Origin of the sequence: Pseudomonas paraversuta (assembly GCF_904063065.1) — a bacterium.
Lineage (GTDB): Bacteria > Pseudomonadota > Gammaproteobacteria > Pseudomonadales > Pseudomonadaceae > Aquipseudomonas > Aquipseudomonas paraversuta.
In genome coordinates, this window is sequence record NZ_CAJFCL010000002.1 from 173,015 (window position 1) to 288,357 (window position 115,343).

Below are 115,343 nucleotides of genomic sequence, written 5' to 3' on the forward strand. Positions count from 1 at the left end.
GCCAGAAGTGAAACGGGAATTGCGCACTTTTACTCAGGGCGCCGATCAGGATAAGCGGGAGCAGAACGGGATACAGGCTGTGGGCGCGAATCTTGTCGCCGGCGACCAGCACTGCATCCAGATCGTAGCTGCCGACGACATGGCCAAGCAGCATGACCCCCGCCAGCAAGCACAATCCGCCCGCACCGGTAACCATCAGCGCCATATAGGCGCCGCGTCGGGCATCTGAGCGGTGGTGCCAATATCCAATCAGCAAGAAGGAGAAGAGGCTGGTGAGCTCCCAGAAAAACACCATCTGGATCAGGTTGCCGGACACCACCAGGCCGAGCATGGCGCCCATGAACGCCAGGAAAAAAGCAAAGAAGCGCGGCACCGGGTCTTCGGGTGACATGTAATAACGGGCGTACAGCGACACCAGCGTGCCGATGCCCAGCACCAGAGTCGAGAACAGCCAGGCGAAACCGTCCAGCCGCAGCACAAAATTCAGGCCGAGACTGGGCAGCCACATGAACTCTTCGCGAATCACCCCGCCATGGGCAATTTGCGGATAGAGCAGGGCTACTTGAATGGTACCGATCAGAGCAATCAGACCGGCCAGCAGTGATGCACTGTTACGTGCGTTGTGCGGCAAAACAGCCGCCAGACAGCTGCCGATAAATGGCAGAAGCAGTAGAACTATCAGGGACATAGGCTTCTAATCTGCAGGAGTTTGTGAGCGATCATACGTGGCGACTTGTATATCACCAACAAAGAAGCTGTAGATGAATCCTACAAAATGTGTGCAAACGCAAGTGGCGCGGCGCGGCATCTTCCCTGTATGAACACTCCAGAGTGTGAGTCTTTGCTTTCAGTATCAGCGCGTGCGCTTCAGTCACATGCTTCATTGCCTTGCTTGTCTTCCAACGGGTCGGGCGCTTTACCCTTTGTTTTTAACTCACTGACGATCACCGCTGCAACAATCAATACCGCACCCAACAAGGCGATACCCGGCAAACGCTCCCCGGCCAGACGTCCGGCGATGCCGGCCCACACCGGTTCACCTGCATAAATGAGCGTGGCGCGGGTGGGGGAAACGCTCTTCTGGGCCCAGTTCATTGCTACCTGAATTACCGCACTTGCAGCGCCCAAGCCTACGGCGCTGGCTAACAAAAGCCATGAGAAATCGGGAGCGGTCTCACCGGTAGGAATAGTCATCAGGAAAGCCAGAATCGACGCAGTACTGAGTTGCACCACCGTGACCCGTCGAACATCGACTTTGCCAGCATAGGCGCTGATCAGGATTATTTCTGCCGCTATGGCGATGGCGCTGATCAGTGTCGCGATCTCGCCAGGGCTGAAGTCAAGGGACGCACCGCTCGGGCCTGACAGCAGCATCAGCCCGGTGAACGCCAGGACAATACCAAGACTTGGCATCAGCCCGGGTCGGCGTCCCAGCACCAACCACTGCAGCAGCGGTACGAAAGGTACATACAACGCTGTAATAAAAGCCGACTGACTACTGGGAATAGTCTGCAGGCCAATGGTCTGCAAGCCATAACCGAGCATGATAGACACCCCGATAAACACCCCGGCCTTGAGTTCAAACAGGGTAATGCCGCGCAGACTGCGAATTGAAAACAGAGAAACAATCAGCGCTGCGGCAGCAAAGCGCAGCCCCACAAAAAACATCGGTCCGCTGGACGTCAGTGCATGCTGCACTAATAGAAAAGTGACGCCCCAAACCATGGTAATCAGCACCAGCACACATTCGGCCTTGCTGAAACGGGAGGTCAAAGACATCAATTTTGAAGGTTTCAACGTTGTCATAGCCTTGCACGCTGCCGGAAGAGAGACGCACAATGCGTCAAAGCTGAGCAGTATACTGCGCAGTCCCACAAGGTGAGCAATATAGTGCCCAAAGAAAATTCACAACGTGCGTCGGTGTTACAACACGTCAGCCAGAACGTCCGGCGCCTGAGGCTGGTCGCACTCCTCAGCCAAAGTGCACTGGCCGAGCTGTCGGGAGTAAGTCGGCGGATGCTGGTAGCTATAGAGGCGGGCGAAAAGAACGTCAGCCTCAGCACCCTGGACCGGGTCGCCGAAGCGCTCAATGTTGCTTTCAGCGACTTGATCCAGGCACCGGGCTCTGCCGACCCGAGCCGCATCAATGAAGTGGCCTGGACAGGTACCGCCCCGGGAAGCAAGGCCGTGTTATTAGCCAAGGCTGTAGCTTCAAGAGAAGTAGAGCTGTGGGAATGGACGCTGGAACCGGGCGAGGAATACCAGTCCCAAGCCGATGCCGAGGGTTGGAGTGAACAGCTGTACGTATTCGAAGGGTGTTTGACCCTGGTCATAAGCGAACAGGCATTACGTTTCAGCGCTGGAGAGTTCTACATGTACGCCAGCAACAAACCGCACTCCTACAGAAACGAAGGCGACGTGGTTGTGCGCTTTATCCGTAACGTAGTGATATGAGCGAAGGCGTCGGGCGAGCCATGGCGAGGGCTGGTCAATTAACTAAAAATTATTAGAATTCAGGGGGTTGCCAGCTTCGATCTTCTAGTACATAATGCGCGCCATCAGCTCGGGGCAACAACCTGAATCGCTGAAGAATCAAATGCTTGTAGCGATAAAATCGCAGCAGCAACCTTTGTATTTGATGTTTCTCATGAAGCGTCACGCACAATTGGCCGAATAGCAAAATGGTTATGCAGCGGATTGCAAATCCGCCCACGCCGGTTCGATTCCGGCTTCGGCCTCCACATTCGAAAGCCCCGCAGATCTTGGTCTGCGGGGTTTTTTATTGGCCGCAGGAAAGTGAAGTGTTGCATAACTACTTCACTTTGCGGGCTTGGCGACTGCTCCGATACGCCGGTAAACCCGTTCCGTAATCCATTCTTTTGAGTTCCCAAGAAGCGCGCTCGCCTCCGAAATATCTGCAACTCCCGACGCAGCCTTTGGCCTGATATCACGAAGCTGCGCAGTACGAGTGAGGGCTGAAGAAGTTGACCGAGCCCTGAGCGATGAACAAACCCAACAGGCACGCCTGCGTGATCGCCTTGCTACTGCTGACCTGCGGCTGTCAGTCCTGCTCGACGCCATAGGCTCAAATGGTAGTGGAGGAGTGCAAGGGCGTGGTTCATGTAGCCCATAGAGCCAAACTTGACCCAGCGCATGCTCAACGAATTATCGGAATTACCGGCGACGGCGATCAAGGACTGATCACGCTCCAGGCTTGTCAGGTCTACGCAAAAGAAGTCTCAGGCATAAAGTAAACAGAGCGGCTGACACTGGCGCGTCAGCATTCTGTCCAAGTTTTGATTCCGTAAAGTATGCCTCTAATTTCACGGCGTTAGTTGGAGCTTGGTTTGGCCGTAATTCAAGACGTATGGCATTTAGGATCGTTCTTATTGTATTGGGGTTTGCGTGCTCTCTGGGTCCAATTGCTGAAGGAGGCATTCGCCTGCCTCTTGGTTCTTTCAAGGTTCCGGCCGGATTCCCGTCCCCAGCTGCAGACCATCTTGAGAAGGAAATATCGTTAGACCAACTGCTGAACATCCGAGCTCCGCACGTTTACCTGGTATCAATCGATGGCGACAGCATGCAGGGAGCCGGGATCTATTCCGGGGGATGTGGCCGTTGTCGACCGCTCACTCGAGCCAGTCCACGGCGATGCGGTTGTTGCACTGCTCAATAACGATCCGATTTGCAAACGTCTTTGCTTACGTGAAAAGAACGTCATTCTCCAGTCTGAAAACTCGAAATACCCCGACCGGCACGTGTTGGAAGGCGACGATCTTTCCATTTGGGGCGTGATTACTTACACAGTGCGCAGCCATGGCAATTAAGCCAGATCCAGTTTTCGCGCTCATCGACTGCAACAGCTTTTATGCCAGCTGTGAGCGTGTGTTTCGTCCTGATCTGGCTAAAGTGCCCATCGTGGTACTGAGCAACAATGATGGCTGTGTTATTGCTCGCAGCTATGACGCCAAGCCCCACGTGAAAATGGGGGAGCCATATTTCCAGATAAAGCATCGTCTGGAGAAGTTGGGCATTGTCGCCTTCTCATCGAACTATGCGCTGTATGGCGACATGAGCGAGCGGGTCATGAGCTTGATCGAAGCGATGGTGCCGGCGGTGGAGGTCTACAGCATTGATGAGTCATTCGCTGACCTGACCGGCATAGCTGACGTTTCGGCCATGGGCCGGAAAATACGCAGCCGCATATTTCAATGCACCGGCATCCCGGTAGGTGTAGGGATTGCTCATACCAAAACCCTGGCCAAGCTCGCCAACCACACAGCGAAGCGATTGCAGGCCCAAACCGGTGGAGTAGTGAACCTTTGCGGGGACTTCGAAGGCGACTGGGTGCTGCGCAATACAGCCTTGTCTGAGGTGTGGGGGGTAGGGCGGAAAATGACCGCACACCTTGAAGCAATGGGCATTCGTACCGCCATGGACCTGGCCAAGGCTGACCCGTGGACGCTGCGCAAGAAATTCAGCATCGTTATTGAGAAGACCGCTCGGGAGTTAGCCGGGACGCATTGTCTTGAGCTAGACGAACCCGATCCGCCAAAGCAGGAGATCTGTTGCAGTCGTATGTTCGGCAACCGACTGACTGAGCTGGCACCCATTAAAGAGGCGGTTGCTACCTACATGATGCGTGCCTCGGAAAAGCTGCGCGCCCAGAAGTCATACTGCAAAAAGGTTCGGGTCAGTATCCGCACCGGGATGTTCAATCCTGATGAGGCCAAATACGCCAAGGGGGTGGTGGTAACGCTTCCTTACCCCACTGACGATGTACGTCTACTGACAAGAGCGGCAGTGGATGCACTCGACCATGTGTTTCAGCCCGGATTTAAGTACAGCAAGGCAGAGGTCTTGCTGCTAGACCTTCGGCAGCCTGGTGAGTTTTCGGACGATCTATTTGCAGTTAACCAGCCGGCGGAAGCATCCCGGGTTATGGCAGTGCTTGATGAAATCAATGGCCGCTGGGGTAGGGGGACGCTGCGTGCCGCGAGTGTGCCGAGAAATCCCGATTGGGGGATGAGGCGGGAGATGATGAGTCAGAGCTATACGACACAGATGCAGCAATTGTGGCAAGTTTCTTGTAGGTAAGGTGGGTGTAGATTTTAGTCGGTCCGGACACTGGGGGAGTGTAAAGTGGAGGTTTGATTGGCCGTATGATCGTCAGCAAACGGCCGATTGCTGACGGTGGCGACAGGCAGAAAACGACCCATTGCAGTCGTTCAGCGTGCCAAAAACGTAACCCGCAGTAATTCTGTTTCCGACGGCGAAATGGCGAACAGCGTTCGCCACCAAAGAACGTAGAAGCGACGGTCAACGTTATGGGAAAAGCCCGATCAAAGGCCATGGATTGTCATGAAGTGATAACGCGCTGTCGCTAAATGAAAGGTCGGCAGCCCCGCCTATAAACTCCTCCTCAAAATTTGCGCGGCAAGCTCCGCTAAACACGAAGTCTGTGGGGTATGATAATGGCCATGCGCCGTAGGGCTCCGCCGGGACTTGATAGAAGTGTGCGCGACACGTTAATTTACAGTGGGGTAGGGATCGTCCTTCAAGAAAAATGAACAATAGCCAACGTGAAAACCAATGGAAGCAATGGATAGAAAACAACAAGTACAAGATGGAGCACCCTGTAAACTTTGAGGTGCGATTTGTTGAGGAGATACTGACAAGAATCCCAGAGATAAATCCCAACTATGTAAAGGCCCAGTTCCCGTTCATAGACCAGAATGGTGTCAATAGACGCATTGACTTCATGATACATGATGAGCAGAAAGGAATTCGTTTGGCGATTGAAATTGACGGTTTGGGGAAGATGCAAAATCCAAATCAAAGTATTAATCATGATCGCTGGAATGACCTTCTTACTCGTCAGAATGCACTATTGCGCGTTCTAGGGTGCATGCTCCTACGCTATTCAAATAAAACCTGGCTGAATGAATCAAAATTTGTAATCCAAGAAATTCGCAGCGAATTACTTAAGCAAGAACTTGACTACTCTAGCGCTGTGGAGGTCAGGGAGCGCAGGGAGAAGGAGATCACAGATAAGGACCGGAAGATTGCCGATTTCGCGCAAGCTGCAAAAGACCATATTTCCAGCGTTGCTGCTGGGGCAAGCTTGGATGTGACATTTGCCGAAGCAGAGCGAACCTCTATTCAAAAAGAATTAGCTCTGATCACTAAGCAGTTGCTAACTCTATCTGAGGAAAGCAATAAGTCTAGACTGTCTGAATCTAGAAAAATACCGCTTATTGTTTTTGTAACCGTGCTGATTACAAGTGCCACGATTGGCTTTTTTATGCATTCGAACAGCCAGCCTGAGCTTGCAGTTTCGACCCGTTATGTCACTCCGCCGGCATCAGATGGCAATACGTCTTTAGGTGCATCTAACGCTCCGGTCAACGATTATTTAAGCACAACAGAAGCGAGCAGGCATGTCGGTGAGAAAACAACGCTCTGCGGAAGAATTGTACAGATTCGAGAAACTGATAAAGTCACTTACTTGAATTTCGATAAGGCTTATCCAAACAGTACAGTTACCGCTGTAATTTGGAATGAGTACGCAAAAAATTTCTCTGGCGTTAATCAGAAAATAAATAGAACAGTCTGTATTGAAGGAGAGATCAGCAGCTACAGGGGCAAGCCCCAAATCACCCTGCGCGACCGTGCGCAGTTAATAACCAAGTAGGTAAATAATGTATAAGTCACGGCTATCCGCCCTGCTCGTCAGTTTGTTTTTCACTAAATTTGCTATGGCTGCCAATACGATAGAGGCCAGCAAGGCACCTTTCCATGCTGGTGAAACATTGTTAGTCTGCGGGCAAGCAGTCGAGGTTAAAAAACTAACTAATCGTACCGTTATCAACTTTGACAAACCCTATCCAAACCAGCCGTTGGCCGTGATAATTTGGAGTTCTGACACAGCAGGTTTTGAAAAAAAGTTTGGCAGCCTCGCGGGGCTTGAAGGGGGGAGAGTTTGTGCCTATGGTGAGATTGTAGATTACAAGGGAAGTCTGCAAGTTGTTGTGAAAAAAGACAGCTACTTAAGATTGATGAAAAATTAAAATATATTGATTTATGCTTTTTTCGTGATCGCGTCTCACTTTGGGTAAGCTTCTCGGGCCGCTGTATTGCTCCAGAGGGACTGCCTACGATTAGGCGCATTTTTGCGCTCCGAATGGCTAAGCGTTCGCTCTGATCATTGACCTTCTTGTTTTTCCGCCGGAAGGCTATGGTGAGGCGCTCTGGTTTTTCATACGCCGCGACCGTCCACTTCTGGCCGTTTTCTGCCCCCCTTACAGATCGCATCTGATCCTGAGTTTTTAAAACGCTTTCTCGAGCACTTGCTAAGATTTCTGAAGGGCGCATGAGGATAGCGTCACCCCTACCAAAACCCGGAAAGCCTGTGTATCACCCGAATAGTTTCAGGAGAGAGCTTATGAGTGCTACGGATGTATCTGAGGGGCAAGTAGTACAAGGCTACATAACCTTTGTTGGGAGTGCCGCATCCTGGACCGGACCGCAGTTCATAAGCTTCAGCTATAGCGTCAATGGGCAGCGATTTCACAAGTCTCTCGGCGAAACTGTTGACGCCTGGTCAACTGCCACCATTCGTAAAGCCTCATACGGCCTGAAGGTGGAGATCCAGTGTCTGTATGGTGCTCTCTCACCGATCCGGAAGTGTGTTGTATCGGCGAAAAGCCAGTCGAGAAACCAGCAATTGTGCGTTTAATAGAGGCTCTGGGTTCGATAGGGGGTATCTGAAATTGATCCACGTCTTACAGAGTTTGAGTTCTGCGTTTTCCATACCGGGACATTCGCAGCTTTGCGGACGATTCGAAGCCCTGTTCTTGCCGCGGAGTGATTGTTTCTGGTTAACAGCTGGACTGATGTGACTACTGAGAGGGTAGGTATTGATGAAGAGGGCAATCCTGGGAATGACCGCGGCTGGCGAGCCGTTGATCTTAGAGGCCTTAGAAGCCCTGCGTCTTTATAGTGAGGCTAAAACTTCAGGATGCCCAAAAGAAGAAATTGATCGCCTGCAAATATTGGCTGAGTCGCTAGTCCATGCAGTAACCGATTATCAGCTTTTAGCAGTTGGTGCAGACTCCATCAAGCATCACTAGAACTATTTTCTAGTGATTTACTCTAGGTAAATGCATCTCCGGATCAGTTACGCTTGTTCATTCAGGTGGCATGAGCGTTTTTAGTGAAGCGTTGATGAACTCTTCATTCTGGGTAATTACATTTAGCGCGCCACGAACATTGCCTCCTACCTCAGATGAGCCTGGCAGCTCAATCCATAGCGTTAGCTCCATTAAGGCAGCTTCAAGGGCAAGCTGATTTTCATTGAGTTTGTAAAGGAGGGCGGGAATTAGGTCTGGGTTAGTCATATGTGATCCTCTGTGAGGAAAACTTTAGCCGATGATGTGGGGGCGTGAGTGTTTGACGATTGGTAGGATGCCGGGGGAGGGGTGCAAAATCAGTTCCGCACCTCAAAACGAAACCCTTTATATGCTTGACGTTCAGGGGCAAAAATATGGAGCGCTTGCGGAATCCAATTCGTCGTAAGCTTCAGATTTGTAAGGAAAAAATAGTGGATTGCAAATCCGCCCACGCCGGTTCGATTCCGGCTTCGGCCTCCACATTCGAAAGCCCCGCAGATCTTGGTCTGCGGGGTTTTTTATTGGCCGCAGGAAAGTGAAGTGTTGCATAACTACTTCACTTTGCGGGCTTGGCGACTGCTCCGATACGCCGGCAAACCCGTTCCGTAATCCCTTCTTTTGAGTGCCCAAGAAGCGCGCTCGCCTCCGAAATATCTGCAACTCCCGACGCAGCCTTTGGCCTCATATCACGAAACTGCGCAGTACGAGTGAGGGCTGAAGAAGTTTACCGAGCCCTGACCAATGAGCAAACCAAACAAGCACGCCTGCGTGATCGCCTTGCTACTGCTGACCTGCGGCTGTCAGTCCTGCTCGACGCCATCGGCTCAAATGGTAGTGGAGGAGTGCAAGCCACCACCGGCGCCGGCGGCGTTATGGAAGTCAGCAAGCGGCCAATAGCTGGCCCGCAAATGTATTCACAGCGGCCTTTCAGAAGCAGCTGGGAGTGAAGTCCATGCAATTACGTAAAAGGTCCAACCGGCACTGTGCTGAGTCAGTCCGAGGCCGGTTAGTTCCTTCCTGTGTTTGCGGCCTGGGGCACAGGAATAGTGCACAAGGCTTCTGTGTGCATGGTCCGAAAACTGGAGACTCAAATCAGCAGATGGGGTTCCAGGTCCAACCCAATTGAACGGCTCATTGCTTAACTTGGTAGTAGCGGGCAGGGATCCCCCAGATCACCAGTACAGTGGCCAGTACACAGACGGCACTGAGCATGTACAGGGCAGGCGTTGCACTACCCGTCAGGTCTTTGATCCGCCCTACCATGAAGGGGGCGATAATTCCGCCCAATTGGCCCAATGAGTTGATCAAGGCGATCCCGGCTGCGGCCGCCAGCCCGGTGAGAAAACGCGGTGGAATGGTCCAGAAAATCGGCATCCAGGCAATGATCCCGGTGAGAATCATGCTCATCCCAGCCATCAGGGGCAACAGCTGACCAGGAAACCAAGCGCAGAGTAAATAACCCCCAGCAGTCAATGACGCGCAACCGGCCATATGCCAGCGACGTTCGCCACGTTTGTCCGAGCTGCTGCCAATCAGCAGGTTTCCTACCGCCGCGATCAGATACGGGATCATAGTCAACAAGCCAATATCGAAGGTATCCGCCACCCCGGCGCTTTTGATCAATTGCGGCATCCAGAACAATAAGCCGGTCAAGGCCATGACCAGGCAAAGGTAAATGGCCGACATCACGTAGGTGACCGGGTGCTTCCAGATATCCGAAAAGCGGCTGGAGGAATCAGGTTTGGGCTCGCTCGCCATACGCTCAAGCAGCACGCGCTTTTCGTCTGCCGTTAGCCACGACGCATCTTCGATCTTGTCACTCAACAGCCACAGCACCACAACGCCCAGTACTATCGAAGGCAAACCTTCAAGCAGGAACAGCCACTTCCACCCTGCCATGCCATACATCCCGTCGAAATGCCCCAGAATGAAGCCCGCCAAGGGGCCTCCGACGATTCCGCACAGGCAGATCGAGCTCTTGAAATAGGCATTGACCCGACCCCGGCGATTACCTGGATACCACTGGGTAAAGTAGTACAGTACGCCCGGCACAAACCCTGCTTCCATTACACCAATAAGAAAACGCAGGGTATAGAACCAGAACTCGTCGCTCACAAACATCATGCACGCCGAGGCAATGCCCCAACTCATCATGATCCTCGCAATCCAGACCCGGGCACCGATCTTGTGAAGCAGAATATTGCTCGGTACTTCAAACAGAAAGTAGCCGACAAAAAACAGGCTCGCGCCAAGACCATAAACGGTGTCGCTGAATCCCAAATCACTTTGCATCTGTAATTTGGCGAAGCTGATATTGACGCGATCCAGGTAAGCAAACAGGAAACAAATAATAAACAGCGGTATGATCCGCCAGTTGACTTTGCGGTATAGGACATCGTCCAGCAATTCGACCCGCGATTGCGCGGTCGAGAGGGTTTCAGCAGTCATGGTGCACCTATTGGTTATTGTTTTTAAGGTGTTGCACAGAGCATGAGAGTGCCACTGCACCTGCCTTTACGCGCAAAGCGACAGGTGCCCTTGTAGAACCATCCGAATGATCGCCGGCCTTGTCTGCCTTCGTGCGACCACCTTTAAGCCCCCACTGAAAAATCTTAGGGTTGTGGGTCAGGACCGCCTGATCGTCTACTTTCTGCTGGTGAATTTCGTCTCGGCTGGCAGCGCTATCCAAGTAACCCGAACTTTGCCCGATTGTTTTTGTAGGCGGTTCTTCAGAAACCGCGTGGGCGTTACTGTATTTTTTCCAAAGGCTGCTGCCTAATGACACTTGCTGATTGAGTGATAACTTTTAGTCATCCCCGATGCTGCCATCCTGGATAACCATAATGTTTGGACAAGTAGGAGTCCTGTTACAAGGGGAGGGTGGTGTCGACCTGTCTTGTAGTCCGGTCAGGCTGCTTTCGGCCGATCCTGTTGTAAAGTCGGCCTTGGGTTCCACGGCAGAGGCGTATGCAATCCGAGATTGAAATCCTTACTTTTGACTGAGGCTCTCAGCCTCAGCTTTCTCGTCGCCGCGTGCAGAAACGGAGTTTTCACCGGTCGATTTCCGGGCATTTTCAACACTATCGGCCATGAGCAGGCAGCGCGAACGCTGATGCTAAGCGTCCTTTTTCAGGCGCGCGAACACCTCATCACATGCCTCTCTCCAAGCCAGCATTGCGCCATTCTTTCGAAGCTTTTCTAACCCGGCGTAAGTGTAGGTACCAGGTGTTGCGATACTACCGCCCAGAACTTCCAGGCTGACGTCAGGTTGGTGCCGTGCACTGGACAGACAATCCTGCATATTGCCCATCACCAACTGTGCTGCCTGTTCATGGGAGAGGCCCTTCCCGGTAAACCACTCCTGAAGATCACCGAGGAAGAAATAAAACCAGCCGTTCATGCACGCCGCAACGGTGGCGAGCTCAAATGCGTCCTCCTGGTCGATCACGACCAATGATCCAAGGGCGCCGAGCAAGCTCTCATGAGGCTGGCCGCCTGGGGTCAAGACAACAGTTGATTGGTTGATCTGAGCGGCATAGGACAGCATCGCCCGTACGTGCCGAGCTTTGGGAAAGCTTTGTTCCAGCTCGCTGATACTCATACCCGCTACGAGTGAAACCAGCGTCTGTTCGGGCTTGAGTCGTACCTCATTGGCAAGTTGCTCAACAGCATCGGGTCGCACGCCCAGAAATAGCAGGTCGCTGTCATCGACCACACCCTGGTTGTTCTGCGCAATCTCACAGGCCCAGAGCCTGCATAGCTCTCGGGCACGATCATTATTGCGCGGTGAAAGCAAAACCCTCCCGGAAAACCCGCTTCGGCGCAAGCCAATAACGATCTTCTCCGTCAGTTCGCCAACACCCAGAATTCCAATGTTCAGCACGCTACCTTCTCCTGTGTTGAGCAAATAGAGAGTGTCTCACGATAACTGGGTGGCAGCCTGCCCCGGAGGGCCAGTCGACCCAAAGCCTTCATCTCTGGCCAATCATGAAACGCTGCCCAGAGCACCTGGACATCTTCAGCCCTCTGCCGCTGACCTCGTACTCAAGCAAAATTACAGCTTCACCCAAGCCAGTCGCTCACTCGGCATGGGCGAGTCGTCTCTGCGGGGAGCGGATCCGGGCTTGTCGGCATTACTGGGTTGCACTCGCGCAGTCGCAGCGATCGCATGCTTAACCCCGCCTGCGACAACGGTATTCAAGGTCTGATCCAGAACAGGTACACGCGGTGCCTGACCGGCCCTTTCGCCTGCGGGCGCCAAGTCTCTGGCCGCGCATTCTGTGGTCGTGCGCTAAGTCCTTGATTTATAAATCACTACTTGTTTCTGAATGTTTCAGGTGGTTGTGCGGTCATTATCGCCATGTTTGAGAGATTAGTGGTGCCAAACGGATTTTTACCGAGTTTTATCACTGGATATAACGGCTTATATGGTGAAAAAAGCTGCCTGACAGTTCTTATACTGCGGGCGGCGTCCGTACACCCGGGCAGCACAACAAATCGCACTGATTTGCGCTGCTGCCCAGAGCGAGTCGTTCCATGGAAAGAAGAGGCCGGCACTGCATCTCTATTTCCATGCATCTAATAAGTCTAAGAATGAGAAATAGTTTAATGAATAAACAATCGATCCAGATTGCCCTTGCTTACATGTCCGTCGTGATTGGTGGTGGTTTTGCCTCCGGGCAGGAGGTACTCCAGTTTTTCACCGGCTATGGGCTTATAGGTATTGTCGGCACTCTGGTAAGCGGTCTGATGTTTGCCTTCCTCGGCATGCAGATCGCTCGAATGAGCTCGAAGATGCAGGCGAGCTCGCACAAGGAGGTTCTCTACATTCTGTTCGGTGCGCGCATCGGCCTGGTCGTCGATGTGGTGCTGTCCTTCTTCCTGTACGGCGTCGGTGTAGTGATGCTGGCCGGCAGCGGTTCGATCTTTGCCCAGCAGTACGATCTGCCGCCCTTGTTCGGTGGCGTATTGATGACGGTATTGGTGATCGCCACGTTGTGCATGAACGTGAAGCGAATCATCGACCTGATCAGCGCGGTAATGCCTTTCCTGTTGGCGATGGTGCTTATCATCACCACTTACTCGATCTTCAGTTACAACGCCCCGATCGAGACCCTCGACGCGGTTGCCCGTGAGAACAACGAAACAGTTTCTGGCAATTGGTTTGTGGGCGCCTTGCTGTACGCGTCTTTCAACATCGCCGTAGGCTTCCCGATGCTGGCTGTCATTGGTGGCATGACCAAGCAACCCAAGGCTGCCGCACTGGGTGGCGTACTCGGTGGTCTCGGTCTGGGTGCGTTGATCCTGCTGTTGAACATCGGCCTGTTTGCCAACATCAACCAGCTGGAAGGCATCGAAATGCCTTCCCTGGCACTGGCAGGGCGTATCTCGCCGATCCTTTCGGTGGTGATGTCGGTGGCACTGGTTTGCATGGTCTACAGCACGGCGGTGGGGATGTTCTTTGCATTCAGCGCCCGCTTCGCCAAGCCTGAAACCAGCCGCTTCAAGTTGATTAGCGCAGTCACGGTATGCATAGGCCTGGCCTTGAGCCTGGGTGGCTTCAGCAAGCTGGTAGGCACTGTTTACCCACTGTTGGGCTATGTCGGCTTCGCCCTGATTCTCGCTATTTGCTTCAACTGGCTACGCAGCCGCTCCATTGCCAAGGCGCAAAAAGCTGCGCTGGAAGCTGTTTCCTGACCCTTGAACCTGTGGGCAATCGTTCGCAGGCACGGCAGTAGATCCAGCGCTGACCCTTTGATTGAACCCCGCCTCGAGCGGGGTTTTTAGTGCCTGGAGATTTCCAAAGGTCGACATCGCCATTTTTCCACCCTGCGAATGCCACGTCGAAGACCTGCAGGCGGCCGGGCACTGTATTTACTGCATTCGATGGAAATACTTAATGGTAGTAACGGCGACCTGCCGGCGATGTGTCGTGTTGTGCTAAACCCTCAGAAAGAATTTGTCCGCCAATTCACTAAATGAATCAAAGAACATTAAGTTGAAGTATTGTCGATCCACTATATGTTCCAGGCGGTTTACGTCCCTTGTAAGACGCCTTTATCCATACCGGGCTGGAACCTCGAACATCGAGTGTTGCAGAAGAGCCGCCGTCGGCGATACCCAGTACAACTGTACCCGCGCCTGTCAAATCTACTTCTCCCTGATTGGGGATCTGCAGGCTGACGGTAGTGTTTTCGCTGCACTCGATATAAGTGTAAGCCCCGCCTGCATTAACTTCAGTGGTTGTACCCCTTAAATATATGCTGGTCGCAGTTGCTGAGCATGTGACTGGCGGTGGTATGGGAGGGATCGTCGCGATATCGTATGAGAGCTGGAACCAACCATAGCTTCCGGGCTTCAAACAACGGAAGTCGAGAGATTCACGAGTTGTCACAGGTGCACTGACCCGATTTATGGAAGCACCCACCAGGCTTTGAAGTGTGGCTCTTGCCTCTGCTTCAGTACGGCATATGAAATTAAGACGAGGGCAACCTGATGTGCCAGCCGTGTTGCATTCAAAAAAAGCGTAGGGGCGCGAAAGTCTGAAGAACTGATAACCCGGCACGGGATTGTTACTATTAATATCCCTGATCTCACCACTCATGATGTCGATGGATAAGATGGTTCCGGTACATAAACCTGCTCTCATTGGTTTTCCACACCCAGGCCCTGTTTCAGACACCCGAATGATAGCTGCCGTTGACTGTAGAGGGGCGAGCAGCAGCATGATTAATACGGCATTCAGGATTGGTAGATACATGAGCTTCCTTGGTTTTTAAGCAATCGATAATCAGTGTTGCGTACCTGTTTAATAGTTCTCGGTGCCCTATCGAATTTCGAGTGGAATGTTGTTCAAATTTCAAATAGCAGTTTGCGCTGCGCTGATCAAACCGCGCTCAATATGTTGTCGAGATATCACGTCCGGCTCACCTTGCATGTCGCTCCGTAGCGGCAAGGGGCGGCTGCCAATTATACGAGTCAGGTGAGCACAAGGATCCGAGACAATTCTTTAGACAGGGCAAGGTATTTCTTGATTGACATAGGGAGCTACCGATCGTGCTTCAAACATCAGCATTGCAGAGGCTGTCTGAAAAAACCGGGTTCTGGCACTGCAGAACCAGGCGCGAAAGCGCCACTCTTTCACGAGTAGATCATTCGCCAAATTCTGCTCACCAACATAGCGCCTTGTCACAGCAGAATTTCGCTGTGCTTGCTGACTCCTGCCCGAAAGTCAGGGCTGTCCTGAATCAGGTTCTTGCGGTTGACCGGGAGCATGGGTATGGGTTTTGTATCCAGTTTTCGAATACAGCGATCGGCATCGGTTTAGCACACAAAAACCCCTGACCAAACTGGACTCCCATCCCATACAGCTGATCGTGCTGAGCTGCGGTTTCAATACCCTCCACTACCAGATGCATGCCCATTTCGGCGGCCAGCGCTACAGTGTGGCGAATGGCTGCAATGTACCGGCCGGGACCATCGATAAATCGGGTGAATTCTTCAGCCAGTTTGATTTCACTGAACGGTACCTGGCAAAGGCGCAAGAGTGACGAATAGCCCGTTCCGAAGTCATCAATTGACAGCCGTACACCTAAATGATGCAGGCGAATCAGTTGTTTAACGCTGGTAGCGCAAGCTTCGCCGGCCCCGTCCTCGGTGATTTCGAAGGTGAGGGACGAGAGTGGCAGCGCGTGCTGGCGCAAGCGGGTCTCCAGGCGTTCGATGAGTGCATCACTCATCAATTGATCAAGAGACAGGTTGAATGCCATGCCTATGAATCTGCCTTGTTCCAGTAGCTTTAGCTGAAAGGCCAGGCTCTGCTCCAACAATTCGAATAGCAGTGTATCGAGCCATTTTTCACGGGCCATCAGTGCAATGAAGGTTGCTGGATTGAGTACGCCATACAGAGGGTGATGCCAGCGTGCCAGGACTTCCACCGAGTCGACCTGACCAGTGTGCAAATCGAATTTGGGTTGTAGGTACGCATTGAACTCTCTGCGTAGAAGACCACGTTTTACCTCCCCGGCACTGGGCAGTCGGGCTGGTTTTTTCGGAGCGCTTGAACTGTCCGGCCGGTTTTGCAGAGCTTGCTTTGGTTGGTAGGTGTGGCTCGCAACGAGCGCGTGCAATGAGGTTTTTTGCATGGTGGGGCAGCCTGAATGGGTATGCCTCTGAGCCTAAGCGACCCCACCCTGGCGACACGAAAGACGAATCTGTATTTTTGCCGAGATTTTTCTGGAACTGCGCGCAGATAACTCTCGGCGCCAGCCCGGAACATCAGCTCGGTCGCAGTGCCTGGTTGATTGCCTCCAGTGACTGCATCAGGGTCGTCACAGCTTCAAGTGTATTAATGGACATCATTCCATCAGCGCACAGTTCTTCGACCTCAATGCATTGTTCCAGTAGTCCTGAGTGGTTGAGCATGTACGCGGTGCCTTTGAGCTTGTGCGCAACGCGTTCCATTTCCTTCAGGTCTTCCTTGTCCAATGCACGTTGCAAGGCTTCGAGTTCGCTGTTGTTGCTTTCGATCACCTGTTCGGCCAAGGCCGCGTGGATAGTGCTCGTCGACGACGGCAAATTTTTGAGTTGTTGCTCGTCTGTGTCGAGCTTGGGGATCCAGCGGTTCAGGTCGGCCAGGGTGATTGGCTTGGTCAGCGCATGATCCATACCGCTGGCCAGGCAGCGCTCAAGCGCTTCGCGTTGGGCATCGGCGGTCAGTCCAATGATGATGCACGGGCGAACGCCCCGGGATTGCTCCAGCCGGCGGATGCTTTGGGTCATTTCGATACCGCTCATCTGCGGCATGTTGGCATCGGTGAGCACAATGTCGATTTCATTTTCTTGCCACATCGCCAGGCCTTCAAGGCCATTGCTGGCGGTTACCACACGATGACCCAGGTAGGAGAGTTGCTGGTACAACAGGTACTGGCTCGGCAGGTGGTCCTCGACAATCAATAGGGTCAAGGCTACATCGAGGCTTTTGTCCGCAGTCGACCCGGACACCGGGGAAGTGACATGGGTCTCGGCACTGACGCACTCAAGCACTATGCTGAATGTCATCTGAGTGCCGAACTTCGTATCGCTTTCTACCTCCAGATGCCCCCCCATAAAGTTGCTTAGCTCTTTACAGATTGCCAGGCCCAGGCCAGCGCCAGCATTGGGATCGTTGATCGCATCCCGGGTAATAAAGAAGGGGTTGAATATCTGATCAATTTGCGCCGCCGGGATGCCAACCCCGGTGTCGCTCACGCTTATAACAACCTGTAGAGAGGTTTTGCTCGCGGGGCTGACCTGGCAACGAATTTCGATGCCACCCTGTTCGGTGAACTTGATCGCATTGCTCAGGAGGTTGGAGATGATTTGTTTGACCTTCAGCGCGTCCACCCAAACCAGCTCCGTGGCCAGCGGGGCGATGTCCAGGCGCAAGTACAAGCGTTTCTGCCGGGCCAGGCCGGAAAATACATTGCTTGTCGATTCCAGTAGTTCCTTAATGCGGGTGGGTTCAGGCGACAGGCTAAGCTTTCCTGATTCGATGCGCGATATGTCCAGAATGCTGCCGATCAGGGCTAACAGGTGATTCGCTGACTCGTAGGCTATGTGTACGGACTGCGTGTTGAGTTCGGCGTTGTCCTTGCGAGTGAGCACCAGTTCCAGCATGCCGATGATAGCGTTGAGGGGGGTGCGGATTTCGTGGCTCATGGTGGCCAGGAAGACTGATTTGCTTCGGCTGGCCTTTTCCGCGGACTCCTTGGCGACCTGCAGTTCGTCCAGCAGTAATTGTCGCTGCTCAAGGTCGTGACGTTTTCTCAGAATGCGACGGCGTTGAACCACAATCAGCAGGCCGGCTACCACCAGCAGGGCGCCCAATACCTCGAAAGATCTCCAGATACTAGAGGCGATTCCTTCCCAGTACTTTTCATCGGTAGCTGAATTGGCGCGCCAGAGTCCGATGATCTGCAGGTTCTTGCGCGGAGGGATTTCAATCATGGCCTTGTTGATGATCGAGATCAGTTCCGGATGGTTTCCAGGGGCGGCGAACACGATTTTTGCATCCTCAACATTGAGGATGCCGCCGATTTTCAGGCTTGATTCGTATTTGTAGGAGAGGTAGTAGCGCGCTACGTTGGCAGGTGCCAGGACAAAATCAGCTTTACCGTCACGGACAAGATTGAACGCCTCGCCCATGGTTTCGGTATTGACTATCCGTACATGGGGATATTGCCGGGCAATCAGCGCATTTTGCAGATAGCCTTTTGCAACTGCTACGGGTGCAGTGCTTTGTGCTTCCAGCTGAGCTTGATCATTGCGGCGCATCACAAACAGGTAGGGCGCGACAGCCAGAGTTCGGGTATGCAGATATGACAGTGAAGACTCACTGGGCTCTGTCAAGATGCCAAGACTTGCCTTGCCAGTGTTCAGCAAAGCGTTGACTTCGCTCAACGAGCTGACACGGATAATCTTGAGGTGAATATCGGTCTTTCGCCGAATGATGCCCAATAAATCTGAAGCAATGCCATTCAAGCGACCATTGCTGTTGAAAAAAGCGTAAGGGGCAAGATCTTCACTGATCGCAATGTTGACTACCCCGGCATTGCTGATCCAGGTGCGTTCCGCGTTGCTGAGGTGCAGGCGAAAATCACTTAGATCACCACTCTCAAAGTCGCCCCAGAAATACTGGGCATTGTTCATCTGGCGATGCGTGATACTTCCCAGCCCGCGGTTCAGGAGGCCAGCCAGTACCGGATTGTTGGCTGCAAGGGCAAAAGAAAGATCCACCTTGGGCAGGCGCGTGCTCTGGTTGATTTCAAACTGCACACTGAATAGCTGGCTGGACAGGTAGTAGGTCGAGAGCGTGTCACCGAGGTAGACGTCATTATCACCGGTCAGTACCGATGCCATCGCTGCAAGGGGGGTGGCATACATGATGAAAGCCCCCTGGCCGCCGTTGCGCCTGTACATCGAGAGCGCAGCGCTGTTGGCCACAGCGATGCGCAATTTGGGGTCACTGATGCTGTATTCGTGAAGATCCCCCCCGTCTGCGAAGAGGGCCAGCTCTGACTGCCCGTAAGGTGGCGTAAGTTGCACGCCAAAATGGCTGGCCTCCTGCGAGGTGGCGGTGGCCACCAGATCTATCTGCCCCTGACGCAGGGCGTCAAAGGCGGCATTGGCCGTGGTGAACGGGCGCACCTTGATCTCGATCGCCAGTTCGCTCTGCAAAGCAGCCAGGTAATCCGCGGTAAGTCCTTCAAAGCTATTGTGTTCACTAAAGATGCGGTACGGCGGCAAGGAATCACTGGTCACGCCGACTATCAGCGCTTGCTTTTGATCGAGCCAGGCCCGCTCAACATCGTCGGGCTGGACTTTAATGTTATCCAGTTGTTGTCGCGCGGTGGGCTGTAGATCGCCCGTCTCGGACCTGACCGGCATACAGGACAAAATAGTGAGTAGAACGAAGGCGCCGAGTCGGGATATTGTCGATTTCACGTCAAGGTCAAATAAGGTTGTGCTGTTTGGCAATGTTCGCCAACTCGACCACTGAGGTCACGCTGAGTTTCATCAGAAGGTTGACCTTGTGGCCGCTGACCGTCTTGCTACTAAGGTTGAGTTTGGCTGCGATGTCACGGTTGGAGTAGCCCTCGGCCAGCAACTTCAGGATCTGCATCTCGCGATCTGTAAGATTGCCCAGGTCGCCCGCGGCAACTGTTTGAGCACCGCCAGAGTAGATCGGCATGGCATCCCTTGGAAATAACACATAGCCATCGGCGATGGTATTGATCGCCTTGATCAGTTGGCTAATAGGTTCGTGTTTGCTCACAAATCCGCTCGCTCCGGCTTGAAAGCAGCGAGTGGCATAAGCCTCTTTCATCTGTGAGGTGAATACGAGCACCCGGGTATCGAGTTTTTCCCGGGCGATTCGTTGTAACACCGTAAGCCCGTCCATTTTTTCAAGACTTATATCCAGAATTACCAGGTCTGGCTTAAGGGAATCGATCATTTGCAAGGCATCGACCCCATCGGCCGTCTCGCCAACGGTCTCGAACCCGATCTCATCGAGAGCGTTACGGATGGCCATGCAAATAACCGGATGATCATCGACGATCAATACTGTCTTACTCATGAATCTTGACTCACCTGTGGGCATGCATCGGGAGGACAACTATGGCTGGCTACAGCAACCGCTCAACCCGCTCAGTCTGAACAAGACTTGGCTGAGCATTTTCGAATTTTCCGGGTATATAAAATATTACATTTTGTTACATGGGGGATTATTGCAGGAGCCGCCCCGATGGTCACCAAGCTTTGTGCTGCTGATCGGCGAGAGCATTCTTGCCTGCAAGCAAGATATTTCTGGCTGGCGCGCAGGCACCTTGAATGCATCAGCACGAGTCAGCGCAACAAAAGAAACTGTCCAGTAGACGCTAGCTGATTTGTGCCGGGACGCTATCTTTTCCCGGTGCAGGCTGCGCGCAAGGGTAGAGGCATTAAGACTGCGCCTGTAACAGTCCCCGCTTTGTCTATCGGGCATGCCGGGGCGCTCAATAAACGGTGCAGGGCGAAAGTCCGTGAGGCTTCACTTCTGGGGCTCTGCAAGCCGCCTCCGGCTCTGGTGTGTTTTATAATTTGCGCGAATGAGTTTATCAAAGCAGGTTGTTGTTTCGCCTCGCGATACCCTGGTTTAAAAGGGTTATATAAAAAGCGCCGATACCGATCGAGAAATTTCCCGGTCTGCCTCAAGAAGCGTCTCAGTTACCTTGATGGGCCTGACTCTTATACTGGTCGAAGTTCAACGATATCGATATATCGGGGGCTTTGACCGCATGCCATTGTGCGCCACTTTGATGGGGCACTGTCTCTATTAAAGGATTGTAGCTAGAGGCTTGGTCGCAAACTTATAATTGTCATAAAGGAATCCTTAATATGAAACTTAATAAAATCGCTCTGGCAGCCGCGCTGGTACTCGGTACTATCACAACGGTACAGGCTGCAGACGAAGGTAATGGCGTAGTCCGGTTTACCGGTTCTATTATTGATGCGCCTTGCTCTATTGATCCGAACTCTGTTGATCAGACGGTCGAGCTGGGTTCGGTCTCTAACGTGGTACTGGTTGATGGTGGCAACTCAGCCCCGAAGCCTTTTGAAATTCGCCTGGAAAAATGCAGTCTGGATACTGCAGCCACGGTCAAAACAACCTTTAACGGTGCAGCAGGCCAAGGTGGTTTGCTCGGTATTACCGGTGACGCTCGTGGTGCGGGTATTGCGTTGACCGATGGTAACGGTACTGCGATCACCTTGGGTACAGCCACTGCTGGTCAGTTGGTAAGTATCGGGGCCTCCAACGCCACTCTGACCTTCAGTGCCTACCTCAAAGGTAACGGTGGTGATGCTACGACCATCATTCCGGGTGAGTTCAGCAGTGTGGCCAACTTCATGCTGTCCTATAACTAACCGGCTCCCGGGCCCGGTTTGGCTATGCATGTGGGCGCATCCCACATGCATCTTTGATCTGAATAATGAGCTTTACCAACTACAGGGCTTGGCGCAAGTCGCGGTATTTGAGCGGCTCTCGGCATTGACTCGGTAATCAACAAAAAGCACGAACTGAGACGTTTAATCAAGTCCTGTGCTTTTTCGTGGGTGGTGGTTGAGTGAGCGTCATGTCTCGTCAGTGGCTGGCGTACTTTTTGGTGTGAATATAAATGATATGGGCTCCTCAATCGTGAGTGCACAGAACTGGGCACTTGCACCTTTTCGTCCGCGCATATTGGGCATTTCCATAACCTGTGTATTCAGTTGCGTCGGGTATCAAGCCAGCGCACAGGAAGTGCAATTCAATATTGACGTTCTGGATGTTAAAGATCGCGAAAATATGGACTTGGGCCAGTTTTCCCGTGGCGCTTATATCATGCCGGGCGATTACACGATGCTCGTACGTATCAACAGGCAGGAACTGCCTGAACAGTCTGTGGTTTTTTATCCCTCAGAACAGGATGCAAATGAGAGTTCCGCCTGTCTCAGTCCGACGCTGGTGGAGCAGTTTGGTTTAATACCGGACATCAACAAAAAACTCACGTGGTGGCACCAGGGGCAATGCCTGTCACTGGACAGTCTGCCGGGTGCAACAGCCCGTGCTGAATTGGGCACTTCCAGCCTGATGGTAAACATACCGCAGGCTTATCTCGAATATGCCGTAGACACTTGGGATCCGCCGTCGCGTTGGGACGAAGGCATCCCCGGGCTGTTCGTTGACTATTACATGAATGGCCAAAGCCAGCGCCAGGAGCATGGCGGTGGTACCTCTTACAACCTGAGCGGTAACGGCACCGTGGGGGCTAACATGGGCGCCTGGCGGCTACGTGCCGACTGGCAAACGCGGCTGGATCATCGGAGCAATGGTCAGGGCCCGGGCAATAGCTGGGACTGGAGCCGCTACTACGCCTACAAGGCTATTCCGACCCTTGGGGCGCAGTTTTCCCTGGGTGAAAACTTCCTGTATTCCGACATCTTTGACAGCTTTCGCTTTACCGGCGTCAGCCTGATCACCGATGACAGCATGCTGCCGCCTAACCTGCGTGGTTATGCCCCCGAAGTGGCAGGCGTGGCACGAACCAACGCCAAAGTGGTGATCACCCAGCAGGGCCGGGTGCTGTATGAAACCCAGGTCGCCTCGGGGCCGTTCCGTATTCAAGACATTAACGATGCCGTTTCCGGGCAACTGGATGTACGGGTAGAAGAGCAAGATGGCAGCGTGCAGACATTTACCGTCGATACTGCCAGCGTTCCCTACCTGACCCGGCCAGGGGCGGTGCGTTACAAGGTCAGCAGCGGTCGCCCCTCGGACTTCAGCCACAGTACCGATGGGCCCATGTTTATCACCGGTGAGGCTTCGTGGGGGGTGAGCAACGGCTGGTCGATTTACGGCGGCGGTGTCGAAGGCGGTGATTACAAAGCCTTGGCCCTGGGGGTAGGGCGGGACCTGATGGCCTTTGGGGCATTGTCGTTTGACATTACCCAGTCGCGGGCCCGACTGCCTCAACTGGCGCAAGACACACTTAGCGGTGCTTCTTACCGGCTGCGCTATTCGAAAAACTTCGACAAATACGACAGTCAGGTGACCTTTGCCGGGTATCGCTTCTCGGAGAAGGACTACATGTCCATGAGCGATTATCTGGATGCCCGTAACTTCGGCACCCGCAATGAAAACAGTAAAGAACTGTACAACATCAGTTTCAGGCAGAACTTCAGCGACAGCGGGTTGAGTACCTACCTCAACTACGACCATCAGACTTATTGGGATACCCAGGCCAACGACCGGTACACCTTTACCTTGTCCAAGAGCCTGAGCTTCGGTCAGTTCAGGGGCATAAGCCTGTCGATGACGGCGTACCGCAACAAGTACAGCGGTGCCAATGATGACGGCATGTATGTTTCGTTCTCAATGCCACTGGGTGGCGGCAGCAGTTCCGTTAGCTACAGCGGCAGCTATGACCGCGATGCCAACAGTCATCAGGTGGGCTATTACGATCGTTTGGCTAATGGCGACAGCTATCAGCTCAATGGCGGCAGAAACAGTAACGGCACCACCGCCAGTGGTTTCTACACCCATGACGGAACTCTGGCGCGGGTCAATGCCAACACCAGCTACCAGGAGGGGGGGTATGCCTCGGTGGGTATGTCGCTGCAAGGCGGGGCAACGGCCACCTTGAAAGGCGCTGCGCTGCACCGCTCGAACATGGTTGGCGGCACTCGAATCCTGGTCGATACCGACGGCGTCGCGGACATCCCTATCTCGGGCTACGGCTCAGCCATCCGCACCAACAGGTTTGGTAAAGCAGTGGTCACCGACGTCAACAGTTATCACCGCAACCAGCTCAGCATTGACGTTAACAAGTTGCCGGAAAACGCCGAAGTAGGGCGCTCGGTGACGCAAGCCACCTTGACCGAAGGGGCTATTGGCTATCGACGGTTCGAGGTGGTGTCCGGTGAGAAAGCGATGGTGGTGATCCAGCTGGGCGATGGTTCAAGCGTTCCGTTTGGTGCCACGGTGAAAAACCACAAGGAGCAGGAGGTGGGCATCGTCAGTGACGATGGCAACGCCTACCTCAGCGGCATCAACCCTGGCGAGCAAATGAGCGTGCACTGGAATGGCCAGGCGCGGTGTGCGCTGCAGATGCCTGCGCAGATTGCCGAGGGCAGCATGGCAGAACTGGTGTTGCCGTGCACCCGGATACCCGCTGGCGATTCGCCAGAGAAAGCAGCGGGTTGACTGCTTGCAACAACTACACCGGCTGCCCTGTGGCAGGCCATTGCGGCCTTCTCTTTAGCGGCCTGCCTTTGAAGTTTTTACAGAGATACAAACAGTGAGTAATAAAAGATGAACATGTGTAGTAATCCTTTTTTTCGCGTGACTGGAGGCTTGTTGTTAGGCCTGCTGGGCCTGCAACAGGTGCAGGCGGCCGTGGCGCTGGACCGTACCCGGGCAGTGTTTAACGGTGGCGAAAAGTCCATCAGCCTCAGTATCAGCAATGACAACAAGACACTGCCTTACCTGGCACAAGGCTGGGTGGAAGATGCGCAGGGCAACAAGATTACCAGCCCGTTGACCGTACTCCCTCCGCTGCAGCGTCTGGAGCCGGGGGCTCAAAGCCAGGTCAAGATTCAGGCCTTACCGGCCGCCCATCAGTTAGTGCAGGACCGCGAGACGCTGTTCTATTTCAACCTGCGTGAAATCCCGCCCAAGAGCGAAAAGCCCAACACCCTGCAGCTGGCACTGCAGACGCGCATCAAGCTGTTTTATCGGCCCAAGGCGCTGGGCGCAACCATCGGGATGGTGCCCTGGCAGGAACAACTGACGTTGAGCAAGCAGGGCGAAAAATACCAGGTGAATAACCCGACCCCGTATTACGTGACGATAGTCGACGCCGGCAGCAAACCCGGCCCCGCCGGCGCCGTGGGGTTTGAGCCGGTGATGGTGGCGCCACAGGGAAAAGAGATTCTGAACCTGGGGGTTTCCGTGCTGGGCCTGAACCCGGTGCTCACCTACGTCAATGACTACGGCGGTCGCCCGCAACTGCAGTTCACCTGTAGCGGAACTGAATGCAAGGCCGAGCCCGCCAAGAAAGAATTTTAACCGGCGTAACGGTGTCATGACCCGATGAAGGAGCCAGACATGCAACAGCAAACTAAAGGCAGTACCGGCGTGTTGCGTGGGTATGGTGCGTTGACAGACAGTTCCCGGACACTGGAGATGGGCATGGCAAACCAGGCTGTTCAGCCGCAAAGCATGGACGCCACCCGGGTCGCGCAAGCGAGGGCCGGTATAGCCCGACTGAGCATGCGATATGAGTAACGGGAGCGCTATGGCCAGTGAAAAATCATGCCCGTATACCTGGCGTGTCCTCTACGTTGCCCTGTACGCCGCTCTGTTCGCATTGGGGGCGACAGCTCACCCGGCTCTGGCGGCCTCATCCAGCACCATCAACGTCACGGTCACCCTCACGGCAGCGCCGTGCGAGATCAACAGCAACATGCTTATGGAAGTCAACTTCGGCAATGACGTGCTGACCACGCTGGTAGACGGTAACTATAAAAAAATGCCGGTGCCGTACACGGTGAAGTGCCCGCCTGATGCACCCAGTGCGATGAATATCCGCATAGAAGGCACGGGCGCGGCGTTTAACCACGACGTATTGACGACCAACATCACCGACTTCGGCATTGCGATATCAAGTAACGGGACAGCCCTGCCGATCAACAGCTCTAAGGGCTTCACCTACCCGGACTGGCCGCAAATTGAAGCGGTACCGGTCAAGCGTCCAGGCGCCACTCTGAGTGGTGGTGTTTTCTCAGCGGGGGCAGTCATGAAGGTGGAGTACCGGTGAACAGGTGCGACGTGATGAAGCTTTATGCAGGCATGCTGTTGTTACTCGCTATTAGCGCATTGAGTGCGCCGGGCATGGCGGCGGACAATATGAAATTCTCCGGTACTCTGATTGAGCCGCCACCATGCACCATCAATAACGACGGCCAGGTGGATGTTGATTTTGGTAACCGGGTGGGTGTGAAAAAAGTGGATGGCGTTAACTATCTGCAAGTGATGAATTACCAGATCAAATGTGATCCCAGTGTGAGTGCCCGGGACATGACCCTGGAAATCATGGGTACCCCCGCGGATTACGATGCCGCGGCAGTGAGCAGCAACGTGACCGACCTGGCGATCCAGATCCAGCAAAACGGCGTGCCCTTTGAATTGAACAAGCCGATCCCCATCAGGCTGGCCAGCCCGCCGGTTCTGTCGGCCGTGCCGATCAAACGGGCAGGAGCAACGCTGATAGAAGGGCCGTTTGAGGCCACTGCGACCCTGCGGGCGGTGTACCAATGAGCCGGCGCACCAGGCATGTATATGTCCTGGCGCTAGTGTTGCTGCTAAACCCGCCGGCGCAGGCTGACAATGTTCGGTTACACGGCGTCCTGGTGGCAGAACCCTGCGTCATTGCGCCAGGGGGCGAGAGCGTGGCACTGGACTTCGGCACGGTGATAGACAAGTACCTGTATACCAACCAGCGCACCCACGGCCAGCCAGTTGATATACGCCTGGCGAAGTGCGATGTGAGTCTGGGCAGAACGGTCAAGGTGACCTTCAGGGGTACTGAAAACCCGCATCTGAGCGGATTGCTGGCGATCGACGCTGCCAGCCAGGCCAAAGGCATTGCCATCGGCATGGAAACCCCGGCCGGTCAGAAGTTGCCGCTGAATAAGCCCGGCCAGGGCGTCCGGTTGGTTAACGGGAATAACACTGTGACGGTTCAGGCCTATGTGCAGGGTGAACCCGATGCAATTGCCAACAAGACTATTGAGCGTGGGCCGTTCAGTGGCATTGCCACGTTCAACCTGGAATATGAATAAGGCTGTTAGTGATTGGCTGGCGGCGTATGTCTGGCATCGACGGCAAAGGCTACAAGCGTCCGCTTGGGGTAGTTGGTAATACGCAGCCCTAGGCTAATATTGGCCCGCAAGCCCAAACAGCTAAGTAACAGATTTTAGGCGGCAGCAAGTCAGGGGTGGACATGAGGGGCATATCACACGTTTGGATATGCCCCTCAACCTCGTCAACGTTTACCGGAGGCTGGCCACAAATGCTTGATCGCCTTTCTTTCATCAGCAGAAAAGCCTTTCCACTCATGGCCGGAGGTGTACATCACGTCATTGGGGTTCGGCTCGGGGCTGGTACCGGGCACTAACAGGTCCGGGAAACCAACTGGGAAGCTGCTATCCTCGCCTCCTGAGTGCGTCAGGCCCATGGCGTGCCCCATTTCATGAACGATGGTGTTGTAATAAATTTCAGCTCCGAACTGCTCGTAATAGAAGTAATTAATATCGACCGACACGCCGACCTGGTAGCCCCATGGCCATTCGGCCCATCCCAATTGGCCGTCCTCTGTCCAGTACATATTTGCCTGACAGTTGGCTTCATCGGGAGTATCGACAAACTGAATATTGATACAAGACTCCAGGTCGGGGTTGTTCCATTCGTTTAGCGCCGCCTGGATAAAATCTTTCCATCCAGCATTGAAAATATCATTAACAAACACTTTGACGTTGCTCACTGCCGCGGGGGAGGCAATGTACCAAGGGTCTGGCGCCATGTAAGCCCGACCTTTTTTATGCTCTTCACTTTGTTGGTAGTTTTGCCATAACTCCTCGACGTGTTGACCCGTGATACGACGGCCGTTCGGCTCGATGATGAAGCCTTTTGGCACCACCTCTACGAACTCGGCTTTAAATCCCATCTTCGACAGGTATCCCAATTGCTTTTGGGTTTCCGGGCTCCACCGGTTATGTGCCGGTACACATTGGCAAACAGGCCCAAAGTGCGCTCCAGCCTTTTTTGAGCGGGTGGGGATTTTTTTAGGGGCAATCATAATTGAACCTCTCCATGGTGAGCATCGTTGATAAACGTATGGGTGGGACGGTGATGCTGAGGAAAAAACTAGCCGTCAGCCGTTAGATTTCAAGGGTGGCTTGAAGGCTGTTAAAGGTAGTCTGGCGAGCGGTTTGAGGTAACCGTTGGAGTTTGTAGGGTTGCTTTTAACAAAGTGGAGGTCGATGGATTCACTGACTGTGGAGGTGGTGCAGTGAACTGGCTTTATAATTTTGGACACTTCAATCGGGCGCGACGATGGCGCTCAAACCTGAGGTGTTTGGATAGGCGTAAACCTTTCGAGCCAATTCAAGGTCCATGCCGCCAGTCTGGTGCTGGATGAGGGACAGCAAGTCCCTGGGGGCTCTGCCAAACTGGATATTGGCCCTGCTACCACGCAGCAACGGCTGCAGATCCTCCCCCGGCGCCGGCCAATCAGCCGGCGTTTTTGTGTCCGCATTAAACACTGCCATGAGCCATTACCAGATCGTCAGTCTGAAGCGCGTGGCAGTTTTTATCGCCAAAATTGGTCATTGGTTCGGACAGTTACTCTATGTGCGCGAGCGGGGCAGCGACCTGTAACTGATTGAGTACAGCACCGGCTCCCAGGCAAGGCGCTTGGGCAATACGCCCCGGACTGATGGCGCCGGTCAGAAGCATCGTGAGCGTGGCCTGATCCAGTTCTCCGGCCGGACTAACCATGTCGAGTACCGCGAAGCCAGGGCCTCGAACACCGGCTGCGGTTTCTTGCGGCAAGCTGCTTAAAGCCTTTTATTCAGCCTTCGCAGAGTGTTGGCAATATTCCGTGAAAAATACTATGCGCTGGCAGGTGGCCCACGCTGTGCCCTTGAGCCCGGTTAGTCCGAAAGAGGTAAGTACCGACGGGGGAGGTTGTGAAAGGATTGAAAGGCCCGGGCTCCGGGTTCATGCAGGAGCCGATCCGGCGAAGTGCAGGGGTGCTTTTTAAACGTATGACAAGGAGATCAATGTTGACGGACGCCTTTGACTTTATCGTGGTGGGCTCCGGCTCGGCGGGCGGCACCTTGGCGGCGCGTCTCAGCGAAGACGGCCGCTACCGGGTGCTGGTGCTGGAGGCCGGCGGCAGTCACAAGCATTTTTTAGTCCGAATGCCCGCAGGTTGGGGAGCAATGACGTACAGCCCCAGATTTTCCTGGATGCACAAGACCGAGCCGGAAAAGTATGCCGGCGGCCGCCGCATGAAGATGCCCAGGGGCAAGCTCGTCGGCGGCTCGTCCTCGATCAACGGCATGATCTATATCCGCGGGCACGAGCAAGATTACGCCGATTGGGTCGCGGCGGGCGCCACGGGCTGGAGTTGGCCGGAGCTGTTGCCGCACTTTGTGCGAACCGAAGATCAGCAGCGCATTCATAATGCCTGGCATGGCCGGGGCGGTCCGCTTTCGGCGAGCGACCTGCCGGCAGTGCACCCGTTGACGCACGCGATGGTTGACGCCGCCGTACAGGCGGGCCTGGAACGGGTCGACGATTTCAATGATGGTCAGGCCAAGGGTGCGGGAGTCTTTCAGGTCAATTTCCGTGACGGTCGGCGCTCCTCGATTGCCAGCAATGCGATCGAGCCGGCCCTGCGCCGACCCAATTTCAAGCTGGTGATGCGGGCGATGGTGCAGCGGATTGTTTTTGAAGGGCTCTGCGCAACCGGCGTGGAATACAGCCTGCCTGATGGCAGCCGCCACCTCGCCAAGGCCCGGCGCGAAATATTGCTGTGCGCCGGGGCCGTACAGTCGCCTCAGTTGCTGATGGTCTCGGGCGTCGGGCCGGCTTCGCAGTTACAGGCTCTGGGTATCCCGGTTGTGGTGGACCTGCCCGGGGTGGGCGAAAACCTGCAGGACCACGTGAGTGCGCCGTTGTGCTGGAGGTTAAAACCGGGCGTGTGCGGGATGAACAGCCGGTTCCGTGGCGTGGGTCTGGCGGGCTCGGTACTGCGTTACCTGGCGAGCCGCACCGGGCCGATGACGAGCCCGCCCGCGGAATTCGGCTGCTACCTCAAGAGCGATCCCGATCTGGCGTATAACGATATTCAGGTATTCGGCCTGCCGATGACCGGCCAGAGCGATGGCGACAGCGACAAGGCCGCGCAACCGGACCGTTTCGAGGGCATGACGCTGGGGCCCTTTCAGGGGCGGCCGTTCTCACGCGGCCATGTACGACTCAAAAGCCGCGACATGGATCAACACCCGGCGATCACCATGAACTATCTGCACGACGCGCGTGACCGTCGTGCGCTGATCTGGTCATTGCGCTGGTTACGGGACATGGCGAAACAGCCGGCGCTGGCCGGATTGATCGACACTGAGGTCCGACCCGGCCCGCAGGTGCAGACCGACAAACAATGGCTGGACTGGATGGAGCCTTTGCTCACCACTGCCTATCACCCTGTGGGCACCTGCCGTATGGGGCATGCTGATGACCCGATGGCCGTCTGCACGCCTGATCTGCGTGTACGCGGGGTACAGGGTTTACGGGTAATCGATGCGTCGGTCATGCCCAATCTGATCTGCGGCAATACCAATGCCACGACTGTGGTGATTGGCGACAAGGGCGCCGATCTGGTCTTGGGGCACGCGCCGCTGGCGCCTCTGCATCTGTGACGTCTACTGTCTTCAGTCTGCTGGCAAATGGTGCAAGAGGGGCGTGGGAGTCATCGCTGAATCACCTGATGGATGTCCATGTCGGGTTGGCCCAAACAATCCAGTCACTCAGAACATTGCAAAAGCCGGAGCCTGACTTTTCACCCTCCCGCGTGGAGGTGAATGGGATATCTTGTCGGGCTGTCAATCTGCTCAACAATTCAGGGAAGTCAATGCTGAGCTCACGTGTATCAAATGGTCAGCAATCAATGTCCGGTCGATCAGAGCCGGCGGTGCCCTGGTGGAGCTTTACGAAGACCGTCCTGGCCGCTACCGCCTTGTCATTGGTGCGTGATGGCCGGGTCGCACTGGACGCTTCGATTCTTGATCAGCCTTTCACGTTGCGACAACTGCTTCGACATGAAGCAGGGCTCGCCGATTATGCCGAACTTGCGGATTATCATGCCGCCGTCGCCAACGGTGAGGCCGCCTGGACAGTCGACGAGATGATGCAGCGCCTTGATGGTGCCCGGCTTCGATATAGCCCCGGAGCCGGTTGGCGTTACTCGAATGTTGGCTACCTGCTCATCGGCAGGCTTATTGAACAGGTGACTGATCTGTCGCTCGAAGAGGCAGTGAGTCGATACACACTGAAGCCGCTGGGCCTCTCGAACGTTCGCTTCGCTAGAACCCGGGCAGATTTACCCGATTCCTGCCTTGGGAGCACATCAAGTTATGACCCCGGCTGGGTTTATCATGGCTTGCTGATCGGCCCTGTTTCGCAAGCAGCACTATTCCTCGACCGGCTTCTCGCGGGGCATTTGCTCCCTTCGGGCTTGCTCCAGGACATGCAGATAGCAAAAGCATTGGGTGGCCCGATTCCGGGACGTCCATGGATGACGCCGGGATACAGCCTGGGGTTGATGCTGGGTTCGATCGAAGGGGGCTTTACCCTCAGCGGACATACAGGTTGCGGCCCTGGTAGCGTCATTGCTGTGTACCGTACCTGCAAAGGTGATTCATCGGCTTGTTGCGCTGTTTTTTGCACTGGCACCAGTGAAGGCGCTGTCGAAGCCCTCGTTGTTGGGCAACTGTTACAAGATTTGCGGTAGGAGCATGACGTTGTCCAAGTCCCTTGGGCGCCAACGCCATAATCGCCGTATCACTGCATTCTTTCGATTGCGGCCCCTTTTGACAGGCAACCTTCGGCCAGAGGCGGACCTTCGAACAGCACGATCAGGAGATGGCCACGCTATTTTCCATGTCGCTCGGCAGTCAATCGCCGAGCTGCCGAACGGACTATATACCCCGGAGCAACTCAATGGCTGGATGGGTGAAAGAATCCCGGAGTTTTATGAACAGCTGATTAAAGCCAGGGCAACTGGTCGTGGCCCTGCAACTTGGAAGGATCGTTGGCTTTGTCGATTCCTTGATGCATCGCTACATCTGAATACGACCTCATCAGTTCAATGGCGGGCTAACGCCCGCGCAGACCGAGAAAAAACTAACGCCGTGTCCGGAATTAGTTGATCACTACAACCCGCCGGATGGATGGGTACCGGAAGATGACTTCCGGTACGTCATTCTTTATTGCTAGAAAATTGGGCAATGGCTGGATGGATAGCTTTCATCCATGTCATATACCCCTTTCCATTTAGATGAACTCCGTCGCCTGTATATGAGCGTGCAAGGCGCCCAGCGGGAGACATTGAGGCATTCAGATCAATAAATTTGCAGTGCTTGGAGGTTGAGCAAAACGACGCCATATCTGCATTGATGTCGCTGATTACTGCGTTATGCGATAAGCGAGTGCGCCTTGATACATAAAGTGTTGATTGCACCACCACCTCAGCTCCCTGCTCTGCAAATTTGTTGACAATCTGCTGATAGGTTTGAACGATTTCGGGTGCGGTTCTTCTGGCCGCCACATCGTTGACGCCAGCCATGATGAAAACGACCTTAGGCTTCATGGCCAGAATCGGGGCAATGCGTGAAAGCATTCCAACTGTCGTATCCCCGCCGATGCCTCTATTTGCCAGGGACACACCATTGAAAAACTCGTGCCATTCGCCTCTAGCCGTAAGGCTATCTCCGAACATCACGACGTCACGATGCTCGGTGAGCTCTTCGAACAACGATGCGCGCATGATGTAAGGCGGCGATTGGGTTACGTCTTTATTCCCTGCAGTGGCGTTATTCATAGATAGGATAATTGCAAGGACCGGTAAGGTGGCTTTTCTGATCAGCAGCATAGGGTGTCCATGTCTGGGCGAAGCGTCGAGTGGGGAGCAGGCCTAATCCGATAACATCGAAACAGACAAAATTCGTTGTCGCCATGATAACATTTGCCTTTATGACAAAAATTTCATGGAAGAGCCCTTAAATGCAGTTGACAGAACTTGAAGTACCGACAGGCGGATATGATCTGGTGGCGAGTCTTGGGAGAAAGTGTCAGCCTGCTGGGCGCCTGAAACGATCAGGGCTTCGTACATCGAGCGGACCATTTGATTGGTTTGCATCGCAAAACCTTGCAGAAGTCGTCAAAATTTTTCGTGACGGAGTAGATCATCTTTTTCTACCCGATAACATTCTGGTCAACGGCACGCACAAAGACTGCATGGATGTAACCGATACGTCTACAGGGTATCGCTCAATTCACGACTTGCTGATTTCAGATTGCCAAGACGGCGTCAGTGAAGCCATCGCAGTAATGAAGAGCAAAATAGCCGTCAGGCTGGCCAGGCTGATTGAGGATATCGAAAGTGCTGATCGGGTTCTGCTCGTGAGGCTCAACGCCAATAGGACTGGCGCTATCATTTTGCGGCGGTTTTTGAGGCAGCGGTTCCCCAACACAGAGATCGATATTCTTGTGATAAATGAAGCACGCGGGGAATCTATCAAAAACGAGCAGTATGGGCTTCAGCGTGTGTTCGTCCTTTCAGGAGACAACACTGCAAGCGGCGAGAGCTGGCTGGGCAGTGATGAATTATGGCGTGTCGCTTTGTCCAAGGTCAGTCTCAAGACCAAGCCAGTGAAGGAAGCAGCAGCAAACGAATCGTTTTGGAAGGCCACCATTCGGAAAATTACCAAGTGGCTGAAGGCTGCTTAAGGTTTATGTCGTCAAGAGGACGATTTACGCCGTTCTGGGTTGACGGGCTAGCAGACAATTTAAGATAGGGCTGGTGTGCGTTCGACAGGACGCCAGGGGGCTAGGCTAAAGCCCCCAGGAAGCTTGCGGGGAATCGTCAAACCAAGCTGGGCATCGATTGCAGTGGGTGTGCCCGTAAATCTACCATTGTGATTTTTCACATTTACGACTTCAGCAGCCTGGTCGGCTCAAAGCCGTGGCTTCTCAAATGGCCCGCAGCATTTCCAACCTGGCTTCACTCAAAGTCGTTAGTTGGCTGGCAACCGCTCAGCACCAACCCATCCGTGCTTTTTCAATCTAGGTCGTTTCCCGATCACTCTCTCGCATGCTCGGTTGAGAACACCAAAGACCATCGACTATCCCCTGATCACTGGCAGCAGTGATAATCACGAACCCATCACCTTCATGATGCACCAGCCCAGTGTGAACTTCGGCCAGCGCCGCTAAGCACATCGGCGCCAGAGCTTTCAGGCGAATGAAGCAGGGCTTTTTCTTCTCAGGGGTATCGGGATCTTTGACCCGGTCGTTTCCTTCTACCCGACTGGCGCAATGCATTGGCAACCAGCGTAAAGGCGGGGGGAGGGCTGTCGGCGGCTGGGGTAGTACAAGTAGTCTTTGGGCAACTCGACCATGGTGGTTGCTGTGCTGATGGGAGCAGTGGTGACAATTCTGACGGCACGCTCGGCAACCTTACGATCTGTTTGACGCGGGCAATGTTCTGTCGATGATTATGTATGGCGTGCCCTTGAGGGTCGCGATAACCAGTGCGAGGCGGTCCTGGCTGCTGATCAAGGTTGCAGTGAATGCACCCGATCAGGCGTTTCAACCCGGATTTAACTACAGCCAGGATGTTTATCACTGCTTAACGAGCCTGGGAACAGTCAGTTCGAAGAGCCCAGGGGCGGATTTAAGTGTGGCACCACTCTCTACTTCACTGCTCATCTTGGGGGAAGCACTAATGAGTGTCCGCTCTTTAAGCAAAGCAAGTTGGGTGTATGGCTATATGCTACTTTTCAATGTTGTTAACTTGCCATTGATCAAGGGAGTCGGCCGGTTTACTGAAATCAAGCCCGGTGAAAAACTCGAGCAAAATGATGGCAGCAGTGCCATGGCCGGCATGTGAATCCCCCCGGCAATCAAAAGCCCCCCCCCGACTGTCCACAAACACCTGCCTCTGGACTGGCCGCAGCGATCAGCCTGACGTAGCGGCTCACAAATCTGCTCCATTCATGGACTGGATTTCTTCAATAACTGGCTGATTTTCAAGATAATATCTGTGGATCGAAAATCGCCGGTGCCGGTTCGATTGCGGCTTCGACCTGCACCTTCAAAACCCTGCAGATTCAAGTCTGCGGGGTTTTTTATGGGCGCGGGAAAGTCAGGGAGTTCGACGCTTCACCGGCTTGTCCAGTGCCGCCGGGGCTTTCGTCTGCCTGCTGCGTGTCACTGGGCGGGAAGTCATCGCGCAGTGCTTAAGACGTTTTCCCTGATGCCACGGATCGAGTATTATTCAAAATGTATCTAGGAATAATCCTAAAAGTAGTACGACAATAGATTTTATTCGTCCCGTGTGTGCAGCAAGTCAGTCGCGAAATATCGACAACCTCCAGGCGACGCTCCACAACTTGCCGGCAATGAACATGCTCGGCATGCAGCCATCGATAGGATGGGATGGTGGTCATGAGTATTTTTAAGGAATGGTTTTGACAAAACGTAGGCAGGTAGCAATTGTTGGTAATTCTTTCCGTTTCCCCGGTTCCACGGCCAGCAGTTTCTGGCAGAACCTGATAGAGGGGCGCGATCTGGTGACCCAGGTCGATGCTTCCCGCTGGGAACATGCCGAGTTTTTACATCCTGACAAAGCCAGTCCGGCCTCCACGTATACCTTCGCCTCGGGCTCTCTGGGCGATATCACTGCTTTTGATGCGGGCTTTTTCAGCATTTCGCCACGCGAAGCCATGATGATGGATCCGCAACAGCGAATGTTGCTCGAAATGTGCTGGGAAACCTTCGAAAACGCAGGGGTTAAACCGTCTAGCCTGCGGGGCAGCAATTGTGGCGTTTACCTGGGTATTGCCAGCGTCGAGCAGGCTTACCGTGTGGTCGATGACATGGCATCCATCGACGCGGCAACGGCCACTGGTAATACCATGAGTATTGCCGCCAATCGTCTGTCCTTCTTTTATGACCTGCGTGGCCCGAGCATGGCCATCGACACCGCATGTTCTTCTTCACTGGTTGCCTTCCACCAGGCGTGTCAGGCAATTCTCAGTGGTGATATTGACCAGGCCGTGACCGGTGGTATCAGCCTGCACATGCACCCGTTCGGCTTCATGATTTTTGCCAAGGCCTCAATGCTGTCGCGTACGGGGCGTTGCCAGTCGTTCGATCAGAACGGTGATGGTTATGCGCGTTCGGAGGGCGGTGGACTGTTCTTGCTCAAGGACTATGAGCAGGCCCTGGCTGATGGCAACCCGATTCTGGCCGTGGTTGCGGCCAGCGCTGTGAATACCGATGGCCGCAAGTCGAGTCTGACGCTGCCCAGCGCCGATGCTCAGGCGGCGTTGCTTAAAGGCGTTTACGCCAAGGCCGGCATCGACCCTTCGCAGCTGGATTACCTTGAAGCCCATGGCACGGGAACCGCAGTCGGTGACCCCATTGAGAGTCGGGCCATCGGCGAGTCACTGGGCCAGGCCCGTGGCGCCGGTAACCCGCTGCCGATAGGGTCTGTTAAAAGCAATCTTGGGCACCTCGAGGCAGCATCGGGTGTGGCGGGATTGATGAAGGCCCTCAACTGCCTGAATGAGCGGATGGTGCCCGCGACCATCGGCGGCGACGCACTCAACCCGACGATTCCGTTTGCCGACCTGAACCTGCAGGTAGTCACCGCCAATCAGCCACTCAAGGCTGCAGGGCAACTGACTGTCGGTATCAACTCTTTCGGATTTGGTGGCGCCAACGCTCACGTTATTTTGCAAAGTGCCGAGCCTGTCGCAGCCTCCCGCGAGTCAATGCCAGTGCGCCGTCTGCCGTTGATGCTGAGCGCCAAAGACGCCGAAGGCTTGCGTGCTACGGCTCAGGATTACGCTGATTATCTGGCGTCCAGGCCTGAGGCCGATTTTTACGACGTCGCCTATCAAACCCTGTTTCGCCGTGATGCTCACACCCATCGCCTGCTGTTGATTGGCTCCGATTGTGCCCAGGCTGCGCAAGCTCTGGCTGACTACGCCCAGGATCCGAGCCTGAGCGAATTGAGCTCAGTGGTCGAGGCAGGTCAGGCCCTGGACAACGCCGAGGGCCCGGTCTTTATCTATTCGGGTAACGGTTCGCAATGGCAAGGCATGGGCCGGGGGATGCTCGGCGACCCTGTGTTTGAACAGGCCGTGGCCGAAGTCGATGCACTGTTCCAGCCATTGGCCGGTTATTCGCTGCGGGCCGAGCTGCTGGGTGAAAACGGCGACGACCGTTATGTGCGTACCGAGATCGCTCAGCCTGCGCTGTTTGCCTTGCAAGTGGCAGTCACCCGCGTGCTGGCGGCGCAAGGTTTTCATCCGTGCGCCGTGATCGGTCACAGCGTCGGTGAAGTAGCGGCCGCATGGGCCAGTGGTGCCCTGAGCCTGGAAGACGCTACTCAAGTCATTTTCCATCGCAGTCGTCTGCAAGGGCTGACCCGTGGTACTGGCCGTATGGCCGCTGTCGGCCTGTGCGCCGAAGCGACTTTGGCAGTGCTGGTGGAACTTGGGCTGGACCAGCAACTGGTGATCGCGGGCGAAAACAGCAGCCGTGGCGCCACGGTGGCCGGTCCGCTGGAAGCCTTGACTCAGCTTGAGCAAGTGCTGAGCGAGCGCCAGGTGTTTATCCGCCTGCTGGATCTGGATTACGCGTTCCACTCCCCGAGCATGAACCCTATAGAGCAGCAAGTGATTGCTGATCTGGCGCACATTCGCCCGCGCAGTACCACTCTTCCATTCTATTCCACCGTGATTGGCGGCGAGCTGGACGGTAAGAGTCTGGACAGCCACTACTGGTGGCAGAACATTCGTATGCCGGTGTTGTTCCAGGGCGCGATGGATGCACTGGTGGCGCAGGGCTTCAACCTGTTTGTCGAGGTGGGCCCGCACCCGATTTTGCGCTCCTATGTGGCTGATGCACTGACTGGCGCCGAGCGCTCAGGCCAGGTGATTGGCACATTGTTGCGCAAGGATCACAGCGTTTTCCTGCTGGAACGCAGCGTTGCCAAACTGCTGATTGCCGGTGCGCAACCGCAGTGGCAAACGCATTACCCGGTGACCGGGCGCCACGTGAATCTGCCGAACTACAGCTGGCAGCGCGAACACTTCTACCTGCCGGTCAGCGCCGAGTCGCTCGGGGTACTGCAACGCAAGCGTGTGCACCCTTTGTTGGGTCACTTGCTGCCTGATCGTGCGCTGACGTGGGAAAACCGCCTCGATACCCAGTTGTTCCCTAGCCTGGGCGATCACAAGGTCGGTGAAGCCGTATTGTTTCCTGGTGCAGGCTTTAGCGAGTTGGCGCTGGCGGCGGCCTTGCAGCACCAGCCGGGCGAGTTCGTCGACATCGAAGAACTGGAAATTCACAACCCGCTGCTACTCAGCCATGACGCCAGCAAAAAAATCCGCATCAATATCGAACCGGCTGATGGCACCTTGCACATTGCTTCCCGCGGCCATGCCCAGCACGAAGAATGGGTACAGCACGTGGTGGCGCGTCTTCCCGGTGAAGCCCGAGGCGTGATGCTGGACGGGCGTGCACCGGCCTTGCCGTCACGCCCGGCGGACTTTACTGGTGCACAGCATTTGGCGCTGACCTGTGCCGTGGGCCTGAACTACGGCCCGGCTTATCAAACCGTCGCGGCAGTGTGGGTCGAGCCGGCCCGCATCCTCGCGCAATTGAGCGTGCCTGAGGTTATCCGTCCTGAAATGGACGACTTGTACGTGCACCCGGCATTGCTGGATGGCGCGTTCCAGCTGATTACCGAATTGCTGGTGGGCCAGCCCGGCACGAACAAGGGGTTGGCGTTTATTCCAGTGAAGCTGGGGCGTATTGCCTACAGCAAGGCGGGCGGCGTGCCGTGCCTGGCCGAGGTGCGCCAGCTCAAACGCACTGAGCATTCGTTACTGGTGGATTTCACCCTGTTCGACGCCACTGGCGCTGCCGTGTTGTCGATAAAGGACGCGCGATTTCGCGGTGTGCGTCTGCAGCGTGACCGCAACGGTGATATCAAGCACATGGCCCACGTGGGCATGGCTGCTCCTGGCCAGGTCACGCCGGTGCAGCGGGTTGCCATCGACAGCTCGCCGTTACTGACGCATTTTCAGACCCTGGGTGATGAGCCAGCGCAGCTGCGCTACCTGAACGAAGTCGAGCCATTGCTGGATGTATTGTGCGCCAGTTTCGTGCAGGACCTGATCGAGCAGGCGGGTGGTCAACTCAGCGCTGAGCAAATTAGCCTGTGGTCGCAACAGGATGGCGTTTCCAGCCACTATCTGAGCACCTTGCTGCGTCAGGGCCTGGAAGACGGCAGCCTGAGCCGCGATGCCGGTGGCGGTGTGAGCATCGTCGACAGCGGTGAGCGTCCTGCCAGCCAGGCTATTTGGCAAGAACTGTTCCAGAGCTATCCGGAGCATTTTCAACTGATTCATTCGGTGGGCCGCATCGGTCGCCATTTGCGGGCATTGCTTGACGGGCAACAGACCCTTGAGCAGTTGCTGCCCCGCGAAACCAGTGGTGCCATGCTGCTGCGACAGGTACTGGGTTCGGCTGGCCAACAACGTTTGTTGGCCGGTGTGCGCGATACCCTCGCGCAACGCCTGGCAGCGTTGCCTGACGGGCAGCGTCTGCGGGTGCTGGAGCTGGGCCTGGGCGGGCCGTCGTTTGCCGAGTCACTGTACGCCGGGATCGATTTTGATCGCGTCGACTATAGCTACTGCGTGCAAGAGCCTGAGCTGGCGCAGATGCTGCGGGCAGATTGCCCGGCGCTGAACCTGATTGACTTTGCTCAACTCAGTGATGCCAGCAACTTTGACTGGGTGCTGGTGCCCAGCGATCTGGCGCCACTGGATGCCGTGGGCGAGGCGCTGCGCCAAGCTGCAAGCCATCTCAACCCCCATGGCGAAGTGGTGGTGCTGGCGCAGCACCCGACGCGCTGTGCTGACTTTGTGTTCGGTGCCCGCAGTGACTGGTGGCTGGAAGGTCCTGAGCAGGCGTTGTCGCGACAGCAGCGTCCGTCATTCTGGCAAGTTGAACTGCAACGTCACGGCCTGACCCTGAGCCACACCCTTGAGGCGTTGCCGGGCAATGCCTGCGGCAGCTATCTGTTGCTCGCCGGCAAAGGCGAAGCCACGGGCAAGGTTGTACCTGAAGTGGCTGTGCAGCATTGGGCGCTGCTGGCGGCACAGCAGCATGGGGGCGTTGAACAACTGCTGGCGGCCTTGCGTGAGCAAGGCCAGGTGGTGAACCTGCTGGTGCCGGGCGATGCCCGGGCCGTGGCGCAGCAATTGCTTGCGCTGGCTCAGGCCCCGGAACATGTTGTGCACTTGGCCGGGCTTGACGCGGCACAGGGTCTGGACGCACAAGGCACCCGCTGCATGCAGGCGGCCGCGCTGGTTCAGGCTTGCGAGTCGTTGGCAATGGCCCCGACTTGCTGGCTGCTCAGCCGTGGTGCGGCCGGTCATTGGTACGGTGCCGAACCCGCATCGGATGTGAACGCCATTGCCGATGCGGCCTTCTGGGGCTTTGGCCGGACCTTGGCCAATGAGTCTGCAAGCTGCCGCATCCGCCTGCTGGACCTGGCACTCAACGCGCCTTTGCTCAGCGTGATCCCTGCGCTGTTGCATGCCGATGGCGAAACCGAGATGGCAATCACGGCTGACGGTCAACGTTATGTGCCGCGTCTGCGGGTTCTGACGCAAAAGGCCCAGGCAGTAGACGGCAAGGACACTCGAATCAGCCTGGGCTTTGACCTGCCGGGTCAGTTGCGCAACCTGCGTTGGGAAGTGCGCGATCCAGCTGTGCCGGCCGTGGACGAGCTGGATATCGCCGTGCGCGCCACCGGTCTGAACTTCCGTGACGTAATGTTTGCATTGGGGCTGTTGTCCGATGAAGCCATTGAAAATGGTTTCTCCGGCCCGACCCTGGGCTTTGAGTTTTCCGGTGTGGTGCAAGGCAAGGGCGCTGAAGTCCTGGGCGATTTTGCTCCGGGCGACCGGGTCGTAGGCTTTGGTCCATGCAGTTTTGCTAACCGTCTGGTGACCAACGCCAACGCGGTGGCGAAAATCCCGGCTGGCATGTCGTTCGAAGCGGCTGCGACTATTCCGAGTACGTTCTTCACCGTGTACTACGCCTTGCATTACTTGGCACGTCTGGAACCGGGTGAAAAAATCCTCATCCACGGTGCTGCGGGTGGTGTCGGTATTGCCGCGATTCAAATCGCCAAATGGTGCGGTGCCGAGATTTATGCTACCGCCGGCAGTGACGAAAAGCGCGACTTCCTGCGCTTGCTGGGCGTCGAGCACATTTTCGATTCCCGCTCGCTGGCATATGCCGATGAGGTGCTGGCAGTGACGGGCGGACGTGGTGTCGACGTCGTGCTCAATTCGTTGGCAGGTGAGGCGATCAACCGTAACCTGCGAATCCTTAAACCGTTCGGCCGCTTCCTGGAATTGGGCAAGCGCGACTTCTACCAGAACACCCGTATCGGCTTGCGCCCGTTCCGCAACAACATCAGCTACTTCGGCATCGACGCTGACCAGCTGATGAGCGAGCGTCCGGACCTGACCCGACGCCTGTTCGGGAACATGATGCAGTTGTTCGAGCAAGGCATCCTGCACCCGCTGCCGTACCGCGAGTTCGACGCCAATCAAGTGGTCGAAGCATTCCGCTACATGCAGCAGGCCCGTCAGATCGGCAAGATCGTCGTGACCTATGGCAACCCCATCGAGCACTTGGTGGAAACCCGTGCCCAGCCTGCAAAGGGGCTGCAACTCAGTGGCGAAGCGACTTACCTGATCACGGGCGGGGTCGGTGGCTTTGGTCTGCGTACCGCACAGTGGCTGGTGGACAAGGGGGCGCGGCATCTGGTGCTGCTGGGCCGCCGTGGTGCGGCCAGTCTCGAGGTCCAGCCAAGTCTGGCCCTGTGGCATGCGCAAGGCATCGATGTGCAGGCGGTGGCGTGCGACATCACCGATGAAGCTCAGCTGCGCAGTGTCTTTGAACGCATCGCAACCAGTGCGTATCCGTTACGGGGCCTGGTGCACGCGGCCACCGTCATCGATGACAGCCTGATCCGTAATCTCGACGCCGAGCAATTGCAACGCGTGCTGGAACCCAAGGCCAAGGGCGCGCAATACCTGCACCAACTCACCCGTGAGCTGGAGCTGGACTTCTTTGTGATGTTCTCCTCGGCCACCACTCTGTTCGGTAACCCTGGACAGGCCAACTATGTGGCGGCCAACCATTGGCTTGAAGCGCTGGCCCGCTATCGCCGTGCTCAAGGGCTGGCGGCCACCGCCGTGCTGTGGGGCGCGATTGACGATGTCGGCTTTCTGGCCCGCAACGAACAGATCAAGGATGCGCTGCAAAGCCGTATGGGCGGCGCTGCACTGCGGGCCGAAGTCGCGTTGTCGCACCTGGAGCAGATGTTGCTCAACGGCGATGACGGCACTGGCGTGCTGGAGCTGGAATGGAAAGCCTTGTCGCGTTTCCTGCCGAGCGCTGCGTCCCCGCGCTTCCTGGAACTGGTGCGCGCCCACGGCGGTGATCAGGAAGACGATAACGACGCCGAAGACATACAGCGCATGCTTGTGGAGCTGGACGATGCCCAACTGCTGGAGCGCTTTGCTGAACTGCTCAAACACGAAGTCTGTGAAATTCTGCGCCTGCCCGCAGCGCGCCTGGACACACAGCGGCCGTTGCAGGAACTGGGGCTGGACTCATTGATGAGTGTCGAACTGATCGTGGCCCTGGAAGAGCGCTTTGGCGTTCGTCTGCCGGTCATGGAGCTCAGCGAAAGCTCCAGCATAGACAAGCTCAGCGTGCGTATTTTGAGCCTGCTGCGCGGTGAGGCCCCGGCCAACGAGTCGTCGGCACCTGCTGCCATGGCCGAAAGTGTGCTGGCCAGTCACGGCACGCACATGACCCACGAACAAGTGGCCGCAGTGGCCGAAAGTGTTGCAACACCTAACCGATTGATTCAGTGAGTGATACCTGCTTGAGTGAGATAAGTGCAAAAACACCCGGGGGTCTGAGTGGGGGTATCAAGCAGCGTTTGATCCAGCAAGCACTGGAGCGCCGTCGCAACGGCGCAGGAGACAGTAATGGCGCGACCCTTGAGCAAGCGCAGCAGGCGGCACTGAAAGTTCCCGAGGCGTTTTACCGTTTCGATCTGTATCCCGGCTATCAGCAGATGCAGTTCCTGCAACAAAGTGCAGCACGCATGGGCTTGGGAAACCCGTTTTTCCGTCTGCATGACGGGCTGGCAGGTGCCCAAACCTGTATTGGTGGCCAGGATTATGTGAACTTCGCCAGTTACAACTACCTGGGCTACTCCGGGCATCCGGTGGTGGTTCAGGCGGCTAAGGACGCTATAGATCGTTACGGCACTTCGGTGTCGGCCAGCCGCGTGGTGTCCGGTGATCGACCGTTGCACCGCGAGCTGGAGCGTGAGCTGGCCAGCTTTTACGAAGTTGATGACGCTGTTGTGTTTGTCAGCGGTCATGCCACTAACGTCACCACCATCGGCTATCTGTTCGGTCCGCGGGATTTAGTGCTGCATGATGAGTTGGTGCATAACAGCGTGTTGCAGGGCATTCAGCTTTCGGGTGCCCGCCGCCTCAGCTTTGCTCACAACGACTGGCAAGCGCTGGACCGCATTCTGGGTGAACAACGTCAGCATTTTGAACGGGTGCTGGTGGTGGTCGAAGGCATTTACAGCATGGACGGCGACTATCCGGACTTGCCGCGATTTGTCGAGCTCAAACGCAAGCACAAAATCTTCCTGATGGTCGATGAGGCTCATTCGTTGGGTGTCATGGGCGCGACAGGCAGGGGCATACGTGAACACTTCGGCCTGGCCGGAGATGACGTAGACATCTGGATGGGAACCCTGAGCAAGACCCTCGCCAGCTGCGGTGGCTACATTGCGGGTAATACGGCGCTGGTGGAGCATTTGAAGTTTCTGGCGCCCGGTTTTCTCTACAGTGTGGGCCTGCCTCCGTCCGTCACTGCGTCGGCCCTGGCGGCGCTGCGCTGCCTGATCAACGACCATGAGCGAGTACAGGCCGTTCAGGCCCGTGGCGAGCAGTTTTTGCGACTGGCCAGGGAGGCCGGGCTGGATACGGCAACCAGCACCGGGCTGGCCGTGATACCGGTGATTACCGGCAGCTCGCTCAAGGCGGGGCAACTGTCCAGCGCCCTGTTTGAACGGGGCATCAACGCTCAGCCGATCCTCTATCCGGCGGTGCCGGAGAAAACCGCGCGGGTGCGCTTCTTTGTGTCTTGTGAGCACACGCAAGAGCAGATCAGCCGTACCGTGGCCATCGTGGCAGAAGAGCTGGCACGGCTGGATTGAGCTGCCGGCTTGCAGCACCTTGAAACGCTGTGCAGCAAGCCGCCTGGCTGGTGGTTCAGGCGGCGCCACAAAGGCTAGATAAAGGGCTTCTCATAGGCATTGAGCTGTTCGATGAACCGCCAATGGCTGCGTTTATCAAACCCCATCATGCGTTTGAGACGAATGTCCCAGCGCATATGGTGGTTGGCAATCCATGGCAGGGCGAACAGGTGGGCGCCGCGCCACGGGATAAAGGGGTTGCGGCGCAGGCTTGCGTAGATTTCCACCCGGTGGCTCGGGCGCAGGCTCGGGCAGCGGGCGTGGAAACCCGATGTGTCAGCCACTACCAGAGTATTGGCGGGTACCGCGAAACGCCGCGGTGGCGGCAAACCCAGCCCGGCCAATTCATTCTCATAAATCCGGAACGAGCCCTCGCGGTGCATTTGCTCGGGTGAACAGGCTGCGCCCAGGCTCTGACGATACTCCCAGGCCAATCGCTCGGGCGTCAGGCGATGGGACCCCGGCACATAGCTGAACGGCCCCTGATCGTCGGCCACGTCATCCAGAAACAACCACGCCTTGGCGGTCGGATGGAAAGTGTCGGTGTGCAGGCGGGTTTGCGGGTCTTCCTCGGGATTCACCGCATCGATCACGATCGACTGCAGTTGATAGGTGATGCCACCGGTGTTGGATGAAGCATAGGAAATCAGATCACGCACGCTGCGGTCAGCGATAAAGGCTGCGGTGGCCGGGTTTTGTGCCAGCACGTCCTGGTCCAGGCTTACTCGGCGGGTCACCGCCTTGCCCTGACGCATTTCCCAGCCGGTGCTGCGCAAGTCACCCAGTTCGGCCCGCAAGGCCGAAAATTGCTCGGCGGGCAGGGCGTTCTCGCGCACGAAGAATCCCTGCTCCTCGAAGCTTGCCTGTTCGGCCGGGTTCATTCGCGATGCCAGTGCCCGGCGGCGCATGGCGGCCATGGCCATGGCAATCTGGCGACGTTGCACGTGCAAGCCCATGGCATTGAGTCGGGGGCTGCCCAACACCGGGTTGTTTTCGAACGATTTAGCGTGGGTCAGCAGTTGCAGGCAATGCCATGGCAGCGCTGCATAACGGCCCAGATCCTTTAATGAAGCAGGCATGGACTAATCCTTTAGCGGAACCGCTGCACGGGGGAATCCGAGCATGGTCCGGGTGTAATTGAGCAGTGCCTGAACACGCGGCTGAAGTCTCAGGCGTGGCGGGGAAGGGTTCGACAGGCATGCCAGGGCATGCCACGCATCGCAGGGCAAAGCTGTGTGCGGGTCGGCGTAGCGCGCATAGCGCAACAGGACGCCGGCGACCAACTCATCCAGGCTCAGACGCCGGGTTCGGCGGGTCAAGGGCTGCGAGTCCTGGGTCAGCCCCCAACCGGCATAAAACGGGGTGCCGTAGGTCACTACGGTCAAATGCCGCAGCAAGGCTTCGAAGCCGGCCGTGGAACTGATGGTATGCACTTCATCGACCTGGGCATAAAGCTGAGCGATGTCGGCACCGGGCAACACCTGATCCGCCAGTTCGTGCAAGAGCATTTCGCTCAGGCTGCCCTGACGCTTGCCCGCTTCGACATCCGGGTGCGGCTTGTACACGATCCAGGCATCCGGAGCGTTGCTGCGCACATGCCTGAGCAGCGCCAGGTTGTCGTGCAGGTGGGTGACACTGCAGCGCAATGAGGCATCGTCCTGCACTTGGCCGGGTACCAGAATCCGGCGCTGGCCCGGACGTGCCCGTACCAGGTGATCGGCGTTGCTTTTAAGGTTGAACTTGCTGACGCCCAGCGCCACGATCCGTTCGCGCAAACGGGCGGCTTCAGCCAGCGTAGCGGGGTCAAAAGCACCCTGTTCGAGCAGGGTTTCGAGGTCGGAAGGCGCGCTGGCATCGTAGTGAATGCCGCTGCGGTCGAGTACCAGTGACAGCGCCGGGGCGTTGAGCGAGCCCAACCCGTTGGAACGCAGAAAACCATCTTCGATGCGCAACACCGGTACGTTCGAGGCCTGCGCCCGGGCCTTGAGGCTGGCCGGTTCGCGGGCCGCCCATACCAGCAAGGTGCCGCTCTGGGCGGCCACTTCTGCCAGCAGCATCGGGCTGTCTGCGCTGAACTTCAACTGACCCCAGCGGCTACTGAAAAAACGCCGCAGGTTGTGCTGTTTATGCCGTTTGATCCCGAGCACCGTGATGTTCCCGGCAAACTCGGCATCCTGTGCTTTTTGCCGCGCCAGCTGACGGGCAATGGTCAGGGCATCGGTCGGCAGGCTGGTGAGTGGATCGACATAGCGGCTGTAGCGTATGTAAGCGGCTGCCACCAGTTGCACCAGATCTGGTCGTGCCCGACGCCGCGGGATTGGCATGCGGTCGTCCGTCAGCCCCCAGCCTGCATAAAAAGGCAGGCCGAAGCAGGTCACGGGTACGCCTTGAATCAAGGCTTCAAGCCCGGCCTGACTGGTGCCGATGTACACCCGGCGCGCACGCCGTGCCAACGAAGCCCAGGACACGGGTCGACTCTCCAGCGCTACGCCCCTTGCGGTTGCTGCGGCGAGCAGGCAACTGGGCTTTTGCCCGCCAATACAGTCCGGGTGAATGCGTACGCGGACTTCGGCGTCCGGGTTTTCGCTAATGGCCACGTCAAGCATGCGTACATAATCGGCTTCGCACAGACCGCCGCCCGGGATCGAGTAATCCCCGGCGGTTTGATCCACGACCAATATCAATGGCCGCTCGCGACCCAGCGGATCGGCGGGGTCGAGGTCGGGTGCGTTGTTGTATTTGCCGATGCCGGTACGGCGCATCAATTCGATCAACTGGCGGGCGCTTTGCAGTTCGTCAGGGCGAAGGCTGTCGGGGGACTGAAGAATGTTTTCCAGCAGGGAAGGGCGATCTGCCAGGTAGTGGATGCCCACCGGGTCGACCACCATCGACATCGGTGTGTCGCCTTCGATACCCAGTGACGAAGAGCGCAGAAAGCCGTCTTCCAGTGCGATGTAGGTCAGGCCCCAGCGCTGGCACAGCACCCGCGCATGAGCCGATGATTGTTTATAGCCGATACCGGCGATAGCTTTCAGGCCTTTGGGCGCACGTTGCCCGCGCTGCCAGAGCCAGAAAGGCTCCCCTTCCGGGCCGAGAAATTGCGGTAAATGCAGGACCTTCCACGCCACCCATTGCGACATGATGCCGATCCAGCCGGGCCCTTCAACCAACGGTTGCAAAGGCATGAAGGGGGTGTCCAGACCGTTCACGGCTGAGTCTCCACATAACGGCGCATGGTGCGCACGGGCGGCCATGGTACCCAGCGCTTGGGCAGCAGGCTAAAGCCGTTTTGCAGGTACAGGTGGCGAGCGCGGTCATTGGCCAGCGGTACTTCCAGATAAACAGCCCTGAACCCTCGGGTCGCGGCATGTTTGCTGCACGCCTGCAGCAGCGCGCTGGCGATGCCGTGATTGCGTGCCGACCTGCTGACCCGCAAGCCATACAGCAGGAACGGGTAGCGCCATTCTCGGCACTCGCTCAGGCAGAACGCGGCGAACCGCAGTGTGCCGCTGAGCCAGCCAAATTCGCGAACAAAAGGTTTGACGCGCAACGCAAACGGCCCGCGCATCTGATACTTGAGTGCGGCATAGCCCACCGCTTGTCCATCTTCAAAGGCCAGCAGTATGCGGTCCCAATGAATGCTGGCGCCAAGCAAGCGTTGGCGGCAGGCGGCATTGCCGATGATGAAGGCCAGCGAGCCCCGGCCTTCTGTCACCAGGCGTGACAGCCCGGGATCGGTGAGCAGGTCCGGCGTCAGGCTCGAACCCTGCACTATGGGGACCATGCCTCACGCGGCTCCGCGGGTGGAGGGTGTTTGAGCAGCGCAGGCCAGTAAATGACAGGCTAGCCTGTCGACCTGCAGCGGGCTTGGGGTGACGTTGAGCGGGCGGCGGTTGGACCATATCAGGTAGTCGGTGTCGCCCACGGGTTCGCCAATGGCTTGATAGACATCGGGGAGGATCGGCACATGATCGCCAAAGAAACACAGCAGTGCTTCGTTGGGTTGTTCCAGGAGGGTCGTGCGCAGCTTGCCGAGCATCAGGTCGGCATTGGCGATATGGCGCAAGTAGGGGGCGAGATCGTCCATGCCTTGCAGCAGTGGCTGGTCAAACCAGGTCGGCAACTGCGCCGCTTCAACCTGTTCAAGGTGCAGCGGCCCATGGTTTTCCATGGTCACGGCGTGGATGAACAGGGGTTGTGTGCGGGTCGGGTCTTGCAGCAGTTCGCGGATCTTGTCCGCCACGGCGCAATCGCCAATAAACGGCCCGGCTTTCTGTGACTCATCAAAGCTTTGTATGTCGATGAATTCGTCGAAACCCAGCGCGGGCAACACCTTGTTGCGTCCATAAAAACTGCCATGGAACGGGTGAATGCACACCGTGCGATAGCCCTGTGTCTTGAGGTGGCTGGCCAGACTCGGCAAGCCCTTGCGCGCCAGCACACGGTACGGATTAAAGCGGTGAACCCCCAGGCGTTCGCCGGGTATACCCGTGAGGTAAGCGAACTCGGTGCGTACGGTATTGGCCCCCCACGCGGCAACCTGCAGCTTGCCCCGTCTTCCACTTGCCCTGTGACCAGAATCACCCGTTTGGCTTCGGCAGGTCGCGCCCAGGGCTCGCCGGGCAAGTTGTATTTGGTTACCCCTGTATGGCAAATAGCCTCGCGCAGGGCCTGTGCCCGCATCTGCAACGAATCTTCAAAGGGATCGTCAAGCAAGATGCGTTCCAGGCGCGACGGGCGAGTAGCGTCGTAATAGATACCCAGGTCGTCCACGACCCAGGACAGAGGCCTGGTCTTGCCCGCGCCGAGTCCGACCGAGCGTAGAAAACCGTCCTCAACCCGGTTCACCGGGTGTGGGTGTGCCGTAAGTTCAGTGTCGTGCTTACAGCCCCAGGATACCGTTGGCAGCCTAGGGTCCAGCAGTTGCTCAGACTTAATGAATTGAATCGCCGAACCTTTGAAGAACAGGTTTGCCAGTGACTCTTTCCAGCGGCTGAAGCCCAGCATCTGCACAGAGGCCGGCAACACGCTGCGATGGCGGCGCTGCAGACCCAGCCAGTGCATCAGCACCTCAGGCGTGCATGACTGCCCGGTTTCGGGGCTGACATAACGTGCATAGCGCACCAGGCTGGCATGCACCAGTTGCTCGAGGCTGACCGGGTGACGGCGTGAAGGCGGCGGCAAGCGATCCTGTGTCAGCCCCCAGCCGGCATAAAACGGCATGCCCCAGGTATGTACAGGCACATTCCACAGCAGGGCATCGAAGCCCAGTTGCGAAGTCATCACATATACGGCCCGCATGCGCGGCAGTAATTCGGCCGGATGAACATGGTTCGCCAGTACTTGCACCCGAGGGTGGGTTGCTAGTGCCGCCAGATCAAAATGCCCTTGCTTGCGGCCCGCGACCACGTCGGGATGAACCTTGAGCAGCACTGTGCTGGTGGGGTAGCGCTCCAGCGCCGCCTCGAGCATTGCGTTGAACGCTTGCGGGTCGGCACCTTGCAGTGATGCATCGCCAAAGGTTTGATCCGCCAGCAGCACGCAATCATCAGGCAGTTCAGGGTGTTCGATGCGTGCGTCGTTGTATTTGGACACCCGCTGTTGTTGCCATAGCTGCTGCAGCGCTCTGGCGCGTATGGCTTCGGCCGGGCTGAGCGGGGTAGCGATCAACTGTTCCAGGCGCGAGGGCGCGCTGGCGTCGTAATAAACACCCAGGTCATCAACAATCAGCGACAGCGGCGGCTCATCAGCGCCCAGCCCCATGGAGCGCAAAAAACCGTCTTCCAGGGTAACGACCGGCAAATTGGCGCGCGAGGCTATTGCAAGGGCTTTGATTGCGCTCGGCTTGCGTCCCCAGGCCATCACGCAATCGGCTTTGCAAATGTCGGCCACAGTGCCGTTTTGCAGCACGTAATCGGGCAGCAGCGCGGGTAGGGTGGATATGCCCTGAGCACCTTTGGACAGGACTAGCAAGCGCGGTAGAGGAATAGCTTCATCCATAAGCGTGAAACAGAAATCCGTTGGAAGTATCTTGCGGGATAAGCCGTCGAGCAGGGCTGGACGACAAAATATGAGGCGCGGATATTAATACAAATCAGGGGTGGGTAGCCTGATTTTTATCGGTTGTATGTAGGAATAATCTTAAAATCAGAGAGGGTGTATGGTGGCGATTTGCTCTTGTTTATCCAGCAATCCGAGCAGGTAGTCATACTTTTGTCGCAGCAAAGGCATGCGTTTCTTCTCTTGGTACTCGCTGATGGTTTCTGAGCGCAAGCAGTGAAATAAAGCATTGAGCAGGAATATATAGTGAAGGTTGCATAGCGCATCATCGGGGTTGAAATGCGCGGGCAGTGCCTGGCGGTAAGTGTCTATAAACTGCTGCTGGGCTTTGAGGAACAGCGGCATATCCTTTCGTCGGAACAACGCACTCAAGTAGGCCCCGCCGTCAAAACCGACGCGTCCTACCTTGACCTCGCTCCAGTCGATCAACAGCAGTTGGCCTTTGTCGACAAACAGGTTCTTGCGCAGGTAATCCATGTGGCTAATGCATTTGGGGCTACGACGCGCTGCCTTGCTCAGCCGTGCCAGCAGCGGAGTAAAGGCCTTGAATTTTTCCGCCAGGCCACTGAAGCGCTCATCGCTCTGTCCGAGCCGCTCAAGTTCGGGCAGGCAGCGTGCAAAGTTGAACCGCGGACGCAACAGAAACCACGGGCGGTAAAAGTCCATGCTCCAGAACAGGGGGGCCTTGTGTGCGGATTGGCGGCTCAGGTAGTCGTGGCTCAGTGCTTCCTGTTCGGCAATGCCAAGGGCCAGTTGCGGTGCAATGTTTGGCATGCGCGGCGGCTTGCCGCGCACAAATTCAGTAAAGATCAGGCTTTCCCACGGCGTTTCAATCACTCCCAGGCAGGCCGGGTATTGAAATCGCGTACTGGCATTGAGCATGTCCCGCTGCCGATAAAAGCGTGCTTCCTGGCTGCCAATAAAAAACATCTTGCGGATGGACTTTTCGACCAGTTCCACGGTCATACCCGTGCCGGGATCAGTTATCTGATGGTGGCGCACGTAGTTGACGAAGGAGGCATTGGAGTCCAGATCCTGGCTAACGATGGTCAGTGGCTGTATTCGCCATTGTGGCAATAGCGCACGTAAATGATCCTGCAACTGACCGTGCTGCCAGCGGTAAAGTGTTCTGCGGCCCTGCAGAGGGTGTAGATCCGAATTCATGGTTTCAACTTAGGCGAATGCCGTACGTCCGACTTACTGCGGTATTGGTAGCAATATGCTGAGTGATAGAGAACTCAGGTACAACGAAAAGTTTACTTGTCAGGCCGATTTTTCTTGGCAGAACTGAATTCCAATCAAAAAAACTAAACGGGCGTATGTAACGTGAGTTTGCTAATTGTTACAAAACCCTTAAAATTCTCTGCCCCTCCCATTCCATCACTTCAAGGACGAAAGTCAAAAAGATGAATCACCTCGCTATCGCAAAAGAAGCCCTCATCGCCCAGGCACAAGCTGTTACCCAAATGGCTGATCGTCTCAATGGTGAATTTCAGAGCGCTGTCGAACTGCTTCTCGGTTGTAAAGGACGTACAGTGGTCTGCGGCATGGGCAAGTCTGGCCTGATCGGTCAAAAAATGGTCGCGACCTTCGCCTCCACTGGCACTCCGAGTTTCTTCCTGCATCCGGCTGAAGCTTTCCATGGCGACCTGGGCATGCTCAAGCCGATTGATGTGCTGATCTTGATCAGTTACAGCGGTGAGACCGAAGAGCTGATCAAGCTGATTCCGAGCCTGAAATCCTTTGGCAACAAAATCATTGCCATGACCGGGAATGGCAAATCGACCCTGGCCAAACATGCAGACATCTGGCTCGACATTTCCGTCGAACGCGAAGTGTGTCCGAACAACCTGGCTCCGACCACTTCAACCCTGGCCACCATGGCCATGGGCGATGCACTGGCCGTCGCCATCATCGAAGCCATTCAATTCAAGCCGATGGACTTCGCCCGCTACCATCCGGGCGGCAGCCTGGGCCGCAAATTGCTGACTCGCGTCAGCGATGTGATGCACTCCCCGGCACCTATCGTTTCCCCGGCCACCAGTTTTCACGACTGCCTTCTGGTCATGACCGAAAGCCGCATGGGGCTGACCGTGGTTCTGGACCAGGGTGTGCTGGTGGGCATCGTTACTGACGGCGACCTGCGTCGTGCACTGCTGCAGAACCAGGGTGTCACCGGCAGCAATGTTGACCAGTTCATGACGCGTAACCCGCACACGATCAGGGAAGAGTCGCAGCTGTCCGAAGCGGAAGCCTACATGATCGACAATAAAATCCGCGCCCTGGCTGTGACTAATCACGCCAATGAGATCGTGGGTGTGGTTGAAATTTTCGACTGATTGGTGTGTAGCTGCGTCAGGCATGGATAACTGCCTGGCGCTTACCAAATGAAAAAACGCACCTGCGATCGAGCGGGCGCGTCCTGCCTAAAGCCGCCGTCAAACACTGTAGTGATTTGTCGACACAGATCCTCATCAGCGCGATCAGGCCAATGATCGACACAAGCAACTCACGCAGCTGCGCTCAAGACATTCCCTGCCTCATTTGTCGAAGCTTTAAAGGTGCGAAATTTTTAGTCGTTATCAGCGCTCAGGTGCCTGTTCTTTCTCGGGTGTAGAGGTGCAGTACGATAATGGAATGTTAAACAAAATTTCATGAACTGTTCTCGCCTCTACCTCTGATAGATACCCTATGCTTTACCAATATTGCGGGTTAAGGTGTTGTGTGAGTGATGTGAAGTATCACTGCGGAAAATTTAATTGCCTCAGCTGGAAGGAGTGGGTATGAAGCTTAGGAATTCAATGTTGGCGAAGAGAAGTGTCATTATTGCTTCTATATTCGGATTCTCTGGGTGGGCGGCATTAGCTGACGCAGGTTCATGTGAACCATCAGTTGCTAAACTACCTCTCGCGATGACGCAGGGCTACTTTCGACCTGCGACACCGGTTGCTGATAACATTAAGCATTTGGGGAGCTTTAATTTTAACGATCAATATGCGGGTGCATTAATTCAGTCATTTGCATTCGATGAGGTAAAGTGCAAGTGGTTGGCGACTGCATCTGTTGGTCGAAAGCCAGAAACTGTGATTATTTCGGAATTTCCACCTGTTGCACCCTACTTGAGTGAGCGTACCTCAAGCCCGTCGCAGGAGTTTTCTCACCCGCAAGATTTGTCATTAAGTATTCAAGAGGGTAGGGCAGAGTTATGGTTGCCTGACCGCGCTAGAAAAGGCGTGGTCCGATTTAACATGAATGAGGAAGGCCAGATAGAAGGTGTTGAGGACTATCGATTATCTGCTACTCCAGTGAGAGGTTACTTTAGCTCGGTTTCAGTGGATGGTAAGTATCTGGTGACAATGGGGACTGTCGGGAAAGGGAAGGATAGTCTTCAGCAAGTCAATGTTTATAATCGCCGAGATGTAGTTGAGTCTGGAAGGGAAAGTGGCGCCATCAAACCGATTTATACGTGGATGCTCGACGACGCCCAGCAGGATCATAAACAGTGGCGTCAAGGTCTGGCAGTAGTAGGCAATACCGTTTTTGTTCTTTCTGGTAATGGAAGGGCCAATCAAACTAAGCTGTTAGGTTCATATCGCTTGGAAGGTGGGACCATCGCGATAGATGATTTGCCCAGCGCCAGCTCAAACCAGTTAATGAAGGGCAAGCCCAGGACTTATGAGCCTGAAGGGCTGGAGGTCATCCGTTATAATGGCGAACTGGCGCTAACCTTCGGAATGGCGGGCGGTACGAAAGGGAGTCGGAGTTTTGATATGTGGGTGATGCCATTAGTAAGGTGAGGTATCGTTGCAGTGAGGGATCACTGCAAGTCCTCCATCAGCCTGTGTTTCATTTGTCAGGCTGGCTCCCCTCTTGGAATGGACGAGTTCATGGTGTTTAAATGTTAAGGGTATGGGCATCAAGAGGCGGTGATGGCGAGCGGTGAGAAACTACCAATGCTTGTCTAATTGGTAGTCTCTCAGCTGACGGCGTGATGGCTGTGAAAATATTTGGTGATTTGCGCAGTAGCTTAAACTAGTGCGTTACTTTATTTTTAGTTAAGCTTTCAAGCTTTTGACTATAGGCTTTCTTGTTTGGCTGGATTTCTACGGCTTTTTCAATGTATGGAAGTGCTTCATCTGGCTCGCCCATAGAGAGGAGAGTTGAACCTATGTTAAATAGTGTGGGGCCAGACTCTGGTTTTTCTTTTAATTGATCAAGGAACAAGTGCAGAGCGGCTTTGTACTGTTTTTCCATTCTTAAGCAGTAGGCGAGATAGAACCTTCCAGAAATAAAATCAGGTGTCATTGCCGCCACAAAGCATAAATGGCTTCTAGCTTCTTTGTATTTTTTTAATTTGATCAGATTCAGCGCTAATGAATAATGGGCAATTTCGCTCGTTGGATATGCTTTTACGAGCGGATCTAATATTTCTAAGGCCTGTTCCCATTTTGTATCCGCATTATAACAGTGAGCTTCGTACAGACTTTCAACGAGTTTTTGGGAGTTGAGCGCCTGGCCCTCTTCGTTGAGTCTCGGCAGTGCTTCATTATAAATGAAGTTTTTTATAAATGACGCCAAGCCCATGGTTTTGTCGATGTAACGTCCACCACCATGATCCATGCCTCTTACAGAGATTGTCTTGATGCCTGGAATCCCCGCAAGTCTTGATGCGCCATAAAGATCAAGAATATCCATTTCACCAACAATCAATGTGAAATTTAATTTACGGTCTATGAGAAGTGGTTTGAGGTCAGGAATATCGATTGCGGTTGAGGGGTGCATGCTTTTAAGGCTTCGACTTCCCGGGATGCATACCAAGGAGTCAATTCCGAATGCCAAGACCTTCGCCTTTAGGCCGGAGCCAAAGAGAACGGCTCCAAAACCACCCATGCTAACGCCGACCGTATAAATTTCAGTGGTGCGTAATTCTTTGGCGAGTTTTTGGATGTAAGCGACAGAGTCGGCCAAAGATTTGCCAAAGTCCGGGATGCCCTGTTGGTACCACTGGTTTTTCCCATTGTTAAGCAGAAGCACATTTGCGTGCATCTTCAATGCTTGTGCAACATTCCAGAAGTCAAATCGACCTCCGTTCTTGTAGGTGCCCGAGAAAAGAAGAACCAGCTTTTTGGAGCTTGGATTGGGTATTAATAAAAAATTATCACCGCTAATCTTGCTTTTTGAGGATGGCTGGGTTGCGGTATTAGGAGCTGTGAGCTTGTCGGCTAGATGGGGCTTAATGATGGCAGTCATAGGGAATAGAATTCTATATTGATGAGGTCTTGATGGTTGCGCTAAACGATGCTCACGCCCCAAAAATAAACAATACAGGGGGGGCGGCGTGGGTGCAAGTTCTTGGTGGTGATTGGAGGGTGTCGGATTTCGCTACTGCTTTGTGAAGGGTATGGTTGTGCGTGGAGTGTTTTCAGTGGCGTGAGCGACTGTCAATTTTTTGTCTGTCAGCGGCGAGAAATAAAGAGCGAAAGAGCCTTTTTATCTTTGAAAATAAAAATAATTTTCTAAAGAGGCTATTGATTATAAAGTGTCTTTATTTCTAGGCTTGGCTAAGGGAGGGGCATGAATACAGTTCGTTGAATTGTACGGTTTTCAGATTTTGGGCAGATCCGAAAGCCGATAAAATTTAATGGCCCGAGAGGGCGAAGCGATCCCTGTCTTTTTATAAAAAAGGTGGGCAGTAGGGTAGGGGGGTTAGCAAGCGAAATTGAATATTGGTCAGCAGGCTATGTGTATTATTTTTACAGTGTTCTGATTGAAGCCGAATGGATGCTTGATAAATTGCAGTGTTATTTGAGTGCAATGCTTGGGATAGGATGAACCTGCAAGTAGTTTAGGGTCGCTGCATTGGCCCACTCTAAAAGTTTTGTAAATACGTGCATAAGGGGTATTGAGGTATTTTCAATACTCCCCCTTCGACATGACTCTTAGGGGGAGTGTTTTTTATTGTGCCATCTTGGCCATGACTTGCGCATAACCTGCCGCAGTGCCCAATACTGCGTCCTTGCCCTGGGCAAACAAAATGCTGTCTGCCACTTCGCGGAAAGCGCCCGTGCCACCTGCTGCCGTGAGTACGTGAGTAGCAGCTGCCTTTACGTACACCGGAGCATCGGCGACCGCAAACGACAGCGCGCACGCTGCGAAAGCCGGCAGGTCGATGCAGTCGTCACCAATGCACGCTGTGTTCGCAGCGCTGACACCGGCTTCGGCCATCAACTGATTGCATGCAGTCAGTTTATCCTTCACCCCGAACTGACACAGGGTAATGCCCAGATCCGCAACGCGCTTGCGCAGCGTGGGCGAGTCACGACCGGACAACACCGCTACGCGTACGCCATTCTCTTCCAGCAGACGCATGCCCATGCCATCCCGCACATGGAAACGCTTCAGGCATTCGCCAGTGGCGTCGTAGTAAATGCCGCCATCGGTCAGCACACCGTCCACGTCGGTGATCACCAGGCGAATGTCGTTCAGCGTAGTGCGAGGTGCCGGTGTTTTTCCGCTCATCAGTGCGCGTACCTGCTCCAGGCACTCGGGCGTATCAACACCCGGCCCGGTTGGCTCGACAACATATGCCCGAATGCACACGCCGGCAGCCAAAAGCCGCAGTTGCTCAAGTTTTTCGGCGTTTTCCAGCATCGCTTGCGGCAGGCCGGTGTAGTCCGCCAACACGTCGCGACGATAACCGTAAACGCCGACATGCTTGAGGTAGCTGGCTTCCTCGCCATCCCGTGGGTACGGGATGGGCGAGCGGCTGAAGTAGAGTGCATTGCCGTTGTGGGCCAACACCACTTTCACGGTGTTGGGGTTGGCGGCTTCGTGAGCATCGATCACATGGCACAGCGTACCGACCTTGACCTGTGCGTCGGCCAGCATGCCTGTAGCGAGGGCGTCGATATCCGCCGGGCGAACCAGCGGCTCGTCGCCTTGCAGGTTGATGTAAATATCTGCGTCAACTTTCGCCATGACTTCTGCCAGACGGTCGGTGCCTGACGGGTGATCCGCAGAGGTCATGATGTATTGACCGCCAAACGCTTCTACGGCTTGGGCCACACGCTCGTCGTCGGTTGCCACGACAACTACGTCAGCGTGTGCCACTTGCAGCGCGCGTTCGTACACATGCTGCACCATTGGTTTACCGCAGATATCCGCGAGCGGTTTACCCGGCAAACGAGTCGAGCCGTAGCGGGCCGGAATAACAATCGCGACCCGTTGTTCTGTACGTGCCATGCTCAGAATCCTTGCTTCAGAAAGCCGGTTTAACCAATGTTCAGCGCGGGGAACGACTTGACCAGATCATCCAGTGCTTTGATCTGAGCCAGGAACGGCTCCAGTTGGTCCAGCGGCAGCGCGCTTGGGCCATCGCACTTGGCTTGATCCGGGTTCGGGTGAGCTTCCAGGAACAGGCCGGCCAGGCCGACGCCCATGCCTGCACGTGCCAGTTCAACCACTTGCTCACGACGACCGCCGGACGCTGCGCCCGATGGATCGCGCTGTTGCAGGGCATGGGTCACGTCGAAAATGATCGGCAGGTTGTCGCATGTGCGCTTCATCACGCCAAAACCGAGCATGTCGACGACCAGGTTGTCGTAACCCAGGCAGGTGCCACGGTCGCACAGGATCAGTTGGTCGTTCCCGGCTTCATTGAACTTGTGCACGATGTTCTGCATCTGCGACGGGCTCAGGAACTGAGGCTTTTTGATGTTGACCGGCTTGCCAGTCTTGGCCAGCGCGACAACCAGATCGGTCTGGCGGGCCAAAAACGCAGGCAATTGCAGTACATCTGCCACTTCGGCGACAGGCGCACACTGATAAATTTCGTGGACGTCGGTTATGACCGGTACGCCGAATGCCGCTTTGACGTCCTGGAAAATACGCAGGCCTTCTTCCATGCCCGGGCCGCGGTACGAGTGAATGGACGAGCGATTAGCCTTGTCGAAGCTGGCCTTGAATACATATGGGATGCCCAGCTTGTCGGTCACGCGCACGTATTCTTCGCAGGCGCGCATGGCCAGGTCGCGGGATTCCAGAACGTTGATGCCGCCAAACAGCACGAAAGGGGCATTGTTGCCAACGTTAATTTTATTACCAACTACAACAGTATTGCTTAGGGACGTCATATAAAACCTGTATTGAAAGATTGAGCTGAAAGGTGTTGGCTAAAATCAAGCCGTCGCGCGCTCTAGCTTAGCTTGTGCCAAGTTCAGCTTGATACCTTTAATCTGCTCAATCGCGATTTCAATGTTATTGAATGCCACGCCAGACATATCAATAGGGTTGAGCGTCCACCATTTCAGTTTCAGTAGCTCTTCAATAATGTGATCCTCAAACCGATAGCCGAGAATTTGCGCTGGGACACCACCGACGATGGCGTATGGGGGCACGTCCTTGGTAACGACGGCGCCGCAAGCTACAACCGCGCCGATCCCAACATTCACGCCACGCAAAATAATGCTGTTGGTGCCGATCCATACGTCGTGCCCAATCACAACAGCATCTTTTTGAGGGGAGCGCTTAACGCGGTTCACATTTTTATAATGGCCTACAGGTGTGAACAGTTTTTCAGAGTATTGAAATGGGTGCGAGCTAAGGAACGATGTCGGATGACTAATAGGGCCGATATTAACGTCCGAAGCAATCGAGCAGTAATTTCCGAACTTGGTTCCGCCACCGACTTTACAGTTGGAGCCCATGTAGGTGTATTTACCAAACACGCATCGTGCGCCGACAGTGACGGCGCCCAAGCGGACAGGGCCTTTCAGTTCAATGTCATCTGAAACAGTTGCTTCAGGGCTGAAAAGTGCGAATTTTTTATTAAACATACTGGGCCTCTAGAATTTCAAGGTAAGGAGTTTTTTAAGCAGCGGCTTTTTCATGTCTCTAACTTGCTTGGTCAAACGATTGTATTTTGGTTCAATCGTTCGGAGCCGTTGTACTGTGTCGCGCACATATATTTGTGCTTGGGTCAATGGCGGTATTTCATTGTTAAATAAACACTTGGCATAATCAATAGACGCTTGTGCAGACGTTTTTCCCAGGGGCTGAGAAAACAGAGTGCTGCGCAGGGCCTGTGCTTTTTCAACCAGTTCTGCCCCATGCTCAAGCGCATAATCAACTGAACGCTCGAAGTCATCAGCCTGTTCACATACATGGCCGATGTCATTTCTACGGGCGAACTCTAAAGACTCTAAGTCAAATTTTTGGACGCCAATTTTTCCTGATGAATTCTCTTGATAGAGCAGGATTGGTTTGTTGGCAAACATGCCGTCAAAAATAGCGCCGGAAAAATCACTGATGATCAAATCAGAAGCGCAGAGCAGTTTAAGTTGGTCTGCAGACCCATCATAGATATGTTTTATTTTCTCTCTCTTTGCAGAGATCAACCACTCAGGAACTTTTGCATCATTGTTGTGGTGCATTTTGAGCAGTACATTATACCGGCTCTGTAAGGCGGCGATAGGCTTCAGCAAGGCATCGAACGACCCAAGCTCACCCCAAGTCGGCATATAAAGAAGCGTTTTTTTACTTGGGTCCAGATCCAGCTCTTTGCTCAGTTGGACTTTGTCGGCATAGCGTTCTGTGTAATCTCCCCAAGTGTCAAATTTCAAATTCCCGACGGCATAGCTTGGTGCGTAGTGAGATACGATGTCTGCTGAATACTGACCGTACATCAAATTCATGTCAGCGAGCGCTCGCCACTCACCATAGTTGTGACGCTCTTTTGCTAAGCCGTACTGTAAAGATACTAGCTTGGTCGTCTTTATTTTCTCAATATTAGGAAAGGCAGACTGGAAAAAAATGATGTCGTGCGTTCCATCGATCAAGGGGATTTCGGCCGGTTTAACAAACACGGTTTTCCAATGTTTGCTTTTCAACATTCCAGGTGGGAAAAGTTTTGCATTGGTTTCTTTGTCGATAAGAATGACGGTGGGGTCAGTGCAAAGCTTGGCCAACGGCTCAAACTGTATGAGTTGGAAAGGGTTCCAAACTATAAACGCGACTTTCATCTGCGGCATGACCTAGCGAGTGATTTGATTGAAGATGCGTGTTTCTTTGTCCCACTGATGCAAGTGGGTACCGGCTTTTGCGCTGTCCACAAAGTAATGAGCTTTGAAATTTGCATCTTCTTCGAGATGACTGAAGCCGAATAAAAAATGCTTGGGAATGGGGCCAATGATTTTATAAATCCAGTACGCAGTCGCCAAGCCGGTGCTCGGCAAGCCATCAAGCTTGCCGATGAGCTCGTGAAATATATGGCTCGGAATCACCGTATGCTCTTTCTGCATCAATGTCAGCGGCAAGAAATAATTTGCCGCATCTTTGCGTTTTGTCGCAAAGTTGTTGGCCGCAAAGATGATCAAGTCATTTTGTCGAGCGTGCGGACAGCCAACTTCAGCATTGGCAACTCGAACCCAAATGCTTTGCTTGGTCCCGTAGTCTTCAGGGTAGTCCAGGCTATAGTTGTTTATTCGGATGACGAGTTTTTTGGCGTCGATGATTTTACCTTTGCCACGGTTTAACTCGGTGGGGGCATTTCCGACCAGGCAAAAACTATTTCTGGACGCTAGGATCATCTGGATAAACTGATTTCGTGCTCTAAGTATGACCTTGTAGCACTCGCTTCCTCTGATGATATAGTCGTCTGTGTAGATTTTATTGGCGACAAGCTTGTTGAAAATATACGGACTGGTCGTATTCTTTAGAATATAGCCACGACCGACGTTACGAATGACTCTGTTCCCTTGAGTGTCGTCTTTTCGCTGATACAGCATGGCGGCGAGGCGAAGCTTCTGGTTTTTTGTGAGGTATCGAAATACATCTGGCATCATCAGGCGGCGAATATTTTTTGCTATTTTATCCGATCTGAATCCGTACTTCTGCGTGATAAAGTCCGTGTAGCGAAAGTTGACATTGATTTCGCGGCACTTATCGTTCGCCTTGTCAAAAAAGTCCTCTGTGACAGCGCTGTAAACTCTGTGTTTGAGCAGCCAATCTGCCAAGCTATAGTGGACGTAGCGGGAGTTGCTCAGCTTGAAGAAGTCGAGAAGATATGACGTTTCTTGTTCGCTGATGACTTTGTTGCGAAGCAGCAGAAGTGCGGCCAGCCATTTTGCACCAGGAAAAAACCGTGTGTAGCGGCTTTCATATACTTTCGCAGTGTTTTTTTGGCCGAAAAACTTTAACGCGCTGTGACATAAAGCGTCGTAATGTTTATACCGGTTCAACTCGTAGCCTTTCAGCGTCAGCGCGAGTGCTGAAAAGAATGTTACTTTCTTTTCAGTCTTGGGCAGAGGCTTGCGTACCGCTCCAGGTGTTAGGCTTTTCTTGTGTACAGAATGCCCACTACTGGCTCCTTGGGTGGCAATTTCCCTGCGCAAAGGCTCAATGTTCACGGTGCTTGCTCCAATCCTGGCTGGAAGTGTGAGTGGGTAGGGGGCTTCTGAGTTATAAGGACGCTGTTATTCATACTTCCTGATTTCAGCAATGAGCTGCGTGGTCGAGATGCCTTCTGTCCTTTTGAGATAAGTGACTTCGCACAGAGGGCTCAGGAAATCAAACTTACCCTCCCAGTCGTCGCCCATGACTAAAATATCGGCGGCGTGCTCTTTGATGTATTCGGCTTTTAACTCGAGAGATTCCTCGATAAACACAGCATCGACAAATTTTAGTGAGGCAATCAGTTCGGAGCGATCTCTTTCTGGGTAAACCGGGTTGCGTTGTTTTTTTGAGAAGTTTAGTGCGTCTGAAGAAATGCCGACGGTCAAATGATGCCCAAGCTGCTTGGCTCGCTCAAGAATACGAATGTGGCCGACATGCAAGACGTCAAATGTTCCGAAAGTGATTACTCGTTTCATTGCTGTATCCTTTGAATGATTACCCCGTAAATCCCTTGGGGTGTATAGAGTGGGTTTTTCTTGGCAGTTAGAGGGCTAAAATGCTATTTAGTTCTATTACTTTCCAATTGTATTACCTAGAATTAAAGTTTGAACAATTGGCGAAATAACCTTTTGCCATTCATAAACAGCCGCATTGGTGACATAGATGGTGTCATCTGACTTGATCACCACTTGGCGAGCGTAGAAGATCGCTGCCGGGTCACGCATGTCGAGGCGCAGAACGGTAGGTTTGGTCTGGTTGCCTTCGCCCATGCGGAATATAAATACGCCTTCAGGGTTGGCACTGCCTTCTTTCAATCCGCCGACACTGCTCAGGGCATCCAGCAAGCTGGTATTTTGCGCTGGCAGATCTTTCAGTCCTGGCTCAGCCACGGCGCCCATGGCCACGAAGCGTTGACGGGCGCGTTCGAGTATGACTTCCGAGTTCGGACGCAGCACCATGTTGTTACCGGCCAGAATGTCTTCGTAGTTGAACTGCTGAACCTGGCTACCGGTACGCACGGTAACGTTGACCAGATGCGGTTCCAAGACCGGTCCGCCCGCCTGGTTGACGGCATCGAGCAAGGTCAAAGGCCCTTGCAGGGTACTGAAGCGCCCCGGGGATTTAACTGCGCCCGCAACCAGTACCGAGCCTGACAGGTCGCCAACCAGTTCGACGTGGGTTTGCACGTCGGTGGTCATGCCTTTGAGCTGCTTGACGATCAGTGCCTCAACTTGGGTGAGGGTCAGCCCTGCCACAAAAGGTTGGCCTACATAGGGCAGTGAAATCGTGCCCTGGTCGTTGATGCGTGTTTTAAGCTGAGTGCCGCCAGTGGACAGCGGGGCAAATAGTGCCGAGCCCTCCGGTGCGTTGTCGGTGATCAGGATGCTCAGGACATCACCGGGCATCAGTCGCGCCGAGGGGGCGAGCGGTTTTGCGATGTTGGCTTGCATCGGGCGCACGGCACCGCGCATATAAGGTGCGATGGTGTTGGCGTTGATCTCCACCAGATTGTAGGTCGTGTTCTCGGACTCGATGGCACCCTTGTAAGGGCCAGCGCCGGATATCACGCCACCGCAGCCCGAGAGACCGAGGATCGCCAGGGCCACTGTTGCCAGTTTCAGGTGGAACGAGTGGGAGACAGTAAGGGATTTAATCACGGTGATCCTCGATCGAAGCCAGGATGAAGCGGGTAATGCCGTACAGCATCAGTAGGCCAAGCAAGATTGTTGCCAGGTTATACAGGCGCTCTGGGTACAGTGCTTGTTGCGGGGTGTTCGGGCTTACGACCGTCACCAGGGTGCGAATTTTTTTGCTGGCTTCAATCCGTGCATTGTCGAGCGCAGCTACTGCGGTTTTGTAGCTGGCTTCGGCGATGCCTGCATCCAGTGTCAGTTGCTGGAAGGCTGAGGCGACTACGTTCAACTGGGAGCCGTCCGTTGACGACACCAGCAGGCGTTTTTCCTTGGCCAGTTGCTGGGCGATGGCGTTAACCCTTTGCTTTTGCTGTTTCACTTGCGGCGAATCGGCGCGAAGCTTGAACTGCATCTCGGTCAATACGGCCTGTTCTTTGGTGTGCTGAGCTTCGAGGTCGGCAATGATGAGGGCACGGCTTTGTGCAGTGTTTGCGCCATCGAGCACTTTGTTGGTGTTCTGGAAGTCGATCAGTTCGGCTTTACGATCGGCGTATTGAAGCCTTGCGGTCTCCAGTTCACTTTTGGCGAAGGTCATTTGTTCGCGGGCAATGCTGTGGCTGACTTCGTTTACGAAGTTCTCGCTGGCGGAAAGTATGGTGCGCAGCATTTGCTCCGAAAGCTCGGGGGTAAAGGCTTGCACTTCAACCCGCAACAGGCCGGTGGTTTCGTCGTAGTGGGCGGTTACCATGCGCTGGTAGTAGCTGAGCAGGTCTTCGCGCGAGGCGTCCTTGTTGAGCCAGAAGAACATGTCGCTGCGCTGGGCGGCATATTGCTCGATCCAGTGCAGGCGCTCTTCGAGCAACAGCATCATGTCCATTGATCCGATGTATTCACGCAGGTAGAGCGTCTCTTCCCTGGACGCGGGGTTGGTGCCGGTCAGCAGAGTAGCCAGGCCTGGCATGGCGGCGGCCTGGTTGCCACCGTCCTGACGAACAACGACCTGTGCGCTGCTGACATAGCGATCGGCGGCGAATATGCCGTAGTAAATGGCCGCCAGTACCATTGGCAAAATCACCAGGCCGATAGCCAGACGCCAGCGTCTGAGTTTACCCTTGCTGCTCATATGTGATGCATCCTTGAAGTCGAACGGTTCTGCTTTATAAAAGAGAGTATGAAGTCAGGCGTTGTAGGCTTTGATGCCTTCGGCTACGTCTTCGTAAACCTGGATCTCGCCATTGCGAACCAGCAGTACGATGTCGCAGATTTTTTTAACTTCATTCATGTTGTGGGTCACCAGCACGACTTTTGACTGCTGTAATTTTTCCTGGAATACGTCGGCACATTTACGTTTGAACTGTGCATCGCCGACGGACATCACTTCGTCGATCAGGTAGTAATCAAAATCGAAGGCCATGCTCAGGCCAAAGGCCACTCGAGAGCGCATTCCGGAGGAATAGGTCTTGATGGGCTCGTCGATCCAGTCGCCGATTTCGGCAAATTCCTGAACGTAGCGGATCTTGTCGCGCATGTCGTCGCCCATTGCGCCGTAGACGCGGCAGACAAACTTGATGTTTTCCCGGCCGGTCATGCTGCCTTGAAAACCGCCCGTCAAGCCTACCGGCCAGGAAATACTCCGGTCTGTAGCAACGGACCCGGAGTCAGGAATATCGGCACCGCCAAGCAGGCGCATCAGGGTCGATTTGCCTGCACCGTTGCGTCCGATAAGGCCGATATTCTTGCCTGGCGGAATCGACAACGAGAGGTTGCGGAACACATACCGACGTCCCTTCGGAGTCAAGTAGGATTTGGTAACGTTTCTAAGTTCGAACACGTTGGCCTGTACTCATCCGTTCTTCGTGGAAACCAGGTGCAAGCGGCGTGCGCGATAGCTACCCATGGCAATAAACAGCAGCACTATCGTGATGCAGATCACGTAACCTTCCGACACGCCATCCACGGGGGTGTAGTGCGGCAAGACCTCAGCGCGGATCAGCTCGACAATGTGCAGGAAAGGGTTTAGCAGCAACACCGGCATCATCGCTTGTGGCAGGTAAGCAGCAGGTACCAATACGCCGGAAATGAAATACAGCGGGAAAAAGGCCATGCGAATGACCACCTTCAGGCTGGGCAGGGCATGGGTGATCAATGCCAGCACCATGCCCAGGCTAAACGCAAACAACAGGCCCAGGGCCAGTGTCGCCACCCACATCAGCGGGTTGGCCACCGACATGTCGAAGCCGTACCACGCGAAAGCAAATACCAGAATCGCGTACACCGTGGCACTGATGCAGGTTTCCACCAGTACCCGGGCGACATAGGTGTCCAGAGGCTTGATTTGCTTGTAGCCGAACAGCGAGCGGTTTTCCCGCAGGCTGTCCATCAGGCGCAAGGCGGTGTTGCGATAGAGCAGGAAGGGAGCCATCCCGACCAGGACAAATACCGGGTACTCAACGTCAGCGACGGTACGCCCACGAATGATCGCGAATAAAATACTGAAGATAAGCAGGTGGCATATGGGCTCGACGAGAGTCCATACGGCGCCCATGCGGCGCACGCCAAAACGTGCCCGGGCTTCGCGCAGCACCAGGGCGAAGATCACCGATTTTTGAATCTGGAGCGAGGAACGAGGCTTCAATATGTTTACCGCAAAGCAGAGCCGAGCAAATGAATGCACCGGGGAATTCATTTTCAGGAAATGCAGAATCCCGCGCGGTAAAGCCGGGATCCGAGAGTCTTCCATGTTCTGAGGGCAGGGAGATTAATCGTTTCGTAGTATGAGCGTCAATAAAGAAGCGCCTTTGTATATAGGACAACTCCTAAATTTATGGTGAATTGCATATTAAAGCGGCGGGGGATTTCGCGAGACGCAAGGGATTATAAAGAGGTGAGCGCAATATCAAAAAGCCACTATCAGGGCTGGATTCGAGTTGTTTTTTCTTGAATTTATTGGGTGTCATTGCCCGTTTTGAGACAAACAGGTTTGCGCTGAGGCTTTGCTGTGTAGCGAAAGACAGTTCGGCTGCCGGCATGACTGCGGTCGCAGTTTTCACGGGTGCCCGTCTGTCAGTGAAGTTCCACGTTTTTATTGAGGTGGATCCGCCAGGCATTTATCAGGGCGCCAAGGAGGGTGACGGTGACGACAGTGCAAATAACGGTGATCCAGATCATTTTTGGATTCCTTTTGCTGTACTACCCGTATAACCCCCGAAAGTTACAAACTTGCGACAGCCCCTGCGTCTTGCTCCTTACTGAGGATAGACCGTCTGCGCGGGTATTTTTGCGTTTGCGGAAATGACAGCCCACAGCTGCTGTCTGCGGTACATGGAACCGTGTTGTGTTGGTCCCCCAGCAATCAATCTCAGCCGGGCCACTACGTTGCTTGAAAGCTGATGCCCGGGGTATAGCCATGATCCATCCGTCGAAATCTCGGCCTGTACAATTGACCGGATTCGCTCTACACAGTTAACTGTATATACATACAGCTAACTAAAGGGCGCGTGTCATGGGCTTCACTGTTTTGGGTCCTCTTGCTGAAGGTGGCATTCGCCTGCCGATGTGCTCGTTCAAGATTCCTGCCGGGTTTCCGTCACCGGCGACGGATCATATGGATAAGCAAATCTCGCTGGATGAAGTGCTTAACGTGCGGGCTCCGCATGTTTATCTGGTGACGATCGATGGCGACAGCATGCAGGGCGTCGGGATTTTTGCCGGGGATGTGGCAGTGGTTGACCGCTCCATCGAGCCTGCCCACGGGCATGTGGTGGTCGCGCTGCTCAATAATGATCCGGTCTGCAAGCGTCTGTGCCTGCGGGGCAAGAGGGTCATTCTGGGTTCAGAGAACCCCAGATACCCGGATCGCTATGTGATGGAAGGCGATGACCTTTCGATCTGGGGCGTGATCACCTATAGCGTGCGCAACCATGGCCATTAAGTGCGATCCGGTGTTCGCCCTGATCGATTGCAACAGCTTTTATGCCAGTTGCGAGCGGGTGTTTCGCCCGGATCTGGCGAAAGTGCCGATTGTGGTGCTGAGCAATAACGATGGCTGCGTCATCGCCCGCAGTTATGACGCCAAACCCCACATCAAGATGGGTGAGCCGTACTTTCAGATCAAGCACCGGCTGGAGCAGCTGGGTATCGTGGCATTTTCGTCGAACTATGCGCTGTATGGCGACATGAGCGAGCGGGTGATGAGCCTGATCGAGGCGCAGGTGCCGGCGGTGGAGGTCTATAGCATCGATGAGTGTTTTGCCGATTTGACCGGTATTGCCGATGCCAGCGCCATGGGTTGCCAGTTGCGCAGCCGTGTCCTGCAGTGCACGGGGATCCCGGTCGGGGTCGGGATTGCGCACACCAAAACCCTGGCCAAGCTGGCCAATCACACGGCCAAACGCTTACAGGAGCAAACCGGCGGGGTGGTCAATCTGTGTGGTGAGCATCAGCGGCACTGGGTATTGCGTAATACGGCGGTGAGCGAGGTGTGGGGAGTAGGGCGGCGTATGACGGCTCATCTGCAGGGGATGGGGATTCGCACGGCCATGGACCTGGCCAGCGCTGAGCCGTGGATGCTGCGCAAGAGGTTCAGTGTGGTAATCGAGAAAACCGCCCGGGAGCTGTCGGGCACGCCGTGCCTGGAGCTGGACGAACCTGATCCTCCCAGGCAGGAAATCTGCTGCAGTCGCATGTTTGGCAAGCGTCTGACCAGCGTGGCGCCAATTAAAGAGGCGGTGGCCACTTATATGATGCGGGCTTCAGAAAAGCTCCGCGCGCAGAACTCCTATTGCACCAAGGTGCGGGTAAGTATTCGCACGGGCATGTTCAACCCTGACGAAGCCAAGTATGCCAAGGGGGTGGTAGTGACATTGCCATACCCGACCGATGATGTACGGCTGCTGACCAAGGCCGCGGTTGATGCTGTGGATAGCGTGTTTCAGCCGGGTTTCAGGTACAGCAAGGCTGAAGTGATGTTGCTGGACCTGCGCCAGCCGGGAGAGTTCTCCGATGATTTGTTTGCGCTTAATCAGCCGGCGGAGGCGACCCGGGTGATGTCGGTGCTGGATGCGATTAATCAGCGTTGGGGCAGGGGCACGCTACGGGCTGCCAGCGTGCCGGTGAATCCAACCTGGGGCATGCGCCGGGAGTTGATGAGTCAGGGCTACACCACCCGACTGGATCAGCTGTGGCGGGTGTCCTAGGTGCGGCTCCCCGCTATCTGTTGGAGCTGGCTCGCCAGCGATGCAGACAACTCGACATACCTGCCGGACCGCGATGCAGACAATTCGACATACCTGTCGGACCGCGGCGCTGCCATCGCGGGCAAGCCCGGCTCCCACAAAGGGTGGAGTGGTATGGCTCCCCGGTACCTGTGGGAGCTGGCTCGCCAGCGATGCAGACAACTCGACACACCTGCCGGACCGCGGCGCAGCTATCGCGGGCAAGCCCGGCTCCCACAAAGGGTGGAGTGGTGTGGTTCCCCGGTACCTGTGGGAGCTGGCTTGCCAGCGATGCAGACAACTCGACATGCCTGCCGGACCGCGGCACTGCCATCGCGGGCAAGCCCGACTCCCACAAAGGGGGGAGTGGTGTGGTTCCTCGGTACCTGTGGGAGCTGGCTTGCCAGCGATGCAGACAACTCGACATACCTGCCGGACCGGGGCGCTGCCATCGCGGGCAAGCCCGGCTCCCACAAAGGGTGGAGTGGTGTGGCTCCCCGGTATCTGTGGGAGCTGGCTTGCCAGCGATGCAGACAACTTGGCATACCTCCCGGACCGCGGTGCAGCCATCGCGGGCAAGCCCGACTCTCACATAAGGATGATCTGTGGGAGCTGGCTTGCCAGCGATGCAGACAACTCGGCATACCTGCCGGACCGCGGTGCAGCCATCGCGGGCAAGCCCGGCTCTCACATAAGGGTGATCTGTGGGAGCTGGCTTGCCAGCGATGCAGACAACTCGGCATACCTGCCGGACTGCGGTGCTGCCATCGCGGGCAGCCCGACTCTCACAAAGGGTGGAGTGGTGTGGTTCCCCGGTACCTGTGGGAGCTGGCTTGCCAGCGATGCAGACAACTCAACATGCCTGCCGGACTGCGGTGCAGCCATCGCGGGCAAGCCCGGCTCCCACAAAGGGTGGAATGGTGTGGCTCCCCGGTATCTGTGGGAGCTGGCTCGCCAGCGATGCAGGCAACTCGGCATACCTGTCGGACCGCGGTGAAGCCATCGCGGGCAAGCCCGACTCCCACAAAAGGTGATCGGTGTTGGTTGCTGTCTTAGAGGTATTTGACCAAGGCCAGGCCGGTTATATACAGCCCAAGGCCGAAGGTCAGGTGGGTGACCAGGCTTCTTTGTCGCGCCACCCAGGGTTTGGGGGTGTTTGCAGCAGCAATGCCCATGCCCCAGGCGGGTTGCATGATCAGCCAGGGCGCAGTGACGCTGATGACGCCGGTAATCAGGGCGGGCAGCAGGCTCGGGTGTTGGAGCCAGGCGCTGCCGGCAACGGCCACCAGTGCTGCGGCGAAAATGATGCCGGTCAGGTAGTGAAAAACCCAGCCAGCAAGGCGTTCATTGCGCATTGGGGCGGCGGCTGCAATCGAGGTGTGACGGAATTGCCCCTGCAGCATATGCCCCAGCCAGCGGCCGACGAGCCGGTAGTCGAGGGACGGGATCTTGAAGGCGCGGGTTTTGATCGCGGCCACAAGGTCCATGAATAGGGTCGCGCCTATACCCAGGGCGGCTGCGTTAATAATGATTTCAACCATGGTCATTTCAATTATCCCTTGCCTGTCGTGTCTTCTGATTGCTTGAATTGACAAGTGTGCAAGTTCAAGCCGACTTGAGGTCAAGCATGAAAGAGCTGGTCATTGGAGAGGTGGTAAGGCGTTCGGGTGTCGCGGCATCGACTTTGCGCTACTACGAAGAGAAAGGGCTGATCCGCTCCATAGGACGACGGGGCTTGAGCCGGGTGTTTTGCGCGGATGTGCTGGAAAAACTGTCATTGATCGCGCTCGCCCAGTCACTGACTTTTTCACTGGATGACATCGCACATATGGTCAGCGCCGATGGCAGGCCGGCGCTTGATCGCGCGCAGCTGTTGGCAAAGGCCGATGAGCTGGAGCAGGTGATTGTCCGGCTCAGTGCCGCACGGGATGAACTGAGGCGTGCAGCGGTCTGCCCTGCGGCCAGTCATGTGGAGTGCCCGAGCTTTCAGCAGCTGCTGGAGACTGCCGCCAGGGGAGGATCAAAACATTGAGATGAGCCCGTGGAGTAATGCCCTCAAGGGTGCTTTACTCATTCTCTAACCGGCGATTCTCAACGATGGACAAGGCAGTCCGCGAGGTAGAAACAGCCTCTTCCCTTGAGGGCTTTACATGTCCACTGTGCCCGCCACACTGTTGATCGTTGACGATGAAGTCCAGATGCGCACCTTGCTCGACACCCTGTTGCTCAATCAGGGTTACTACACGCTTACCTCCAGCTGCGGCGCAGAAGCGCTGACTGTCGCACAGCAACACATACCGGATCTGATCCTGCTGGATATCAAAATGCCGGGCATGGATGGTTATGAAGTTGCCCGCCAGCTCAAGAGCAACAGTTTGACCGCCAATATCCCGATCATCATGCTCTCCGAGCCCGGGGATCAAAGTGCCCGCATCTCTGGCCTGGAGGCCGGGGCCGAGGACTTCCTCAGCAAGCCGGTGTCCAATACCGAACTGTGGGTGCGGGTGCGTAACCAGTTAAGGCTCAAGGCATTTGGCGACTTTCGGGTTGACCCTGTGCTGGAACGGCATGTTGAACGAGACTCCTCCGGGTCCGGTCTGAGCCACAAGGCCAGTACCGAGATCAACCGCACCAGTGCGATCGAGCATTTCACAGCGCTGGATATCGAGCAGCAGCAGATGCAAGCGGCATTGCGCGACGCGGTGCGCAAGCAGGCTCTGGATTTGGTTTACCAACCCAAAATCGGTCTGGCTGACGGTCAGATTTGCGGGGTGGAGGCGCTATTGCGCTGGTACCGACCGGGGCTGGTGACTATCTCGCCGGGGGTTTTTGTTCCCGTGCTTGAGAGCCTGGGGCTCATCTCCGAGGTCGGGCAGTGGGTCATCGACACGGTCTGCCGGCAAATTGCCAACTGGCAGCGCGCCGGTCTGGATGTGGTGCCGGTGGCGGTGAACGTATCGGCTCAGCAGTTGCTCGAGGGCGACCTGATCCATGACATTCAGCAGTCCCTCGGCGCGCACCGGGTTGACGCCAAATGGCTGGAAGTCGAGCTCACCGAGAGCTCGCTGATGGTGAATACGCCGCGCACCATCGCCAGCTTGTTAAAACTCAAGGAAATCGGGATCAACATCTCCATCGATGACTTTGGCACGGGCTATTCGAGCCTGGCTTCGCTGGTGCGTTTTCCCATCGACAAGCTGAAAATTGACATCTCCTATATCCGCGAAATCACCCGTAACCCGCAGGATGCAGCGATTGCCCGCACCATCATTGAACTGGCCCGCAGTCTTGATATGAAAGTCATCGCCGAAGGCGTGGAAACCCGCGATCAGCTGGCGTTTTTGAGCGACAACGGTTGCGACCAGTTGCAAGGGTTCCTGTTTTGCCGGCCGTTACCCGCAAGAGAACTGGAACCCTTGTTGCGTGAACCCCGCAGCTTTATCTGAAGGCTCGCTGCCCGGGCAATATCAGGGGTAGCTCACCACCTGCACCCAGTTCGCGCCCTTGCCCGAAGGTGCAGTGGCGTGGCGCGAGAGGGTGCCGTCTTCAGGGTTAATGGCGTACACCCCGACCTGCGGGCTTTTCTCCCCGCTCACCAGCAACCATTGTCCCGAGGGATCTAGCGCAATGCCCCGTGGTTGTTGCTCGACTTTAATGTTCTGCACAAAGCCGGGCAGCCCCGTCTTGCTGTCGATGGCAAACACGCTGACCGTGCTGCCAGTGCGCTCGGAGGTGTAGAGGTGGCGTGCGTCCGGGGTCAGCTTGATATCGGCGGCCCAGATCAGATTGGACGCCAGTGGCGGCGGGGTCGGCTGGCCGGGTTTGATCATCGGGCGGGCGACACCGCGTACCAGGCCGGAGTCCGCCGGTATTGCACTGACATCGCCGAGCTCGGTCAGGCGTCCGGTTTTCGGGTCGATGGCAAAGGTGGTGACGCTGCCGGCCATTTCGTTAAGCAAATAGAGGAAACGGTTGTCTGCCGAAATCACTGGATGACGCGGACCGCTGCCTTCAGGCAACTGAACCTGACCCAGGGGCGTGAGTTTGCCGCTGGCGGCATCGAATTTGAACTCCAGCAGGCGATCGGCGCCCAGATTGGCGGCGTACACGAAACGGTTGGTGCCATCGACAATGATCGAATGGGCGTTAGGCCCGGTCTTGATCACCTGCTGCACGTCATCGGTCACGATGCCGTCGGCATTGATCATATTGACGCTGACCAGATCCTCGCCGTACGAGGCGCCAAACAGGTAATGGCCGTTCTTGTCGGTCGAGATATAGGCCAGGCTGTCGGCCACGGTCGAGTTCTTCAGGTGCTTGAGTGCACCGTTTTCAGGATCGATGGCGAAGGTGGCCATGGCATAGGGTTTGCCGCGAATGGACGCATAGAGCTTGCTGTGATCGGGGCTCAGGGCCAGGGGCATCACCCCCGGGCCGGCTTCGGTGGTGGCCAGGGGGTGCAGTTGACCCTGTGCAGTCAACGTATAACTGCTCAGGGTGCCATCGGTGGCGTTGGACACGTAGACATAGGTACTGGCCCAGCTCAGCTGAGTCAGGCTCATAAGCACGGCGCCAGTCAAGGTTTTCAGGGGCGTAGCTCGCAGCATCAGAAGGTTTCCTTATTGTTGTATGTTGTCGTACCTCTTTGTCGGATTGTTAGGTGGCTATCATTGTCCTGTCAATCAGTTTATGGGTGCTTGCGGTGCCCGTCAGGGTGCATCGCCGGTAGCGTCTTGTCCCTCAATGCCTACAGGCCCCAGCCGTCCCGCGCTGCCCGCCGTATCCCTTCCAGCAACATCGCGAATGCCGGGTTGTCATTGTTTTCGCGCCAGATCAGATGCAGTTCGCTCTGCACCCCTTCGCCCAGATCGATATCGCGAAACACCACATTCTTGAACGCCACGCTGGAGGCGCAACGCGGCACCAGGGCCAGGCCCATCGCCGCATTGACCAGCGCCAGAATGGTCAGTGACGAGCCCAGCCACTGCACGTACTGCGGGGTCACGCGGGCAGAGCGCAGGGTGCCGGTCAGCAGTTCGTTGAAGGGCGGGTAGGCGGCATGGGAGTACATCAGGAAGGGCTGTGCATCGAGGTCTTTGACATTCACGCTTGCAGCGCTGGCCAGTGGGTGGCTGCCGGGCACCGCCAGCACGAACGGCTCGCGCACCAGGCATTCAGTGGCGTAGCCGGGCTCCAGCAGGGGCGCGCGGGCGATGCCAAGGTCGATGCGCCACGCGCGTAACGCTTCATGTTGCTGATAGGTGTTCATCTCTGACAGATCAATTTTGACCTGGGGCTGCTTGAGCCGGGCCTCGGCGATGACCTTGGGCAAAAATTCATACACTGCGCTACCGACGAAACTGATATTGACCGTGCCAATGTCGCCTTCAGCGAAGCGCCGCGCGGTGATCGCAGCTTGTTGGGCGCGTTCCAGCAAGTTCTGGGCTTCGATGAAAAATGCCCGCCCGGCAGCGGTCAGGGCGACGCTGCGGGTGGTACGGGTGAACAGCTCGACTCCCAGGTGATGCTCCAACAGTTGAATCTGTCGGCTGAGGGGCGGCTGGGTCATATTCAGCCGCTCGGCGGCACGCCGGAAGTTGAGCTCGGTGGCCACCGTGGTGAAGCAACGCAGTTGGGTCAGTTCGAACATTGATCTAATTCCGGTATCAATCCAGTGCCAAGTTAGATTAGACCGGGAACAATGTCCGCGTCCATGATCGCCCTGTCCCTAAAAAAACAATGATCGGGAGTCCCCCTTGAATACCCTCCAGAGTCTGCCAGACCCCACGGTGCTTGCCCGCGCCGCGGCCAAGGTCAAGCGTCATGTCCTGCCCCTGTTTGTGGTGATGTTCATCGTCAACTACATCGACCGGGTCAATATCGGCTTTGTCCGCAGCCACCTGGAAACCGACCTGGGCATTGGCGCTGCCGCCTATGGCCTGGGGGCCGGGCTGTTCTTTATTGGTTACGCGATATTCGAAGTGCCCTCCAACCTGCTGCTGCAACGCTATGGCGCCCGCGCCTGGCTGACACGCATCATGTTTACCTGGGGCGCAGCGGCAATGGCGATGGCCTTTGTGCGCGGCGAAACCAGTTTCTATGTATTGCGCTTTATTCTCGGCGCCGCTGAAGCGGGGTTCTTTCCCGGGATCATTTACTACTTCACCCAATGGCTGCCGTCGACCGAACGCGGCAAAGCCATGGCGATCTTTCTCAGCGGCTCGGCCATTGCTTCGGTGATCTCGGGGCCGGTGTCCGGGGCGCTGCTCAATGTCAGCGGCATGAGCCTGCATGGCTGGCAATGGATGTTCCTGATTGAAGGCTTTGCCTCGATCGTGCTCTGTGCCTTCGTCTGGTTCTGGCTGCAGTCGCATCCACGCCAGGCGAAATGGCTGAGCGAAGAAGAGAAGGCTGCATTGCTGGGGGCCATCGCACTGGAGCAGCAGGCCCGGGAAAGCGTGCAGACGGTCAGGCCGTCGATGTTCAAATTGCTGGCCGACAAACAGATCGCGCTGTTCTGTTTTATCTATTTCTCGATTGCCCTGACCATCTATGGTGCGACGTTCTGGCTGCCGAGCATGATCAAAAAGATGGGCAGCTTCGGCGACTTTCAAGTCGGGCTGTTCAACTCGATTCCGTGGCTGATTTCCATCGTCGCGATGTACGGCTTCGCGGCTTTGGCCAGCAAATGGAAACACCAGCAGGCCTGGGTGGCGCTGACTCTGGTAATCGCGGCGCTGGGCATGTTCATGTCCACCATCGGCGGGCCGGTATTCGCCTTCGTTGCCATCTGTTTTGCGGCCATTGGCTTCAAGGCCGCCTCGGCTTTGTTCTGGCCGATTCCACAGGGCTACCTCGATGCGCGCATCGCTGCCGCGGTAATTGCCCTGATCAACTCCATCGGCAATCTGGGCGGGTTTGTGGCGCCCACCGCGTTCGGTTTTCTGGAGCAGAGCACCGGCTCTATCGAAGGCGGCCTGTACGGGTTGGCGGCCACCTCACTGGTGGCGGCAGCGGTGATCTTTTTTGTCCGTATGACCCCGCGCAATCAGTCCCTTGCCAGCCAGCCCGAGGCCTGCGCAGCCATTACCCCGTCCCGGCATAACCCTTTGAAAACTGATCCAGCAGGAGCCGCTTCTTGAAAATCCAACGCGTCACTGTCACCCCCATCGCTTTCCGGGACCCGCCGCTGCTCAATGCCAGCGGCATTCATGAACCCTTTGCCCTGCGCTCGATCATCGAGATCGAGAGCGACAATGGCTACATTGGCCTGGGCGAGAGCTACGGCGATGCTCCGGCACTGGCCATCCAGCAGCAGTTGCAGGAGCAACTCATAGGTCTCGATCCGTTCAATCTCAATCAGTTGCGGGCCATTGTGCAGGCCACAGTGGCGGCCAATAAACCGCGGAGCATGGCGGGGGCGGAACTGGCCCCCGGCTCCCATGCCAGCAAAGCGGTGAGCAACGCCTATTCGGCCTTTGAAGTGGCGTTTCTTGACCTGCAGGCGCATTACCTGAAGGTGCCGCTGGTGGACCTGCTCGGCGGCGCGGTGCGCGATGAGATTCCCTTCAGTGCCTACCTGTTCTTCAAATACGCCGAGCATATTGATTCACCCTACAAGGCCGACGCCTGGGGCGAGGCACTGAACGAAGCACAAATCGTCGCCCAGGCCCGGCGCATGATTGAGGACTACGGCTTCAAAAGCATCAAGCTCAAGGCCGGGACACTGCCCCCGGAGCAGGAAGTGGAGTGCATCAAGGCGCTGAAAAAAGCTTTTCCCGGCTACCCGCTGCGCATTGATCCGAATGGCAACTGGTCGTTACCAACGGCCATTCGCATGGCGCAATTGCTGGGTGACGATCTGCAGTATTACGAAGACCCGACCCCGGGTCTGGAGGGCATGGCCGAATTGCACCGGCGCACCGGCTTGCCACTGGCAACCAACATGGTGGTCACCGACTTCGATGAGTTCCGCCGCAGCGTGGCCCTCAACAGCACACAGATTGTGCTGGCCGACCACCATTACTGGGGCGGGCTGCGTGACACCCAGGTGCTGGCCAAAATGTGCCAGACCTTTGGTCTGGGCGTGTCCATGCACTCCAACTCGCATTTGGGCATCAGCCTGATGGCCATGGCCCATGTCGCGGCCTCGGTGCCTAACCTGGACTATGCCTGCGACACCCATTACCCCTGGCAGGAGCCGGACGAAGAGGTGATCAAGGGTGGCAAAGTGCCGATTGTCGACGGTTGCGTGAAAGTCACGCGGGCTCCGGGTCTGGGGCTGGAACTGGACTACGGGCAATTGGCCAGATTGCATGACCAGTTCCTCAGCTGCGGCATTCGCCAGCGCGATGACGTGAAGCAGATGCAGCGTTACAAGCTTGAGTGGAAGGCAGTCAAACCGCGCTTTTGATCGCTCATACAGGTTTTGTGCAACGCCCGGGCTTTGTGGGAGCTGGCTTGCCAGCGATGCAGACAATTCGACATGACTGCCGGCCCGCGGTGCTGCCATCGCGGGCAAGCCCGGCTCCCACAAAGGGTGGAGTGGTGCGGCTCCCCGGTACCTGTGGGAGCTGGCTTGCCAGCGATGCAGACAATTCGACATGACTGCCGGCCCGCGGTGCTGCCATCGCGGGCAAGCCCGGCTCCCACAAAGGGTGGAGTGGTGTGGCTCCCCGGTACCTGTGGGAGCTGGCTTGCCAGCGATGCAGACAATTCGACATGACTGCCGGACCGCGGTGCTGCCATCGTGGGCAAGCCCGGCTCCCACAAAGGGTGGAGTGATGCGGCTCCCCGGTACCTGTGGGAGCTGGCTTGCCAGCGATGGCGGTGAGGCCACCGCGGGGTAATCCAGGTTGTGTGCAACGCCCAGGCTTGGTGGGAGCGGCCAGTAATATCAGTCGTGAGCCTGGTACACGGATTTACCCTCGACGATGGTTTCCAGCACTTTGATGTCCTTGATGTTCATCGGGTCGACTGTCGCAATGTCGTCCGACAGGACCACCAGGTCTGCGTATTTGCCGACCTCAATCGAGCCGCGCTCCTGCTCTTCGAAGTTCTGCCGGGCCGCGTTGATTGTGGTGGCGCGCAGGGCATCGGCCACCGGTACACGCTGCGCGGCACCCAGCACCTTGCCGCCGGTGGTCACCCGGTTCACCGCCGACCAGATCAGGCGCATCGGCTCCATCGGCACGATGGGGGTATCGGTATGGATGGTGTAGCGCAGGCCTCTGTCCTGGGCGGAACGGGCGGGGCTGATGCGCTCCGCGCGGTCCTTGCCGATGAATATATCGCGATGGCGGTCGCCCCAGTAGTAGGTGTGCAGCACGAAGAACGAAGGAATTATATTGAGTCGCTTGACCTCGTCGAGCTGATCTTCGCGCATCATCTGCGAGTGGATGATCACTTGCCGAGCATCCTCCCTCGGGTAGGTTTCCTGGGCCTTGCGATAGGCATAAAGCACATCGTCGATCGCCGCATCGCCATTGGCATGGATCATCATCTGGCGCCCGGATTTGTGCACGGCCAGCACCCGGGCTGCCAGCTCCTCACGGCTGAAACGGGGGAAGCCGCGGTAGGTCAGGTCGTTATTGAACGGGGTGTGGTAATGCTCGCTCAGGTAGCCTGTATAGCCTTGAATTGAACCGTCCGAAAACTCCTTGACTCCGCCGACCTTGATCATGCCGCTGGGCAGCGCAACTTGGTCCACCGCGTCCATGGTTTCCAGGCTGCTCCAGGTCATCACCCGGATAGGCAATTCTTTGGCCTGCACCGCATCTTCAAGCATTTTCAGCAGTGCCGGGGTGGTGCCGGCGCCGTGATTGGCGGTGGTCACGCCGTGGGCGGCATACCACTGGCCGGCAAGACGGATGCCTTCCCGTTGCAGGGGCTCGGTCAGGGCCGGGCGCAGTTTGCCCACCAGAGCCAGGGCCGACTCTTCCAGCACGCCATTGGGCTGGCCGTCGGCATCCTTGCGGATCACCCCGCCCGGCGGGTTGGGGGTACTGGCGGTGATGCCGGCCAGGGCCAGAGCGGCACTGTTGGCGACCGTGAGATGCCCCGAGACATGGGTGATGTAAATCGGCCGGGTGCTGGACACCCGGTCGAGATCGGCACGGGTCGGGTGGCGCTTTTCGGCCAGCAGGGTGTCGTCATAGCCGGCGCCGCTGATCCAGTCCCCGGGGCCGACCTTGGCCTGCTGGGCCTTGAGGCGCGCGACGATATCTTCGATGTTGCGCACATCGCCGATGGGCGGGCTGTTGAGGTCGGCGACAAAGGTCCCGGTGATTTTCGAACTGGCAAAATGACTGTGGGCATCATAGATCCCGGGGATCATGGTCTTGCCGTGCAGATCCACCACCCGGGTATCGGGCCCGATGTAGCGGGCGAGGGCGTCGGACTCGCCCACCGCGAGGATTTTCCCGTCGCGCACCGCAACGGCCCGGGCCGTACTGTTGTCCTTGTCCACGGTCAGTACATTGGCATTGGTATAGACCACCTGGGCGTCGACTTTGGCCGGATCGGCGCTGGCGTTGACGGTCAGCGTGGCGAGCACTGCAAGCAGATAGTTGGCGTTCATTCAAATCCCCGGTGTATGGGTGGCTGCGATGGGTGTCAGGACATTTTTTGCCCCGGTGTCTGTCGCCGTACGCGGCTGCGACCGGGGTGCCGGGCCGCTATCAAGTGCCAGTTCATCGGCATCGGCCTGCTCGGCCGTCGACAGTTCTGAGGCCGTATGGCCAATACGCTTGAGCAGCATCAGCATGCACACCAGCGAAACCAGGGCGTAGCAGGCCGAGGCAATCGCCACGCCTATGATGCTGCCGGTGGAGTTGAGAATGCCCTGGGCCAGCACCGGGGTCGCACCGCCCACCAGCAATGAGCACAGTTGATAGGAGACCGACAGTCCGCTGTAGCGCACCTTGGTCGGGAAGGCCCGGGCCAGGATGCCGCCCACTGCACCGTAAAACATCGAATGGGGAATGGTCGCCAGGCACATGCCGAGCACGGCGATCCAGTAGATTTTGGTTTCCACCGCGAGGAACATCGCCGGCATCAGCAACAGCTCCGGGATCACCATAAAGGCCACGGCCTTGCGCATGTCGATCTTTGACACCAGCACCGCGCCGAACGGCTGGACCAGGAACTGCACCACCAGAGAAATGATGATCACGCTGAGAAAGGTGCTTTGGGCGTAGCCCAGTTCCTTGGTGGCCCAGGACAGGGCAAAGGTACTCTTGAAGTAAGTGACATGGATGATCGGCAGGACGCCGGCACACAGCAGCACAATCCGCCAGTGGTCGCGCAGCACGGCCACAACGGGCAGTTTGACGGTCTTCTTTTGTTCCATCAGGCGCTTCATGTCATCCGACTCTTCGAGCTTGAGACGAATCACCATGCCGACGATCACCAGTGCTGCGGAGAGCAGGAACGGAATGCGCCAGCCCCAGAGCATGAAGTCCGAGACCGGCAGGGCGCTGAGGGCGAAGAACACGATGGTCGCCAGCAGGTTGCCGGCGGGGGACCCCTGCTGGGCGAAAGCGGCATACAGGATGCCCTTGCCCTTGGGCGCATTCTCGCTGGCTATCAGAATGGCACCGCCCCATTCGCCACCCACCGCGATTCCCTGAATGACCCGCAGCACCACCAGTGCGATCGGGGCCCAGATACCAATTTGCAGATAGGTGGGCAACAGGCCGATGCAGGTGGTGGCCACGCCCATCATCACCAGGGTGATGACCAGGGTGGTCTTGCGCCCGATCTTGTCACCCAGGTGACCGAAGATAATGCCGCCTATGGGGCGCGCGATAAACCCGGCCCACAAAGTAAGAAACGACAGCATGGTGGCGGTGCCGGGGTTCAGGTCGGCGGGAAAGAACACTTTGCCGAACACCAGAGCAGCGGCAATGCCGTAGGCATAAAAGTCATACCACTCGATGGTCGTACCGATGAACGAGGCCACTCCGGCCTTGCGGGCTCTTTTGTGGGCGGCAACTTCCTGGGTGGCATTCATAGTTTTTTCCTGCTCATTATTATTGGTCTATGTCCTCTCCCGAACACCTGGAGAGGCTTGCACGGCACATCAGCCTCCAGGCGGGCGAGGAGGTCTGATGGCTGGAGCCTATACAGGCAGAATTGAAAAAAATAATGATTAAATTTTATTGTTTGATACGTGATTTCGTATCGTCGAAAGGCTTTAGCGGCAGTTCTGTTGCTGGGCCTTGAACAGCTCCAGCAGGCTTTGTGCCGCCGCCGAGGGCAACGTGGCCTGGCGAATGGCATGAATTTCGGAGTGCGCGCCGCTGCCGTTGATTTGGCAATAGTGCACCCCCTGTTTCCAGGTTGCAGCCAGGGTCTGGGGTACCAGCGCCACGCCCAGGTTGTAGGCCACCATAGACACCACGGTTTGCCAGAGCCGGGTTTCATGGCGGATTCGCGGACTGAAACCGGCGGCCACGCAGTGGGCAATGATCAGGTCGTGATAGTGGGGAGACACGTTGCGCGGGAACAGAATGAAATCTTCGTCCGCAAGGTCCTGCAGATCGATTCGCTCCTGACCCGCCAGCCGGTGCGAGTCGGGGAGGCAGCACAGGAACGGCTCGCGCAGCACCGGCTCGCAGCAGATGCTTTCGGGGAATTTGCTGCGGTGCACGAAGCCGATATCGATCTGCCCGCGCTGCAAGGCCTGGACCTGCTCGGCACTGTTCATTTCCATCAATACGATTTCGGTGTCGGGGTGCTGCTGCTCGAAAATCCTGACCGCCTGTGGCAGGCCGCGATGCAGGATCGAGTTGACGAAGCCGACACTCAGGCGCCCGACAAAACCCTGGGCCGAGCGCCGGGTCAGGTGCCTGGCCTGTTCGGCCCGCAGCAGCAGGTAGCGGGCTTCGTCGAGCAGCACCTGACCGGCATTGGTCAGACTCACTGACTTGTTGTTGCGGTTGAGCAACTGAATGTCGAGCTGGCTTTCGAGCTTTTTGATGTCGAAGCTCAGGGCTGGCTGGGAGATAAATAGGCGGGCGGCGGCTCGGCCAAAATGCAGCTCTTCGGCCACAGCTACAAAGTAACGCAGTTGCTTGAGATCCATGGGGATTGGCCTCGGCTTACGATAATTTTTGGTTATCGTAGTTGATTAACTTTGTATTAGATACTTATCGATGGCGACCCTACTCTTGGACCACAAGAATCAGGAGAACTGCCATGGATACCCAGCCAGACCGCGCCTACGACCCCTTGAATATCCCCGACAGCCGGGGGCTTAACCTGTTCGATTGCGATGCCGGGCTGGCCGCGCTGCTCAAGGTGTATCTGCCAGCCTCGGTCTATGACCACTGGCTGCCGACCTGGCGCAAACTGGGCGCCAGAGCCGGTGGCGAACTGGATCTGCTGGCGCTGTCGGCCGACAAAAATCCGCCGAAACTGTTGCCCCGCACCCGCCGTGGTGAAGACCTGCAAAGCATCCAAAAACACCCGGACTTCGTCGCGCTGGAGCGGGTGGCCTACGCCGAACTGGGCCTGGCTGCCATGAGCCACCGTGAGGACGGCACACTGGCGCTGTCGAAATACGCGCTGACCTACCTGTTTGTACAGGCCGAGTTCGGCCTGTGCTGCCCGGTGAGCATGACCGATTCCCTGACCCGCACCCTGCGCAAGTTCGGCTCCCCGCAACTGCAGGCGCGTTACTTGCCGTCGCTGGTGTCCCAGGATTTCGACAGTCTGTTCCAGGGCGCCATGTTCATGACCGAGCAGGCTGCAGGCTCCGATGTGTCGCGCACTGAAACCCGGGCCCGGCAGATCGATGGCGAGTGGCAGTTGTTCGGGGAAAAGTGGTTTTGCTCCAACCCCGATGCTGACCTGGCCATGGTGCTGGCCCGTCCCGACGATGCGCCATCGGGCATGAAAGGGGTCAGCCTGTTTCTGCTGCCCAAGCTGCGCCCGGACGGCTCGCGCAATGCCTACCGGATTCAACGGCTCAAGGACAAACTTGGCAGCCGCTCCATGGCCAGTGGCGAAATCACCCTTGAGGGCGCCACGGCGTATCTGATCGGGGAGGTCGGGCGCGGGTTCCAGCAGATGGCCGACATGATCAACATGTCGCGTCTGTCCAACGGCGTACGTGCGGCCGGGCTGATGCGCCGGGGTATCAACGAGTCGCTGTACATTGCCCGTAACCGCCGGGCTTTTGGCCGGCACCTGATCGAAATGCCCTTGATGCAGCGCCAGTTGCTGAAAATGATGCTGCCCACCGAACAGGCTCGTTCGATGTTCATGCAAATTGCCACGCTGCTGCCCAAGGCCGATGCCGGCGACGAGGCCGCCCGCAAATGCGTGCGCATCCTCACGCCGCTGATCAAATTCCGCGCTTGCCGCGACGCCCGCCGGGTCACCGGCGATGCCATGGAAGTGCGTGGCGGTGTGGGTTACATCGAAGAATGGAGCGATGCCCGACTGGTACGCGACGCCCACCTGGGTTCGATCTGGGAAGGCACCAGCAATATCGTGGCGCTGGATATCGCCCGTGCCGTGACCCGCGAGCAGGCGCTGGAACCCTTGCAGCTGTTTCTCGCCAACCTGCTGGCCGAAGCGCAGTTGCCTGCGGCCAGCCAGCGTCTGTTCGAGGGCGTGCTGCAACGCACCGTTGCCAGAGTGGCCGAGGTGGCCCATGAGCAACGGGACGAGCAGGTGCGGTTGGCGGGCAGCGCGCTCTATCACATTGCCACGGCGATATTCATGGCCTGGGAAAGCAGCCGGCAGGCGGGTGATTACCGGCGTCTGGCTCTGGCGCACCTGTTGCTGCAACACAAGCTGTTGCCACGGGACCCGCTGAGCCCGGAGCCGGAAATCGAGGCCGGCCTGCTGGCGCGTCTGGCCAATGAAAGCCCGCTGACGCAAGCCGACGCCCTGCAGCTGTTACCCAAAACCCTGTAGGAGCGAGCTTGCTCGCGAGCATTTGGAAATACCGCGCAAAAGCTCGTTTCTACAGGAAATCAGATTGAATTCGATATTCATCAGAGCGTATCTATGAGCACTCCCAAAGGGGCCCTCGACGGCCTCAAAGTGATCGACCTCAGCCGCGTACTGGGCGGCCCTTATTGTTCTCAGGCGCTGGCCGACCATGGCGCCGAGGTAATCAAGCTGGAACCCTTGAGCGGCGATGAAACCCGCGGCTGGGGCCCGCCGTTCGAGGGTGACGACGCGTCCTATTTCCGCGGGGTCAATCGCAACAAGCAGGGGATTGCAGTGGACTTGTCCCGCCCCGAAGGCATCGGGTTGCTGATGCAATTGCTGGAGGACGCCGATGTCCTGATCGAGAACTTCAAACCCGGTACCCTCAAGCGCTGGGGAATTGATTACGCCGATGTCCTGAGCCAGCGCTTTCCCGGGCTGATCCACTGCGCGATCTCCGGTTTTGGCGGCGACGGCCCGCTGGGCGGCCTGCCAGGTTACGACGCAGTGATCCAGGCCATGGCCGGGCTGATGAGTGTCAACGGCGAAGCCGATGGCGGCCCGTTGCGCATTGGCCTGCCTATCGTCGACATGGTCACCGGGCTCAATGCGCTGGCGGGGGTGCTGCTGGCGCTCAATGAACGTCATCGCAGCGGTTTGGGCCAGTCGCTGGACATCACCCTTTACGACTGCGGTGTGTCATTGCTGCACCCCCATGTGCCGAACTATCTGGCGGCCGGCAAGGTTCCGCAGCGTACCGGCAATGCCCACCCCAATATCGCGCCCTATGACAGTTACCGCACCGCCAGCGAGCCGATTTTTCTGGCCGTGGGCAACGATCGGCAGTTTGCCAGACTGTGCGAACAACTGGGCGCCGGGGACTTGCCACAAGACCCGCGTTTTATCGACAACGGCGCCCGTTCGGTGCACCGCGAGGCCTTGAAACAGGCGCTGGAAAAGCTCCTGGCCCGGCACGACGGGGCGACGCTGGCGCCGCAGCTGATCCAGCTCGGTGTGCCCTGCGGCTCCATTGCCACCATCGACACCGTGGTTGCGCACCCGCACACCTTGCATCGCGGTCTGCTGGTGGAGATCGGTGACTATCGCGGCATTGGTTCGCCAGTGAAGCTCTCGCGTACCCCGGCCACCTATCGCAACGCGCCTCCGGCCCTGGGGCAGGACACCCGCCAGGTGTTGCAGGGCATGGGGCTGGACGCGCAGATGATCGAAAAACTTTATGCCGCGGGCATTGTGCGCGGCTGATTCCTTACCAATACCGGAGTCCTGCGCATGCAATTACAACAACCCATCGGTCTGGTCGGCACGGGCGCCATGGGCCAGGGCATTGCTCAGGTCATGGCTCAAGCCGGGTTGAAGGTATCGCTGTTCGATACGCGCCCGGGTGCTGCCACCAACGCCCGGGAGCAACTGGCGTCGACCTTCGCCATGCTCCGGCAAAAAGGCCGGATCACCCCCCAGGCGGCCAGCGCGGCGCTGGATCGGGTACAGGTGGTCAACAGCCTGCAGGAACTGGACGATTGCCAGGTGGTAATCGAGGCCATAGTCGAGGACCTGGAAGCCAAGCAGCAGCTGTTCCGGCAACTGGATGCGCTGCTCGATCCGGCGACACTGCTGGCAAGCAACACCTCGTCTCTGTCGATCACGGCAATTGCTTCGGTCTGCGCGCATCCGCAGCGGGTGGCTGGGCTGCACTTCTTTAATCCGGTGCCCCTGATGCGCATCGTCGAAGTGATTGGCGGTATCGCCACCGCGCCGCAGGTGATTGATCAGTTACAGGCGCTGGTGCGCCATGTCGGCCACTGTCCGGCGATCTGCAAGGACTCGCCGGGCTTTATCGTTAACCACGCCGGACGGGCATTCGGTACCGAAGCGCTGCGTATTCTCAGTGAAGGGGTGGCGCCGCCGGGCCTGATTGATGCGGTGCTGAGGGTCGGCGCCGGGTTCGCGATGGGGCCGTTCGAATTGCTCGACCTGATTGGCCTGGATGTCAGCCTGCCGGTGATGGAATCGGTATATCGCCAGTTTTATCAGGAACCGCGCTACCGGCCCCATCCGCTGTTGCACCAGATGCTGGCGGGCGGGCACCTGGGGCGCAAGAGCGGGCAGGGCTTTTATCGTTACCAGGGCAAGGCGGGTGCGCCACGCTTTGCCCAGCCGGTACCGGACTGCAAGCAGATCCCGCCCGTGTGGGTGGCAGGTGATGATGAAACCGGCAAAATCCGGCTGCTGAGGTTGCTCGAGCAACTGGGGGCCAGGATCGAGCATGGTCCGCAGCCATCTGCCGAGGCCCTGTGCCTGCTGGCGCCCCTGGGTGATGACTGCACCGAGTCGGCCCTGCGCCATGGCACCGATCCGGCGCGCACGGTGGCGGTCGACACCTTGCTGGAACTGGATAACCTGCGATGCCTGATGCCCACTCCGGTGACCCGGGTCGATATGCAACACGTCGCCCACGCCCTGTTCAGTGCCGATGGCGCCACGGTGGTGGTAATCGGTGACAGCTGCGGTTTTATCCTGCAGCGCACCCTGGCTTGCATCGTCAATCTGGGTTGCGACATCGCCCAGCAGGGCATTGCCTCGGTGGCTGACATTGATGGCGCGGTGCGCCTGGGTCTTGGTTATCCGCAGGGGCCACTGGCCTGGGGCGACCTGCTGGGCGTCGGGCGGGTGCTGCAGATTTTGCAGCGCATGCATGCCTTGACCGGCGACCCGCGTTATCGCCCCAGCGGCTGGTTGCGGCGCCGGGCGCGACTGGGAATCGCGCTGTGCCAGACGGAAAACCCGCTGCCCGCAGCCCACCTTGTTCAGCAGGAGATAAATCATGCTTGAGGCTTATGTTTACAGCGGTTTGCGAACGCCTTTTGGCCGCCATGGCGGCAGCCTGTCGGCGGTGCGCCCGGATGATCTGGTGGGTGAGCTGCTGGCCCGTCTGGTGCAGACCTCGGGCCTGCCCGTGCAAGCACTGGAAGACGTGATTCTGGGCTGCACTAACCAGGCCGGCGAGGACAGCCGCAACCTGGCGCGCAATGCTTTGCTCAGTGCCGGCTTGCCCATGACGGTGCCGGGGCAGACGGTCAACCGCCTGTGCGCCAGTGGTCTGTCGGCAGTGATCGATGCCGCCCGGGCCATTACCTGTGGTGAGGGTCGCTGGTATCTGGCGGGCGGGGTAGAGAGCATGTCTCGGGCGCCACTGGTTATTTCCAAAGCCGAGACTGCGTTCAGTCGCAGCCAGGAGATCGCGGACAGCACCATCGGTGCCCGTTTCGCCAACCCCCGGCTGGTACAGCGTTATGGCAATGACAGCATGCCGCAGACCGGCGACAACCTTGCCCGGCTGTACGACATCAGCCGCGAGGAGGCCGACCGCTTCGCCGCCGGCTCCCAGTCCCGTTATCAGGCGGCTTTGCTGGCAGGGGTGCTGGACGACGAAATCATGGCTGTAGACGTGCCTTCTGCGCGCAAGGGTGAGTCCCGTCAGGTAAGTGTCGACGAGCATCCACGGGCCCAGTCCGACTTCTCTGCGTTATCGCGGCTCAAGCCCCTGTTTGAGAGCGGGGTGGTCACTGCAGGCAACGCTTCGGGAATCAACGACGGCGCGGCCGCTCTGGTGCTGGGCAACCGAGAGATTGGCCTTGCCCATGGCGTGGCGCCGATGGCGCGGATTCTGTCCTCGGCGGTGGTCGGGGTAGAGCCACGGATCATGGGGATTGGTCCGCACCAGGCGATAGTGGTGGCGTTGCAGCGGGCCGGTATCGGCCTGGAGCAAGTCGATCTGATCGAAATCAATGAAGCCTTCGCGCCACAGGTGCTGGGGTGCCTCAAGGCCCTGGAACTGAGTTTCGACGACCCTCGGGTCAACCCCAACGGCGGGGCAATTGCCATGGGCCATCCGCTGGGCGCATCGGGTGCGCGGCTGGTACTGAGTGCCTGCCGTACCTTGCAGCGTCAGCAACAGCGTTATGCGGTGGTCAGCCTGTGCGTAGGTGTCGGCCAAGGCGTGGCGATGGTGATCGAGCGCGTGTGATTTTTTCGCAATACCCTCGAACCTAAAATAAAAACAGGGCGTGTAACCGCCCAAGGGAAAACTTTGCCATGAATACACCTTCACCCCTGTCCTGCCTGGTTCTGGGGACCTTGAGCTGTGCGGTCGGCCAGGCCGCACACGCCGACTTTGTCAGCGACAGTCATGCCAGCCTGGGCTTGCGCAATCTGTACTTCAGCCATGACTTTCGCGACCAGCGCGGACCGTCCGGGCTGGCTAAAACCGAGGAGTGGGCCCAGGGTTTCATGCTCAATTTCACCTCGGGGTTTACCCGGGGGACCCTGGGGTTTGGCGTGGATGCCCTGGTGCTGCAAGGCCTGACCCTGGACAGCGGTGCAGGCAGGCATCGCGGCAGCAGCATGATCCCGGACGATGGCCAGGGGGTTGCCAGTGACTGGAGCCGTCTGGGCCTGACCGGCAAGGTGCGGCTGGGGCAAACCGAAGCCCGGGTGGGTACTCTGCAGCCCAAATTGCCGGTACTGGTGGCCAACGACGGCCGTCTGTTGCCGCAAACCTTTGAAGGTGTACAGCTCACCAGCCATGACCTCGACAACCTGACCCTTACGGCCGGGCGTATTGAACAGGCCACCGGGCGCGGTTCAAGTGACCGCACCGGGCTGGCCGTGGCGGGCGGAACGCGCCAGAGCAATGACTTTGTGTTTGCCGGCGCCGATTACAAGGCCGGCCGCGATCTGCTCCTGCAGTACTACGCGGCCAACCTGGAGAACTACTACACCCAGCAGTTTTTCGGCTTGCAGCATACCTGGGCACTGGGTGAAGGGCAGTCGATCAAGACCGACCTGCGTTACTTCGACACCGGGTCGAGCGGGGCGAACGGCAGCGGCGGTGGTCGTTCTGACGGCTATCGGGTGGGGGGCTATACCCGCGATGGCAGAGGTGAAATCGACAACCGCACCTGGAGTGCGATGTTCACCTGGAACCTGGGTGGCCATGGGTTGACCGGTGGTTATCAAAGCGTTTCGGATGCCAGCAACTTCGTGCAGCTCAATCAGGGCTCATTGCCCGACAAGGGCGCGGGAGGTGCGAGCCTGTACCTGTTTACCGATCGCTTGCTGACCAGTTTCAACCGGGCCGGTGAGAACACCTGGTTCGGGCAGTACGCCTATGATTTTTCCACTGTTGGTGTCCCGGGTTTACGGGCGTCGATGGTCTACCTCAAGGGCGACGGGATCCGCACCGTTTCAGGGGATGAGCACAAGGAATGGGAACGCGATCTGTTGCTCGATTACGTGATCCAGGAGGGGACGTTCAAAGGGCTGGGGCTCGGGGCGCGGTATGCAACATTGCGTTCGCAGGCGGCCCCCGATCAGGACCAGACCCGATTGATTCTCAGCTATAGCCTAGCGTTGTTCTGAACGTAGGCGCGAGCTTTGAGGGAGCGGCCAGTAACCTGTAGGAGCGAGCTTGCTCGCGAGCTCTTTGTTGCGGTGTTGAAAAGCTCGCGAGCAAGCTCGCTCCTACAGGTTGTATACAACGCCCGGGCTTTGTGGGAGCTGGCTTGCCAGCGATGCAGACAATTCGGCATGACTGCCGGACCGCGGTGCTGCCATCGCGGGCAAGCCCGGCTCCCACAAAGGGTGGAGTGGTGCGGCTCCCCGGTACCTGTGGGAGCTGGCTTGCCAGCGATGCAGACAATTCGGCATGACTGCCGGACCGCGGTGCTGCCATCGCGGGCAAGCCCGGCTCCCACAAAGGGTAGAGTGGTGCGGCTGCCCGGTACCTGTGGGAGCTGGCTTGCCAGCGATGCAGACAATTCGGCATGACTGCCGGACCGCGGTGCTGCCATCGCGGGCAAGCCCGGCTCCCACAAAGGGTAGAGTGGTGCGGCTGCCCGGTACCTGTGGGAGCTGGCTTGCCAGCGATGCAGACAATTCGACATGACTGCCGGCCCGCGGTGCTGCCATCGCGGGCAAGCCCGGCTCCCACAAAGGGTGATCTGTGGGAGCTGGCTTGCCAGCGATGGCGGTGAGGCCATCGCGAACAAGTTTGGGCTTAACCCCGGCGTTTGCGACGTGCTCGCCATACCAGCAGCAGGATCAAAACAATGACGCCGGCGGCAATCGCGCCCTGGGCCAGTGCGGCCAGGTGCGAGACGGGGCCGCCTGCGCGGGTTTGCTTGACCTGGGCGGCGCTGACTTTGACTTGCGGGTTGCCGTAATGCTCGGTCAGCCAGGTGGCCAGTGTCGCTACCTGCTGGTCACTCAGGGTCTTGGCGAAACCTTGCATGCGGATGTCCTGACCGTCAGCGCCACGTTTCACGCCTTCCAGAATCACCATTACCAGGTTGGCCGGATTACTGCGTCCGACCGCCGTGTTGTGCAGCAACGAAGGCAGGGCGCCTTCAAAGCTGCCCTGGGCCTGGGCCTGGTGACAGGAACTGCAGTAGGCATCGTAGATCTGCGCACCGGTCATTTTGTCGCCATCAGCCGGCAACTCTACGCCACGGATGCTGTTCAGCTCGTCGGTGGCTTGCCCAAGGGCATACACCGGTTTGCTGTCAGCCGGGTTGTGCTGAGCAGGCAGGGCCTTGAGGTAAACGGCAATGGCCTTGAGGTCGCTGTCGTTCATGTACTGCAGGCTGTGATCCACCGCTTCGGCCATCGGCCCGGCAGCTTGTGCCTTGCCCCGGACTTCGCCGGTTTTCAGGTACGCCACCAGCTGCGCGTTGTCCCAGCCACCGATACCGCTGTTGAGGTCGGAGGTGATGTTTGGCGCGTGCCAGGTCCCTACATCACCACCGGCCAGCTCTTTGGACGAGACTTCGGCCATCAGCAGATTGCGCGGGGTGTGGCAGGTGCTGCAGTGGGTCAGGCCCTGAACCAGGTAGGCGCCACGGTTCCATTCGGGGTCGCGGCCGGTATCGGCAACAAAGGTGCTGTTGTCGAGAAACAACAGGTTCCATGCCGCCATGGACAGGCGAATGTTGAACGGAAACGGCAGCTCGGTGGCTTTGGTCGGGCTGTCCACCGGCTCCACGGCGTTCATGAAGTAGGCGTACATATCCTTGATGTCTTCATCGCTGACTTTGGCGTAAGCGGTGTAAGGCATGGCGGGATAAAGATGCTGGCCGTCGGCACGCACACCCTTGCGCAGGGCATCGCTGAACTGCTCCAGGCTGTAGTTGCCGATACCCGCCGTTTTCGACGGGGTGATGTTGGTGGCGATGATTTCGCCGATCGGCGTAGGCAGCGCCAGACCGCCGGCAAAGGGTTTGCCACCGGGCACGCTGTGGCAGGCGACGCAGTCACCGGCGGTGGACAGGTACTGGCCACGCTTGATCTGTGCGTCATCCGCAGCATTGACGTTGAGTGCCAGCAGCATCAGCGCGCTAAGGGAAACAAGATTCCAGTTCATGGCTCAACCCCGTCCCTGTTCAGTGGCAATGATCCGGTTCGGCAGGATGTGTTGCGCAGTGCGCAAGGTCAGTGCCGCAGCGGTCAGGGTCGAGTTCATGGTGGCGGAGGTCGGCATCACCCCGGTGCTGCAAATGAACAGGTTGTCGTGGTCGTGGGTACGGCCATAGCTGTCACAGACCGAAGTCTTCGGGTCGATGCCCATGCTCATGGTGCCGGTGATGTGCTGGTTGTTGGCAAAGCTGCCTTCGGCGCTGTAGCGCAGATTGGTCCCGCCCATCATTTCGGCAATCCGGGCGAAGTCTTTGTGGGACCGCGCTGCACCCTTGCGGGTGTATTCGTCGATGGCGTAGTTGACCTTGGGTTTTGGCAGCCCCAGCTTGTCTTTCTGGTCGCTCAGGCTGATGCGGTTCTCAGGGTTGGGCAGTACTTCCAGCACGTCCTTGAGGCTCATTTCAAAGGCGGCGCGGTGGCGCAACTGCTTCTCGAATTCGGCACCGTAGACCCCGGCCGTGATCAGCGCGTCAGTGGCGCTGTTGACCCGGGAAATATTGGTGAAATCCAGGCGATACGGGGCGTGCTCAGAGCGGAACTCGCCATCGCGCATGGTATTGATCGAGCTCGGGCTTTGCGGGCCGCGACCCAGCCACAGTTCTTCATCGGCATCGAAGGTCAGCGAGGTGCTCGGGTGGTCCATCAGGTTGCGACCCACCATGCCCGAGCTGTTGGCCAGGCCGTTGGGGTACTTGTCGCTGGCAGACATCAGCAGCAGTTTCGGGCTTTCGATGCCGTTGGCCGCGAGGATGAAAGTCTTGCCGGTGACCCGGTGCGACTGTTTGTCCGCGTCGAAGTAGTGCACGGCCACGATATGGCCCTTGTCATCATGTTCGATGCGGTAAACCACGGCGTTGACCTGCAGTTGGGCGCCTGCGTCCACTGCGGTCTGGATCGCGATGCCGCCATGGTATTGCGCGTCAATCGGGCAGATCGGCTGGCAGCTGTTGTTGCCACAGCAGGCCGGGCGACCGTCATAGGCGCGGCTGTTACGGGCCGTGGTGTTACCCACTACCGGGAACGCCGGGGCCAGGCGTTCGCGGATGCGGCGCATGGCGTAGGGTTCGGTCACGGGCTCCATCGGGAACGGCTGGCTGCGGGGTGAACCGGTGTTTTCGGCGCCTGACACGCCCCAGATCTCTTCCGCTTGCTGATAGAAAGGGTCGAGTTCTTCGTAGCTCATGGGCCAGTCGACGCCCAGGTTGTAGAGGGTCTTGATCCGCATGTCGCCGGGTACCAGGCGCCATGCCTGTGCTGCCCAGTGCCAGGTGGTGCCGCCGACGCCACGGATGTATTCGGCCGGGTACGGGTAAGGGCCGCCCTGGACCAGATAACCGTTGTCGGTGGGCTTGTAGATCGGGTGCGGGGCAATGTCGCTACAGGTGTAGGGCGACATCCAGTCACTTTTACGTGTCGAGTTGCGGAACGCGGCCACCACACGCCCGCGATCGATAGGACCGCCGGCTTCGAGAATCAGTACCGAAGCGCCTTGCTTGAGCAGGTGAGTGGCAGCCATGGCGCCGCAGATACCCGAGCCGATGATGACGATGTCCGCGGACAGTTGATCAGACATTGTTCACCTCTTTTTTCAATTCGACTGTCGGGTTGCGAGCCCAGCTTCCATAAGCGCCATAGGCATAGGTCGGTGGCTTGAGCACGTCAGCCACGATCTGCGCATTGAGTGCATGCTCGTACGCCAGGCAACGGGCCTGGGCGCCGCTGCCGACTACGCCCATGAACCAGGCCATGGCCACTTTGCGCGGCACGCTGGCCAGGGAGGATTTTTCGTCGTCCAGGGTCTTTTGCAGTTGCATGGGATCAATCTGGCGTTGATTGATCAGTGCCAGCAGCTCTTTGGCCGCCTGGGGAAAACCGGGGTCTTGTTCAACCAGGGCTTTGTACAGCATGCCGGCCAGCACCGGATCGAGGCTTTGACGCCCGGCGATGATCGCTGACAGCGCCACAAAGGCACCCTGTTCTGGCGTGTCGACCGTTTCGGCCAGGGCGAAGGGAATCAGGGACGCGGTATAAGCAGTCAAGAGCCCTTTCAGCAGCACGCGCCGCGTAGGCTTCTTCAGTTCATTCAGGCAATTCATGGTACTTCCTGTCGTGGCAGGTTTTCGTTATAGGAGTGAAGCTTGCGCAATCAGCGAAGTGATGGCGCGGGGGGGACGCTGGCGGTGGTTAGTCGCCAGCGGTAGGGGGAGGCAAGAATAACAAATGTTTAGCTAACTATCTTTAATTCTTTCAGTGCCCTGGCCGCTGCTACATAAGTGCCAGAATGCGCTGGCCCAGGGCTTCGGCGCTGGCTTGTGACGGGATGTTGGCAAAGCCGAGCAGAAGAGCCGACTGAGGTGTGCTCTGCAGGCTCCATTCGCTCAGTGCTTCGGCGAACAGACCGTGCTGGCGCATGCGCTGCACCAGTAACCGGTCCGGTTGCGGGTCTGCCAGGCGCAGGATCAGATGCATGCCTCCGGGGTTGGCATCAATCCGGATGTGTTCGCCCAGCACTTTGCTCAGCCCGCTCACGGCCATGGCCCGGCGTTCGCCATAGAGTTTGCGCATGCGCTGGATATGCCGGGCAAAGTGACCCTGGCTCATAAAGGCCGCGACGATGGCCTGGGTCAGTGACGGGCAACCGCTGCGAAAAACCTGGCTGATGCTTTCGAAACGCTGGATTTGCGCTTCGGGTACCACCAGATAGGCCAGGCGTAGCCCGGGGAACAGCACTTTGCTGAAGGTGCCGCTGTAAATCACCCGGCCATCGCGGTCCAGGCTTTTGAGTGCCGGCAGCGGGCGACTGCTGTAGCGGTACTCGCCGTCGTAATCGTCTTCGACAATCCAGGCCTGTTGCCGGCTGGCCCATGCCAGCAATTGCAGGCGGCGCGGCAGTGCCAGGGATACACACAGCGGGCTTTGATGGGCCGGCGTGACAATGGCCGCCCGGTATCCCTGGCCCATGTCGTCGGGCAGGGCCATGCCGTCCTGATCCACAGCGGCGGGGACCGCTTGTATATCCAGGGCTTCGAGCAACTGGCGGGTGGGCGGATACCCCGGGTCTTCCACCAGCACCAGCTCCCCCGGTTTGAGCAAGGCATGGGCGATCAGCGACAGGCTGTCCCGATAGCCGGAGGTGATGAACACCTGGGACGGCGTGCAGCTAATCCCGCGGGCAACCTGCAAGTAACCGGCAATGGCGGTGCGCAACGATTCCAGGCCCTGGTCCGAAGGCAGGGCCATGTCCTCGATGGTGGCGCTGCGCACGCACCGAGCACTGATCTGGGCCCAGGTTTTTCGCGGGAAAACGTCCAGCGCCGGCAGGCCCATTTGAAAGGGCATGATTGCCGGAAGCTGGGGCAGGGCCGGGCTGGCGGCGGCAAGGGCAGGTAGCGGTCCGGGATTGAGGCTGATCCCCGGTGTCACGACTGTGCCTGCCTGACCCCGCGCCTGCAGATAGCCTTCGCCGGTCAGCAGTGAATACGCGCTGTCCACAGTGCCTCTGGCCAGGCCCAACTCTTTGGCCAGAGCCCGTGCTGCGGGTACCCGTTCACCGGGTTTAAGCGAGCCGCTGGCAATGGCCGCGCGCAAATGCTCATAAAGTTGACGGTAGATGGGTTCGCTGGAGCCCGGGTCCAGGGGGGAAATGCGCGGCGCGGTGGTTTTCATGGTCTGCCTGAAGGAATCATGGCCTATGGATAAAGACGATTCTTGGCTCTTTTTGGCAGGGCCAAGAATCGGCACTATGGCCCCACCTAATGTGCCACTGCAAGGACAGTTCATGAGTCAGCGTATCGATTACTCCAAGGCGTCACCGGAGGGCAACCGGGCATTTGCCAATGTCTATGCCTGTGTGCAAAACAGCAGCCTGCCCAAAGCCCTGATCGACCTGGTGTATCTGCGGGTTTCACAAATAAACGGCTGTGCCTACTGCATCGATCTCCACTCGCGGGATTTGCTCAAGCACGGCATGGCCGTGGAAAAACTGGTGCTGGTGCCGGTGTGGCAGGAAGGGGGGGAGTTGTTCAGCGCACGGGAGCGGGTTGCATTGAGATGGGCTGAAAGCGTCACCCGGGTCGAGCAAACCGGCGTTGGCGATGCGGACTATGAACGGGCAACCGCCGAATTCAGCGACCAGGAACTGGCAGACCTGACCTATGCCATCGGCCTGATGAATGCCTTCAACCGCTTCGGTGTGGCCTTTCGCATGACCCCGGCAGCGGCCCGGGGTTGATGCCATCGCTGGCAAGCCAGCTCCCACAGGAGAGGGATACCTTCCATCAGTGGCAAGCCAGCTTCCACAGGAAGAGGGATGCCTTCCATCAGTGGCAACCAGCTTCCACAGGAAGAGGGATGCCTTCCACCAGTGGCAAGCCAGCTCCCACAGGAGAAGGGATACCTTCCATCAGTGGCAACCAGCTTCCACAGGAGAAGGGATGCCTTCCATCGCTGGCAAGCCAGCTCCCACAGGAGAGGGATGCCTTCCATCAGTGGCAAGCCAGCTTCCACAGGAAGAGGGATGCCTTCCATCGCTGGCAAGCCAGCTCCCACAGGAGAAGGGATGCCTTCCATCAGTGGCAACCAGCTTCCACAGGAGAAGGGATACCTTCCATCAGTGGCAACCAGCTTCCACAGGAGAAGGGATACCTTCCATCAGTGGCAACCAGCTTCCACAGGAAGAGGGATATCTTCCATCGCTGGCAAGCCAGCTCCTACAGGAAGAGGGATATCTTCCATCGCTGGCAAGCCAGCTCCTACAGGAAGAGGGATGCCTTCCATCAGTGGCAACCAGCTCCCACAGGAAGAGGGATGCCTTCCACCAGTGGCAAGCCAGCTCCCACAGGAGAAGGGATACCTTCCATCAGTGGCAACCAGCTTCCACAGGAGAAGGGATACCTTCCATCGCTGGCAAGCCAGCTCCTACAGGAAGAGGGATGCCTTCCATCAGTGGCAACCAGCTCCCACAGGAAGAGGGATGCCTTCCATCAGTGGCAAGCCAGTTCCCACAGGAGGAGGGGTGCCTTCCACCAGTGAGAACTGGCTTGTGTGGGAGCCGGCTTGCCGGCGATGGGATCGGCCAGGCCTTCCTTAGAACTTCCAGCTGACCGACGCCGTCACGTTGCGCGGATCGCCATAGTTGCTTTGGCCGTAGCGCACGCTTTGCAGGTACTTGCGGTTGGTGAGGTTGTCCAGGTTGAGCTGGGTGCTCCAGTGCGCATCGATGTCGTAGCTGGCCATCAGGCCCACCAGCGCGTAGGCCGCCTGGTTGGCCGCCGGGGCATCGTCGTTCTCGATTTTGCTTTGCCATTTCAGGCTGCCACCCACCTTGACCTTCGGCGCCATCGGCAGTTTGTAGGTCATGGATGAGGTCAGGGCATTGCGCGGGATGAATTTGCGCCCGCGGTCATTGTCGGCATCGGTGATGTACACATAGGTGTAGCCGCCGCTGATTTGCAGGCCCGGCGCCAGTTCCCCGGACGCCTCAAGCTCTATCCCGTCGCTCTTGTAGGACATGCCGTCATACAGATACCCGCCCAGCGCCGGATTAAAGCCGGCATAGGTGGCCACGTTGTCCTGCCTGGTGTGGAATACCGCCGCGCTGACATCCAGTTTGTTATCCAGCAAATGGCCCTTGATGCCCGCTTCGTAACTCTTGCCTTGCAGCGGGTCGATCACTTTGCCCTGGGTGTTGAGGTAGTACTGGGGATTGAATATCTCGGTGTAGCTGGCATACAGCGAGTATTGCTCGGTCAGGTCGTAAACCACGCCCGCATAGGGCGTGACCTTGCCATGGATGCTCACATCCCGGGCCGAGCCGTAGTTCTCGCCGTCGCTGTCGGCGCTGAGCATGCGCGCCCCGATGATCAGGTGCAGATCGTCGGTCAGGCTCAAACGTGTGCCGGCATAGACACTTTTCTGCCGGTCGGTGTAGTTCGAGGTATCAGCGGCATTGGCGATGTTGTAGGTGGGCTTGGGAATTACCCCGTTGAGGGCATCTTGCAGCGAGACGTCGGTGTAGTACGACGAGGAGCCATACAGCGAGGTCTCCTGGGTGCGCGAGCGGGCCACGTTGGCGCCGAAGGTCAGTTGGTGTTCACGACCGCCGAGGGTAAAAGGCCCGCTGAAGGAAATGTCGCCATCCAGCTCGCGGGTCTTGTCCTTGTAGTTGGAGGCAAGACCGGTGAACCCGGTGGCCGAGCCGCTGTCGCCATACACGTAGAACATGTCGGTGTCTTCGCGGTGCTCCATGGCGGTCAGGGTCAGCGTCGACTTCCAGTCATTGGCGAAGCTGTGTTGCCACTCGGCAAAGGCGCGGGTGGTATGCACGTCCCAGTACACCCAGGGTTGGGCGATGCTGGAACGGGTGCTGCTGTAGTGCAGCGCCTTGCCGCTGGCATCGGTCAGCGGCAGCGCGCCCCAGCTGGCGCCGTTGGCATTGCTCTTCTGGTCTTCGATGCCCAGGGTCAGGGTGTCGCTATCGCTCAGGTCGAAGGCCAGCAGGCCGCTGAAAATATTCTTCTCCCGGGAGTAGCGGTCGAGGTAGGAATTGCCCGTCTCGTTGGCATAAATCACCCGTCCACGGACATTTCCCGAGTCGGTCAGCGGCCCTGAGACATCGAGGTCGACGCGGCGCTTGTCCCAGGACCCGGCACTGACACTGACCTTGGCTTCGGTGTCATAGGTGGGGCGCTTGCGCACAAAGTTGACCGTGGCCGAGGGGTTGCCGCTGCCGGTCATCAGGCCGTTGGCGCCGTGCAAAATGTCCACTTGCTCATAGGGCGCCATGTCGATATCGCCCACCAGCAACCCGCCGTTCAACGGCATACCCATGCCGTCGTACTGAAAGTTGGTGATGTCGAAGCCGCGGGCGGTGAAGTAAGTACGATCGGTCTCGATCTTCTGCACGTTGACCCCCGGGGTGCTGCCCAGCACGTCGCGGATACTGTTGAGTTTGAAGTCATCCAGTTGCTCGCGCTTGATGCTGGTCACGCCTTGGGGGGTTTGCCCGGCGCTGAGGTTCAGGCGGGTGGTGCTGGCATTCGGCCTGGCCTGATAACCCTGCGGCGTGTCTTCACTGTCGCCGGTGATGCTCGTGGTGGGCAGGTCCAGGGTGTCGGCAACGGCACTGTTGAGAATGCCCAGGGCGATCAGGGTGAGGGCTGACGTGGGCAGGGTGAACATTTTGCGCATGATCTGCGAATACTCCGGGCATGGAACTGCGTAAACGAGAATTGGTTACAAATTTTTACATTCTCGCAAATAACAATCAATGCCATTTACCAATCTTTACGATTCGCGTTTACCGGAGGGGCGATCATGCTGCGGTCTACCCAACGGTAGGAGCGAGCTTGCCTCGCGAGCTTTTTGCACGTGGCGCATAAATCGCCAAGAGCTCGCGAGGCAAGCTCGCTCCTACAGGTTCAGGGTTCAGGGTTCAGGTTGTTATTGGTCGATCAGGATCTTCGGGTTGGAGTTGCCCCATACGGTGTACAGGTCGGCCAGCAGCGCGCCGTTGATGTCTTCGACCTCTGCCTGGCTGATTTGCGCCTTGCCCTGTTGGCCGAACAGCACCACTTCATCACCGCTTTTCACGTCCGGGGCATCGGTGACGTCAACCATAAGGGTGTTCATCGATACCTTGCCCACCACCGGCACGCGGTGGCCGTTGATCAGCACAATGCCTTTGTTGGTGAACGCACGACGGTAACCGTCGGAGTAACCGACTGTGATGTTGGCCAGTTTCGAGTCACGACCCAGGGTGTAGGTGCGGTCGTAACCGACGGTATTGCCCTTGGGGTAGCTATTGACCGAGGCCACGTGGGACTTGAATTGCATCACCCGTTTGTAATCTGTGTGGGACGGTACGGTGTCACCGAACAGCGCGCCGCCGGGGCGGACCATGTCCAGATGCGACTCCGGCACTTCCAGGGTGGCGAACGAGTTGGCCGCGTGCAGGGTGATTTTGCTGCGATCGAGCCCGGCGACGTTCATCAGCCACTGCGCCTGCTGGTTGAAAGCCTTGAGCCCGGCGCGCACGTCATCGGCATCCTCGACGGCGAAGTGGGTCATGATCGCCCGTATTTCAAGGTTCGGCACTTTGGTGATGGCCACCGCGTCACGGCGCCCCTGGGCGGTGGTCATTTCCACGCCGTTACGGCTCATGCCGCTGGAGTTCAAGCCCAGGTGGACCACCAGCGGGCGACCGTGTTGCTCGGCAATCAGGCTGGCCCTGACCGCGAAGTCGAGGTTGCCCACCAGTTCTTCCATGTTGTACGGCAGCGCTGCTTCCAGCTCGCTGAGGGCGGCGGTGCGTACGCGGATCAACTGGCCCTTGAAGCCGCTTTCGCGCACCACACGGGCTTCTTCGTTGCTGGCAACCCCGACACAGGGAACGCCCATGGCAATCACCGACGGCATCAGCAGACCGATACCGTGACCGTAGGCATCGGCCTTGAGCACGGCGCAGATTTTCGACTTGCCATCCAGAGTGGCTTGCAGCACCCGGATATTGTTTTCAAAGGCAGCCTTGTTGATTTCGACCCAGGCATTGCTGTCCTGGGTACTGACCTGTGCCACACCATCGGTCATCGTCAGGGGCGGGGCGGCGAAGGCCGGGTTTTGCAGCAGAGCCATACCCAGAGAGAGGGCGAGCAGGGTGCGAGTGAAGGGCATCATCAGCGTTTCCATACTTTATTTTTAGGGAGGTAATAGGGCGGGGCGATACTAGATTTGACGCTGGCTAAAGTCACTCCCCTGGCCGCGGATCTGTCTCATTGTGTCGTGATGCCGATGATCTGTGGCCGATCCCCAAAGCTTGGCTATGCTCGAAAGTTTGCGGGGGGACGCGGGCGATGATTTCAGATCCGGAGATGTGTTTACGTTTGTTATTGGCGGCCTTGCTGGGCTGTCTGATCGGGCTGCAACGGGAGCATCTGTTCTGGTCCGCAGGATTGCGTACCCACATGCTGGTGTGTACCGGCGCCTGCCTGTTCATGATGGTCTCGGCCTTTGGTTTCCAGCAGGCCCTGACCATGCCCGGTACCCAGCTGGACCCTTCGCGGATCGCGGCACAGGTGGTGACCGGCATCGGCTTTTTGGGTGCGGGCTCAATTTTGCAGCGTGGTGCCGTGATCAGGGGCCTGAACACCGCGGCCAGCTTGTGGGCAGTGGCCGCCATTGGCCTGGCGGTGGGCGGCGGGCTGTATACCTTGTCGGTGGCGGCCGCAGCCTTGATCCTGGTGATTCTGGCAATTCTCGGGCCGCTGGAGCGCAAGTACCGCGATTACCTGAAGGTGCATGTGGTCAGGCTGGTGGCGCCGACCGCTACGCTGACAATGAGCCGGCTCAAGGAGGTATTGGGCGCCCGGGCCGATAACATCAAGCATCTGGTGACTGAGCGTGGGCCGGTGCATGACACGGAAATTGTCACTATCGAGTTCAGGAACACGTCCCGGCTGGAGTACAACGCCATCGTCAACGACATCCTCGGCATACCGCAGGTTACTGAAGAGCAGTCTGTTCAGTAACCTGCGGTTTTGCAGCGGTCACGACTTGCTGTTGGCTCGCCCCGGATAATTGAGCACGAACTGCACGTGCGCCTTTACCCCTGTGGCCAGGGTCGCGTCATCGGCGGTGAAGTAGGGGCTGTGATTGTTGGGGGCCGAGGCCATGTCCTGGTCTGCGGGAGTGGCCCCCAGAAACACGAACAGCCCCGGGACCTTTTGCGCGTAATACGAGAAGTCTTCGCTGGGCGACAGCGAGGCGGGCAGCCGCTCAACCTTGCCCGGTGCTGCCAGCTCCAGTGCCGGCACCATGGCCTCGGTCAGGCCCGGGTTGTTGACGGTCACCGGGGTATGGTTGAGCAGCAACAGATCGCCCCGGGTCTCATAGGCACTGGCAATGCCCTGAACCAGTGGCGGCATTTTTTTCAGGATGGTGTCGCGGATCGCCGGGCTGTTGCTGCGAATGGTCCCGGTGAGTTCGACTGACTGCGGGATGATGTTGCTGGCCGAGCCGCCATTGATGGTTCCGACACTGACCACGGCCATGCCCTGGCTCAGATCCGCACGGCGGCTCACCAGGGTCTGCAGACCACCAATGACGGCGCTGCTGGCAACAATCGGATCGGCTCCGCTCCAGGGTGCCGAGCCATGGGTTTGTTGACCGTTGAGGGTAATGCGGAACTGGTCGCTGCTGTTAAGCACCGTGCCGGCCTTGTAGTACAGGTGCCCGGTGGGGTAGCCCGCCATCACGTGAACCCCGAATATGGCTTCAACCTTGGGCGCGTCCAGTGCGCCGTCACGGATCATGGCCTGGGCACCGATCAGCGTATCGGTCTGCGAGTCATCCACATCGGCGGCGCCTTCTTCGGCCGGCTGGAACAGAAACACCACGGTACCGGCCACCTGGTCCCGATGCTCGGCCAGTACCCTGGCGGCACCCAACAGCATGGCGGTATGGGTGTCATGACCACAGGCATGCATCACCGGCACGGTTTTGCCCAGGCGTATGCCGGTGGCTTTACTGGCATAGGGCAGGTCGTTCATTTCCTTGACGGGCAGCGCGTCCATATCGGCACGCAGTGCAACCACCGGCCCGGGGAGGCCGCCCTTGAGCACACCGACCACACCTGTTTTACCGACCTGGGTCCGCACTTCGATCCCCAGCGCCTTGAGCCGATCGGCCACCAGCGCAGCGGTTTTAACCTCCATATTGCCCAGTTCGGGGTTCTGGTGAATGGTGTGGCGCAGATCGATGACGTCCTGGTTGACCGAGGCAACCGCCGGGTCAACCCAGCTCAGGTTGGCGGCCTGGGTGGTGGTGGCAGTCATTGCGCTGATCAATGCAAGGTATAAGAGGCCAGGTCGTAGCGGCATGGGCATGCTGTTCACTTCTTGTTGTTGTGGATCCGCTCAGGGTATGTGGTTGCCCTGAGGGGTTCAAAGGCAGCCGGCCGATAGTGTTCGATTACCGGGCATTGGCGCCGGGCCACCATCGTTGCCATCGCGGGTTAACTCGCTCCTGCAGGGGCCGCGATGTTGCTCAGGTGTCTTTGAATACGGCCATCAGCAAGGGGTCATTCAGGTACGCCACATTGAGCCGGGTCCAGGGGTTGATCCGCGACTGCTCGGGGGAAAAGATGTGCCCCGGGGCGATCATGAAACCCTTGGGCAGCAGCTGCCGGGTCAGCTCCCGGGCATCGTCGATGTGCTTGAACCTGGCCCACAGGTAGAGGCTCTGCTCCGGACGGCAGAATACTTCGGCGCCGATCTCGTCGAGCATCTGCAGGCCGGCCGCCGTCGCAGCCTTGAGCCGCTCCTGCAGGCGGATCAGATGCCGCAGGAAATGCCCCTCGGTCAAAATCACATCCACCGTGCGCTCGCAGAACTCCGATGAGCTGGTGTGCAAAAGCATCTTCAGGTCACCCAGTTCGTCTATCAGTTCCTTGCTGCCGGCGATGAAACCGACCCTGAGCGCCGCCGAGACCGATTTCGAAAAGCTGCCCACATACAGCGAGTGCCTGAGCTGATCCAGTGCCGATACCTTGATGGCCGAAGCCGGCTTGAAGTCGGCCAGTGCATCGTCATCCACCAGAATCAAGTTGTGCGCCTGGGCCAGTTGCACCAGACGATGGGCGATGCCTGGCGAGATATCGGAGCCGGTGGGGTTGTGACCCACCGATTGAATGAAGAACAGCCTGGGCTTGTGCAGGCGCAGATGCTGCTCCAGCACTTCGATGTCCGGCCCTTCGGCTCGCCGCGGTACCGACAGCATGCGCGCACCTTGCAGTTGCAGCTTGCCGAACAGCGGGTAGTAGCCGGGGTCTTCCACCAGCACCGTATCGCCGGGGGCAATGAAGCGCCGGATGATCAGGTCCAGTGCGTGATTGGCGCCATGGGTGGTGACGATTTGCCGGGGTGTGGCGTTAATCGAATAGCTGGCCAGTTTCTGCACCAGATGCTGGCGCAAGCCGGCATTGCCCAGGCGGTTGCCATAGCGAAACAGCGTGCTGACGCCGGTGCGCATGATCTGTCGGGTGAATTTGTCCAGGCGCATATCCATCAGCCATTCCACCGGCGGGAAGCCCTCACCCAGGGGCGAATGCCCCGGCTCGCGGACAAATTGCTGGCGCATCAGCCAGACGGTGTCCATGGCCCTGGCGTAGGGCAAGGGTTCGTCGGCTTCGTGGCTGGCAAGCGCCCCCTGACGCACGAAAAATCCCTGCCCGTGGCGGGCTTCGACCAGCCCCTGGGACGCCAGCGATTCGTAGGCATTGATTACCGTGTTTTTCGAATGGCCGAACAGGCGCATGCATTCACGCAGCGACGGCAACCGATCCCCTGCGCGATAGGTTCCATTGCCGATTTGCTCGCACAACGAAGCAGCCAGTTGCTGGGGGAGTGTCAGGCGCGTCATGGTCCGGAGTCCCTGAAATCAGAGGAGGGTACAGCTTGGGTACTGTTTGTCCGAACTGTACCTTTTACCCGGGGCCAAGGCGAATTAGGGTGCAGGTCAAACAATAAAGACCACAGGATTTGTTTATGAGCCTTGATTCGCGCCTTCCGATGTTCCGCAGCATGACCCCGTCCGCGCGTCTGGGGCACTTGCAAGAGGTGCTCAAACTGAGCGCCGAGGACGTTGCCCTGCTCAGCGATGCGGGTGCACTGGCGCTGGAAGTCGCCGACGGGATGATCGAAAACGTCATAGGGACCTTTGAACTGCCCTACGCGGTTGCCAGCAATTTCCAGATCAATGGCCGCGATGTGGTAGTGCCGATGGTGGTGGAAGAACCTTCGGTGGTGGCTGCGGCGTCCTTCATGGCGAAACTGGCGCGCGAGGCCGGGGGCTTTCAGACTTCAAGTTCGCTACCGCTGATGCGGGCCCAGGTACAGATTGTCGAGGTTCCGGACCCGTACAACGCCCGCCTGAGCCTGATGCGGCGCAAGGACGAAATCATCGAGCTGGCCAACCGCAAGGATCAGTTGCTCAACAGGCTCGGCGGCGGTTGCCGCGATATCGAGGTGCATACCTTCGCCCAAAGCCCGCGCGGGCCGATGCTGGTTGCCCACTTGATCGTCGATGTACGCGATGCCATGGGCGCCAACACCGTGAACACCATGGCCGAGGCCGTGGCTCCGTTGATGGAAGAGATCACCGGCGGCAAGGTGCGGCTGCGGATTCTTTCCAACCTCGCCGACCTGCGTCTGGCCCGGGCCCAGATCCGCGTGGCACCGCAGTTGCTGACCACGGCTTCGTTCAAGGGCGAGGACGTGATTGAGGGCATTCTCGATGCCTACAATTTTGCGGTGGTTGACCCTTACCGCGCCGCCACCCACAACAAAGGCATCATGAACGGGATCGACCCGCTGATCGTTGCCACGGGCAATGACTGGCGGGCGGTGGAGGCGGGTGCCCACGCTTATGCCTGTCGCAATGGTCATTACGGCTCCCTGACCACCTGGGAAAAAGACACCGCAGGCAATCTGGTGGGCACCCTGGAAATGCCCATGCCTGTGGGCCTGGTGGGCGGCGCCACCAAAACCCATCCGCTGGCCCAACTATCGTTGCGCATCCTGGGGGTGAAGACTGCCCAGGAACTGGCCGAAATTGCCGTGGCCGTAGGCCTGGCGCAAAACCTCGGCGCATTGCGGGCGCTGTCTACCGAAGGCATTCAACGTGGACATATGGCCTTGCACGCCCGCAACATCGCCCTGTCTGCGGGGGCCCGTGGCGAAGAGGTGAGCTGGCTGGTGGCACAAATGGTCGAGGCCGGTGATGTGCGTGCCGACCATGCGGCCACCTTGCTCAAACACAAGCGGGGGCTGTAGGACTGCCCCGCCAACCCTGTAGGAGCGAGCTCTTGGTCGCCGGGTTGAAAAAGCTCGCGAGCAAGCTCGCTCCTACAGACAAGATGGCCCCTGCCGGGGTAGGCGCCATCTCTTCATCTCCATAACAATAAAAGTGGGAGAACTCTTTGAAACCCGAACTCTACGAAGTATGGGGCGACACTGTCGATGCCCGTCACCTGGTGTACGCCATTGGCATTGGCGCAGTGGTCAGCCTCAGCGCATTTTTCGTCGCCCAGCACTTTCTGCTGATGTGGGTGGAGTCGGCGCAGATGGCACGGGCCTACGCCATGCTGGTGGGCATCCTCGGCTGTCTGGCAGGCGGGGCCATCAGCGCCACCCTGTTTAAACCCAAGCGCCATGTGGTGGAACATCAGGCTGACCCGGCATGGCGCGCGCAAGTGCTGGTGGAATTGCAGAACGAGTTCGGCGACCTCGGGCGGCTCGCTGACTTGCCGCCAGAAACCGTGGCCGAGCTTCGGGAAATGGACCTCTACGATCTGTTCGCCAACTATGAAAAGGACCTGGCTGCAGCCCCGGTCGCTGATGCGGCCAGTGGCCTGAGTGTCAGTGGGAGCCGGTCATGATCGCGCCCTTGCTGGAGCAGATTGTTATCGCCCTGGGCATGGGCATTTTGGGCGCAGTGATTTTTGCCGGTATCGGGCTGATCTCCGGCAGCGATGAAACCACGACCCTGGCCCCCCTGACCCTGCTGGTGGTGTTGCTCGGAGTTCCGGCCCCCGGCGTGCTGACCTTTTTTCTCGCCGGCGCCGTGGCCAAACACATGACCCACGCCGTGCCCACTGCACTGCTGGGTATCCCCGGCGACACCCTGGCCACACCGCTGATGCGCGAAGCCAACCTGTTGCGCAAGCTCGGGGTGCCGCATATCGCCTTGCGCAAGATGATCTCGGGGGCGGTGATCGCCGCCTTGATCGCCGTGCCGATGGCCGTGTTGTTCGCGGTGATGCTGGCGCCGTTCGGCGATGCCATCAAGCGCAGTGCACCGTGGATTTTCCTGGCGGCGGCGATCGCCATTGCCTGGTTTTCCAAAGGCCGGCTGGCGGCCGTACTGGCCTTGATTCCCTTTGTGCTGATCATCCTCGGTTTGCAAGCCCTCACCGGGCAATTCGGGGTCAAGCTCAGCGTCAGTTACTTTCTGGGCATTGCCATAGGCCCGTTGATCGCGGCCCTGTTCGCCTTGCTTGCACCTGACGAGCGCCGCAGCATGCGTCGCAGCGAAGTGCGCACTTTCTCCCTGTCACCGGATGTCAAAAGCGCCGGTGGCTACTTCCCCAATCCGTTGAAGGTGCTCGACAGCCAGCAAAGCCGCTGGACCGCCATCACCGCGGTAATTTCCAGCGCCACCTTTGTCTTCAGCCCGGTGGCCATGACCGTGATTCTGGGGGAACTGGTCGGCTCCAGAATCAAGCATGTCTACCATCGCCTGACCACGGTGATCACTGCGCGCAACGGGGTGACGGAGTCGACCTACATCGCCGAAGCGCTGATCCCGCTGATTGCCTTCGGACTGCCCCTCAGCCCGGTGGCGGCGGGCCCGGCAGCACCGCTGTTCAATGCACCGCCACGCTTTACTGTGGACTCGGCCACCGGTGAGGTGCACAACCTGCACACGCTGCTCAGCACCTGGGAGTTTTTCGGCTACGGCATGCTGGCGGTGATCGTTGCGATTCTGATCGCCTATCCATTCACCATGAACTACGCCTACCGTGCGGCTTCCTGGGTCACGCGCAAGATCAGCCACGAGGCGGTAATCGCCACCTTTGTGGGGCTGATACTGGTGATCGGCATTTGGGAAGGCGGCTTGCTGGGGCTGCTGGTGATCGTCACCGTGGGGCTGCTGGGCGGGTTCCTCTCGCGTTTTCTGGGCTTCAACATCGGTGTGCAGTTCATGGGCTACTACACCGCCGTACTGACCGTGCCGGCGCTGCTATGACCCTGTAGGAGTGAGCTTGCTCGCGAGCTCCTGGTCTTGAAATAGCTCGCTCCTACAGGTTGGAAGGGCAAAAAATCATAAATTCGAAAAGCCCCGCCCGGGGCTTTTTTTATGCCTAAGGTAATGCGAATAAGTTATTGGCTGACTCTTTTTAAGATCGTTTAGCTTTAAGTCATCGCCGGTTACAAACCGCTAAACGTCTTTTTGTTGATTCTTGGGGGAGTAAGCCATGCCGTATACACGGGACATTAGCGCCTTGCCGATTCTGGATCTGTCTTTGCTGGACGGTAGTGCGCTCCAGCGTCAGGGGTTTCTTGACGATCTGCGCCACGCCGCGCGGGATGTCGGTTTTTTCTATCTGACCGGGCATGGCATCGACAGCGGGTTGTTGCAGCAGGTACAGGCCAGCGCCCGGCAATTTTTTGCCTTGCCGGAGAGCGAAAAAACCGCGGTGGGCATGATCAATTCACCGCACTTTCGCGGCTACAACCGCGCCGCTTCCGAGATCACCCGGGGTCAGCCCGATCTGCGTGAGCAGTTCGATGTGGGCGCCGAAAGAGCAGTGCTGCCCAGCGCTGACAACAGCCCCTGGTGGGCTCGCCTGCAAGGCCCTAACCAGTGGCCGGCGGCGCTGCCCGAACTGAAACCGTTGCTGCTTGACTGGCAGCAAGCCATGACCGGCATGTCACTGCGGTTGCTGCGGGCCTTTGCCGAGGCGTTGTCGCTGCCACAGGACGCTTTCGACCGCTTGTACGGCGATAAGCCCAATGAGCATGTCAAGTTGATGCGCTATCCGGGACAGGCGCCAGAGCAAAGCAATCAGGGGGTGGGGGCGCACAAGGATTCGGGCTTCCTCAGCTTTCTGCTGCAGGACCGCCAGGGCGGTCTGCAAGTGGAGATTGAAGAGGGGCGCTGGATCGATGCACTGCCGCTGGACAACACCCTGGTGGTGAATATCGGTGAGCTGCTGGAGTTGGCCACCAACGGCTATCTGCGTGCCACGGTGCACCGGGTGGTGTCACCGCCCGTGGGCAGTGAGCGGCTGTCGATTGCATTCTTCCTCGGCGCGCAACTGGATGCCGTGGTGCCGCTGTATCCATTGCCCACGGTATTGCTGCGTGAGGCGCGGGGACCGGTCAGCGATCCGGATAACCCGTTGTTCCGTGATGTGGGCTGGAACTATCTCAAGGGCCGCCTGCGCTCGCACCCTGATGTTGCCCGGCGCTACTACGCCGACGCCCTGATTCCCAACGCGCTCAGCGCTTGATTAAGGACTGCACCATGTTCAAAAAAACTGGCTTGACCCTGGCTGTGCTTGGCGCGTTGCTGACTTCCTTCAGTGCCCTGGCCCAGGAACCGTTGCGGGTGGCAGTGGACCCGGTACCCCATGCGCAAATCCTGGCGTATGTACAAAAAATCGATCCGCAGTTGAATCTCAAGGTGATCGAGATCCCCAATGGTGTGAACTCCAATGAGCTGCTGGCCCATGGTGAGGTGGATGCCAACTATTTTCAGCATCTGCCGTATCTGAAAACCCAGGAGCAGGCCCTCGGGCAAAAATTTGTGGTGGCCGCCACGGTGCATATCGAGCCACTGGGGATTTATTCCCATCGTCACAAGACCTTCGCCGAGGTGCCGCAACAAGGTACGGTCGCCGTGCCTAACAACGTCACCAACCTCAGTCGCTCACTGTACCTGTTGCAGGACAACGGGCTGATCAAGCTCAAGCCCGGTTTCAATGACCCGGCCACCGATCAGGCGACGCTCAAGGACATTGCCGAAAACCCGAAACAGCTGAAGATTCTGGAAATCGAATCGCCGCAGATTCCCCGCGCCCTGGATGATGTGGACCTGGCGGTGATCAACGGCAACTACGCGCTGGAAGCAGGCCTGGTGCCGGCCAAGGATGCGCTGGGGCTGGAGAAAGCCGAGGGTAACCCCTACGCCAATATTCTGGTGACCGTCCCGAAACTGCAGGACGACCCGCGAATCAGACAACTGGCCAAAGACCTGACTTCCCCAGAGGTTGCCAAGTACATCAACGACACTTTCTCGGGCTCGGTGCTTGCGGTCGCGGTCCCGGACAGCAAGCCATGATTGTCGTCGAGCAGTTGAGCAAAACCTACGCGCCCGGGCAGCCGCCGGCGCTGGATCAGGTGTCGCTGAGCATTGCCGATGGCGCGATTTTCGGGATTCTCGGGCGTAGCGGGGCGGGCAAGTCGACGTTGCTGCGGTGTCTCAATCTGCTCGAACGCCCCAGCTCCGGGCGCATTCTGCTGGATGGTGCTGACCTGACGGCCCTGTCTGACGCTGAACTGCGCCGCCAGCGTCAGCGCATCGGCATGATTTTTCAGGGTTTCAATCTGCTGCACTCACGCAATGTCTTCGACAACGTGGCCGTGCCCCTGGAGATTGCCCGGGTGAGTAAAGAGCAGCGCCACAGCCGGGTCCGCGAGCTGCTGGATCTGGTGGGCTTGAGCGACAAGGCACAGGCGTTTCCATCGCAGCTGTCCGGCGGGCAAAAACAGCGGGTCGGTATTGCCCGGGCCCTGGCTGGACGCCCGGCTTACATCCTGTCGGATGAAGCCACCAGCGCTCTGGACCCGGAAACCACGGATTCGATTCTGCAATTGCTGCGCAATATCAACCGGCAATTGGGGGTGACCATCGTGTTGATCACCCACGAACTGGAGGTGGTCAAGGCCATTTGCGACAGCGCAGTGTCCCTGGCCGCCGGACGCATAGTGGAGAGCGGCAGCCTGGTGCAGTTGCAGGCTGACCCGTCGTCAAAACTGGGGCGTTTACTGGCTCCGGGTCTGCAAGTGGTGAGGGCAGGATGAAAACGGACTGGCATGACATTCTTCAACTGTTGCTCACCGCCACTGGCGAAACCCTGTACATGGTGCTGCTGGCCGCACTCTTCACCGTGCTGATCGGCCTGCCGCTGGGGGTGCTGCTGTTCATCAGCCGTCGCGACGGGTTGTTTCCCTTGCCACGGCTTAACCGGGTGCTGGGGGCGGTGATCAACCTAGGGCGCTCGTTGCCCTTTGTGGTGCTGCTGATTGCCCTGATTCCGCTGACCCGGTTGCTGGTGGGCACCACCCTGGGCAGCACGGCTGCGGTGGTGCCGATCACCATCGGGGCCTTTCCGTTTTTTGCCCGGATTGTCGAGAACGCGCTGGATGAAGTGGACAAGGGCCGGATCGAAGCAATCCTGGCGATGGGCGGCCACATTGGCCATGTGATTTTCAAGGTGCTATTGCCCGAAGCGCTGCCGGCCTTGTTGGCGGGCATTACCCTGACCCTGGTGATGCTGATCGGCTTTTCATCCATGGCCGGGGTCATTGGTGGTGGCGGCCTGGGTGACCTGGCGATCCGTTATGGCTATCAGCGCTTCAATAATCAGGTGATGGTGGCCACGGTGGTGGTGCTGGTGATTCTGGTACAGAGCGTGCAGAGCCTGGGTGACGGGCTGGTGCGGTCACTGGCCCATCGGCGCTGACGGATCGAGGGCAGGCAGTCTCAGGCCATAATTTTTTCTTTGCCAGGCTGGCGATGTGATGCAGGATCACGTCCAGCCGTACCTCTCAAGTCGCGACTTTTGAGGGTTTGCGTTCAGGCCGTTGGGCCGCGCATTACCAAGCAAGGAAGAAGGAAGCCCTTTTGACCATTACCCTGTGTGCTAAAAAAAATAATCTTTATGTGATTGGTTTGTCGGCTCTGGCCCTCTTGATCGGGGGGTGCCGCAGCGAGAATCCGGGGCTTGAAAAAACCTCCGGATTGCCGCCCGCCCCCGAGATTGCCTCTGGTTATCGCAACGATATGGTTCCTGTGCATGCGGCGCGTCATATGGCTGCGGCAGCGAACCCGCTGGCAACCGCGGCGGGTCAGCAGATGCTGCGCAAAGGCGGGTCTGCGATCGACGCGGCCATTGCCATGCAGGCGGTACTGACCCTGGTTGAACCCCAGGCCAGCGGCATCGGCGGCGGTGCTTTCATCATGTATTGGGACGGACACAAAGTGCAGGCCTTCGATGGCCGGGAAACGGCACCGGCCGGCGCCGACGGGCGCATGTTCCTCAATCCGGCCGGCCAGCCGATGGCCTTTGCCGACGCCCAGATCGGTGGGCTGTCGGTGGGCGTGCCTGGAGTGCTGAGGGCGCTGGAAATGGCCCATGCCCAACATGGCAAATTGCCCTGGAATGAGCTGTTCCAGCCTGCGATCCAATTGGCCAGAGACGGTTTTCCGGTGTCTCCCCGTTTGCACGCGCAAATCGCCTCTGACAAGTTCATCGCTCAGTCGCCGGCACTGGCCAAATACCTGCTCACGGCCCAGGGTCAGCCCTTGCCGGTGGGCACGTTGCTGAAGAATCCGGAACTGGCACTAACCCTCCAGGCCATTGCCGATCGGGGCGTGGATGCGTTCTATCAGGGCGCCGTTGCACAAGGGATGGTTGATCAGGTCAACGCCCATCCCAACCCGGGTTCGTTGTCGTTAGCCGATATCAGTGGTTACCGGGCCAAAGAGCGTCACCCGGTATGTGGTGATTACAAACAGTGGCGTGTGTGCGGCATGCCGCCGCCTTCTTCCGGTGGCGTTGCCGTGTTGCAGACACTGGGCATTCTTGATGCCTTGCAACGCAAATCTGCCGCCCTGGACCTGGCCACCATGCCTCCTGTTGGTCTGCAGCCGACGGCCACTGCAGTGCACCTGATGGCAGAGGCCGAGCGTCTGGCCTATGCCGACCGTGCGCAGTACCTGGCGGACAGCGACTTCGTTCCGGTGAACGTTAAAGGCCTGACCGACAGAGCCTATCTGGAGGCCAGGGCGACCCTGATCGGTGACAAGAGCATGGGCCGTGCGCAAGCCGGTACACCACCGGGAATCAATCTCGCGCTGGCGCCTGATCGCTCGCCGCTGCGCATTTCGACTTCGCAAATAGCGGCTGTCGACGATCAGGGGGGCGCCATTTCGATGACCACCTCGGTTGAATCGGCGTTTGGTTCACATGTCATGAGCAACGGCTTCATTCTCAACAACCAGCTCACTGACTTTTCCTTTGTTGCGGATGAAAACGGCAAACCGGTTGCCAACCGTATCGAGCCGGGCAAGCGACCACGTTCTTCAATGGCGCCGACCCTGGTGTTTGATCGCAACACCGGCGCCCTGGTTGCCACCATTGGTTCCCCTGGCGGTTCGCAGATCATCGAATACGTGAACAAGGCGGTGGTGGGGCTTGTGGACTGGAAGCTCAACCCGCAGGACGCCATCGGGCTGCCCAACTTTGGCAGTCGCAATGTGGGCACCGAGGTCGAGGCCGGACGAGTCAGCCCGGCACTGATACAGCAGTTGAAAGATCGCGGGCATGAGGTGTCCGCCATTGAAATGACCAGCGGGACCCAGATCATCGTTCGTGATCAGAACGGCTGGGCCGCCGGTGCCGATCCCCGCCGCGAAGGTACAGCATTGGGCGATTGAGGCTGGTAGTTGAACAAGAGCGGAGCTCCACTGTAGGAGCGAGCTTGCCTCGCGATGGCGCAATGTCAGCGCCGGATGTATTGACTGACCCACCGCCATCGCTGGCAAGCCAGCTCCCACAGAGGAGGGGTGATAGCAGCATTTGTAGGAGCGAGCTTGCCTCGCGATGACGCAATGTCAGCGCCGGATGTATTGACTGACCCACCGCCATCGCTGGCAAGCCAGCTCCCACAGAGGAGGGGCGATAGCAGCATTTGTAGGAGCGAGCTTGCCTCGCGATGGCGTAATGTCAGCGCCGGATGTATTGACTGACCCACCGCCATCGCTGGCAAGTCAGCTCCCACAGAGGAGGGGCGATAGCAGCATTTGTAGGAGCCAGCTTGCTCGCGATGGCGTAATGTCAGCGCCGGATGTATTGACTGACCCACCGCCATCGCTGGCAAGCCAGCTCCCACAGGGTGATAGCGGCATTTGTGGGAGCGAGCTTGCCTCGCGATGGCGTAATGTCATTGCCGGATGTATTGACTGACCCACCGCCATCGCTGGCAAGCCAGCTCCCACAGAGGAGGGTCGATAGCAGCTTTTGTAGGAGCGAGCTTGCCTCGCGATGGCGCAATGTCATTGCCGGATATATTGACTGACCCACCGCCATCGCTGGCAAGCCAGCTCCCTCAGGTTGGGCGCGGCATGCGGCACCATGGCCGCCCGCACATAGCCACGACTGCCTCGTAAACCCGGGGTCATTGAACTGTGGGGTAATTTGCCAGGCTTCCAGGTCTGCATCGGAGTGCGATCTGCCGGACGACATTCAGATTACACTCCGATGCGACCTCCCGTGAGGGATCGGGCAGTTAGCGACAGGCTGTCGTTGGCGCTGGTTGTTCTATGGGAACCTTCATATCTGATTGAAGCTTGATTGCAATGATCTGCACTGTTTTCTACAGGTTTATTTGCATGCAGGGATGGCGTAGTTAACGGAGTAGGCATAACGATGATTGTGGTTGTTGAAGGTATCAGTGCCAGCGGGAAAACCACCTGGTGCGCCCAGCATGGAGGGCAGCATGTCATCCCTGAAAACGGCCGTTTTGACAACGAGCCGGACCGGATAAAAGATCCAGCCGGTGCAGCGGCTTTTTGGGCAGAGCGAAACGTGGATCGCTGGCAAACGGCGCTGGCCATGGAGGCCGCTTCTTCATGGGCGGTGTGTGACAGTGACCCCCTCAAGCTCCACTACATTTGGACTCTTTGGCAGATCGGCGAGGCGAGCGAACACGACTGGCGAATAGAGCTGGAGGCCACAAGAGAAACGATCGCCCAAGGACGTATCGGCTTTGCTGACTGTTACATTGTCGGCCCCATAGATCCTTGGCTCGCACGCGAGCGAGCCAGATCCGACGCCTCCCGCCGCCGGAGCAAGTTCGAGCTGCACCTGCGCCTCCAGCAAGCTCTGCTTGGCTGGTACTCAGCTATGGATGAAGTGCTCCCCGGCAGAGTGCGATTCGGGTTTCCTGCACAAATGCCCACCGTGAAAAGCCTTGATGGAAGGTATGCGGTGGCGGCCTTTGATCAAATGATCGCACTGCTCCCGCGATCCGGTTTGTTGTTCCAGGCACCCATCAGCAGCACATCATGTTCAGCGCAGTAGCCGCAGAGTTGTGGTTGCCCATGCACCGGGCAATATCAGTGCGAAAAGGTTCAGGCGATGGGGCGACTGACTCACAAGGCATGCTTGCTTGCGGGATCACCTTTTGCAGGTGAGTCGCTGAAAGATAGGCCAAGTTTTGAGCTGTAACCCATGCACGCAGGCCTCTGGCCGACTGCAGCCAGTCACTATGGGTTGCAATCGTTCAGATGCTGGCGAGTAGGCTAAGGTTCACACGCGCGATGACTCATTATCAGCTGCCGCCCGAGCGCTACATCGGAGCTCGGGAGGTGGTCAGGCATCACGAAGAGCTGGACTCCAAGGGTACGCAAGACACTAACGTACTCACAGGAAACTAACTTTACCGTGGAGGCTGCCTTGGCTTTCACAGTGGTCTAGGAGAAATCGAATGTCTGTCAAATACAAACGTCTGGACAAAGATCAAGCTGCCGTATTGTTAGTCGATCATCAAACAGGCCTGCTGTCTCTGGTGCGTGATATTGACCCCGACAAGTTCAAAAACAACGTATTGGCATTGGCCGATCTTGCCAAGTACTTCAACCTTCCTACGATTCTGACAACCAGTTTCGAAGACGGACCCAATGGCCCGTTAGTCCCTGAGTTAAAGGCAATTTTCCCTGATGCGCCTTACATCGCCCGTCCAGGGCAGATAAATGCCTGGGATAACGAAGACTTTGTAAAAGCAATCAAGGCTACAGGTAAAAAACAGCTGATTATTGCTGGGGTTGTTACCGAAGTGTGCGTCGCGTTCCCGGCACTTTCTGCGCTGGAGGCAGGCTTTGACGTGTTTGTGGTCACAGATGCTTCCGGAACATTCAACGAAATCACCCGGCACTCGGCATGGGATCGTATGTCCAGCTCTGGTGCCCAATTGATGACCTGGTTCGGTCTGGCTTGTGAACTACACCGAGACTGGCGCAATGATGTGGAAGGACTGGGGGCGTTGTTTTCAAACCACATTCCTGACTACAGAAACCTGATCACTAGCTATACCAAGCTCACCACAGCCAAGTAAATCAATCGTCAGTGGGTTCCAATGGGCCCACTGACGCCAGTTACTCAGAATCGCCAAGCCAACCGCCCCGAAGCAGACAGTTACGCAACACGATTAACCAGGCAAAGGTATGGCCAAAGATAACCAGGTGTTCCAGCCCTCCGGACGGTTCTTTGCATCAAACTCGTAGTAGCCTTTGAGG

Annotated in this window: 87 protein-coding genes, 1 tRNA gene and 7 pseudogenes (1 of these 95 cut by a window edge); 50 read left to right on the forward strand and 45 right to left on the reverse strand. The window is 57.3% G+C overall.

The genetic code is table 11. The features are described 5' to 3' along the window. Both JQ845_RS03910 and JQ845_RS03915 read right to left on the reverse strand, forming a co-directional pair. On the reverse strand, window positions 1-688 hold the beginning of the coding sequence (locus tag JQ845_RS03910; RefSeq protein ID WP_203008361.1) for a monovalent cation/H+ antiporter subunit A. The gene continues 2,243 nt to the left of window position 1, outside the view; 688 of the gene's 2,931 nt are visible here — the first part of the coding sequence; the start codon lies at window positions 686-688; the stop codon falls past the left edge of the window. A 179-nt stretch (window positions 689-867) separates the two neighbouring features. Then, window positions 868-1,779, reverse strand: a complete 912-nt coding sequence (locus tag JQ845_RS03915; RefSeq protein ID WP_161719466.1) for a DMT family transporter — start codon at window positions 1,777-1,779, stop codon at window positions 868-870. 111 nt (window positions 1,780-1,890) lie between these two features. Between JQ845_RS03915 and JQ845_RS03920 the strand changes: the two genes are divergently transcribed. Next, window positions 1,891-2,454, forward strand: coding sequence for a helix-turn-helix domain-containing protein (locus JQ845_RS03920; RefSeq protein WP_203008367.1), 564 nt, complete (start codon window positions 1,891-1,893; stop codon window positions 2,452-2,454). A gap of 213 nt (window positions 2,455-2,667) precedes the next feature. Then, window positions 2,668-2,741, forward strand: a tRNA-Cys gene (locus JQ845_RS03925). A 76-nt stretch (window positions 2,742-2,817) separates the two neighbouring features. Here the strand turns inward: JQ845_RS03925 and JQ845_RS23005 are convergent. After that, a pseudogene (locus JQ845_RS23005) lies at window positions 2,818-2,958 on the reverse strand (integrase); the annotation flags it as partial. Between the two features lie 31 nt (window positions 2,959-2,989). Here JQ845_RS23005 and JQ845_RS23010 point away from each other — a divergent pair. The 6 genes and pseudogenes from JQ845_RS23010 to JQ845_RS03950 form a co-directional block, all read left to right on the forward strand. Continuing rightward, window positions 2,990-3,254, forward strand: a pseudogene (locus JQ845_RS23010) (lysis protein); the annotation flags it as partial. A gap of 113 nt (window positions 3,255-3,367) precedes the next feature. After that, window positions 3,368-3,827: pseudogene (locus tag JQ845_RS03930) on the forward strand (LexA family protein). After that, window positions 3,817-5,097 carry a translesion error-prone DNA polymerase V subunit UmuC gene (gene umuC, locus JQ845_RS03935; RefSeq protein WP_203008374.1) on the forward strand — a complete coding sequence of 427 codons (1,281 nt, stop codon included), beginning with the start codon at window positions 3,817-3,819 and terminating at the stop codon, window positions 5,095-5,097. The pseudogene JQ845_RS03930 and the gene umuC (JQ845_RS03935) overlap by 11 nt, the downstream one beginning before the upstream one ends. 469 nt (window positions 5,098-5,566) lie before the next feature. Continuing rightward, window positions 5,567-6,694, forward strand: a complete 1,128-nt coding sequence (locus JQ845_RS03940; RefSeq protein WP_203008377.1) for a hypothetical protein — start codon at window positions 5,567-5,569, stop codon at window positions 6,692-6,694. A 7-nt stretch (window positions 6,695-6,701) separates the two neighbouring features. Next, on the forward strand, window positions 6,702-7,070 hold the full coding sequence (locus tag JQ845_RS03945; RefSeq protein ID WP_203008379.1) for a hypothetical protein: 369 nt from the start codon (window positions 6,702-6,704) through the stop codon (window positions 7,068-7,070). Window positions 7,071-7,922: 852 nt separating this feature from the next. Then, window positions 7,923-8,132 (forward strand): hypothetical protein, encoded by a 210-nt coding sequence (locus tag JQ845_RS03950; protein ID WP_203008381.1) that lies wholly within the window; start codon window positions 7,923-7,925, stop codon window positions 8,130-8,132. A 57-nt stretch (window positions 8,133-8,189) separates the two neighbouring features. Here the strand turns inward: JQ845_RS03950 and JQ845_RS03955 are convergent, their stop codons facing one another. The 4 genes and pseudogenes from JQ845_RS03955 to JQ845_RS03965 form a co-directional block, all read right to left on the reverse strand. After that, on the reverse strand, window positions 8,190-8,399 hold the full coding sequence (locus JQ845_RS03955) for a hypothetical protein (protein WP_203008383.1): 210 nt from the start codon (window positions 8,397-8,399) through the stop codon (window positions 8,190-8,192). A 328-nt stretch (window positions 8,400-8,727) separates the two neighbouring features. Next, window positions 8,728-8,868: pseudogene (locus JQ845_RS23015) on the reverse strand (integrase); the annotation flags it as partial. Between the two features lie 434 nt (window positions 8,869-9,302). Further along, window positions 9,303-10,619 carry an MFS transporter gene (locus JQ845_RS03960; protein ID WP_203008385.1) on the reverse strand — a complete coding sequence of 439 codons (1,317 nt, stop codon included), beginning with the start codon at window positions 10,617-10,619 and terminating at the stop codon, window positions 9,303-9,305. 667 nt (window positions 10,620-11,286) lie between these two features. Beyond that, window positions 11,287-12,054 carry an NAD(P)-binding domain-containing protein gene (locus tag JQ845_RS03965; RefSeq protein ID WP_161719443.1) on the reverse strand — a complete coding sequence of 256 codons (768 nt, stop codon included), beginning with the start codon at window positions 12,052-12,054 and terminating at the stop codon, window positions 11,287-11,289. A gap of 725 nt (window positions 12,055-12,779) precedes the next feature. Here JQ845_RS03965 and JQ845_RS03970 point away from each other — a divergent pair. Next, window positions 12,780-13,868 carry a YkvI family membrane protein gene (locus JQ845_RS03970; RefSeq protein ID WP_003446085.1) on the forward strand — a complete coding sequence of 363 codons (1,089 nt, stop codon included), beginning with the start codon at window positions 12,780-12,782 and terminating at the stop codon, window positions 13,866-13,868. Between the two features lie 286 nt (window positions 13,869-14,154). Here JQ845_RS03970 and JQ845_RS03975 read toward each other — a convergent pair whose 3' ends face one another. From JQ845_RS03975 to JQ845_RS03990, 4 genes are all read right to left on the reverse strand, one after another. Next, entirely contained in the window at window positions 14,155-14,931 is a 777-nt protein-coding gene (locus tag JQ845_RS03975) for a hypothetical protein (protein ID WP_161719441.1), read from the reverse strand. Window positions 14,932-15,418: 487 nt separating this feature from the next. After that, complete coding sequence (locus tag JQ845_RS03980) at window positions 15,419-16,315, reverse strand: EAL domain-containing protein (protein WP_003446084.1); 897 nt, start codon at window positions 16,313-16,315, stop codon at window positions 15,419-15,421. 133 nt (window positions 16,316-16,448) lie between these two features. Further along, window positions 16,449-19,598, reverse strand: a complete 3,150-nt coding sequence (locus JQ845_RS03985) for an ATP-binding protein (RefSeq protein ID WP_003446075.1) — start codon at window positions 19,596-19,598, stop codon at window positions 16,449-16,451. Between the two features lie 64 nt (window positions 19,599-19,662). Beyond that, a complete protein-coding gene (locus tag JQ845_RS03990) occupies window positions 19,663-20,289 on the reverse strand; it encodes a response regulator (protein WP_127196457.1) in 627 nt (208 codons plus the stop codon). Between JQ845_RS03990 and JQ845_RS03995 the strand changes: the two genes are divergently transcribed. The 8 genes from JQ845_RS03995 (at window position 20,288) to JQ845_RS04030 (ending at window position 27,074) form a co-directional block, all read left to right on the forward strand. Next, window positions 20,288-20,587, forward strand: a complete 300-nt coding sequence (locus JQ845_RS03995) for a hypothetical protein (protein WP_161719439.1) — start codon at window positions 20,288-20,290, stop codon at window positions 20,585-20,587. The genes JQ845_RS03990 and JQ845_RS03995 overlap by 2 nt on opposite strands. Window positions 20,588-21,089: 502 nt before the next feature. Then, window positions 21,090-21,617, forward strand: a complete 528-nt coding sequence (locus JQ845_RS04000) for a fimbrial protein (RefSeq protein WP_003446072.1) — start codon at window positions 21,090-21,092, stop codon at window positions 21,615-21,617. A 256-nt stretch (window positions 21,618-21,873) separates the two neighbouring features. Next, window positions 21,874-24,435, forward strand: a complete 2,562-nt coding sequence (locus JQ845_RS04005; protein WP_203008760.1) for an outer membrane usher protein — start codon at window positions 21,874-21,876, stop codon at window positions 24,433-24,435. Window positions 24,436-24,549: 114 nt separating this feature from the next. Continuing rightward, window positions 24,550-25,299 (forward strand): fimbria/pilus periplasmic chaperone, encoded by a 750-nt coding sequence (locus JQ845_RS04010; RefSeq protein ID WP_029612786.1) that lies wholly within the window; start codon window positions 24,550-24,552, stop codon window positions 25,297-25,299. Between the two features lie 39 nt (window positions 25,300-25,338). Beyond that, window positions 25,339-25,518 (forward strand): hypothetical protein, encoded by a 180-nt coding sequence (locus JQ845_RS04015; protein WP_029612784.1) that lies wholly within the window; start codon window positions 25,339-25,341, stop codon window positions 25,516-25,518. Between the two features lie 10 nt (window positions 25,519-25,528). Further along, window positions 25,529-26,050: a fimbrial protein gene (locus tag JQ845_RS04020; protein ID WP_003446066.1), complete on the forward strand. Its 522-nt coding sequence runs from the start codon at window positions 25,529-25,531 to the stop codon at window positions 26,048-26,050. Window positions 26,051-26,064: 14 nt separating this feature from the next. Further along, the gene (locus tag JQ845_RS04025; RefSeq protein WP_003446065.1) at window positions 26,065-26,550 is read left to right on the forward strand and encodes a fimbrial protein; all 486 of its coding nucleotides are present in this window, start codon (window positions 26,065-26,067) and stop codon (window positions 26,548-26,550) included. 92 nt (window positions 26,551-26,642) lie between these two features. After that, entirely contained in the window at window positions 26,643-27,074 is a 432-nt protein-coding gene (locus tag JQ845_RS04030) for a fimbrial protein (RefSeq protein ID WP_236010179.1), read from the forward strand. Between the two features lie 203 nt (window positions 27,075-27,277). Here JQ845_RS04030 and JQ845_RS04035 read toward each other — a convergent pair whose 3' ends face one another. Beyond that, window positions 27,278-28,090, reverse strand: a complete 813-nt coding sequence (locus JQ845_RS04035) for a zinc metalloprotease (protein ID WP_202210812.1) — start codon at window positions 28,088-28,090, stop codon at window positions 27,278-27,280. Between the two features lie 379 nt (window positions 28,091-28,469). On the opposite strand from JQ845_RS04035, the pseudogene JQ845_RS23020 reads away from it, so the two are divergent. From JQ845_RS23020 to JQ845_RS04045, 3 genes and pseudogenes are all read left to right on the forward strand, one after another. Further along, window positions 28,470-28,809 (forward strand): annotated as a pseudogene (locus JQ845_RS23020) (glycoside hydrolase family 19 protein); the annotation flags it as partial. Window positions 28,810-29,075: 266 nt separating this feature from the next. Further along, the gene (locus tag JQ845_RS04040) at window positions 29,076-30,719 is read left to right on the forward strand and encodes a GMC family oxidoreductase (protein WP_203008387.1); all 1,644 of its coding nucleotides are present in this window, start codon (window positions 29,076-29,078) and stop codon (window positions 30,717-30,719) included. A gap of 212 nt (window positions 30,720-30,931) precedes the next feature. After that, complete coding sequence (locus tag JQ845_RS04045; protein WP_203008389.1) at window positions 30,932-31,810, forward strand: serine hydrolase domain-containing protein; 879 nt, start codon at window positions 30,932-30,934, stop codon at window positions 31,808-31,810. A 468-nt stretch (window positions 31,811-32,278) separates the two neighbouring features. Here JQ845_RS04045 and JQ845_RS04050 read toward each other — a convergent pair whose 3' ends face one another. Continuing rightward, window positions 32,279-32,950 carry a GDSL-type esterase/lipase family protein gene (locus JQ845_RS04050; protein ID WP_010657313.1) on the reverse strand — a complete coding sequence of 224 codons (672 nt, stop codon included), beginning with the start codon at window positions 32,948-32,950 and terminating at the stop codon, window positions 32,279-32,281. 131 nt (window positions 32,951-33,081) lie between these two features. On the opposite strand from JQ845_RS04050, the gene JQ845_RS04055 reads away from it, so the two are divergent. The 4 genes from JQ845_RS04055 (at window position 33,082) to JQ845_RS04070 (ending at window position 44,431) form a co-directional block, all read left to right on the forward strand. After that, window positions 33,082-33,807: a DUF1796 family putative cysteine peptidase gene (locus JQ845_RS04055; RefSeq protein WP_010657312.1), complete on the forward strand. Its 726-nt coding sequence runs from the start codon at window positions 33,082-33,084 to the stop codon at window positions 33,805-33,807. A 763-nt stretch (window positions 33,808-34,570) separates the two neighbouring features. Next, complete coding sequence (locus JQ845_RS04060; RefSeq protein WP_203008399.1) at window positions 34,571-34,969, forward strand: hypothetical protein; 399 nt, start codon at window positions 34,571-34,573, stop codon at window positions 34,967-34,969. Between the two features lie 580 nt (window positions 34,970-35,549). Further along, a complete protein-coding gene (locus JQ845_RS04065; RefSeq protein ID WP_203008409.1) occupies window positions 35,550-43,061 on the forward strand; it encodes a type I polyketide synthase in 7,512 nt (2,503 codons plus the stop codon). 20 nt (window positions 43,062-43,081) lie between these two features. After that, window positions 43,082-44,431 carry an aminotransferase class I/II-fold pyridoxal phosphate-dependent enzyme gene (locus JQ845_RS04070; protein ID WP_029612964.1) on the forward strand — a complete coding sequence of 450 codons (1,350 nt, stop codon included), beginning with the start codon at window positions 43,082-43,084 and terminating at the stop codon, window positions 44,429-44,431. Between the two features lie 74 nt (window positions 44,432-44,505). Here JQ845_RS04070 and JQ845_RS04075 read toward each other — a convergent pair whose 3' ends face one another. The 6 genes and pseudogenes from JQ845_RS04075 to JQ845_RS04100 all read right to left on the reverse strand — a co-directional run bounded on the left by JQ845_RS04075 (window position 44,506) and on the right by JQ845_RS04100 (window position 51,694). Continuing rightward, window positions 44,506-45,549: a phytanoyl-CoA dioxygenase family protein gene (locus JQ845_RS04075; protein ID WP_003446039.1), complete on the reverse strand. Its 1,044-nt coding sequence runs from the start codon at window positions 45,547-45,549 to the stop codon at window positions 44,506-44,508. A 3-nt stretch (window positions 45,550-45,552) separates the two neighbouring features. Continuing rightward, on the reverse strand, window positions 45,553-47,679 hold the full coding sequence (locus tag JQ845_RS04080; RefSeq protein WP_236010180.1) for a capsular polysaccharide biosynthesis protein: 2,127 nt from the start codon (window positions 47,677-47,679) through the stop codon (window positions 45,553-45,555). Continuing rightward, the gene (locus JQ845_RS04085) at window positions 47,676-48,254 is read right to left on the reverse strand and encodes a GNAT family N-acetyltransferase (RefSeq protein WP_203008414.1); all 579 of its coding nucleotides are present in this window, start codon (window positions 48,252-48,254) and stop codon (window positions 47,676-47,678) included. The genes JQ845_RS04080 and JQ845_RS04085 overlap by 4 nt, the downstream gene beginning before the upstream one ends. 3 nt (window positions 48,255-48,257) lie before the next feature. Then, window positions 48,258-49,124, reverse strand: coding sequence for an LTA synthase family protein (locus JQ845_RS04090; RefSeq protein ID WP_236010187.1), 867 nt, complete (start codon window positions 49,122-49,124; stop codon window positions 48,258-48,260). Beyond that, window positions 49,010-50,470, reverse strand: a pseudogene (locus JQ845_RS04095) (capsular polysaccharide biosynthesis protein); the annotation flags it as partial. The gene JQ845_RS04090 and the pseudogene JQ845_RS04095, both read right to left, overlap by 115 nt. Before the next feature lie 147 nt (window positions 50,471-50,617). Then, complete coding sequence (locus JQ845_RS04100) at window positions 50,618-51,694, reverse strand: phosphotransferase (RefSeq protein ID WP_232286880.1); 1,077 nt, start codon at window positions 51,692-51,694, stop codon at window positions 50,618-50,620. Between the two features lie 242 nt (window positions 51,695-51,936). Here JQ845_RS04100 and JQ845_RS04105 point away from each other — a divergent pair, with 242 nt between their 5' ends. Further along, window positions 51,937-52,869, forward strand: a complete 933-nt coding sequence (locus JQ845_RS04105; protein ID WP_010657301.1) for a KpsF/GutQ family sugar-phosphate isomerase — start codon at window positions 51,937-51,939, stop codon at window positions 52,867-52,869. A gap of 444 nt (window positions 52,870-53,313) precedes the next feature. After that, window positions 53,314-54,327: a phage baseplate protein gene (locus JQ845_RS04110; RefSeq protein ID WP_010657300.1), complete on the forward strand. Its 1,014-nt coding sequence runs from the start codon at window positions 53,314-53,316 to the stop codon at window positions 54,325-54,327. A gap of 235 nt (window positions 54,328-54,562) precedes the next feature. Here the strand turns inward: JQ845_RS04110 and JQ845_RS04115 are convergent, their stop codons facing one another. From JQ845_RS04115 to JQ845_RS04165, 12 genes and pseudogenes are all read right to left on the reverse strand, one after another. After that, complete coding sequence (locus tag JQ845_RS04115; protein ID WP_127196480.1) at window positions 54,563-55,780, reverse strand: tetratricopeptide repeat protein; 1,218 nt, start codon at window positions 55,778-55,780, stop codon at window positions 54,563-54,565. Between the two features lie 705 nt (window positions 55,781-56,485). After that, a complete protein-coding gene (locus JQ845_RS23340; protein WP_306768564.1) occupies window positions 56,486-57,049 on the reverse strand; it encodes a KdsC family phosphatase in 564 nt (187 codons plus the stop codon). After that, window positions 57,047-57,772 (reverse strand): annotated as a pseudogene (gene kdsB, locus JQ845_RS23345) (3-deoxy-manno-octulosonate cytidylyltransferase); the annotation flags it as partial. The gene JQ845_RS23340 and the pseudogene kdsB, both read right to left, overlap by 3 nt. A gap of 29 nt (window positions 57,773-57,801) precedes the next feature. Next, window positions 57,802-58,662 (reverse strand): 3-deoxy-8-phosphooctulonate synthase, encoded by an 861-nt coding sequence (gene kdsA / locus JQ845_RS04125; RefSeq protein WP_010657298.1) that lies wholly within the window; start codon window positions 58,660-58,662, stop codon window positions 57,802-57,804. A gap of 45 nt (window positions 58,663-58,707) precedes the next feature. Then, window positions 58,708-59,364, reverse strand: coding sequence for a CatB-related O-acetyltransferase (locus JQ845_RS04130; RefSeq protein ID WP_203008417.1), 657 nt, complete (start codon window positions 59,362-59,364; stop codon window positions 58,708-58,710). A 9-nt stretch (window positions 59,365-59,373) separates the two neighbouring features. Next, a complete protein-coding gene (locus tag JQ845_RS04135) occupies window positions 59,374-60,549 on the reverse strand; it encodes a CDP-glycerol glycerophosphotransferase family protein (RefSeq protein WP_203008420.1) in 1,176 nt (391 codons plus the stop codon). Window positions 60,550-60,561: 12 nt separating this feature from the next. After that, window positions 60,562-61,935, reverse strand: coding sequence for a hypothetical protein (locus JQ845_RS04140; protein WP_203008423.1), 1,374 nt, complete (start codon window positions 61,933-61,935; stop codon window positions 60,562-60,564). A gap of 66 nt (window positions 61,936-62,001) precedes the next feature. Next, on the reverse strand, window positions 62,002-62,397 hold the full coding sequence (locus JQ845_RS04145) for an adenylyltransferase/cytidyltransferase family protein (RefSeq protein WP_010657294.1): 396 nt from the start codon (window positions 62,395-62,397) through the stop codon (window positions 62,002-62,004). A 96-nt stretch (window positions 62,398-62,493) separates the two neighbouring features. Further along, the gene (locus tag JQ845_RS04150) at window positions 62,494-63,579 is read right to left on the reverse strand and encodes a polysaccharide biosynthesis/export family protein (RefSeq protein WP_029612956.1); all 1,086 of its coding nucleotides are present in this window, start codon (window positions 63,577-63,579) and stop codon (window positions 62,494-62,496) included. After that, entirely contained in the window at window positions 63,572-64,678 is a 1,107-nt protein-coding gene (locus JQ845_RS04155; RefSeq protein ID WP_010657292.1) for an ABC transporter permease, read from the reverse strand. The genes JQ845_RS04150 and JQ845_RS04155 overlap by 8 nt, the downstream gene beginning before the upstream one ends. A 54-nt stretch (window positions 64,679-64,732) precedes the next feature. After that, a complete protein-coding gene (locus tag JQ845_RS04160; RefSeq protein WP_232286879.1) occupies window positions 64,733-65,329 on the reverse strand; it encodes an ABC transporter ATP-binding protein in 597 nt (198 codons plus the stop codon). Between the two features lie 69 nt (window positions 65,330-65,398). Next, the gene (locus tag JQ845_RS04165) at window positions 65,399-66,190 is read right to left on the reverse strand and encodes an ABC transporter permease (RefSeq protein WP_029612954.1); all 792 of its coding nucleotides are present in this window, start codon (window positions 66,188-66,190) and stop codon (window positions 65,399-65,401) included. Between the two features lie 867 nt (window positions 66,191-67,057). On the opposite strand from JQ845_RS04165, the gene JQ845_RS04170 reads away from it, so the two are divergent. Then, window positions 67,058-67,486: a LexA family protein gene (locus JQ845_RS04170; protein ID WP_003446004.1), complete on the forward strand. Its 429-nt coding sequence runs from the start codon at window positions 67,058-67,060 to the stop codon at window positions 67,484-67,486. Then, window positions 67,476-68,750 (forward strand): translesion error-prone DNA polymerase V subunit UmuC, encoded by a 1,275-nt coding sequence (gene umuC / locus JQ845_RS04175; protein WP_203008426.1) that lies wholly within the window; start codon window positions 67,476-67,478, stop codon window positions 68,748-68,750. Before JQ845_RS04170 ends, umuC (JQ845_RS04175) begins: the two co-directional genes overlap by 11 nt. Before the next feature lie 1,070 nt (window positions 68,751-69,820). Here umuC (JQ845_RS04175) and JQ845_RS04180 read toward each other — a convergent pair. Beyond that, window positions 69,821-70,315, reverse strand: coding sequence for a DUF2938 domain-containing protein (locus JQ845_RS04180; protein ID WP_203008428.1), 495 nt, complete (start codon window positions 70,313-70,315; stop codon window positions 69,821-69,823). A gap of 80 nt (window positions 70,316-70,395) precedes the next feature. Here JQ845_RS04180 and JQ845_RS04185 point away from each other — a divergent pair, with 80 nt between their 5' ends. Then, entirely contained in the window at window positions 70,396-70,800 is a 405-nt protein-coding gene (locus JQ845_RS04185) for a helix-turn-helix domain-containing protein (protein ID WP_003445988.1), read from the forward strand. A gap of 118 nt (window positions 70,801-70,918) precedes the next feature. After that, window positions 70,919-72,214 (forward strand): GGDEF/EAL domain-containing response regulator, encoded by a 1,296-nt coding sequence (locus JQ845_RS04190; RefSeq protein ID WP_202210804.1) that lies wholly within the window; start codon window positions 70,919-70,921, stop codon window positions 72,212-72,214. A 21-nt stretch (window positions 72,215-72,235) separates the two neighbouring features. On the opposite strand, the gene JQ845_RS04195 is transcribed toward JQ845_RS04190, so the two are convergent. Together JQ845_RS04195 and JQ845_RS04200 are read right to left on the reverse strand one after the other, a co-directional pair. Next, entirely contained in the window at window positions 72,236-73,375 is a 1,140-nt protein-coding gene (locus JQ845_RS04195) for a lactonase family protein (protein ID WP_203008430.1), read from the reverse strand. A 140-nt stretch (window positions 73,376-73,515) separates the two neighbouring features. Continuing rightward, entirely contained in the window at window positions 73,516-74,418 is a 903-nt protein-coding gene (locus JQ845_RS04200) for a LysR family transcriptional regulator (protein ID WP_003445985.1), read from the reverse strand. Between the two features lie 106 nt (window positions 74,419-74,524). Here JQ845_RS04200 and JQ845_RS04205 point away from each other — a divergent pair, with 106 nt between their 5' ends. Together JQ845_RS04205 and JQ845_RS04210 are read left to right on the forward strand one after the other, a co-directional pair. After that, window positions 74,525-75,910: an MFS transporter gene (locus JQ845_RS04205; RefSeq protein WP_003445984.1), complete on the forward strand. Its 1,386-nt coding sequence runs from the start codon at window positions 74,525-74,527 to the stop codon at window positions 75,908-75,910. Next, a complete protein-coding gene (locus tag JQ845_RS04210; RefSeq protein ID WP_203008432.1) occupies window positions 75,907-77,181 on the forward strand; it encodes a glucarate dehydratase family protein in 1,275 nt (424 codons plus the stop codon). The genes JQ845_RS04205 and JQ845_RS04210 overlap by 4 nt, the downstream gene beginning before the upstream one ends. A 483-nt stretch (window positions 77,182-77,664) precedes the next feature. Here the strand turns inward: JQ845_RS04210 and JQ845_RS04215 are convergent, their stop codons facing one another. The 3 genes from JQ845_RS04215 to JQ845_RS04225 form a co-directional block, all read right to left on the reverse strand. Beyond that, window positions 77,665-79,347: an amidohydrolase gene (locus JQ845_RS04215; protein ID WP_003445976.1), complete on the reverse strand. Its 1,683-nt coding sequence runs from the start codon at window positions 79,345-79,347 to the stop codon at window positions 77,665-77,667. Beyond that, window positions 79,348-80,781 (reverse strand): MFS transporter, encoded by a 1,434-nt coding sequence (locus JQ845_RS04220; RefSeq protein WP_003445975.1) that lies wholly within the window; start codon window positions 80,779-80,781, stop codon window positions 79,348-79,350. A 183-nt stretch (window positions 80,782-80,964) separates the two neighbouring features. Beyond that, window positions 80,965-81,855 carry a LysR family transcriptional regulator gene (locus JQ845_RS04225; RefSeq protein WP_003445970.1) on the reverse strand — a complete coding sequence of 297 codons (891 nt, stop codon included), beginning with the start codon at window positions 81,853-81,855 and terminating at the stop codon, window positions 80,965-80,967. 113 nt (window positions 81,856-81,968) lie between these two features. Between JQ845_RS04225 and JQ845_RS04230 the strand changes: the two genes are divergently transcribed. The 5 genes from JQ845_RS04230 to JQ845_RS04250 all read left to right on the forward strand — a co-directional run bounded on the left by JQ845_RS04230 (window position 81,969) and on the right by JQ845_RS04250 (window position 89,153). Further along, the gene (locus tag JQ845_RS04230) at window positions 81,969-83,696 is read left to right on the forward strand and encodes an acyl-CoA dehydrogenase family protein (RefSeq protein WP_203008441.1); all 1,728 of its coding nucleotides are present in this window, start codon (window positions 81,969-81,971) and stop codon (window positions 83,694-83,696) included. Between the two features lie 93 nt (window positions 83,697-83,789). Continuing rightward, a complete protein-coding gene (locus JQ845_RS04235; RefSeq protein WP_203008443.1) occupies window positions 83,790-84,977 on the forward strand; it encodes a CaiB/BaiF CoA transferase family protein in 1,188 nt (395 codons plus the stop codon). A gap of 27 nt (window positions 84,978-85,004) precedes the next feature. After that, window positions 85,005-86,564 (forward strand): 3-hydroxyacyl-CoA dehydrogenase, encoded by a 1,560-nt coding sequence (locus JQ845_RS04240; RefSeq protein WP_003445956.1) that lies wholly within the window; start codon window positions 85,005-85,007, stop codon window positions 86,562-86,564. Continuing rightward, complete coding sequence (locus tag JQ845_RS04245; RefSeq protein ID WP_203008445.1) at window positions 86,557-87,759, forward strand: 3-oxoadipyl-CoA thiolase; 1,203 nt, start codon at window positions 86,557-86,559, stop codon at window positions 87,757-87,759. Before JQ845_RS04240 ends, JQ845_RS04245 begins: the two co-directional genes overlap by 8 nt. A 68-nt stretch (window positions 87,760-87,827) precedes the next feature. Beyond that, on the forward strand, window positions 87,828-89,153 hold the full coding sequence (locus tag JQ845_RS04250) for an OprD family porin (protein WP_203008448.1): 1,326 nt from the start codon (window positions 87,828-87,830) through the stop codon (window positions 89,151-89,153). Window positions 89,154-89,790: 637 nt separating this feature from the next. Here the strand turns inward: JQ845_RS04250 and JQ845_RS04255 are convergent. The 4 genes from JQ845_RS04255 to pdxR form a co-directional block, all read right to left on the reverse strand. Continuing rightward, complete coding sequence (locus JQ845_RS04255; RefSeq protein ID WP_160627788.1) at window positions 89,791-91,152, reverse strand: c-type cytochrome; 1,362 nt, start codon at window positions 91,150-91,152, stop codon at window positions 89,791-89,793. A gap of 3 nt (window positions 91,153-91,155) precedes the next feature. Continuing rightward, a complete protein-coding gene (locus tag JQ845_RS04260) occupies window positions 91,156-92,778 on the reverse strand; it encodes a GMC family oxidoreductase (RefSeq protein WP_003445936.1) in 1,623 nt (540 codons plus the stop codon). Continuing rightward, entirely contained in the window at window positions 92,771-93,301 is a 531-nt protein-coding gene (locus JQ845_RS04265; RefSeq protein WP_203008450.1) for a sugar dehydrogenase complex small subunit, read from the reverse strand. Before JQ845_RS04265 ends, JQ845_RS04260 begins: the two co-directional genes overlap by 8 nt. A gap of 169 nt (window positions 93,302-93,470) precedes the next feature. Then, window positions 93,471-94,871 (reverse strand): MocR-like pyridoxine biosynthesis transcription factor PdxR, encoded by a 1,401-nt coding sequence (gene pdxR, locus JQ845_RS04270; protein WP_203008453.1) that lies wholly within the window; start codon window positions 94,869-94,871, stop codon window positions 93,471-93,473. Window positions 94,872-94,983: 112 nt separating this feature from the next. Here pdxR and JQ845_RS04275 point away from each other — a divergent pair, with 112 nt between their 5' ends. Then, window positions 94,984-95,436 (forward strand): carboxymuconolactone decarboxylase family protein, encoded by a 453-nt coding sequence (locus JQ845_RS04275; protein WP_037001808.1) that lies wholly within the window; start codon window positions 94,984-94,986, stop codon window positions 95,434-95,436. A 119-nt stretch (window positions 95,437-95,555) separates the two neighbouring features. Further along, window positions 95,556-96,236, forward strand: a complete 681-nt coding sequence (locus JQ845_RS04280; RefSeq protein ID WP_203008456.1) for a hypothetical protein — start codon at window positions 95,556-95,558, stop codon at window positions 96,234-96,236. Window positions 96,237-96,290: 54 nt separating this feature from the next. Here JQ845_RS04280 and JQ845_RS04285 read toward each other — a convergent pair whose 3' ends face one another. Beyond that, a complete protein-coding gene (locus JQ845_RS04285) occupies window positions 96,291-98,393 on the reverse strand; it encodes a TonB-dependent siderophore receptor (RefSeq protein WP_203008458.1) in 2,103 nt (700 codons plus the stop codon). 252 nt (window positions 98,394-98,645) lie between these two features. After that, window positions 98,646-99,875 (reverse strand): alanine racemase, encoded by a 1,230-nt coding sequence (gene alr / locus JQ845_RS04290; protein ID WP_029612909.1) that lies wholly within the window; start codon window positions 99,873-99,875, stop codon window positions 98,646-98,648. 179 nt (window positions 99,876-100,054) lie between these two features. On the opposite strand from alr, the gene JQ845_RS04295 reads away from it, so the two are divergent. Continuing rightward, a complete protein-coding gene (locus tag JQ845_RS04295; RefSeq protein ID WP_003445922.1) occupies window positions 100,055-100,729 on the forward strand; it encodes an MgtC/SapB family protein in 675 nt (224 codons plus the stop codon). An 18-nt stretch (window positions 100,730-100,747) separates the two neighbouring features. On the opposite strand, the gene JQ845_RS04300 is transcribed toward JQ845_RS04295, so the two are convergent. Both JQ845_RS04300 and JQ845_RS04305 read right to left on the reverse strand, forming a co-directional pair. Then, complete coding sequence (locus JQ845_RS04300) at window positions 100,748-102,034, reverse strand: amidohydrolase (protein ID WP_161719397.1); 1,287 nt, start codon at window positions 102,032-102,034, stop codon at window positions 100,748-100,750. 211 nt (window positions 102,035-102,245) lie between these two features. Continuing rightward, window positions 102,246-103,619 (reverse strand): aminotransferase-like domain-containing protein, encoded by a 1,374-nt coding sequence (locus JQ845_RS04305; RefSeq protein WP_003445906.1) that lies wholly within the window; start codon window positions 103,617-103,619, stop codon window positions 102,246-102,248. Between the two features lie 125 nt (window positions 103,620-103,744). Between JQ845_RS04305 and JQ845_RS04310 the strand changes: the two genes are divergently transcribed. The 10 genes from JQ845_RS04310 to ycaC all read left to right on the forward strand — a co-directional run bounded on the left by JQ845_RS04310 (window position 103,745) and on the right by ycaC (window position 115,162). Then, window positions 103,745-105,031 carry a hydroxymethylglutaryl-CoA reductase, degradative gene (locus JQ845_RS04310; protein WP_203008461.1) on the forward strand — a complete coding sequence of 429 codons (1,287 nt, stop codon included), beginning with the start codon at window positions 103,745-103,747 and terminating at the stop codon, window positions 105,029-105,031. Between the two features lie 146 nt (window positions 105,032-105,177). Continuing rightward, window positions 105,178-105,636, forward strand: a complete 459-nt coding sequence (locus JQ845_RS04315; protein WP_003445900.1) for a hypothetical protein — start codon at window positions 105,178-105,180, stop codon at window positions 105,634-105,636. Next, entirely contained in the window at window positions 105,633-107,006 is a 1,374-nt protein-coding gene (locus JQ845_RS04320; protein WP_003445898.1) for a tripartite tricarboxylate transporter permease, read from the forward strand. Before JQ845_RS04315 ends, JQ845_RS04320 begins: the two co-directional genes overlap by 4 nt. A gap of 229 nt (window positions 107,007-107,235) precedes the next feature. Next, window positions 107,236-108,273: an isopenicillin N synthase family dioxygenase gene (locus JQ845_RS04325; protein WP_003445896.1), complete on the forward strand. Its 1,038-nt coding sequence runs from the start codon at window positions 107,236-107,238 to the stop codon at window positions 108,271-108,273. Between the two features lie 14 nt (window positions 108,274-108,287). Continuing rightward, window positions 108,288-109,103, forward strand: a complete 816-nt coding sequence (locus JQ845_RS04330; RefSeq protein ID WP_161719395.1) for a MetQ/NlpA family ABC transporter substrate-binding protein — start codon at window positions 108,288-108,290, stop codon at window positions 109,101-109,103. Then, entirely contained in the window at window positions 109,100-109,846 is a 747-nt protein-coding gene (locus tag JQ845_RS04335; protein ID WP_003445891.1) for a methionine ABC transporter ATP-binding protein, read from the forward strand. The genes JQ845_RS04330 and JQ845_RS04335 overlap by 4 nt, the downstream gene beginning before the upstream one ends. Continuing rightward, window positions 109,843-110,508 (forward strand): methionine ABC transporter permease, encoded by a 666-nt coding sequence (locus JQ845_RS04340; protein WP_003445889.1) that lies wholly within the window; start codon window positions 109,843-109,845, stop codon window positions 110,506-110,508. Before JQ845_RS04335 ends, JQ845_RS04340 begins: the two co-directional genes overlap by 4 nt. A gap of 161 nt (window positions 110,509-110,669) precedes the next feature. After that, a complete protein-coding gene (gene ggt, locus JQ845_RS04345; protein WP_127195330.1) occupies window positions 110,670-112,484 on the forward strand; it encodes a gamma-glutamyltransferase in 1,815 nt (604 codons plus the stop codon). 991 nt (window positions 112,485-113,475) lie between these two features. Next, window positions 113,476-114,129, forward strand: coding sequence for a hypothetical protein (locus JQ845_RS04350; protein WP_203008464.1), 654 nt, complete (start codon window positions 113,476-113,478; stop codon window positions 114,127-114,129). 406 nt (window positions 114,130-114,535) lie between these two features. Next, window positions 114,536-115,162 carry an isochorismate family cysteine hydrolase YcaC gene (ycaC, locus tag JQ845_RS04355; protein WP_003445884.1) on the forward strand — a complete coding sequence of 209 codons (627 nt, stop codon included), beginning with the start codon at window positions 114,536-114,538 and terminating at the stop codon, window positions 115,160-115,162. The last annotated feature ends 181 nt before the right edge of the window (window positions 115,163-115,343 follow it).

What these genes read in the sequence shown, in the direction of transcription:
- JQ845_RS03915 (WP_161719466.1), bottom strand. Translation starts at nt 1,779, where the DNA reads ATGTCTTTGACCTCCCGTTTCAGCAAGGCCGAATGTGTGCTGGTGCTG.
- umuC (WP_203008374.1), top strand. Translation starts at nt 3,817, where the DNA reads ATGGCAATTAAGCCAGATCCAGTTTTCGCGCTCATCGACTGCAACAGC.
- JQ845_RS03940 (WP_203008377.1), top strand. Translation starts at nt 5,567, where the DNA reads ATGAACAATAGCCAACGTGAAAACCAATGGAAGCAATGGATAGAAAAC.
- JQ845_RS03945 (WP_203008379.1), top strand. Translation starts at nt 6,702, where the DNA reads ATGTATAAGTCACGGCTATCCGCCCTGCTCGTCAGTTTGTTTTTCACT.
- JQ845_RS03950 (WP_203008381.1), top strand. Translation starts at nt 7,923, where the DNA reads ATGAAGAGGGCAATCCTGGGAATGACCGCGGCTGGCGAGCCGTTGATC.
- JQ845_RS03955 (WP_203008383.1), bottom strand. Translation starts at nt 8,399, where the DNA reads ATGACTAACCCAGACCTAATTCCCGCCCTCCTTTACAAACTCAATGAA.
- JQ845_RS03960 (WP_203008385.1), bottom strand. Translation starts at nt 10,619, where the DNA reads ATGACTGCTGAAACCCTCTCGACCGCGCAATCGCGGGTCGAATTGCTG.
- JQ845_RS03970 (WP_003446085.1), top strand. Translation starts at nt 12,780, where the DNA reads ATGAATAAACAATCGATCCAGATTGCCCTTGCTTACATGTCCGTCGTG.
- JQ845_RS03975 (WP_161719441.1), bottom strand. Translation starts at nt 14,931, where the DNA reads ATGTATCTACCAATCCTGAATGCCGTATTAATCATGCTGCTGCTCGCC.
- JQ845_RS03980 (WP_003446084.1), bottom strand. Translation starts at nt 16,315, where the DNA reads ATGCAAAAAACCTCATTGCACGCGCTCGTTGCGAGCCACACCTACCAA.
- JQ845_RS03985 (WP_003446075.1), bottom strand. Translation starts at nt 19,598, where the DNA reads ATGCCGGTCAGGTCCGAGACGGGCGATCTACAGCCCACCGCGCGACAA.
- JQ845_RS03995 (WP_161719439.1), top strand. Translation starts at nt 20,288, where the DNA reads ATGAATCTTGACTCACCTGTGGGCATGCATCGGGAGGACAACTATGGC.
- JQ845_RS03990 (WP_127196457.1), bottom strand. Translation starts at nt 20,289, where the DNA reads ATGAGTAAGACAGTATTGATCGTCGATGATCATCCGGTTATTTGCATG.
- JQ845_RS04000 (WP_003446072.1), top strand. Translation starts at nt 21,090, where the DNA reads ATGAAACTTAATAAAATCGCTCTGGCAGCCGCGCTGGTACTCGGTACT.
- JQ845_RS04005 (WP_203008760.1), top strand. Translation starts at nt 21,874, where the DNA reads ATGGGCTCCTCAATCGTGAGTGCACAGAACTGGGCACTTGCACCTTTT.
- JQ845_RS04010 (WP_029612786.1), top strand. Translation starts at nt 24,550, where the DNA reads ATGTGTAGTAATCCTTTTTTTCGCGTGACTGGAGGCTTGTTGTTAGGC.
- JQ845_RS04015 (WP_029612784.1), top strand. Translation starts at nt 25,339, where the DNA reads ATGCAACAGCAAACTAAAGGCAGTACCGGCGTGTTGCGTGGGTATGGT.
- JQ845_RS04020 (WP_003446066.1), top strand. Translation starts at nt 25,529, where the DNA reads ATGGCCAGTGAAAAATCATGCCCGTATACCTGGCGTGTCCTCTACGTT.
- JQ845_RS04025 (WP_003446065.1), top strand. Translation starts at nt 26,065, where the DNA reads ATGAAGCTTTATGCAGGCATGCTGTTGTTACTCGCTATTAGCGCATTG.
- JQ845_RS04035 (WP_202210812.1), bottom strand. Translation starts at nt 28,090, where the DNA reads ATGATTGCCCCTAAAAAAATCCCCACCCGCTCAAAAAAGGCTGGAGCG.
- JQ845_RS04040 (WP_203008387.1), top strand. Translation starts at nt 29,076, where the DNA reads ATGTTGACGGACGCCTTTGACTTTATCGTGGTGGGCTCCGGCTCGGCG.
- JQ845_RS04045 (WP_203008389.1), top strand. Translation starts at nt 30,932, where the DNA reads ATGCTGAGCTCACGTGTATCAAATGGTCAGCAATCAATGTCCGGTCGA.
- JQ845_RS04050 (WP_010657313.1), bottom strand. Translation starts at nt 32,950, where the DNA reads ATGCTGCTGATCAGAAAAGCCACCTTACCGGTCCTTGCAATTATCCTA.
- JQ845_RS04055 (WP_010657312.1), top strand. Translation starts at nt 33,082, where the DNA reads ATGCAGTTGACAGAACTTGAAGTACCGACAGGCGGATATGATCTGGTG.
- JQ845_RS04060 (WP_203008399.1), top strand. Translation starts at nt 34,571, where the DNA reads ATGATTATGTATGGCGTGCCCTTGAGGGTCGCGATAACCAGTGCGAGG.
- JQ845_RS04075 (WP_003446039.1), bottom strand. Translation starts at nt 45,549, where the DNA reads ATGCCTGCTTCATTAAAGGATCTGGGCCGTTATGCAGCGCTGCCATGG.
- JQ845_RS04085 (WP_203008414.1), bottom strand. Translation starts at nt 48,254, where the DNA reads ATGGTCCCCATAGTGCAGGGTTCGAGCCTGACGCCGGACCTGCTCACC.
- JQ845_RS04100 (WP_232286880.1), bottom strand. Translation starts at nt 51,694, where the DNA reads ATGAATTCGGATCTACACCCTCTGCAGGGCCGCAGAACACTTTACCGC.
- JQ845_RS04105 (WP_010657301.1), top strand. Translation starts at nt 51,937, where the DNA reads ATGAATCACCTCGCTATCGCAAAAGAAGCCCTCATCGCCCAGGCACAA.
- JQ845_RS04110 (WP_010657300.1), top strand. Translation starts at nt 53,314, where the DNA reads ATGAAGCTTAGGAATTCAATGTTGGCGAAGAGAAGTGTCATTATTGCT.
- JQ845_RS04115 (WP_127196480.1), bottom strand. Translation starts at nt 55,780, where the DNA reads ATGACTGCCATCATTAAGCCCCATCTAGCCGACAAGCTCACAGCTCCT.
- JQ845_RS23340 (WP_306768564.1), bottom strand. Translation starts at nt 57,049, where the DNA reads ATGAGCGGAAAAACACCGGCACCTCGCACTACGCTGAACGACATTCGC.
- kdsA (WP_010657298.1), bottom strand. Translation starts at nt 58,662, where the DNA reads ATGACGTCCCTAAGCAATACTGTTGTAGTTGGTAATAAAATTAACGTT.
- JQ845_RS04130 (WP_203008417.1), bottom strand. Translation starts at nt 59,364, where the DNA reads ATGTTTAATAAAAAATTCGCACTTTTCAGCCCTGAAGCAACTGTTTCA.
- JQ845_RS04135 (WP_203008420.1), bottom strand. Translation starts at nt 60,549, where the DNA reads ATGAAAGTCGCGTTTATAGTTTGGAACCCTTTCCAACTCATACAGTTT.
- JQ845_RS04145 (WP_010657294.1), bottom strand. Translation starts at nt 62,397, where the DNA reads ATGAAACGAGTAATCACTTTCGGAACATTTGACGTCTTGCATGTCGGC.
- JQ845_RS04155 (WP_010657292.1), bottom strand. Translation starts at nt 64,678, where the DNA reads ATGAGCAGCAAGGGTAAACTCAGACGCTGGCGTCTGGCTATCGGCCTG.
- JQ845_RS04170 (WP_003446004.1), top strand. Translation starts at nt 67,058, where the DNA reads ATGGGCTTCACTGTTTTGGGTCCTCTTGCTGAAGGTGGCATTCGCCTG.
- umuC (WP_203008426.1), top strand. Translation starts at nt 67,476, where the DNA reads ATGGCCATTAAGTGCGATCCGGTGTTCGCCCTGATCGATTGCAACAGC.
- JQ845_RS04180 (WP_203008428.1), bottom strand. Translation starts at nt 70,315, where the DNA reads ATGACCATGGTTGAAATCATTATTAACGCAGCCGCCCTGGGTATAGGC.
- JQ845_RS04185 (WP_003445988.1), top strand. Translation starts at nt 70,396, where the DNA reads ATGAAAGAGCTGGTCATTGGAGAGGTGGTAAGGCGTTCGGGTGTCGCG.
- JQ845_RS04190 (WP_202210804.1), top strand. Translation starts at nt 70,919, where the DNA reads ATGTCCACTGTGCCCGCCACACTGTTGATCGTTGACGATGAAGTCCAG.
- JQ845_RS04195 (WP_203008430.1), bottom strand. Translation starts at nt 73,375, where the DNA reads ATGCTGCGAGCTACGCCCCTGAAAACCTTGACTGGCGCCGTGCTTATG.
- JQ845_RS04200 (WP_003445985.1), bottom strand. Translation starts at nt 74,418, where the DNA reads ATGTTCGAACTGACCCAACTGCGTTGCTTCACCACGGTGGCCACCGAG.
- JQ845_RS04215 (WP_003445976.1), bottom strand. Translation starts at nt 79,347, where the DNA reads ATGAACGCCAACTATCTGCTTGCAGTGCTCGCCACGCTGACCGTCAAC.
- JQ845_RS04220 (WP_003445975.1), bottom strand. Translation starts at nt 80,781, where the DNA reads ATGAATGCCACCCAGGAAGTTGCCGCCCACAAAAGAGCCCGCAAGGCC.
- JQ845_RS04225 (WP_003445970.1), bottom strand. Translation starts at nt 81,855, where the DNA reads ATGGATCTCAAGCAACTGCGTTACTTTGTAGCTGTGGCCGAAGAGCTG.
- JQ845_RS04230 (WP_203008441.1), top strand. Translation starts at nt 81,969, where the DNA reads ATGGATACCCAGCCAGACCGCGCCTACGACCCCTTGAATATCCCCGAC.
- JQ845_RS04235 (WP_203008443.1), top strand. Translation starts at nt 83,790, where the DNA reads ATGAGCACTCCCAAAGGGGCCCTCGACGGCCTCAAAGTGATCGACCTC.
- JQ845_RS04240 (WP_003445956.1), top strand. Translation starts at nt 85,005, where the DNA reads ATGCAATTACAACAACCCATCGGTCTGGTCGGCACGGGCGCCATGGGC.
- JQ845_RS04245 (WP_203008445.1), top strand. Translation starts at nt 86,557, where the DNA reads ATGCTTGAGGCTTATGTTTACAGCGGTTTGCGAACGCCTTTTGGCCGC.
- JQ845_RS04250 (WP_203008448.1), top strand. Translation starts at nt 87,828, where the DNA reads ATGAATACACCTTCACCCCTGTCCTGCCTGGTTCTGGGGACCTTGAGC.
- JQ845_RS04255 (WP_160627788.1), bottom strand. Translation starts at nt 91,152, where the DNA reads ATGAACTGGAATCTTGTTTCCCTTAGCGCGCTGATGCTGCTGGCACTC.
- JQ845_RS04260 (WP_003445936.1), bottom strand. Translation starts at nt 92,778, where the DNA reads ATGTCTGATCAACTGTCCGCGGACATCGTCATCATCGGCTCGGGTATC.
- JQ845_RS04265 (WP_203008450.1), bottom strand. Translation starts at nt 93,301, where the DNA reads ATGAATTGCCTGAATGAACTGAAGAAGCCTACGCGGCGCGTGCTGCTG.
- pdxR (WP_203008453.1), bottom strand. Translation starts at nt 94,871, where the DNA reads ATGAAAACCACCGCGCCGCGCATTTCCCCCCTGGACCCGGGCTCCAGC.
- JQ845_RS04275 (WP_037001808.1), top strand. Translation starts at nt 94,984, where the DNA reads ATGAGTCAGCGTATCGATTACTCCAAGGCGTCACCGGAGGGCAACCGG.
- JQ845_RS04280 (WP_203008456.1), top strand. Translation starts at nt 95,556, where the DNA reads ATGCCTTCCACCAGTGGCAAGCCAGCTCCCACAGGAGAAGGGATACCT.
- JQ845_RS04285 (WP_203008458.1), bottom strand. Translation starts at nt 98,393, where the DNA reads ATGCGCAAAATGTTCACCCTGCCCACGTCAGCCCTCACCCTGATCGCC.
- alr (WP_029612909.1), bottom strand. Translation starts at nt 99,875, where the DNA reads ATGCCCTTCACTCGCACCCTGCTCGCCCTCTCTCTGGGTATGGCTCTG.
- JQ845_RS04295 (WP_003445922.1), top strand. Translation starts at nt 100,055, where the DNA reads ATGATTTCAGATCCGGAGATGTGTTTACGTTTGTTATTGGCGGCCTTG.
- JQ845_RS04300 (WP_161719397.1), bottom strand. Translation starts at nt 102,034, where the DNA reads ATGACTGCCACCACCACCCAGGCCGCCAACCTGAGCTGGGTTGACCCG.
- JQ845_RS04305 (WP_003445906.1), bottom strand. Translation starts at nt 103,619, where the DNA reads ATGACGCGCCTGACACTCCCCCAGCAACTGGCTGCTTCGTTGTGCGAG.
- JQ845_RS04310 (WP_203008461.1), top strand. Translation starts at nt 103,745, where the DNA reads ATGAGCCTTGATTCGCGCCTTCCGATGTTCCGCAGCATGACCCCGTCC.
- JQ845_RS04320 (WP_003445898.1), top strand. Translation starts at nt 105,633, where the DNA reads ATGATCGCGCCCTTGCTGGAGCAGATTGTTATCGCCCTGGGCATGGGC.
- JQ845_RS04325 (WP_003445896.1), top strand. Translation starts at nt 107,236, where the DNA reads ATGCCGTATACACGGGACATTAGCGCCTTGCCGATTCTGGATCTGTCT.
- JQ845_RS04330 (WP_161719395.1), top strand. Translation starts at nt 108,288, where the DNA reads ATGTTCAAAAAAACTGGCTTGACCCTGGCTGTGCTTGGCGCGTTGCTG.
- JQ845_RS04335 (WP_003445891.1), top strand. Translation starts at nt 109,100, where the DNA reads ATGATTGTCGTCGAGCAGTTGAGCAAAACCTACGCGCCCGGGCAGCCG.
- JQ845_RS04340 (WP_003445889.1), top strand. Translation starts at nt 109,843, where the DNA reads ATGAAAACGGACTGGCATGACATTCTTCAACTGTTGCTCACCGCCACT.
- JQ845_RS04350 (WP_203008464.1), top strand. Translation starts at nt 113,476, where the DNA reads ATGATTGTGGTTGTTGAAGGTATCAGTGCCAGCGGGAAAACCACCTGG.
- ycaC (WP_003445884.1), top strand. Translation starts at nt 114,536, where the DNA reads ATGTCTGTCAAATACAAACGTCTGGACAAAGATCAAGCTGCCGTATTG.